The sequence below is a fragment of the Chitinophaga sp. CF118 genome (genome assembly GCF_900112615.1).
In the GTDB taxonomy this organism is placed as follows: Bacteria; Bacteroidota; Bacteroidia; order Chitinophagales; family Chitinophagaceae; genus Chitinophaga.
Window position 1 is genome coordinate 57,672 of the sequence record NZ_FOMK01000015.1, and the last position, 101,537, is coordinate 159,208.

Below are 101,537 nucleotides of genomic sequence, written 5' to 3' on the forward strand. Positions count from 1 at the left end.
TACCAATAATCCTGTTAAAAGCAGGTTCCAGGAACTGGAGTTATTTCATACTTCCTATCTCACTCAGCCAACGTTTAACGAAGGCATCTATTTCGACGGACTAAGCCTGCGGCTGATCTATATACGCTTCTCATCCGAAATAATGAGAGAGCATAATAGTTATCTGTTGGGCGTAGGCACTGGCGATGCAGCAAATCTGTTGCGGGATAAGATCCGTGCCTATCATATGCATATTGGTGATGGCAGTAATTCCGAGAAAGGAGGATATCTTCAGTATTCCTTTCATAATGTATACCTGGAAAGTTTTGTATCATTTGGCATTATAGGATTGCTGGCAGTCTTAATGTTATACGGATATATAGGTTATGCCGGAATAAAGAACAGGATGGCTTTGTTAAGGGACATGTGTATCATTATTTTCCTCAGCTCATTTACAGACGTGATCGTTATTAATGATCAGTGCGATCTTTCATTAATATTAACCGTCTGCTGTCTTTCTATAACACTTATCCAGACAGATAAAAACAAGTATAGTGAACAGCATCTATAAAAATATTATCCGTGTCCTCACATCCGGGGAGAGAAAGCAGGTAAAAGTGTTTATTGTGTTAAACACGTTCATCAGTTTACTGGATATATTTTGCATTATATATTTATTGTTTGTCTTAAAATTTTATACGGAAAGTAATGCCTCTTTTTTGAGTGATAGTCGTTTGTTTGCCGATAAGAATTCTGTAATGCCTGCGATATTGCTCTTACTCATTTTTTCTGTTAAGAATATTATGGGGCATTGGGTATATCAATCCCAGGTGAAATTCATCACACGTATTGCTCAAAGGCTTTCTACAGAAAACCTGACTAACTATCTGAATGGCGATTTCAGAAACTTTGCCAATGAAGATTCTGCTGTGTTTGTCAGCAAGATCATTCATCAGCCCACAGAGTTTGCGCAATATGTTTTGCTCAATTTCCAATTGATCATTACAGAATGTGTGATGGTTAGCTTGTCAGTAATTACTTTACTGGTATATAACGGAAAGTTATTCCTGGTAGCCACTGTTGCCCTGTTACCGCCGATATTCTTATTGGTGTTCCTTACAAAAAGAAGATTAAAGAACATTAAAAAGAATATCAAAACTATTGTAGAACAATCTTTACAATACCTGCGTGAGGCGCTATCGGGATTTGTGGAGAGCAATATCTTTGATAAGAACAGGTTCTTTATAAACCGGCATACGACAGTGCAGGCAGAGCTGGGTAAGAAGATTTCAAGTATGCAGATAACGCAGGATTTACCTGCACGGTTCTTTGAAGTGTTTGCCATACTGGGATTATTTATATTAATTGTTGCGATAAAGTTTTCCGGCACAATGGGCAATGCATATATAGTATTATTAGGCACTTTTATGGCAGCAGCTTATAAAATCATTCCTGGTATCTCAAAGATTATTAACTTAAACAACCAGTTACGGACATATCAGCATACAATCATGGATACGGCCAATACCCCTGAACAATCAGTTCTTACAATAACAGATAAAATAACTTCCATTACAGTTCAAAATGTAAGTTTCTCGTACAATGGAACTAAAATCCTCCATCGTTTAAATACCACCATTCATACAGGTGCATTGTCCGGAATCAGCGGCGATTCAGGAAAAGGGAAAACAACTATGCTTAACCTGATAGCGGGTTTCCTGCAGCCGGAACAAGGAAGCATTTTATTTAATAGTGAGAGCAGGAAATATCTTCCTTTCTGGAGCCAAATCTCTTACGTAAAGCAAGATCCGTTTATTTTACACGCATCCGTTCTGGATAATATTGTTTTGTTCGACGAACAATACGATGCTGATAAATTAAATGAAGTGCTGGAAGTTACCGGACTAAGCTTTCCGGAAGGCATCCGGAAGATGGTAATGGAAGGAGGAAAGAATATAAGTGGCGGTCAGCGTCAGCGTATTGCTTTGGCAAGGGCCTTATATAAAAATGCAACTGTTCTATTGCTGGATGAACCCTTTAGCGAGTTGGACGAAGCTTCTGAAATAGCGATAATGCAATATTTAAGGAAACTGGCAGAATCAGGGAAGATCATTTTACTCATCTCACACAACCCAAAAAGCCTTGATTATTGTCATACTATAATTAACCTCAACGCTCATTGTCGTACTGAAAAAGTTTCATGAACTGTTTTGCGGAATCATTCATATCAAACGGTAGCACTGATGAGTAAACAGTATTATCGTGCCGGAGTAGTTCCAATGCCCTGGTTATCATCTCTTCCTTTGTGGAAACAATATGCCAATGCGGGATTGGTTTGTTCATTGGTTTTGTGAAGCTGATCACATGCGCTCCTGCATACAAAGCCTCAATACATACATTGCCAAAACCTTCATAGTTTGAGGTATGCAAAAACACTTTTGTTCTTTTCATCAGGCGCAGCACTTCTTTCTGAGGTATTGAACCGGTGAGGGTAAGATCATCTTCCAGGTCCAATTTTTCTATTTTCCCATCTATCCTTCCCCGCTCAGACCCATCTCCACATAAAATGGCTTTGATATGCAATTGTTCTTTAATTGCTGCCACCACCTCCACAAAAACATCGTATTGTTTTAGGGGCGACAAACTTCCCGCGCCAAGTATATCGATCGTTCGTTCCTCATGATCTTTATCAAACAGTTGAGTATCTATCGCATCAGGGATCAGATGCGCCGGGAGAATACCATGATTCTTATGAAATTCATTCAGCAGGAAGTCCGACATGGCAACCAGTTCCGACGGTTCCGGGCGGATACGTTTTACAAATTTATTCCAGGGCCTTGCATCTTGTCCGCATATCCAGCAATAATGCTTTAACCGGTATAACTTTGAAAAATAATGCGCTATAAAAGCACATTCTGCACACCAGAAACTAAGCAGCCCGACAATGTGTTTCTTCTTTTTCAGATGGAATAACGTCTTAAAAACCTTCAGCCACAACAGCCAGTTACGCATACCGCCTTTATTCTCTCCAGAGAATGGTATCACCAGGTTCCCATTCCAGGTATAACGATCACGGCTTACAGGAAACTGAAAAGTAAGAATGATAATTTCCAGTTCGGGGAAGTTTCTGTTCAGCGCTCTTATTAAGCTTTGCTTTGCCGGAAGCCATATAGACTCTTCTTCCGACTCGTTTGCCGGAAATGCAGGTGTTAATATGATGAGCGTTTTCCTATTCAATTGAACTGATAAATGCTTTTGTTTTTTGAAAGACTATTTCCGGTGTATATCTTGTAAGGCAATGCACATCGTTGAATTTACAGGTTTCCAGCATACAATTACCACATGGCAGATCGTCCGAGCTGAATACGAGGGCGTTTTTATTTTGCGGTGTTACCCAATCGCTCCTGGTAGAACCGAGTAATACCACTGTCGGTTTATCCGAAACCCAGGACATATGCATTAATCCTGAATCTTCGGACAGCATGAACTGGCATTGCTGAATAATCCTGAAACCTTCGCTGGGTGAAGTATTATCAATCATATAAAGCAGCTTATCTCCCAGTTTTTCTTTGAGGTAGTCTGCCTTTTCTTTGATGAACTTTATACCAAGTGCTATGAATTGTGTATCAGGGAATTCCTGCAACCATAATCTGGCAAAGGCCACATAATTATCCATATCCCAGTTGCGCGTACCGAATGCACCCGCAGGATTAAGGATCACCAATTTACTCTTTCCATCCCAGCCACATTCTTTTAGTAATTTATCTTGTTGGAAAGCAGATGGTTTAAAGCGATAGCCAGCATCAAGGAAATTGTTTCCCAAACCAACAGATTCAATGGTACGCCTGGTACGCTCACCCGCAGCAAGAGCAGAATACCTGTCGAATTCGGTCCACGCTTTGGGCTGTAAGATCTTTCTCACAAATCTGCTGATACGGTTGTTCTGAAGATCAATGATCACATCGTATCTTCTGAAGAATAACCGGGGCAGCAATAAACAGGCAGATACAAATTGCTTTTTAAAGTTTCTTTTCCCACCAATAGAAAATACATGATCGAAGAGTAAGAGGTCTTTGGGAATAGGATCTACTTCTTTCCTTGTCAGGAAGTCCAATTGCGTCCCTTCAGGTAAAGTGTTGCGCAATGCCTGTAAATACGGAAGTGTGATAACCGTATCGCCCATTGCCTGTAAACGAATAGCCAGCACCCTTTGGGGAGCCGTCTTCCTCTCCCATTTTTTAATCGACATCTATTGGTAATTTAATTGCCGGTATATGTCTTCTTATTTCTTTTATTAATGCCGGAACATCCCCGATAACGTATTTCTTCACATTATTTACGTAAATAACGGAATAGTGTGGAATATTACCCAGTTGCGTCAGCATTGAAGCATCGAATAAAACAATCTTACCCTTATGAAGTATTAGCTGGATATCTTCCGGATTAGTTGAAAAGAAACTATCCCTGTTTCCTTTTGCAATAACCAGGTCAGCATAATATCCTTCCTTTATCAATCCCGTTTTCTCTAATTGCCATACATCCGCAGCTCCCTCTGTTACCGCATTTATTAATTCAGTGTCGCTTAGCATTTTTGTTGCCCTTGCCAGTCGCAGGTGCTCCCAGATATTCCAGTTGGCCGAAACAGTCGCGTCTGTACCGAACAGAATTTTTGTGAATGATTTAAGTTTATCAATCCTGGCCGTTGCATTCAACAGGAAGTGGTTTGAATCCGGGCACCAGACTAATGCCTCAAATTTTTCCGCCTGCCGTTCATTCATGGCCACGCCGTGTATAGCAATCAGTTTACGACGAAAAATGTTCCATTTCAGTAGTTCATCGATCTCGTTACAGGACGCAATGTCCGTGCCCTCCCCTGCATGGATCACAAAAGGCTGATTACCTGCAAAAGGTTTATTCAATCTTCGCTTCCAGTGTTTTTCCAATTTCACTGAATGTAAAGAAGTGCATTGGGAAAATATGGTAATTAAATTTTCAGGAGCAGTTAGCTTTTCTCCATGTTGTACAACAGTCGTAACACCGGCAATCAGATTCTTATAAACACCCCATTTTGTACGCAGTTCTTTGGGGATGTTTTGCACCTGTTCGATGATTTCATTATTCTGCTGATGGATATCAGGGCCCCATTCCAGGTAATTCTTATAAATATGGTTGCCCAGCTGTGGAAACAGGTTATAATCCAGATGATCGTGAGAATTTATTAATCCCGGGAAAACGAAGCAATCTTTAAAATAGATATTCCTTTCTATTGGGTTGTTATCATAGGGAGAAAAGATCTCTCCAATTTTATTCTCCCGAATAAAAATATTGCTGTAATCTCCGTTCATCAATTGTAATCCATGTAAAATCATCAGCTTACAATTTCGGTTCAATAATTGTTTTGTTACATGCAGCCGCTTCTGCATAGGGGTTCTTCCTGAATAGAATCCGGAAAAAGGCTTTCTTCCCCGCATCCACCATTAGCCAGTTTCCCGAAGAAAGAAATACCAGGATATTCCCAAACAAAGACCAGATGAAAGAGAGTCTTATTACATTTTGCAATTCCTTTTTTGTGCGGATGAAATAATCAAGCGCCAGTACCCTTCTATAGTATTGCAAAGGCTGTACCAGTCTGTTCACCCGTTCCTGGTGATGATAAACAAAGGCATTGTTCAATATGTGAATGCCCGTTCCGGGGAAACCGATACTAACTCCATAGTTATCGCCAATTCCATATTTATCCAGCGTTTCATCATAAGGAGAATGTTCCAGCCAGTCCTTACGGATAACACTGGCACCCAATCCAAATACGGGCACGGTAAAGTTTTCTCCTGAGAAATCTGTAATCACCGGCCAGCCGGATCTCGCAATGTGATTTCCTTTACGGGCGTAATATCTTTTAATTCTCTTTATGAAAAGGTTCTTTGAAACACAGCGGATTTCGCCCCATATGCTTAAACCGAAAATGTATCTGATTATTAATTGTTTAGAAGAATAAACGGGATAGGTAGCGGTCCATTCGCCGTTTTCCTGTTGTAGAACCAGTCCGGAAATAGCCCCTGCTTCAGGATGTTGCTGAATGTAGGTGTTTATCTTTTGCAGATAATCATACGGCACTTCTATATCATCATCACAAAGAAAGATCCATTCGGATCTTGCAGCTCTTATTCCTATGTTCCGCTGAACGCAGACTGAAGGAATGGATGATAGGTGTTGAATATTTAAACGAGGGTAGTCAATGTTCGTCAAGCGCTCGGTCCCGGCATCTACAATAATTACTTCACTAACAGGATGTGTGGAGTTACTAAGGTTGTTTAATAAAGCAACCAGGTTCTTTTTACGGTTATAGGTAGGTATGACTACGCTTATATTCATCTGGAGTACTGAAAAACTTTAACAACTTTCCTTTCTTCTGTAATTTCCACAAAATGTTTCAGGTATTGATCGATGATTGTTTCGCAGGAGTACTGGTGGATGATCTTCGATTTGTTCTCTGCTATTTTCTTATGCTCTTTTTCCCTGGAAACGGAACTTAATAAGCCCATTACATCTGTTGCATCTGAAAAATAGAATCCGTTCTTTTCCAGCACTGATCTGTTAAAAATATTATCATGCGCACATATCACCGCCTGCGATGCCATAGCTTCCAGCAAAGAAGGGTTGGTCCCTCCTACGCTGTGCCCATGAAAGTACAGGTTAGAATAATAACGCAGGTTATTCAGTTCTTCCAGGTTATAGATACCACCTAAAAACCTGATATGCTCACCCGCAGCATATTTTTCTTTCAGAAACTTCCCGTATTTCGTATCCACATTTCCAATCACAATAAAGGGTTTCGGGATAGGCTGCAACATAGATCCATCCAGAATAGCTTCAATGTTATTTTCTGGTTCCATACGGGCAATCAGCATGTTGTACTGAAATTGCTCAAGCTGATACTTTTTTAATATTGTTTCATCCGGATGTTCAAAAATATCTGCTCCATAAGGAATGTAAATTGCCTCTTTCTGATACTTTTTGCGCAGGTATTCCTGTATGCCCAGGGAATCGGCAATCAGGTGATCGCTGTATCTGATACCCAGCTTTTCGGCATATAGTAAAAAGCGTTGCACATAGCGGGAGTACTTACTGCGTTTCCATTCCAGTCCGTCCATATTGGTGGTGACGGTACTCTTCTGCCGGGGCAATAGCCATCCCCAAACCGTACTACTGGTATAGCCTAGCTGTAAAATGATATCGAAGTTCTGTTTGCGTGCATTTATGATACAGTTCAGATCATAAATGAATTGTCCGGCTGTTCCTATTTTATGTTCAGGATCGTAGCAGTGAATAATGTTCACGCCTTTCCATGTTTTTTCCTGGTAGGGATGGTTGTGCGAGTTATATACCGTAACGTGATGCCCTGATTTCACCAGACCTTCAGAAAGATATTCCGCCAGTTGTTCAAATCCGCCGTAGTGATTTGGAATGCCTCGAGTACCAATAATCGCAATGTTCATTTGCCTTACTTATTGTAACAAATGTAGGAATGTTTTACACTAAATATTTTTAATTATGAGGCAACCATAACGCCTTTTTTAGTTGTTTATAATGAGTTAGCACGGCTTTGTATCACCACATGTTTTCTGTATGATCAGCAAAAGTTTGAGCCAGATTGGCCTTAGAAAAATATTCAGAGAGAAAGATGCTCATTTAGCGCTACCGGAGCAACAGCGCGTATATGAGTTTATGCCATTACAGGATGGGTTTAATCAGTTCGTAAAGCGATCCCTGGACATTGTATTGTCCATTATAGTGATCGTTTGTATATTGAGCTGGCTCACGCCTATTCTCGCATTGCTTATTAAGCTGGATTCCAGAGGTCCTGTTTTCTTTAAACAGTTACGTTCCGGTAAAAACAGTCTGCCATTCGTTTGTTATAAGTTCAGAAGCATGTATGTAAACGACCTGGCAGACATTGCGCAGGCAACGTTAAACGATGCCCGTTTTACCAGGATAGGGCGTTTTCTTCGACGAACAAACCTTGATGAATTACCTCAGTTCTTTAATGTACTGATAAATGATATGTCGGTTGTAGGTCCCAGGCCACACATGCTTGCCCACACAGAAAAGTATAAACAATTGCTGGACAATTACATGGTCCGGCATTTTGTAAAACCCGGTATAACCGGATGGGCACAGGCAAGTGGGTACAGGGGTGAAACGAAGTTGCTTTCTGAAATGGATTTAAGGGTACAGCACGATGTTTATTACCTGGAGAACTGGTCGTTCTTTTTTGATTTAAGAATAATAGTTCTCACTACCTGGTTATTGATCAGGAAAGATGAGAAGGCTTATTAAAACTGGATTTTGTATGGCAGATAATGTGATAACTTGTAGCTTGGTAATTTCTACTTACAACTGGTCTAAAGCACTCGACTTTAGCCTGCAATGTGTGCTTCGTCAGACTGTCATGCCCAACGAAATAGTGATTGCTGATGATGGTTCTACAGAAGAAACAGCAGAACTAATAGAGCGATTTAAAAACATCTCCCCTATTCCAATCATACACATCTGGCAGGAAGATAAAGGATTCCGGAAGTCTAAAATATTAAACAAGGCCATTATGGCCGCCAGTCATAAGTATATTATCCAGATTGACGGGGACATCCTCATAGATCCCAACTTCATAAAAGATCATCTCTGGATAGCGAAAGAGAATTACTATGTTCGGGGCAGCAGGGCATTACTCGATACAACAGTAACGGAATTTTTATTGAAAGATAAAATTGTTCCACCTGTTACCATACTCGCAAAATTATCACGGCATAAGCTCAATGCATTACGTAACTTAACCATAGCCCGGTTTCTATCGGATAAGTATAAGGTAAGGGGCAAGGAAAGATATAATATGAATGGCTGCAACATGGCTTTCTGGAAAGATGATTTCATTGAAATAAATGGTTATAACGAGGCTTTTGTAGGATGGGGATGTGAAGATGTTGAATTTGCAATGAGGCTCAATAAATCAGGTAAAACCAAGCAGTCGTTAAAAATGGCTGGTGTCGCCTTTCATTTATCTCATCCGCTTAACTCCAGGAAAAATTTTAATATTAACAATCTGATCCTTGAACAATCTATCCAGCATAATTACCATAAATGTTTGTATGGTATTTATAAGTTGAATGCCTGACTGGAAATATCCATCGCCCTTAAACTGAATTATATTTTCCTGCCAGCGTTGCCTGTTCGTAGTTTGATCTGATAATACCAGCAATTTTTTCGGGATGATGATTGATGAAAAAATGATCACCTTCCAGGATCTCATAATTGAATGACGAATTGGTAAACCGTTGCCAGTTGGAGATCTGTCCCACTTTTCCTTCTTTATCGCCCATCATAGCGAAGAGTGGCATATTTACAGGAGGTTCCATTGCTGTATTATTCCGTTCGGCCACTTCAAAATCAGCTCTCAATATCGGCTCATAAAACTCCAGTATCTCCTTGTTGCTCAATATCTCTGGCGGGAGCCCTCCCAGTCTGCCCACTTCATTAAAAAACTCGTCGTGTTCCAGCAGATACCTTTTCTTCGGGCTGTATATCCCAGGACCCGCATTACCACTTACCAACAGGCAGGCCGGTGGCGTAGATGCCCTGTCTAACATATTGGCAACCCGCAATGCAAGATAAGCGCCCATACTGTGCCCATATAACACGAACCTGGACGAATTTAACTTAGATATCACCTGGCGATACATATCCTCTGCAGCCTGCTCAAAGTCATTAAGCAGGTTTTCTCTCATCCGTTGGCCTCTGCCCGGAAGTTCAGGTGTAACTACTTCAAAATCCTTTAGAAAGGGTTCCATATGACGGAAAGAATAACAGCTTCCACCGGCAAAATGCAATAAGAATAATTGAGGTTTCTTCATCATCGTAATCTCTGTTTATGGCTATCTTTTTTATTAACGGTTATTTTCCTGGTTAACTTTATTATAGGTCCTGGCATATTTCCCGGATCATTCTTTCCACTTTTCAGTGTACTCCGGGAGGGTATTATTATCCAATTTAAATAAAATATTTTCATTTTCATAAAAAGCATGGATAATTGCTGAGTGATAAAACCCTTATCACAGGCTAAAACCAAAAATCCAGCGTTAACCTCACATTAACTGATGGGATAAACAGATTTTATATCTTTACAGGTATAAAATACGCCTACAACAAACTTATGGTATCCTTTATCATGAAGTTTTTTATTAAATTTTACTACGCCTGTTAAGGAATTTCGATATTTGATTTAAGTACGACTAAGATTAATCAAATAAGGGGGTAGGCTTTTCTTTTAAAAGCTAATAAACAGGACATGAGGGCCAATAATTACAGCTTATACTCAGATGCTCAGCTTGCGGACATGATCAATATGCAGGATATTTCCGCATTTGAGGAAATATATAGACGCTACTGGAGCTTATTGTTTATTCATGCAAATAAAATGCTGGAAGATGAGCTACAAGCAGAAGACGTTGTACAAGAACTCTTCACAAAGCTGCTTGCGCAAATGGGCCAACTGAATTACAAATCTACTATAAGTGCCTTTCTATACAAGAGTACACGAAATATTGTGCTGGATCTGATCAGGCATAGAAAAGTTAAAACAAATTACATTACTTCCATAAAAGAACACTTTAAGCGCGGGGAATGCACTACCGATAATCGGATGCGGGAAAACGAACTTAAGCGCCAGATAGAAAAAGAAATAGGAAGCCTCCCACCAAAAATGAGGATTATTTTTGAAATGAGCCGTAAGACACATTTGACACACAAAGAAATTGCGACAACAGTTAATGTAGCAGAAGGTACAGTAAAAAAACAAATCTATTATGCCATAAAGGTTCTTCGTTCCAAATTAACCTGCATTTTGTGCCTTCAAATCATGTCTACAATTCTTGGGTTCAACAGAATATTTTAGATATATTTTTCGGTTCTGTCTATTTACATATTCATAAATAGTATTAGAGTTAACAAGTACCATTATAGTAAATGTATCATGAATGAGAACAAAATTATAGATCTACTCCATCAGTTTGGAAAAGGGAAGTGCTCGCCAGATGAGAGTGCGTTAATAGAAGACTGGTATATCCATACTTCAGAATTAAAGAAATCCGCTTCGCCCATACTAGAATTAATGGAAAGGGAAAATCGAATCTGGGTCAGAATTGTACCTATACGTCAGCCACATATTTTTTCAGTTTATCAATATTATGTAGCGGCTATCATCTCTATAATTGGTATTATTTACAGTCTTTATGCAGCATCAATTCGTGATAGAAATTCGATAACACAAAATTACATTCCCATAGATATTAAGCCGGATGGAAACAAAGCCGTATTCACTATGGCCAATGGAACTATAATCGATCTGAATGATACCTACAATGGAGCGGCGACCACAGTATCTGGTGTGGTGATATCAAACAATTAATGCCATCACCCAGCACTCTACAATTTCCATCCGTTTTGCTGCTCATAATCGCAAAGTCAACCTCACTCGCGAAGTCTATTCTTAGGTTGCCCAAACTACCATTCCGGTACTACTAAAGGACAAGAACCTAATGTATTAGGCACAAATTTTAACGTCATTAACTATCCCAGCGAAACCATTAAAACAACTACTGTGGAAGACAGTGTAGAACTGTTGCAAACATCATCTCTCCAAAACCAATTACTTAAACCAGATCAATGCTGCCTATCCTGATTTGAAAATTGATTTCAGCAAAGAGATACCCCTCTAGGAGCCATTACATCGAACCGGGTATAAATTTCATCCTGCAGAAAGCAAAATGTTACTTTTCACCTAGTTTCCAGGTGAATCGGGGTAAATGTGCTCCTGATCATGTGATGATATTGGCTTATTATTTGGCACTGAATGAAACAATGTATAGTCTTTGTGGTGCGAAAAGATACATCGGTTCTGAGACAGTGATAATATCGAAACACTGAATAGGCAAACAGACAGAACACTCTTTATCGTTTATAGAAGGAAAATGAAATCAGGTGTATGGATAGCACTTATATCGTAAGCTATGCATAAACAGCATTTTTTATATTGTCATAATGCTACTTCATGAGACGTATAGTAATTGCATTACTATAACTTTAAGCAGAGTATTCTATTTATTTATCATTTAATTGAATACACCTTAGCTAAAACTACAAGAGCAAGCTTTATTGCCCTTCGACCTTTACTGCAGATAATAGAGTATTTTTGGGACGTATAAAGTAAAAATCTGTATTCACAATAATGCCCACCATCTCTTATTTGCTTTTTTTTCTCAAAAAAAAACATTGCTTTTTTTTGGGTAGGACAATCTCTCTTGCCCTCCAACCTATGCCCCTCCAATTTATATGTGTTCCTTCATCCATTCAGGCATTGGTTTGTCCTTTAGATAATAATCCAGAAATGACCAGACTTTAATGTTAAAATCCAATTGATTTTTTTCTCCGGTCACACCATGCCCTTGTCCTTTATACTTTAACCACCAGGCAGTTTTTTGCAAACTTCTCAATACAATAAAAAAAGATTGAGTCTGTTGGACGTTTACACTATGATCCCCATCATTGTGCATGAACAACACAGGTGTATTTAATTGTTTTGCTTGAAGCATTGGCGAATTCCTAATATAAGTATCAAGATCATCGTTTAATGGAGAAGCTGTCATGTAGGCAGAATTCTGTGCAAACCATTGCCTGTTTTCTCCAGATCCCCATAGATCAGTAGCAACATTGATCATATTACTGACTCCTGCTCCAGATATAGCAGCAGCAAATTTGTTACAATGCGTAATGATGAAGTTGGTTTCGAAACCGCCAACACTATGTCCTACCACGGCCATTTTCTTTGTATCTACCCAGGGAAATTGACTAACATAATCTGTAGCACTCACAATGGAACGCAAAGCTGCATCACCTGAATACTTTATTTCGCCACGAATATCTGGCAAGAAAACTAGATAACCATTGCTAACAAGTAAGGGTATATTAAAATCTGCACCGACTAATTCAGGATTGTAATAGGTATTTAACTGGTTACTTTTCGTTTCATAAATATTAAAAATGATAGGGTACTTTTTTTTTGGATCAAAATCCTCAGGCTTATATACTATTCCTTGATAAGTATTGCCTAGACTGTCTTTATAATTGCACAATTCAGCAGTCAGCCAATTATATCCCTTTTGCGGTTGTACGTCTGAAAGTGTTTTAAAAGTTTTTAAGTCCTTACTATAAAAGTAGTTGGGAAATTGATCTGTCTTCTGCCAACGTAATAGGTACCCTTTTTTATTCTTGGCAATCAAAAAATCCACTGAATTGAGCTGCGTATATACAACATCTAAATCACCTGTGTATCGCGAAGCCATAGAAAGCAATTGCAAGCCTTGATTCCCCACAGCATCCAGTTCGTAAAAGCCATAGTCCTTAGTTTGAGTATTGAATGCACTCAGGAGGAGTTTATCGCTACTGATAGTTTCACCCCTCTTTTCATTTGCAGGGAAAAATACCGTCTTAGTCTTCTCTCCTACCCAATTGGTCATATTTTTAACTTGCGAAATTCCTGTAGGGTCCAGCTTCCAAACATCATAGGTAGTGTTTACCAGCAAAGCTTCGTCATTCTTTAACCAGCCAATGATGCCCACCGGATATTCCTCCGGGTTCGGATAATGTAAGCGGTAATACTCTGTGAACTTGGCAGTTACTGCTTCACTAATATTTATTTTGTTTTTTAAAATGCAATCATAAGCGATGTAACTTTGTTTGACCGGATCAAAATAAACCACATATTTACCATTCGGCGACACATTCCAGGTAAGTATAGCCTTACTTCTATTTATTTCCAGCGGAACCAATTTGCCCGTTTTAGTAAAACATAAGTAGTAGGATGCGCGAGAATTCGGATTCCATTCTTCCGTGTTCACACCAAAACTAGATTGGACCAGAAATAAGGTATCTGTGTTAAATTTTAAACTATTTCCTACAATTCTTTGTTTGCCATATATCAATTGCTTTACATTCTTAGCATTAAGACTCACGGTTGATAGATAGTGCCTTTCCTTAATTTCATTCCCCCTGTTCCCATTATAAAAACTTCTTAGGTAGGCATCTTCATAACTCCATATTTCTAAGTTTGGATTCTCCGTTTTGTTTTTTGTTATGTTTTCCTTCAATGAAAAGAAGATACGTTCTCCATCTTTACTAAAGGCCCAATATTCACCCGTCTCAATAGCAAGCCCATTTTCAATACCTGCTGAATTTTGATCAGCTAATACTATAGCAGTATCCAGTCCTTCTTTATAATAATAAATGCTATTGCCCCCATCAATATTAACTATAAATGCCGCCTGCTCTCCTTCGCCATCGAAGATTACATTACTACTACTTGCACCCTCATAGATCAGTTTTTCTTTGCCAGTTGCGGTGTCGATCCATCTGCAAATTACCTTTTTAGGTGTTCCAGTATCCTGCTGTTCTATCAACAATTTATGTCCAGTAGGGCTAAATTTATATTGATTCACTTTGGTCCAGCTATATACCTGATTACCGTTAAAATCAGAGACGTTAAAAGACTCATTGATCCCTTTCCATATTAATTTTTCCTGTTTGCCAATCATTAACAATTCGTAGCTGCCAATCCCTGCTATTTTTTTTTGTGACCGTTTTGGCAAATTGTAAATGAATAACGTATCATTCGGCAGCTTTCCAATTAAATAGCGGCTATTTTTACTAAATTTTGCATCACTTAGATTCAATAAACTCAGTAACTCTTTTCCAGTGGTAGATTTTAATACGAATGTATTTTGCGAAACAGGGTAATTCCGAATCTGATAAAAAGCATATTTGCCATTATTACTCAAATCGCCCGTGGTTACTTCGGGCCAGCTTTTGTAACTATTCAATTGCAGGACTGGCTTTTGCCCGTAGCTGGAGCAGTACATGGACGCGCCTAAAAATAAAAAAAAGGTTCTCTTCATAGTCTTGTCTATAGTAATTAATATTATTAAATTTCCCTGCATCCCACATGCAGTAACCGAATAGACGATTCAGTATGGCCAAAGTGGTAGGTTGTTCCTAACATACTTGGCGCTATTAACTTAACATTAACCATTTCGGATTAATTTGGATCTGATAAGGCTTTGGTTGACAATGACTATAGCAAAAGTTTTGCACTTTTATAATAGCATTTCCAAAACATTTTTGTTTCATGACGTGAACAACTGCAAAGTTCCTCCAAAATATAAGTCGAGAAGAAAGGAGGTATTATCTTATCGATTATCCCAAACATTTGCTTTAATTCATTTAACTGTATAACTTAGACCTGCAATGTCATGGGGATAACCACATATATTACACATAGCGTTCTATGAGGTCGAGGTATAAATTATACAAGGATGCAGAACTAGCAGAGTTAATGATTCAGCATGATACCTATGCCTTTGAAGAACTGTACGACCGGCACTGGGGAGTACTTTACAGCTTTGCCCGTAAGCTACTTAAAGATGATGATGAAGCCAAAGATGTGATTCAAGACATTTTTACCAAGCTTTATGAACGCTTGGGTACATTACAGATTGAAACATCTATTTTTTCCTACCTCTACCAAACTGTACGAAATTCCGTGCTGGATATAGCCAAACATCAAAAAGTAAGGATCGAATTTATTGACACTTTCAAAGATTTTTATACTCGTGGAGAATTCCTTACAGACAACCAAGTCAGGGAAAATGAGCTAGCGAGGTTGATAGAACAAGAAATCGAAAACCTGCCACATAAGATGCGGGCTATATTTGAAATGAGCCGCAAGCAATACCTTACTCATAAGCAAATTGCCCAAGCCAGTGGCGTATCTGAAGGCACTGTAAAAAAGCAACTCCATTACGCCATTAACAAACTCCGGTCAAGGCTGAGCAGCTTATTCTTTCTTCAACTCATGTCGGCCATTCTGTGGATTAACCGAATGTTTTAGAATAATACACCATGCACGCATATGTTAACAGCTCGTTAATGTCTTATTGAAAATATATTAATAGTGTCTACCACTTCGTATTTTCTGAATCGTCTCTCTCATATAGAATCTCAATATACCAGATTATCGAATGAACGAGAATGAAATCATAAATCTGTTAGATCGATACAGAAACGGAGAATATACAGTTGACGAAAAGGCTGCTGTAGAAAGCTGGTTCATCCTATATGCAATGCAAGCTACCTCTGCTGGAGAAATTCCCAATTTTGAAGAAACCAGGAATGAAATCTGGAACAATCTGGCTATAAAACATAAGAAACGCGACCACTTTCCTTTCATCCGCTATGCCGCTGCGGTACTAGTTCTTATTGGCATTACATGGGTATACTTTGCACATGTATATAATGATAAAATTGACATCAAAACAAAAATTTCTTTTGATGTACGTCCTGGTGGAAACAAGGCAACACTCACTCTGGCAAACGGTAAAGTGATCAGTTTAAATGTCAATGGAAAGCTGGCCATGAGACCGGGAACACTAATCGCTAATAACTCCAGCAATGGTGTTGTTATTTTCCAAAATCAAAGCAACAAGCAGGAAAAAGTCAAACTTGATCCGGATGCCGATGGTCTTAACACAATTACGACACCAGTCGGAGGCCAGTATCAACTGATTCTATCCGACCAGACTCGTATTTTTTTAAATGCGGCAAGTAGTATAACATTCCCTTCAAGTTTTGCTGGCAACCAGCGAAAAGTCAGCATCGTTGGTGAAGTTTATTTCGAAGTTGCTAAAAATCCTAAGAAACCTTTTATTGTTAATACCTCAGATCAACAGGTTACCGTATTGGGCACACACTTTAACGTGAGCGCATACCCCAATGAAACGGTGAAAACTACGCTTTCCGAAGGCCACGTACTACTTCTTCAGCCCTCAACTGGCCAAAGCCAGCCATTAAAGACCGATCAACAAGCTGTGCTTTTATCTAAAAACGGCTTTGATGTTAAAACGGTAACCGCTTCCGATGCAATCGCCTGGATACATGGGATGTTCATCTTCCAAAAAACACCGCTCAAAGAGGCTATGAGGCAAATCAGCCGCTGGTATGATGTCCAGGTAGACTATGAAAGCCTGCCAAACACCATGCTGGATGCAAGACTGCCACGCAATCTCAATTTGATTGATGTGCTTGAGGGCATCCAGTTTGCAGGGAAGTTTAAATTTAAACTGATAGCAGGAAGGAGGTTAATACTTATTAAATAAAGGACTATACAACAATCAAAATCAAAATCAAAATGATAAAGAGAACAACCGACCCCGACTGCTATCGGGATCGGTAAAAGTTGTTCCACGTCATTTACCACCGTGAGGTAGTATTTATCAGAAACCAACTAAACAACTAAATTATGAGTTATTCAATTCATACTCGCTATGGTATGAGCTTTATCTTCGGGGAAAGTCAATATTCAAGGGAGCAAATTGTCAAGTGTATCGTAGTTATGAAACTAACTTTACTCCTCATTTTCCTCAGCCTGCAAGTATCTGCTGTAGCCATGACACAGCAAATCTCCCTCAACGTTAAAAATGCGAAACTTATAGATGTATTGCTTACCATTGGTAAGCAAACGGGCTACGGCTTTGTTCTGAATAGCGATGACATGAAAACTGCAAATCCAGTAAACATTAATCTTAAATCAGCCTCTATTGAAACAACTTTACAATCCCTATTCGAAAATCAGCCCTTCAATTACAAGATACAGGGTAAGGTAATTATGGTTCAACACAAAGACTCGGAAAAAAAAACAAAAGATCTGGTAGTCCCAACTCAACAGACGGACCTTAACGGAAGGGTTACTGATATAGATGGTCAGGCACTGATTGGCGCAAGTGTACTCTTGAAAGGCACGCAACAAGGTACTGTGACTGATCAGCAAGGCCGATTCTCTCTTGCCAACGTACCTACTAATGGTACCCTACTCATTAGAATGATCGGGCGTGAGACTAAAGAAGTGAACTATAAAAATAGGGTGGTACCAAACATTATACTCAGAGAGGTAAATGCAAATCTTACAGAGGTACAAATTATCGCTTATGGCGAAGTACAAAAAAAGTTCAGCACTAGCAACATTGGGAGCATTAGCGGTGAAACCATATCAAGACAACCTGTGAGTAACCCCTTACTTGCCCTGCAGGGGCGAATAACCGGATTATTTATTCAACAAAATTCGGGAGTGTCTGGTGCTGCCGTGAGTGTAAATATACAAGGGAGAAACAGCTTGACTAAGGGTAACGTGCCTTTTTATGTAATTGATGGAGTGCCGTATACACCAAATGCAATTGTATCAGATCAGGGATCGGTTATGCCAGGAGTTCTTGGTGATGCCGGTACAAGCAACTTAAACTTTATCAATCCCAATGATATCGAAAGCATCACTGTGTTAAAAGATGCCGATGCCACGGTCATTTATGGTTCACGTGCGGCTAACGGAGCTATTTTGATCACTACCAAAAAAGGCAAATCAGGGCAAACTAAAGTGGATTTAAACCTGCAGACTGGCTGGGGAAAGGTGGCTCGAAGGCCTGAATTGTTGAATACCCAACAATATTTGGAATTGAGACGGGAGGCCAAAAAAAATGGAAATTCTCCAGTCTTTCCATGGGAGTATGATATTAGTGGAGTTTGGGATACCACCCGAAACGTAGACTGGCAAGAGGAATTGATCGGTGGCACGGCTCAGTTTCAGAATTTGCAGGCTTCAATTTCTGGAGGGAATGACCGCACGCAATTTCTTGCAGGTATGGGCTACATTAGAGAAACCCCAGTTTTTGTTGGCGACTTCTCCAATGTAAAATCCAGTGTGCATTTTAATATCAATCATGCTTCGCAGAATCATAAGTTTAAGTTTTTCCTTTCGGGAAGTTATTTACAAGGGGTAAATAAACTCCCTTCAAGTGACCTGACAAACAATGCTACAACTCTCCCTCCCAATGCACCAGCTTTGTATAATGAAGATGGCACATTAAATTGGGCACCTGATCCTGCCGATCCCAACACCTATACATTTGAGAATCCTGCTGCCGCTTTACTTCGAACTTATACTGATAAGAGCCAAAACTTAATTAGCAACTCTCAAATTTCTTATGAATTGGCTCCCGGACTGATTTTGAAATCCAGTTTTGGTTACAATCGTCTTCAATCTGACGAATTGAGTGTTAGTCCTCTAATTTCTGTAATTCCTAGTGATAGACCATACACGAAAAGAACGGCAGGTTATTCAGATAGAAATATTGAATCTTGGATCGTTGAGCCACAATTAACATTTAATAAATCATACACTTTCGGCACATTTGAGGGTTTGCTTGGTGCAACTTTCCAGCAAACATGCAATGATTTATTAGCTCTTCGTGGATTTGATTATAGTAGCGACGCTCTTTTGCCTGATCTTAATGCTGCTGGAACTAAAAATACAATTGGTACTCTCCAATCTACTTATCGATACAGTGCGGTTTTCGGACGTTTAAATTACAGGTACAAGGATCGATATATTATAAATTTCACGACAAGACGTGATGGTAGCAGCCGTTTCGGTTCAGAAAATTTGTTTCATAGTTTTTATTCTGTTGGCGGAGCTTGGCTTTTCTCGGAAGAAGATTTCTTTAGAAACGTAATCCCCTCTTTGAATTATGGAAAGCTGCGTGCGACTTATGGAACTACAGGAAATGACCAAATTGGTGAGTACTCTTTTTACAGCTTGTATGACAACTATAGCGTGGGCATACCCTACCAAGGTACTATCGGCTTAAATCCTCGTGGCTTGTCCAATCCCTACCTGCAATGGGAAGAGACTCGAAAGTTAAACTTGGGCGTCGATTTGGGATTTTTCAACAGCAGGATTTTGATAAACGCCAACTACTTCCGTAACCAGTCATCTAATCAACTACTTGGCCAAAAATTATCTGCGGTCACTGGCTTTAGCGGGATTGCCAGGAATTTCCCTGCTACTGTACAAAATACAGGTTTGGAATTGACGGTTGACTATACACCTGTTAAGACGAGTTATTTTACTTGGCAAGGATCAGCAAACCTTACTCTACCTAAAAATAAGTTGGTCCGCTATGATGGTCTTGACGAAAGCGGCGATAAAGATATATATGTTATTGGGCAGCCCATTACTGTAAGAAAAGCCTACGCATATGCTGGAGTAAATACCGAAACAGGTTTATATCAATTCAAGGATATGAAAGGTGGATTGACATCCAGGCCAAATGATCTAACTGACAAAATAATTTTGATTAATATCGACCCGATATGGTATGGTGGTTTGAGCAATACCTTCAGCTATAAAGGCTTTAATCTGGACATATTCATTCAGTTCGTGAAGCAAACGCTTCCCAGCAATCGGTTCGGGAGTTTTCCCGGTGTTGCTGGTACCAATCAATTTACAAATGTGTTAAATCGTTGGCATAAGCCAGGTGAACAGGCGGAAATTCAAAAAGTAACAACAAATTTTGGAGAAATTTTCGCTCCAACCTTTGCCGCCTTTAATAGTGATGCGAGTTATAGCATAGCCACATATGCACGTTTAAAGAATGTCTCACTTTCTTATACGTTCAATAGCAATCTGACTAGAAAAGCACATATTTCTAATGCGAGGATCTATGTACAGGGACAGAACCTGTTGACCATCACCAAATTTTTAGGCGGAGGTGATCCTGAAACAAGGAATTTGGGCACTTTAGGCCCATTGAGAATTTTCACTTTGGGTACCCAACTTACTTTTTAATAAATGATAAATTAGAACGAAATGAAGACAATATATAAATACACATGTCTGGTCATCATACTCTTATATTGCATGTTGCCATTGCCTGGCTGCAGAAAGTTTATTGAAGTTGATCCTCCGGTAACCAGTGTAAATGAGGGGAATGTCTATGCTGATAATTCTACAGCAGCAGCCGCGCTTACGGGAATCTACTCAAAAATGGCTAACAGTTCATTTTCTCTGGACCTCACTGTATTGCCTGAACTCGCTGCGGATAATCTAGCCCTTTTTAATTTGGATAAGATTAACTATACGGCTTACTATCAAAATATTTTGCAACCAAGTGATCCATCAACTGTACCCAGGCCTTGGCTGTCTATCTATCCTTTTGCCTTTAACGCCAATGCAGCTATTAAAGGATTGACTGAATCTAATATATTAACTAAAGTCGTGAAGCAAAACCTGCTAGGTGAAGCCTACTTCCTGCGGGCTTTCTATTATTTTTACCTTGTGAATCTATACGGTGATGTGCCTTTGGCTTTGTCTACCGATTATACCGTGAATAATAAACTATCGAGAATCCCTACTAGCCAAGTCTATGCACAAATTATTGCAGACGCTAAACAGGCTCAGACATTGTTGAGTGATAATTACCTAAAAAGTGATGCTTTTACGGCTTACGCTACCGGTGAGGAAGAAAGGATAAGACCCAATCGCTCAACAGCTATAGCGCTACTGGCTAGGGTTTATCTCTACCAGAAAGATTGGGCAAATGCAGAGCAAATGGCTACAGAGGTGATTAACAAGGCCACTCTGTATTCAACAACAGCTTTAAACCAGGTATTTCTGAAGAATAGCAAGGAAACTATATGGGCCTTGCAACCTGTCAAAGATAACTTGAATACTGATGAAGGCAATCTATTTACGCTCCGTACAGGTGAGCCCGAAATCAACACCGGGCGTATCATCTATTTGTCAGAAGATTTTATGGACTCGTTTCAGTCTGGTGATCAGCGAAAAAACACTTGGACTGGAGTCCAATCGAGTGGAACTAAACCATACCCATATGCAGCTAAATATAAGGCGATAGAAGGTAGTGATCTTGGGCAGGAATATACGATTGTTTTTCGTCTTGCCGAACAATATCTGATCCGTGCCGAGGCAAAAATAGAACAAAACAGGGTTACTGAAGGAATTGCTGATTTGAATGTATTGCGTGATCGGGCCATAGACAAAAATGCTGATATCGACGAACAGTTAAAGTTGTTGCCTACTACTCTGTCAAAAGCAGAAGCGCTCACATCCTTGTCCTACGAACGACGCTTCGAGTTGTTCTGCGAATGGGGCCATCGCTGGTTTGACTTGAAAAGAACCGGTCAACTAGATGCGGTCATGACTGTAGCTACTACACTTAAAGGCGGTGGGGTTTGGAAACCATATAGAGCATTACTACCGGTGCCTGCTGAAGAAATTAGGCTCAATTCTTCATTGAGCCAAAATGCAGGTTATACCAACTAATATACCATTCTAATTGTTGTCTGTACGCTTGATGTGCAGACAACTTTTTACAAACACATCAAATATGAAAAAGATTGCCATACTGTTCTGCTGCATCATCCCAATATTCGTACATGCTCAGGTAAGTTCAGGTATTAAATTTAGTACTGCAAAGAACTTGCAGGAAGTATTGATGCAAGCCCAAAAAGAAAATAAGCCTATTTTTGTTGACGCTTACGCTACCTGGTGTGGGCCTTGCAAAATGATGGATCGTGATGTATTTAGTAATCAACAGGTGGCAGACTATGTAAATGCAAATTTCATTGCTATAAAAGTACAGATGGATAGTACAAAAAACGACAATGAATACATCAAAGGCTGGTATGCAGATGCTGCCAACTGGAAATTATATGTCACCGCCTTTCCTACCTTTTTATTCTTCACTCCTGAAGGTAAGTATTCAGGTAAAGAAGAGGGGTTTTACAAACAACAGGAATTTGTAGCAGTTCTCAAAAAAAATATTGATCCTCATGGAAGTTATCTAGCCCAGCTCAAATCCTTTAAGGATGGTTCACTTAATAAGACTCAACTTCTCAAGTTGGCTTACTGGGCCAAGGAGAATAAAGATGACAGTTTAGCAATGCAGATTGCGAGGGTCTACAAGAGCAGATATGTTGACAACGCACCTATAGATTCCTTATTGAATCCAAGCGCCGATCGTTTCCACGCAACTTTCATCGACTTGTTCAGTTTTAAGGATAAGATCATCCAATATATTTATGAGCATCAGAAAGTGACAGACTTAAAATTCGGCCGCTGGCCACAGTATTCACGTAACTTAACGGACTACGTTATTGGACGAGATTATATCTATAACAATATTTCTCCCAATAAGAGTTTAGATACGATTAGCCCTGATTGGAAAAAGATTGAAAGAAATATCGCCAAAACATTTGACAAGAAAATAGCAAAGCGGCTAACCTTGAATGCAAAAATTGGATGGCTTTATAAACAAAAGGATTGGGATCAAGCTGTAAAATTAGAGTTTGAAAAGATTGATAGGTACGGCATGGATACTACTGGTTTGGGTAAAGTTAGTGTTAATAACCTGGTTTATGATGTGGTATTTAAATACATAAATAACGCAGCATTACTTAAAAAGGCTGCGACACTTATGAAAACCATCGTGGATCTTGACGGGGAGACTGATCATGCAGGCCTTGATACTTACGCTAGCATCTTATACAAAGCAGGTCAGAAGAAGCAAGCAATTGAAGTGGAGAAAAAGGCTCTGGACTTGGTCGAGAAGCAAAATGATAAAATAAATACAAAATTTTACAGAGAGGTAATTGTCAAAATGCAGAATGATCAGCCAATTTGGAAGTAGCATTGGTAATTCCCGCATTCATTAATTGAATCGGAGGTAACAGAAGAATTTCAGATTGGTTTTATCCTAGCTAACTTAATATTGGTAAGAACGCTTGAAAATCTAATAATGTCGTTTTAAAGATCACAAAGGTGTTGCATTTTGTTGTGCAGAAATTTCAGTCGATTTAAAAGCGATTAATGATATTTTCAAATTCGATCAAGGTTAAACTTTAACAGAAAATATTCGGTTGCGATTACATTGCAAATCAATAAATATGATTGTCAAATCACGCATGTCGATCAAGTACCTAACTTATGAATTGGGGTATTATGATCCGGCACATTTTTTCAAAAAATGGGTATTACTCAGGGGAAATTCAGGAAGCCCTGAAGAATGCAAAATACAAGAGACTGTCTCATTGAGGCAACCTCTTGTATTTTGCATTCTTCAGGGTGGATTTGTCCACATTTGATTTGGATAAAAAGATAGTTCTTCGCTTAATCATAGAAGATTATCCTTGTTATATACTCATGTCAAGAGGTAAAACTTCAGTGGTATTTAAGAGTAACTTCCAGCACCAAGGGACGTTGTTACCATCTGATTAAAATAAACTTATAGCAATTAATTAAAGAAAAACCTTATTCGGTAGATAAACTTGAATGCGGTCATAACAAGGATGTTTATTACTGTCCTGTTGGCAATCGAATGAAAAATATAGGTAGTTATACCTCCACTACAAAAGTTGGTTTTAAACAGGTAAATTCTCTTTATCAGGCTAGAAAATGTAAGAGTTGTCTGCTGAGAAGGGAATGTTATCAGGGTGAAGAAATCATAATAAAAGTCAATCACAATCTTAACCGATTAAAGCCGAAAGCCGATAAACATTTAAAAAGTAAACAGGAATACAGAAACGAAAACAATGCTACTTTGATACGGAACCTATGTTTGCCAATATTAAACACAATCAAAACTTTAAACGATTTATGTTTTTTTAGAGGCCTAGAGAAGGTGAGTATTGAAATGGGATTATTAGCTTTGCACGTAACCTAAGAAAGAAACCAGTCTGAAACGAAGGCTAAATATGCAAAAACCTTTTTTACAGATATCTGATTCCATTCATACATTCATTAGCTCCAAGATAGTTCCATATAAAATAAAAAAGCCGCCCCAATTATTCTTGAGACGGCCTCATTTATTAATCGGTTAATTTCACCGTCAAATTTACACAAGGTTTTAATGGATCAGTTGTAGCACGAGTAGTAAATGATCCAACAGCACCAGCGACTGTTGATGTAATGCCAAAGGATTGTAAAGTACAGATGGTGGCAGCAGGGTCAGTCGTAGTTGTAATAAAAACGTACTTAGTATTATTTGCCTTGAAAGCAAATACTGATCCTACGATAGCGGATGCTGCTACTATACCAAGCATAATTTTTGCTCTTGTCATAAAAAAAAGATTTTATAAATTAACATGAGATTTTCCCTACTCTTGCCTATAACTTCACACTTAGGTGGTAGGGTTTAACCTTGTGCGACGTATCTGATCAGATAACTTTATTCTAATAAGCAGTATATGCTAAATAGAAAATATTTTCATGTAATACATTTCAATTTTTAAAATGGTAACCTAAACTAAGCCACAGATCAATTCAGTTCTTTCAACTTCCTCTCACAAAAGGTAATTTTAATCTGTTTAAATTTCACCTGGTATAGTTCAAGATCAACCGCTTGAACCGACTTATTATATCTTACATTTTATAATAAATGTTCAGGGTTTCGTTCTCCAGCTAATATACCTCTATGATCCTTCGACCTATTGCTCCAGTAATATCACTTATTACACTATGTATTTTAATGTTCATAGTTTCAAAGGATTTTGGCAATCCTAGAATGAATCTATCAGCATCTTAAGCATTTTATCTCAAGGATTTTCTATAACGAACTAATGTCCTGAAAGTTTCCTTTTCATTGCCTTGCAGATAGTAGGATATCAATAATTCACAGCCATGAAGATTTTGAATCCATTGCGCACGATCTGTTCTTACTGCGAGAAGTCTTCCAACTCAATTTATTTTAAGTAACTTATTTAATAAAATATCATCCTATTTGCAAGTTATTATATGCGAAATATTAGGCCACTTATAAGGACGCTTTTCTGAAGGTTTTCAGGTTTCCCCTTTATTTCACGTGAAAACTAATCTATAATCCGTAATATATTTCAGCGGTGTGGGAAATGCTCATAATATTGACCGGACACTTGCCGAAACACTTATTTTGTTTTCATACCCTGGAAAAAGGGCAATAGAAATTGCCCTAGACCATACACTATTTTATGAATAAAGCTAAAATTAAAGTTATCAGCAACTATAGTTTATTATTTAAGTTGGATAGGAATGTATTTAACAACAATAATCGGATGAATGCCTTTAAATTTAGAATTGACCTTTTACTACGAATTCATGGTGGATATTTTTTTTTCAGCGATTACATTTCCCTTTTCAAAGATAAAATATCATTTGTGAATAAAACTTAGGAGATAGAGAATAAAACTTAGGAGATACGGAAAAATAATCAGGAGATAGCGGGTTATCAGGATAATTTTAACACCTCCACTCCTGGGCTTTTTTCGCCTCACAAATTTTATACGGACTGATACGAAACGGGTGAATAGGCCAGCTTTTGTGCATGTCCATAGCTCTGGATAAGTATCCAGGTAAGTAGTAAAACATAATCCCTGTAACGATACAGCAGGGCTAATTCTTTACTTAGCAAGCAGCCTTTCAGTTACAACCTTTACATGGGAGCTGTAAACATAAACAGGGGCTTTTACATCCTGGCAGATTGTTAGAGATCAGATACAGGGCAATCCATTATCAACTGATATTTTATTCTTCTTAATCGTAAATGCACACAGATAAAATTGCCGGCACCAACTTCTACACCGGCTTTAAAGCTTTTCTTTTGAGAACAACCCGAAGCATTTGCTTCTCCGAATGCCGTGAAGCTTATATTAATGGGGCATCCTACTCATACGACAAGATGCCCCATTAATATATTTGCCATTATTGACTTAGATTCTTCTCAAAGGAATATAATTCCCATTAACCCAGAGATACAACTGATATAAAGTCCCATTTATAACAAACGTACAACCAGTTGATCCTGACACACAGGTGAACGAAACTACAGTTGGATAATATACAGTTCCAACTACGTAGTAATATGTATTTGCTCTCGCTTTAAATGCAAACACGCCACCTGCTGCTGCAAAGAACAATATTATTGCTAACATGACTCTTGCTTTTTTCATACAAATTGGTTTTAAGGTTAATTATTAGGTGCCTACTCTATAAAGGTTTTCAGCTACGCCTTGTCATGTTGCAACATGACTATCATTGCATGCAATAAGTATTTATTACAACTATGTTATGCTTTATAGACAAATTTTATCTGGACTATTTCATATCCAAATGTTGAGCTAATCCAAGCGAATAAAGGAGCTTATTGCTACTGCTGAGTTTTTATGGTCGTCTTTGGCGAAGGAGAATTTTGAACTAATTTTTATAAGTAGTAATCAGCGTCCTTTTCTCTAAAATAAATCCGGCAAAACCCATTGCCAAAAAGATTAGATTAAAAATCAGGTGGTTTCTCCAGCTTAATTGCCTGATAATCCCCCCGCATGTACATGGACGGTCTGTTGTCAGAGTCAATACATATCCCACATACAATGTAAACAATGCCATTAAAATTAATGATCCAATAAATCCATATTTACGGGTTCTATCGGGTATTAGTAATACAGCTACGATTAGTTCTGAACCAGGAATTAATATAGAAATTGGATATGCAACGGAACTAAGTAAGGGAGACCTCAAAAGATCATTATAATAAAAATCATATTGATATAGCTTGCTTAAACTTGTATAAACAAACAAAAAGAAGAAAGAGAATGCAATGATTTCAATGACAATTTGCTTCTTCATACATCATCTATTGGGAATAAAATAATATACGATAAGGGCCAAATTCTCTTATTGATATAAAAATACGTATATATACTGCAGCGACATCGACATAGGTAGCTACCTAGGCTTATAATTCTGACTTGATAATCTGATAGAAAACTAAAAATGCCAACAATTTCCCAGGACAGATAAAAGAAAATCAGACATTGAGGCCATATGGTCTTTCTAAGGAGTAGTTATCAGCTATTTCAATGGCGATCCGTAATGGGACGGAAGTAATTTCCAGACCTTCGGTTCCTCTGAGGAGGTCGTGAGAAGGCAGATTGCGTTTTGTCCAAAGCTTACACAAACATATGCAAACGGCCAGTATTTCTGGTTCCACAGCTAGAAATGTGCCTTTGAAATTGCGCCAATGATAGTTGTCTGCTCTAAGAATGGCCAAGTTCTCGGTAGCCCTGCTTAAGAGTATTTTCAGGCTGTTTAAGCCATTGGCATTGTTTGGGGCACCTTCCTGCACCGCTCCTATCGCCGACGTGAAATACCCTAGGGGTATTCCCAGGCGGCCTATGGGATGCTGGCCCCAGCGCTCAGTCATCCTGAATAGTGGACGTGCATCATTGTCTAACAAAATATTACCTAAGAGATCATAGAATAAAGAGTCCGAGAAAGTGGTATTGCCATTTTCTGTCTGCACGTACGTTAGTCTTCCATTATCATTAGCACATATAGCTGCAATCTTCCAGTAGGGATTTTCTGCAAGCTGGTAGAAAAAAGCTGCGGAACGGAATGCGGAAGATGACTCAGGTGGATCAATCACCGATTTAAGAGATGCCGCCAGCATGTAAGAACTGGCAATCCAGGGGATTGTATGGGTATTCTCATTACCCGGGTTCTCTATGGTGGAGGAAAGGTAACCGGCGTAACCTATGTACGCGTCCGCTACGTTGTTTAAATCTTCAGGATTTAGTCCCAGTATTTCAGTATAAATACTCATCAGATCAACTCTTTTATGTTCGTATACGCTAACGGGTCAGCATAGTTTGAATTGATCAGGGTTTTGATAGCAGAAGGACGTTTAAATTGCTTTAGTTCTTTCAGAACAGCAGGCCCGTCATATTTTTCTGCCTTTTCAATCTGTACTGCGGGTATATTGATCTTAGCCACAATCTCTCCCTCGTGGTGGTAGGGAAGATATTTCTGATAAATGTGCAGTTCCCTGACCTCTTCAGAGAATTGGACCAATTCAACTGATTTCTTCTGAATGGTAATCAGATATGCATAAAATATATATCCTTCAGACTTAAAATTGTCCGTGGCGAAGCGAAGTGATGTGATGAATGCCGGGAAGATGATGTTGGTCTTATAAAAATCATCACGTTGCACGGCACCAGCAGTAGTTGAAATGAACGGCGTTACATGTCCGTAAGTTTTGCCCAGAGATGCGTATGGATGGTTCGCCGGCAAAGGCGTATCATAATTATTCAGGTGATGAATCACATTGTTTTCTGTTAACTGGTCCTGGATCTCGTGATTATAAATTTCATGTTTTGCCCTCCACCAGTTGCTTACTATTCCATTTCCTCCTATTATGTATGCTTCTGCATCTTCATCGTTCAGGGCATTGACGCCTTTTAATACTTTTTGAAAATACATTATATAGGTTTATAATGATGATTGAATCAGCGATCTGGTATTATTTATCATATTTATGAGAGAAGTATCGGCATCATACTTATATCTTTCCAGCAGATTAAGCAGATTACCCTTACTGCTGCTGGGAACAAGTTTCTTCGCCGTTAATGTTCCTAACGCCACCAATACCCGGTAACGCACATGGAGGCGTTTAACCTTTTCACCTACTTCAAACAATATAACGAAATCCCGGTTTTCTGGCCGCATCGCGATCATGGTAGCAAATGCTATGATTAATCCTTCATTATTATTCGCACGGATCATATTTGCAACATCCTCTTTCTGAATGTTATTTCTCATAGCAAATTCTGCCATCCTATTTGCTAATTTATCTTTATGATTTACTCGTTCAGCCCAATCGGGATCATTTATAGCCAGGTATTCATCGGCCATTTTTTGCAATCTTAACAATGCCTCCTCCTTCGGTAACCTGGATGTTTCGGGAGTAGCCATTGCGCCTCTTGCAATTTCAGTTTGTTGTTGGTTATCCCCTCCTACCTGTTCATGCTCTGGGAAAACCGTTTGAGAAAGTACACTCTGTTTATTCTCAATATTGGCCAACTGAGCTTTGGCAGAGGCTACACTTTCGTTTACTATTGCCACCTTACCTTCTACGGTTTCTTCAATCACTTTCTTTATTGCTCCCTGATCTGCTTCAGAAAAAGCTTTGGCTAAAAAGAGGCGGGTAATCAAATATCCAAATAGAAACCCTGATACAGAAAAACAAATGATCAAGCCATATGCAAAGGCTAATGCAATGCCCATTTCCTTAACACAAACACCATTAGCTAACAAAGTTGCTACTGCACGTATGTAAGGCGGCAACTTTGATAAATGTACCAGACCAAGACCTACAATAATTTTGGTCAACCAGTCCGATATTTCTGTGAGGTTGGTATTTACCTGCAATTGGTATTCTCCATTGTCTTCTTTATTCTCAACATTGCCTTCTCCTGCTTTAGGTTTATTCGATTGTAATATTTTAGGAATCCCAAAGAGAAATCCGATGGCAGCTCCTGATACACAAGTTCCCAGTATCCAGAGCAATGCTGTGGAAAATGCAGCGGTACTGGTAGTGATGAACAACGAGGCAATAATACCAAGCATTAAAATTACCGAGAAGAAGGATGCTACGCATCGCAGGTAAACGGCAGTTTTTTGTCTGTCCTTATTTGCTTCTCCTACTTTCTGATCAGAAGCTGCTCCCTTTGAGGAAGAAAAGATAGAAAAGAAACTCATAGTATTGTTCGAATAATGATTAGGGATATGACAATAAGTTAAGGTACATAATGTTGGGCTACGGAGAAATACCAACTAGTTTGTATTTATTCTGTTAGAGACAGTTCGTCACTATTCTTGCATTTACAAAAATACCAAGTACTTGGTATTTTCATTAAGTACATAATGATCTAACTTGTAATTATAAAAATATTAGTTAATAATTTCCTCAACTATTCTTCAATGAGTCGCGTTCCCCATACTAGTTGCTATTTTTATTCCATTATTTGCTTTCTAGGAGCCATGTTCCCAAATAAGATTTTATCTCAACAAATAGCAAAGATAAATATTCATTCTGCTGTTACTTCCAAAGAAAATACTCTTCATAGCATTAATAAACATACTATGATAGATTCAGTTAAAAAAATATTGGAAACACTAGAAAAATCAGGCCCCGCTCTTTTTAAAGTAAACTCAGTTCTAAACCTTCAACATAAATTGGACTCTTTAAAAAAAACTATCAATGAAGACACAATACATCTAGGAAAAGATTCAATACAAGAAAATATAATATCTGCTACATGCTCAAAAATAGAGATGATTACTAACCTAGTCCTTGAAAAGGACGGCAACGGAAATTATCAATTCTCGTTAACCGATATAAAAGAAAATCCGATAAAGACCTTTCTTATAAAGCAGTTTAATGAGGAACTTTTTAAAAATAAATTATATAATACTATCCTAAGTATATGTGACTCTCCCGACGAAGAAACAAAAGAAAAAGTAAAAAACATTGTTGAAACTCTGCTAAAACAAGGGCTATACTCACGTTTGTTGGAAGCAAGCCTGGACGTAAGATCTGATGACGCCCTTGCTGGTAAATTGAGAATTTTCAAAACCGTTGAGGTTTCATATTATAAGGATATTGTTGACTCTTCAAATAACTCCGGTGATGGAAAAGGCGGACCTGATAAAAAACTGCACAAAAGGGAATTTATTGACCCTCCTTTCACAGTTTACAATATTCAAATCCAATTTCAGGATGGATTTATAGAGAATATCAAGGTAAAAGGGAAAATGAGAGGTATGGATTCGATGTTGTTATTTGCTAATCCATTTCCCTTCCCATTTTCAAGTAAGACAAATTTTCAAAGTAATAGAAAATTATATGAAGTGACTGTTTTAAGAAATTCTAATTGCATTCTGCATTTAGGAGAATTGTTACAATTTGATTATGAGTTAAGAAATTATACGAGAGATTATTTCCCGGAAAACCAGGTATATAAATCAGAATTGAATGATTCAATCACAACAGTAAGTCTTTATAAAGAGAAAACAACTAAAATCTTGGAATTAAGGATCTTCAGTGATTTAAAGGGAATCGAAACAGACAATCCTAATGGACTTATACAAACCGAATTTTCTAAGTCATTTAATTTCTCCACCAATAGAATTGATTGCGGAAGAAAATTTAATTTCGGGTATTTAAATTATTTCACCCCTGAGTTTGCCATAAATAAAATTGAAGATAATCACAAGCAACTTATATTAGATCATTTTGAAAAGAATCCAGCAAATACAAGTAAGCCGACTAGTTTTGCTTCTACATTGGATATTTACCGACATCAGATTTACAATTTGGGGTTTTCCGTAAACCTAATTTTAGCTGATGCACCTGAGTTAAAATCAACAATTAATTTATGCGCAGGAGTTTATTTTGGAAGATCCGCTATACAAGATACATTAAGAGTAATTGATGCCCCTAGTAATACTTATAAACCTTCCAGTGAGAATAATGTCGTCAATACAGGCGTTAATACAATTCAAATTGTTCCCGAATTAAAATGGCAGATATTTCCAGACGAAAGGTACGGCGTTACTTTAAGCCAAAAATTGAGACATTTCAAGATACTGAGCAATGATTTTCAGCAAGTGAAAAATAAAGAAGAATACATTTCTTTTATACAATCGAATCAACCTGAAAAGGTTTATAATACTTCAAAGATTATCTGGAATTCGGAGATTTGTGCATTTTTCAAGCCTTCGTCTAACAATCAACTATTCATCAGATATAGAATTAACTACGATTTAGGAGATATGAACCACAATTTTAGTCAATTGCAAATTGGGTTAGCTACTTTCTTAACTACAACAAAGAAAACATCAAAAGAAACAGAAAAAAATTGAGCCAATTTACTGATCAAAAATTTCCAAAAGTGCTTGATTAAGAGACGTGGCGGGTAGTGGAAACATAAACGGCAGTCTAATGCGCCACTGCTCGACCCTGCATGTGGGGGAGCGGGGAGGTAACGAACCGCTCTACCCGGAACCAATTGGTGCCGATTATTCGAATGTTATATTAACTTTTTACTTTCTGAACTCGGAATATGAGCACATTCCCCTTTATTAACGGTGTATTAACTTATTTATTAAGTTCATTTCGTATCGTTGTGAAACTTCGGAACTTCATAAAAATATAAAATGGCACACAAAGTTTCTCTTGATTTACCAGGCATAGAGGTTCGCAATACAAATGCATTTTTTGTTATGCAAAAAAATGGAAAGTAAAATTCTTATAAATTTCAAATATTATAAAATGGCAATCCACTCTAACATTCTTGTACATTGGACTTGTAAAGAAGAAAACACAACATCAGAACAGTATGTTACAAGACTAAAAAGCACAATTTTTCAAGGCTTGTATTTAAATAAAGGTAGTGAAAGAATAGTTGGACATAACAATACTGCTATTAAAGCCGATATCTCTAGAGTATGTCTTACGGAAATAAGGCTTACGCAGGTTACAAAACATACAAGTTTATATGGCAAGCTAGGGATTGGTTTTTCTCGGGATTTTGTCATAAGAAATTTTGGCAATCCGGTTTCCTATGTCACCAATAGCAATGCTTATAGCTTGTTAGTTGAACATTTCGATCACTTACATGGCTTTTTGGCAAACCACCACTATGAGGAATATTTGGCTAGGCTTCAGTACATAATGGGGTTTGTGAAAAATATGTCTGATGTCAATGAGAATGATATGAAATATTACGAAGAAATGGAATGGAGGATTGTGCATAATAAATTAATGGAAATAGATGGGAGGATTTTACCTGAAGATCCTGCCAAGTCTATTTATCGATTAGTATATGCCCCTCGCGAAGTTAAATTGATAGTTTTTCCTAATGAGGAAACAAATGCTTTGGCCTTATCAGACCCTGATCTATTGCGATTCTTTAAGGACCATACGCCTATTCTTTTAACCTTGGAAGACTGTAATCAGTTTTAATAATTTGAAACTGAATTACAACAAAAGGAAATCAAAAAGGCATCAAGTAAATATTTGGAGCTTGTCAAATCAACAAGTAAACATATTTTAGTGGATTATGAATGTTCTTCAGTTTGCAAAAACATCTAATATGACGACATTCTGTTTTCAATTCATGACAACAATGGTTCATACAAAAGTTGTGCATTGGTCCATCTTATTTTAGAAGTAAGCAAGAGGAAAACCCTAACTTTCCCTTATGTAAAGTGTAAAGTAAATTATCTACATGAGACATTGGATATTTATTTATGCTTACAAATCAATCAATAAAGAAGCCGGTTTTTTAATAATCCCTTTCTGCGGAGATGCGGAATGTTAATTTCTTTATCGCCAATTCCTGAGTTTGTTTCTATCTTCATCAATCCATGCCTCAATACGCCTTATTTGATCTTCAACACTTCTTATTTTATCATTAAGTTCATCAAGCCACCCTTCAGCTTTCGATTTCCAGTTATCGCTATGCGACTCCCAAATTTTGCTTTGCAAATCATTTTTTTTTCCTTCAAACCTTTCCAAAGCATCTTTAGCATTATTATGCTTTTCTATATTTTTTTCCAAATTGCCTTCAATTTGAGCTTTTATTTGCCTGCCTTTTTCTTGCTTCTCCAGCCAAATTCTTTGTTTTTCTTCGTAAAGTTTAGTCTTTTCTTCTTGGTAATTTTTATGTTGGCCCCAAAAGTTATCATGGTGCTGCCGTACTTCAATCATCCTTTCATGTACATCAGTTTTATGTTCCCCTGTCATTTCGTGCTTAACTGACTTAAAATAGCCCCCAATATTGCCTAATGCTTTTCCTTTTGATTTCATGTCTTCTACAGTCTCTTTAAGCAATCCAAAAGTCATAATATGGCCAACGACAAAATCGCTGATGGCGTGGTAATCGGCATTATCCAACCGACCCATTATCTCATTATAGAAATTTTTAGAACGATTATATGTTTGTTCTTTTCTAACAACGTGAGCATTATTCCTTAAATTGAAGAAATTCGCCCATGCAATATCCCGCTCATTTTTAGATGGGTATCTGACATTTTTAAAAATTTCATTTATTTCTGTGCATAATTCGAATGTGTAGTCCCAATCGTGTTTAGATGTACTGCCAAAAAAAGATTCGGCCTTGCCAATTCTGTTGGACAAATCTCTTATTTTACTATCAAGTTCCTGGTAGCTTACAGTAAAAATATTCAGCATGGGTAAATTGTATTAATAACTGTTATAAGGTACAATAAGTTTACAACTTAAACTGACTTAATAAAAACTAAAAATCGTTTGCTTGCAGGACAAAACCTATTAAAAAAGAGAAGGTATTAATGAAATTAGTTCTAGTAAAAACGACCAGTAAATTTGCTGATCGTTTTTTTATGATTATTTACCTGGAGAAACCCCGAATTTTATTGGAGAATCAGCAATCTGGTATAAGTATTTTACATTATCCCACTCTGCCTGAAAAGTACTGACATCAACATCTTCTTTTATTTCAGCTTCTGTAGGTACTTTACCATTTGAAGAATGCTTTACATAAGCGAATGAAAAATTGTCTGAACTTTTCCATCCTCTTTGAAGCATGATCCGGTGAATTTCTATGCCTAGTTCCAGATCCTGATGGGAACTGTCGTAGATAACTATGGTATTCATATGTTGGTTTTAAGAATCTTCTTTAGGCTCTTTTCCCTGGTTTGCATCCTGAGCAGGACGTGGAGGATTTGTATCAGGTTTTTTAGGAGTATGCTCAAAATTAGGAAGGGACAAACGGTTAGTAACGTCTGCTATTCCTTTTTGTAAGTCATCTTTCTGATCGGACCTTGTGCCGGTAAACTTAGGTTTGTCCTCATTCATCATAGTTTTCTTTTTTAGTTGATTGACAAAATAATATCATAATTAGATTTTAAGTAAATTTTCATTTTATGGTTAGCCTTTGCGATTATTTCGGCGGGCGTTTCTACCAATAAGTCATCAGAAAATGCTAAAATACCAGCGCATATCTGAGACTGATCATACCGGATCTGTTCGATTTCGTCTTCAGTTAGTTTTCCCCTACGGATCTTTCCCCAGGTCCTTTCATATTCTATATTTATCAGATCTAGTTTGTGACATTTTTCGTTCAGTTCCCTTATCATTTTAGAATATGGGAAATAGGGTTTTATGGTAGAGACCACCTGTGAGGCCGCGACAATTCCACCCCATACTAACGGGAATTCATCCCATACTGCCCATGTTCCTATACTGGCGGAAGAGGCTAGCGCAAGAAATATATTGATCTTCCGGTCCCATTTTTGATATTTGGTTACTAAGAAGGCAAGCAAGTAACCTTTGAACCTCATATCACATAGGTCTGCCCAAATACTGTCTGTTGAATTCATTATTGTCGATTTTATTTACCACCTAATATATTGATCGCATATCCGAGTTGCACCTGCAGGAAATTCCCTTGTGCCTGACTAAATTCTGAATTCAATCTCATTCTGGCGAACATCTTTCCATTGTCACTAACATTGAGCGCCATTTGTAATTCTATCACGTTGATAAAGGCCCCATTTTTAACGATGTATTTTTTCTGGTTATCTTTTTCCCAGCCGAGCAACTGAATCCTGTTATTCAAGGGTTTCAGATAAACTAACTTATCTGAAAGTGTCAGGCTGAATCGTTCTTCCGGTAACCAGGAGATGGCCAGAGATGGATAGAACTGAAGGGTGCTTATAGTGTACTCATTAGTGAAACCGGGTTTCACTATCTTGCCGGATTGCATCTCAGTAAGAGAATCTCTGACAGGGGTAATGCCTATTCTACCACCCATATTTACGCAAACGCTGTACTTCAGGTCATGGTTACTGAAAGCAAACAAGTTGAAATCAAGACCGCCGGAAAAGCTTTGGTATTGCAATAGTTTAATAGCAGAAGTATACCTGTTCAGGTCTTTATTCAGTTTAGAGGTGTCGTTTGGTCCAGGTGTTTGACGTATGGAATCCAGATCACTTAAAATTAGGTATTTATTTTGTTGCTCAATTTTGGATAATGTTACGACCGGACTGATATATTGGAAATATCCTATGCTTCTGATAAACCGATATATTAATGGACATTTAACCAGATATTGAACTGTATTAATATTAATTCTTTTACTGGCTTCAGTTTGAATTAAACCATTAGGTTTATCTTCCCTAAGGCCTATGAAATCCGTGTATATATTGGCCTGAAATAATTTGTTTGTTTTTTCTTTTTCCAGTTCCAATGATTTACCTCCTTCCGTTTCAAAGACCATGTCGGCAGGAGAATAATCACGTCTTTGGAGGGCCAGTGTAGGGACATAATCGACCAGATCGGACAGTAAAATTGAATAGCTTGTAGTGTCTTTTTTAGTGACAAAAGGCGGAGAAGTCAGATCATATAGATGTACTTCTTTGAAATCTTTAATATTTTGTCTGGAAGATATACCTATGCTATACAAATTAGTAAATATTCTTTGTACGTTAGTATCATAAGGATCTTGTAAGCAAACCTGTATATTTTCTACATATCCATCTGATATTTCAACCTGCACTTTTTTTACCTGGTAGCTATCTACTGTTTCGCTTGTGTCTTTATGATATATTTTGGTATACATCCTGACTTTTTCTCTGACTGTAAAATCGGCCGCCTTATGTTTGGTGGTTTCGTCTGCATCAGTTGCCCATATATTAGCATACAGCTGATTAGCAATTTGTGATGTGGTTGATGAAGCATCCCCACAGGTAGCCCCCATGACGGCTAATTTATTTTTAATCTTTTGGGTGAAATTATCCGGAGAGAACCGGTTAGCATCAAATTGCTGATCTGTTTGGCCATCTGAACTGATTGTGATAGCAATAGTCCTAGAGGTCCCAATCGTGGCTGTTATGTTAAATTCTTTACCGCAAATCTGATAAGTAGTGAAGTAAGTCTTTTGAGATTTTGCAATACACGAAAGAAAAAGAATAGATAATAGAATACTTATTTTTCTCATTGAGAAGGAAGATTAATGTTGTAGCGAATGTAATGATCCGATTACATGACCTTTTGCCATACGCAATTATCGAAGGCGTCTTTCCGGCATATGTACTTTATACCGTTTACAATTTTTACTTGTCCACAGGTACAAAGCCCATGTGGCTCTTGTTCGAAATTTTGGGATTCAGTTTGTACATCTGTATTAGTAACGGAGATAGATTGCCCTTTCTGAGCAAAGTTTTGGGGCTGATTTGCTGCCATGACAATTAGAATTTAAATCGAAAGGTCATTCATTCCGCAAGTTTTATCAATACCAAGTAGTTTGTATTTTTTGATATTACGATATTTTTTTTGTGTGGATGTTACCTTTTAACTCTTTTCGCAAGTAGGATTTTGCTCGTTTTGGGCAGCATCTTTACAAATGCGTAAAATGAGTACCAAAAATGATGCATCAGGTATTCAAATGCCACACGCTTCTTTATCGGCCATTTACTCCAAAAGGAAATTATACCTTGCTGGAAGTTTTATTTAACCATTTCCATGAAAGCGAAATGTTTTCGATAAGTAGATTAAGACTCAAGTGAACTGTTTTGCCTTTTTAAGATCCATTTTATTTTTCATCCTACATTTGAAATGTTTATGAAGTGAATTTTAGTAAATATCATTGCTAAACATACTACTGATCCACTGAATAATGAACGAGGGCGGAAATTACCTCCCCTATTCTTCCTGTCCACAGAGGCAAACTAGAAATTGCGCTGTTACGCCTTCAATCAGTTGCTTTTGGTATCCCTACGCGAAGTATTCATCAAGATCGATAGTTCGCAAACCTAAGTTTAAGGCAATGGGAGTAAAATGTATAAGCAGCAGTCAAATAAGATCTTTAAATGCCCTTTCTATCGCGGCATGATCAATCACCGACTATTGGTCTTCCATACCACGTTGCATTGTGTTCATAATAGTTTCCGGTGTGGGTAAGGGCGTAAACGTACAAATTTTAATAACAAACTACTGCCATTATCCTTAATAAAAAGTTAACACAAGTAATATAAGTAATGAATTATTTTCGTACCGAACTATTCAAAGAAGATACCTGTGAAGATTATTTGTTGTTACCTATAGCTCTTGATTAAATGTCATTTTAACCCATGACATGCGTATTATCAATTGGGCGATTCCTTAATTAATACCTCATAAATGAAAAAAGTACTGTCGTTAAGCATTCTATTTGTTATCCTTTTTACCGTCTTTTATAGTTGTCGGAAAAGCGATGTTCAGTCAATCCGAAAAGACAAGACTACGCAAAGCGGCCTGTCTGTCGAAGAAGGTAAGGCTTATTTTAACCAACTAGATACCAGCGCCGTTGCCGCCAGGCAGGGAAAGGCCGCTGTGAAAATGTGGCCGCAATGGGCCAATCCTTACTCCAATGCCAATGGTAAGGGACAGCAATACATTGAGGTACCTGTTATCACTGAAAGGAAGAGAACCATACTCTTCCTTGATAAAGAACATCCGGCAGGTGATGAGGATAAGAAAAAGCAAAAGCAGTCCGCTTTTCAGACATTAATTGTCTTCAAGGACAGGAATAGCCAGGTCTACTACAGGATCGTATCTTATGTAGGATCTCCTGCTTATCTGAAACGTCACAGTTATAACATAGGTCATAACCGCATAGGAAATCTGGATAGTGATTTTGATGGCTATTTGAATTATAGTAATCAAAAAGGTGAACACCTTTTCTCTATTAAAGTTGAAAACGGAAGGGCTGTTAAAAGGATCGGTAGTAAAGCTGCTAGTCAGCAAAGAAATACAGTAGCCAGGGCTTCCGGAGGTTATGAAGTTTGTGAGACCTGGTGTAATGAAATCACAGAACAGTTCTGCGGACAAACCACCGTAACTGTCTGTTCTCCCGCTACAGGTCAATGCTGGGAGCAGGAAGGGCCGGAAGAATGCTGGTACGAGACTATCACGGTTGATTGCTACGAGGAGTGCTACTGGGTGGAAGAAGAAGAGCCTAATCCGCCATGTTATGATCAGACAAGCCCTAGTGGTTATTGCGATAATCTACCCGGAGATGGTGGTGGTGAAGGTAATGAAGCGACGTTTGGCGTGGACTGTAGTTCATATTCATTTACACATACCTCCCTGGCTAACTGGCAGGAAGCCGGACTGAATAAGATCAGATTGAAGTGGGTATGGGTTGGCCCCGGCCGTGATCAGAGTTATCCAAGAGAAATGTGGATCGATCACGTCGTGTATGGATTACCGCAACATTATGCGAACGGTCAGGTAATCACACCGGGGCAGGCTGCAAATATTGCTGCTGCCATAACGGACCAAGCGAAGATCCTGACATATCAAAGATTTAGAGAAGAACCTTTTGAGGCTGAAAGCAATGTAATTACTTATTTTAAACAGCAGCTTCAAATCCTGATGGTTACTCAAGGTGGTACTGCTGGTACCACAGGCACTGGCAGCCCAGGTATTGTGTTCAGAAATGAGCAAAGGGCATTTTTCGGTACACGCGATTGCAACTAAGATAGCAGTTATATGTTGTTTCTTATTCTTCACAGAAAGACGTTAAAATTTATCATGTTGGCATTATTATCATTATTCTTGTATAATGGTAGTAATGCCCAACGTTTAAATGTCATAAATATGGAGCTAGAGAATATAATTGATAGCCAGGATAAAATGGTGAATTTCATTTCAACCAATTTTTTTGATCACAACATAAGTAATCAGGAGCTGGCGATAAATAATCACTCAATGTTTTCCTATAAGTTTAATAGAGCGTTGACTTTGCCTTTTATAGATTATACATTATTTGGTCTGAAAATTAACGATCAATTTGCTTATCAGATAAATAATGATAAATTTTGCCTGTATCTTTTGATGGATATAGATAAAGATGCATTGGATATCGTTGTTAACCGGTTAGGACATCCGGCAAATGTTACATCGGAAGACTACGAAACTGGTGATTTTGATTTCTTAGCGTGGCATAAAAAGGGTATCGATCTTACTATAATGAAAGACAGGATGAGTACTATGAGAGAACCGGAGAAACTGAAAATAAATCTGCTTATCACGAATATGGACTACAGAGATCTTATCAGTACTGAAAAGATTTTCTGATAAGTTGAAGTCATTAAAAGAAAGAGGGTGTCTTTAAAATAAAATAGCACTACGGGTTAATTTTGCCAACCTTCGCCGTATCCACTTGCCAGGATTTAGTCAGAGACTCCCGCATTGTATGTGCCAGGTTATAGGTTGCTATTTGTGTAGGGGTAGGATCATCGGTTAGGTTTTCAGCTCTGGCGACAGCCATCATCATTCCTTCAATTTCGCTTTCTTCTATTAAACTAAGTTCTCCCCAATACAATTCAGAAAAGCGTTTTTTGGCTTTTGCGACTTCTTCTTCGGTATGAAGATCTTTAGATGCCAGGATGGAAGCATTATTTAAAGCATCAAGGTATAGTTTTTGGCGTAATTCGAGAAATGGCTTGGCAGCCTCAATTTTCCTGGACTCAGCTTCTTTTTCTTTTGCAATCCTGAAATTCATAACACTGATAACAATCCCAACAACGACACTAATAACGGTGATAAAGCTACCAATGGATTTAATTAGTTCGGGAACGTTCATTTGAGTAAGTTTTAATATGAATAGAATGCTGGCGGGGTAAAATACCAAGCTCTTTAATGGGTGTAAATTAATTTAAATTCTAAACAAAGTGGGAATAATCATACTTAACTATTCCCATTCGGAAAATAACAATTCCCTAAAAACTATCTTACTGACATCCACCAGCGACGTACTACTCCCTGCGTCTTTCCTACTATTCGCGAAAATGAACGCTTTAAAGGTTGTCATAGCATCTGATTGATTCATTTTTTGTCCTATTCTTAACCATGTGTAAAAACTCTGTATCATTCCATCAGTATGACCAGCATATAGAGCATTATTATATTGTCTTAAAAACACCAGTCTTTTTAATATCTGATAAAAAAATCTGAGCTTCTAAAACACTCTCAAAACAATAATCATACAATGAAAAATCCAACTCTGCTTCTTTACTTACCGTCGATACTTTAATTGTTTGATTCGATATTTCCAAAGTCAATTTCCTTTTAATATCCTTCAAGCAATCAATATCAACGAACTGCAAATCGGGCTTAAACTCATCAACAGACAGAATTGATGTGTCAAAATTTTCCTTCAAAAACTGTTTAAAAGCAATTATGTCAATCATGTTTTTTTACCTGAAGAGGATAAACACTGCATATTATAATTTCACCACTTCCTTTTATTGCATTTTCGTTTATCCATTGTGCCATACGGATGGTAATCTATGGAAATAATTCAATCTAAACTTTCAAGATAATCATTAAACTCTTGCCTAAGTTTCTCCGTCATATCTTTATTCTCCTTCCATGCGGTAGAATTAATAATTAAAGCATCTGCTTCTAATATAGAAAGTTTCAATTTCATTATTAAAAGCATAGCAGATTCCATTTGAGTTGCACCCGACTCTTTTAGTGCTACTATAACTGCATCTAAATTTCCTTGATCTTTATTATAAACCGAGTCAAAAACACTTACAAAATCTAAGTACATAAAGCTAATATTTAATGTAAAATAAAGACCAAACTATAAACTCGTATCACTTTTCCTTCCTCCTATACTTAAAAAGAGACACCCTATTATTGTAAATAATGCAGGTGCGCCAAAAAACATATATAGTAGCCACAAGCTATTAGCAAGGATCCCCGATTTTATCACTTTCGTCATTACATTAGTAAATACATATATACCATAAGTAGATAAAAAAGTAAGAATAAAACTGACTATAATCAATCCTAATCTATACTTCTTAACTCTATCTATTTTTCTAGATTTAATATTAACGATCACTACTATTATAGGCAGCCAAAAAATAAGCGGTAAAAAATACATAATTATTATTTTGAAGTTAATGTCACCTCTCCAGGTTTTAAATCTGGAGTCAGCTCAATTTCGCAATTAATCATTGTCAGACCGTTCAGGTTTTAGTGCTGTTTTAAATTCGTAATTCGCCCAGTTGTTGAAGTCCTTTTCTTTACATGCCTCGAAAAAGGCGAGAAAATCGGCTTTGATATCCGGGTTGATCTTCGTATTTGCTATGATTAAGTCCCTGTATTCCTCCGGTGTCTCAAATATGGCCAGCAATTCAGGATGAATCGCGACAATTTCCTTTTCGCGCATATCATATTTAATCGCAAGCTTTAAAAATTCGAATGGATCATGTTCCCTCAAAGCAGCCTTCACGAAAGGAATGACCGGAGGCTCGAATCTGAAATGCTTAATCTCATATCCTGGCTGTCCAGGTGCGGGTTCCGTGTATTCGTCACGAATGCCCCAGAACATCCATGACGCGTCTTTGGTAAGCCCATGTTCAGCTACATGCGCCATGAAATAACGAACCTGGAAATCGACAAGCACTGTGGTCGGAACACTTATTTCTTTTTTATCATGCTTGATGTTGTAAATGATTTCTGCAGGAAACACAAATGGGGTTTCAGCCTCTTCAAACAGACTTTCGACAAAAAGACGGTAAGCGTTTTCATCTTTTTTATAATATCGCTTATCTATAATGTGGTCATAATTCCAAAGTAGATCTATAAGTGCCATATAGTCAAAAGAATGTCGTCCTTTTTCCTTTACGTATCTTGCTCCCAGGTAAAAAAGAGATTTCAGTTTAAGCTCAAAACACGCACGTGTTTTTGCTTTCTCCTGTAATATCCTCATACAAAGTTCGGCAAGTAGTTTATCCTCCTCGCATCTATCCACAAATTGTTTTACACCCGAAAGGCCATGGTGCCATGCTTCTTGAAATAATTTTTCTGATATATCCCGGCCACTTAATCTATAACGGAAGTAACGTTCGAAAAACATCGGATACATGATCGCATTCTTTGCCATCGTTGACCTACTAAATCTAAAAAATAAGTTTCCTAAAAGACCACAGATCAGCGTTATCTCAGCTTCGTCGTAGCTCTTCTCTTCCCGTAGCATCCGCCCAATTAACAATAAGTCGTCTTTTTTAACCCGATAAGTCCTCAGTTTATAATATTCTTCATGAGTTGACCTGGAAGGCGTGACCAGTATGAAATCATCACGTTTCTCAAATAACCTGTCATATATCAATGGGAAACGGAATTTTAGCAGCTCTAACACAAAAAGGCTCTCAAACAATACCTCCTGCCCTAAGAATCGATAAGCAATCTTAAAGTTATTGATGAATTTAATAACGTCCCTCGACTGCCTGAAAATTGTCCTAAAAGCAAAATTGTATTGATTACGAAATCCTGTCTCCCGGATATGACTGCGATAGGCCTCCATATGATTCGCTGTGATAAAGCTCTCGAGCAAACTTTCCAAAACCCGAAGTAAATCTTCACTTTCTCTTTTGGGCAAAGGAATTTCCAACTGAATAATCTTGTCCAGATAACTGCTGCCAACATTGGCATTCATGGATTTAATAGATTCCTGTATATAACTTCTTTCATAAGCAACAAGGTAAAATATATTGGTAAAACTTGCTGTATTGCGGATCAATCGCATCACCTCCATGACCTCTTCCTTGTAAAGCCGGTCCAGATCGTCTATCGTAATAACTATTTTTTTACCAGACTTTTCCAGTAAATGATTAATCCGGTCATAGTCGTCAGTATAACTTCCGTTTTTAAAAAGACTATTCGCAAAACCGATTTGCCGGATAAATTTCTCCGCGGAACTATCTACGCGGCTCAGTTTTCTTGAATAATCTAAGATCATTCCGGAGACCTTAGGATTGAGGGCATATAAACAGCTTGCCAGGAGGTCAAAAAAATCTTTCTGAATGTTAGGTGTTCCATCTACACTCCACGGGTTAAAATCTACGATTTCAGTATTCGTTTTATCAAGATAATTTTTTATCAAATTGATAAAAGAGGTTTTCCCACTGCCATATTCCCCTAAAATCCCAATAGCAAATGATTTGCTATTGTTAGTGATGCTGATTTTTTCTGCTATCTCCCTGGCGACTTCCTTTCTATTAAATGTATCTTGCTCAACAGATTCAATAGCCAAATCTTCAATAAAACCATTACGATTTATTGCAGTATCCTGTATGCTTCTTTTCGTAATAAAGGTCAACATACCGGGTATGATTAACGCTGCTACAACAATGTCCCACTCACGCAGTATTGGAATTAAAAGAATAGGATGGAAGTGCCAAAGCTGCTGATTTAGTTGTAAAACATAAAAAAGGGTAGCAAAAATTGCCAGCTTTCGGAGGAATTTTTTTTCACTAAACAGATATAACCAGGCTGCTGCCAAAACCGAAAGAAGCATTAAAATACTTTCATTAAGCAGAGAATTGGCAAATTCAGAAATTAAAGGTTTTACTAACAGACGGTTCAATAATTGATTGACCGGACTAACGAAGAATATCAGAAAGCCTATACAACATGAAATCCAAAGTATCGATGGAAGGCGCTTTTTAATGTCTGATATGGCGATCATTTAATATGATTTTAAGGTCTGGATACTTGCACTTACAAGATGTTCCATCTTGTAAAAGGGATGGAGAATTGTATTACTCATACTTACCGTACTATTGAATAGAAAGACAGTCCATAATCTTCACAGCCTCTACATATTATTTCCAATTAGGCCCATCATGAATAATTTCCCCTTTCTCATTAAAGAATATAAAGCTTGTTGGACTCCCAATACGATAATTGAAGTTCACTATCACCAGGCAACTTTTATTGACCTCATCCCAAAGCTGAGATCCCCCCTCAGATAAGTCAAAATCTTTATCTGAAGAATAAAATTTAATTATATCAACAGGCTTTTTACTTGCACTAACTGTATCAATATAGGATTTTGCTATTCTTAATATTGTAATACTATCAAGGCATTCACGCGAAAAGTCTTTTATTAATACAGCATGACAGAATGCAGTATCAATGCCAGGTTGTATACCAATATCAGTGTAAAGTGTTTTGATTGACTCAAATTTACAACTAGATCTAGGCTTCGCTCTTGTACAGCTAACTAAAAATATCAATACGAGAAATTTCTCAAAAAGCAAATAATTCATAAATATTATCTATTAACTCGAATATTCCAGATAAATGGTTTATAAGTAACTCCAGCAGGTGAATTTGCATTATGCTGCAGATAATACATAGATGGCAATCCTGGAAGCTTACTAACAGCATCCTGGCGGCCAGCCCCAAAGTGATCCCATACTGTATATTGGACACGGATTTCATTCGCAGATATTTTTCTGATTTGAGCATCTATTTGCTGAGTTCCTCCTAATACAGTATACATAAAGATTCTATCTTTAATATATGGCTTTCCTAAATCTCTCAATACCTGGGTTCCATTGAATTCTTCAAGATTTCTATTTTCCTTCAAATAAGTCAAGACCTTCGTCTCAAATCCTGTAGCTATTTTTACAAAATTTGGATCGATGCCCAACATCGATGCCATCTCTGAATTTGGCTTAAATGACAATCCCGATCCATTCCCAAATGTAAAATGCTGAATAAGCATTCTTCCTTCATTTTGCCTAACGTCTGATTCCATGCTCATGCCCAGTTCAAATGCTGCTGGAAAAGAATTAGAATGATACATCATGCTATTATTTACCGAATTAATTTGTTGATCTGGATAATGCGTTTTAGTTAAATCATCATCTCCGCTATTTGCAAATACGTTACCATTCATATATTTTGTTGATGCACCTTGCTCCCAAAATCCCTTTTTACCCTTCGTCCCGTCATTCCATCTCCAACCAAAATAATCCTCTGTGCCTTTCTTTGCAGCAACAGTATAATCACCTTTTTTCTTTCCAGGGTCAGCTGGCTCAAGCCCATCTAAATCAATAAACCTGATTGGCATATTCCCTGCAAACTGATAAGGCGTTAATTCAGGATAGCTTTTCGTCAATGGATCCACACTCAAAAACTTCCCTATCCTTGGATCATAGATCCTAAATCCATAATCCTGCTGATTCCCCTCTCCTTTCACCTCATTATCGTTCTCCTTTCCATTAAACCCATAACGATACTTATTATTATCTGAGCTAAATGTCCTTCCTGGCATCAATGACCCAAATGGATAATAATCATAAGCGCTTATTACATCTGCATTATAGGATTCAATAATGCCATCCCCATTTTCATCCGCACCATTCTTTTTGTCGCTCACTACCGCCAGAACATTACCCAGGTGATTTGTTAACTCATATCTTTTATTCCCACGTATATAAGAAACGGTATATCCAAAACCCCACGGCGCATACGATATTTCTGAAGGTTTATCCCTGTAAAGATCAATCAGTAATTGTTCAACGTCTTTTCCTTCAGGTACAATCAGGTTGCTTATTTTATCTTCAATTACCCGCTGTTGTACCTGTAATTGCATTACTGCATTTTGCAACTGCCGACTATTCTCCACCAGGGATGCCTGTTTGTACAAGCCGGAATCAGGCTTGCTAAGCCACCTTATGTTTTCCTGTTTACTATCGGCCACCAGTTGCCATTGCATTTCCAGCCAGCCCCTGTAAAGTAAAAATACATCTTCTTTTTGCTTCAGTAATAACGCAAACTTTTGGGGTTTCAATGGTACGCTGTCAATCAGGTGTTCCTGCCGGTTATATACAAATATTTTCTCCGGAACATGCTTACTCAGCATTATTTTGGCAACCGGTGCCAGTGGATCGATATTATAATATACAGTACTATCCGCCTTTATTATCATTTTACCGGCCAGGGCTTTGCGAATGCCGAAGCTATCATTTCCAATTAAATGACTAGGCGATCTACTATCAAACAGGCGTAGCTGTGTACACATCTTTTTCAAAAGACCTTCCATTGCCATCAGCTTTTGTAAGGTACTCTGAGCCGATACCACAGGTGCTGCATTGAATACGACGTGGTTATTATAAGAGGTGTCCTGTAATGCTACTTTTCCTTTTAACCGGTATGTACCTTCCGCACTCTCTACATAGAAAATATTCTCATAGGAAATATTTTTGTACAAAGTGAAAGGGTCCAGACTTTTAAGGACTATCTGGTTGTATTCACTGTTTGTCAATTGTGCCGAATCGAAAGCCTGACCATAGCAAGTAAACCATGTGATCATTTTCCGACTCTCCTCAAGTACGGCCATGTTTACATACTTATCCGTCTCTTTCTGCCGTCCAAAAATACGCAGACCAGGACGCTTTAACGCGACTTGCTTTAACAACGGGTTGACACGGGAATCCTGTAGTACATCCGTTTGGGCTTTACTATTTTGGAAAATAAGGGATAAAAATAGAATAATGAAAAGGGATAACTTCTTCATGGTATAGTGAGAAAAGGATTTGATTTGCTCTGGAATAGCTGATTTTTGCCTCAAATGTAATAAAAAAATATATCAAATTTAATTACCAATAACAATAGTTGTCAATATAAACTTGTGGATGCAGATGCCCCATGAGGTTCTTTAATCACACGAATTTATTTAGGTTTTATAACTTCACCACTCCCCTTTATTGCATTTTCGTTTATCTATTGCGTCCATACGAATTGTTCCGGAATAACTAATTTCCCCCTCAAAGCAAAGCCCAGTCAGTGACTGTTCTTTGCTAAAGACAGGACATATATTTTTACTTTTAAGGATCTGGCAGATGTGAGGTCAGTCCATATGAATGCTATGCCTTTTGAATAATTAAATCCTTAGAACCATCTTCCAGAGAATTATTCTCATCATAATGTAAATGCGCCCCTGCTGGTACAGAATCTTGCGCTAAAGTTAAAAGCTGAGTAGCCAAGGATATCAACCCCGCTTTATTTGCAATCAGTACTATTTCATTTTTATCATCTTTAACTTTTAATTCAAAGTTATTCTCCCATATATATTTTAATACTTCTTGAGAATTGTAAACAGGTATGTCTATTAGCATTTTTAACCTTTCCGGCACTTGTCCTAATTTTATAAAATTTAAAGTACTGTTTAAGGCATACAACATTCGTATTCCTTCACTAAATCTAATATCCTTTTTTTTATGTTATCGGTCAAGTCCTCCCTATTTTTTACTTGAATTTTAGTAAACCCCACTATCTGATTTAACATTCCCCCATAAGACGGATTATCCTTACAAAAATTACAGGAAGATTCCAAAACACTTACCAGTAAATCACCTGGGTAAAAATCGCCCTCTAAAAAGGGGTTTTCTTTCAGCTTATAAATCGCGATTGGCATTAGAATATTTATTCCAATATTCTGTCCTATCATTAACCTTAAATCTTCTACAGTATAATCCTTAAGCTTTTTCTTTCTCAATTTATTAACTGTCTCTACTAAATAACTACTCCCCTCTTTAGGCCCACCTGGAAACAACAACCCTAACTCTTCCAATGTTTTATCTAAATTTTCCATAGTTTACTGTTTAGTTTTCTCATAGGCGCTTATAGCCCTATCAATGGTTGCTTGTATATTATCCTTTTGTTTTTGAAGATTTGAGCGTAGTGTTTGTGCTGCTTCCAGAGCATCACCTTTGACTTCACTTTTGTTAATTGCTGTATTAAGTCTTTTGATTTCATATTCAAGACCATTCAGTGCATCTTTTACTTCTTTTAAATGCTGAAATGGCGTTCCATCATCTTTTAAAACTGGTGTTCCCCGAATATCCTTAATAGCCCCACGAATATCATCAGCAGTAAGATGCTCAGCTAAATTATCCGTTTTTCTTACACTCAATTCCAAAACTTCCCTTCCGACCCCTTTAATACCTCTAAAGACTTTCCCTACGGGTAAAAAATAAATCGCTGCCTCAATAGCAACATCACTCGCCGTAATTTTTTCACCTTTTAAGGCTTTAACTCCAATTGGGCCACCGGGAAACAAATTTGATTCGTACTCAAACATTTTTTTTGAGTACTCAAATCCACCCTTACTTCCCCAAATTGTATTACTATAGTCTTGGCTCATTGAAGAAACAGGTTTAGTGACAATTCTATCCATCGCTGCATTAACTTGCTTAAGTTTTACAGCCTCTATTTCTTCTGTTGCAGGCATTACCAGTACCGCAGTGTTATCTCTCATGTATGCCTTACTCGCCGGAGAATATTCTAATCCATCCTGGTCTACCCCATCAATAGGTCGATTACTCGCAAACTGATAAGGCGTTAATTCAGGATAGCTTTTCGTCAATGGATCCACACTCAAAAACTTCCCTATCCTCGGATCATAGATCCTGAATCCATAATCCTGCTGATTCCCCTCCCCCTTCACCTCATTATCATTCTCCTTTCCATTAAACCCATAACGATACTTATTATTCTCTGAGTTAAATGTCCTTCCTGGCATCAATGACCCAAATGGATAATAATCATAAGCGCTTATTACATCTGCATTATAGGATTCAATAATGCCATCCCCGTTTTCATCCGCACCTTTCTTTTTGTCGCTCACTACCGCCAGAACATTGCCCAGGTGATTTGTTAGCTCATATCTTTTATTCCCACGTATATAAGAAACGGTATATCCAAAGCCCCACGGCGCATAAGATATTTCTGAAGGTTTATCCCTGTAAAGATCAACCAATAATTGTTCAACATCTTTTCCTTCAGGTACAATCAGGCTGCTTATTTTATCTTCAATTACCCGCTGTTGCGCCTGTAATTGCATTACTGCATTTTGCAACTGCAGTCTATTCTCCACCAGGGATGCCCGTTTGTACAAGCCTGAATCAGGCTTGCTAAGCCACCTTATGTTTTCCCGTTTACTATCGGCCACCAGTTGCCATTGCATTTCCAGCCAGCCCCTGTAAAGTAAAAATACGTCTTCTTTTTGCTTCAGTAATAACGCAAACTTTTGGGGCTTCAATGGTACGCTGTCAATCAGGTGTTCCTGCCGGTTATATACAAATATTTTCTCCGGAACATGTTTACTCAACATTATTTTGGCGACTGGCGCCAATGGATCGATATTATAATATACAGTACTATCCGCCTTTATTACCATTTTACCGGCCAGGGCTTTGCGAATACCGAAGCTATCATTCCCAATTAAATGACTGGGCGATCTACTATCAAACAGCCGCAGCTGTGTACACATCTTTTTCAAAAGACCTTCCATTGCCATCAGCTTTTGTAAGGTACTTTGAGCCGAGACCACAGGTGCTGCATTGAATACGACGTGGTTATTATAAGAGGTGTCCTGTAACGCTACTTTTCCTTTTAACCGGTATGTACCTTCGGCACTCTCTACATAGAAAATGTTTTCATAGGAAATATTTTTGTACAAAGTGAAAGGGTCCAGGCTTTTAAGGACTATCTGGTTGTATTCACTGTTTGTTAACTGTGCAGAATCGAAAGCCTGACCATAACAAGTAAACCATGTGATCGTTTTCCGGTTCTCCTCAAGTACGGCCATGTTTACATACTTATCCGTCTCTTTTTGCCGTCCAAAAATACGCAGACCAGGACGTTTTAACGCGACTTGCTTTAACAACGGGTTGACACGGGAATCCTGTAATACATCTACCTGGGCTTTACTATTTTGGAAAATAAGGGATAAAAACAGAATAATGAAAAGGGATAACGTCTTCATGGTATAGTGAGAAATGGGTTTGATTTTCTCTGGAATAATTAATTTGGCCTCAAATGTAATAAAAAGCATATAAAAATTAATTACCAATGTCGCATCATGGGAATATACCTCCTTCCAGACTTTGGAGAGATAAAAGGGCAAAGAAAAAGGGGCCAGATGGGAACATTAATAAGGGGCAAATTTAATTTTCAATAATTTCTGAAAGTTCGGAATAAATAATACATTTGAGGTATAAAACTCTATACCAATGAAAGGCTACCTCATTTCAAACGTTTTTGCTGTTTGTGTAATGTGGCTTACTAAGCTATTTGTGATTGAAGCCAACACCCTTGTTTTCTCTGAATTTGTAACACTGCCAATTCTGATGGGATTAATCTGCGCCTGGTGCTGGCGCTATCAGCATTTTACCACTAAACAATTAATAGGAATGGCGTTTATAAATGCCTTTATTGGCATAGGGCTCAGTGCCATTTTCCTGGGGGAAGGCGTCATTTGCCTGATCATTGTATCGCCGCTTATCGTGGTATTTCTACTAACTGGATTATTCCTGGGCAGAAGTATTTTAAAACGACGTAATGATAAGCTACATGTAAGTGTGTTCCTGTTATTATTGTTTACTTTCTTTGCCGATGTTCGTATGCATCATCATTATGAGAATATGGTGGCCGATACCATGCTTATAAAAGCCCCACCATCTGAAGTCTGGAAATATGTAGTTGCATATAAAAAAATAGAGACGCCCGATAAATTCTGGTTGTTCAGAATAGGCATGCCCAGCCCCGTGCAGTCTACTGCTTCAGGAAATTACGCAGGCGCAGATCGTAAATGTATTTTCAGCAATGGTTATACATTTGATGAGAAGATTACCACCTATGATAAGGATCATAATCTAACTTTCGCTATCACTCAACAGCCGCGTGATCCTGAAATTATGGGGCATATAGATATTCTGCAGGGGCAATTTATCCTGAAAGATAATGGCGACGGCACAACCACGCTCACTGGCAATAGCTGGTACCGGCTGCATGTATTCCCCATTTGGTACTATAATATCTGGGCCGAAAGCATTACCCGCAATGTACATCTGCGGGTAATGGAACACATTAAATCACTAAGCGAACAACATTAATGTTCAGGTTCGTCATCAAATATCTGGGCTTTTTAAAATTCGTACCCGGTTTGCCGTTGTTGTTCGACATCTGGCTGAAGGTCTACATTTTTATCACGCACATGGAATTACTCAACTGGATGGACGAGATCTCCGCTGAAGTGCAGCAATGGCCCGATGTTATTGTCCACACACATAAATATGGCGGCATTCAGTTCGATTTTAAACACAAAGAAATTGGACATTTACATGGTAACGGCTTATTGGACATGCCACTTAACCGCCAACTGAAAGCGACATTAATAGAAGAAGGACATGTGGAAGATCACCATCTTTTAAAAAATACCGGATGGATAAGCTTTTACATTCGCACCGAAAGGGATAAGCATTATGCGTTGCAATTGTTAAGGCTGGCGTATAAATGGCGGGGAGGAACAATACCGGGTTGCTTCTTCGCCGGCATCGCTGATCGAATAAGTTCTGATCACTCCGGAGTCAATAAACCCGATTTCATTGGACCCTTTTCAAATTGGCCCGAATAGTAAAAAACATTGACCTGAATAGAAAATCATACCTTAAGAAGGTGATCTATTTTTGTAGCATAATTTAATGAGATGAAAAACGTAATTACCGGTATCGCAATGATACCACTTTTCTTACTTGTAGCCTGTAATGGAAAGACTGAAAACAATAAGAACAACAATTTAAATCAAATTAAAAATCAAAAAATTATGGCAACAAATCAAGAGCAAAAAGATGCTGTTTTACGCGCAATTAATTTGTACATCGAGGCAGGACGTAAAGGCGACAGCAAAATAGCTGCCCAGGCATTTGCACCTACCGCAACAATGTCGTGGTCTGAAAAAGGAGAATTAAAAAGCGTTCCAATTCAGACACTTTATGATTACATCGACAAAACCGGGCCGGTTGAAGTGAAATATGAACTCACTACTTTGGACGTTTCGGAAGATGCTGCGATCGTTCGCATCGAGTCGCAATTCGGGGCTACAAAATTTGCAGATATGTTCAGCCTGGTAAAAGACGGTGCTGATTGGAAAATTATTAGCAAGGTTTATCACGTAAAGTAAGAGCTTTAGGTTTTAAGCACCCTGCAAAAAAACCGGAAAATAGTTTTCTATACAAACAGCTCATAACAGGAGAAGCTATTTACGAACGTCATTCAACACGTTGGTTTACTGATGAGAAAATTTCTTTGGAAACCGTGAAGGATATTGAAATTTCTAATTTACTTCCCTGAAACTTGTCGGGGCCTGCCCGTGGTATTCCTTGAATATCCTCGAAAAGTGTGAAACGTTTTCAAAGCCGAGAGAATAACAAATATCCGACACACTCATGGGGGTGCTTTCCAGCATCTCCCTGGCTTTTTTCAACCGTTTTTCCCTGATCCATGTAGCAGGAGAAACATTGTAAATCTGTTGGAAATCTCTTTTAAAACTTGATAAACTTCTTCCCGATAAATAGGCCAGTTCTTCAAGGCTCACCGGGGAAGCATAATTTTGCTCTACTACCTGACGTACATCAGTACGAACCGGCTGGTGCAATTGCAGGATTTGATAAAACATATTGCGACTACAGATGGCCACGTCGTATAACATTTCCATCATTTTCAGCCTTAACTGTCCGGGATGAACTTCGGAGTCTTCATAGAAATATGGTTTGAGCGAATAGGCGAAGGCGACCATACATTCGTTCATTGGATATACTGCTGCCTTGATTTCACCTTCGGCTTTTAACTTGGGCATTTCTAATTCCGTTGTTGCAAGAAAGGACTTGATCATGTCATCTTTCAGGGAAAACATCAGGCTGTCATAAATATTGTCGTTGTCCGGATTGCCGGTCTTTTCGTAATGTACTGAAGTTGCTTTTTTCAGCAAGATCATTTCGTTCTTTTGAACCTGGTAAGTCTGCTTACCATAGGTCAACTTATTGGTTCCCTCCAGTACAAATAACAAAAGGTGCTCCTCCAGGTACATTGTACCCTTGGCTTCCATACTGTGGATGCACTGCTCAATGACCGTACATCCATCAAGCTGCAGGCTTGATTGTAGGGCAGGTCCATCGATTAATGAGGTGGGTACTTTTATGATCTTTTTCATCTCAAACATAATATAAACACTTTGCGTTTTGCTCAAGTGTATGTTAACTGTTTTAGTCCCTTGCTCTCCACCATTTGCGGAAAGTTTGTGTTGAATCGGCAAGTTACATTTCACCCTGTGGAGCACGCTCCATACCGGGATGGATTTCATGCAAAGATATAACGAAAAGCAGCCTGAGTGCGTACTATTTAGCTCAAAATATTTTACTATTTATGTCATTTTTTATTTAATCCCTCTTAATGGTAAGAAGCTATAAACTTTTTAACATCCTAAATATGTCTAAATAGTAAAAAACTCTGGACTTAATAGAAAAGTTATATCAGACATACTGAACTAATTTTGTCTTTACAAACAAAGAAGTTTAACAATTAAAAAGTAAATGTTATGTTAGAAAACAAAAATATCAATACTGTTGCGGATTACGATGAAGTATTGGAAGTAGTACAGGGATATGTGGATGGTTTAAGAACAGGTGATGTGGAACAGCTTAAAAAAACATTCTACAAAGATGCCACTATGTACGGACACCTGGGAGATGATTTTTCCGAAGGTAGCATCACCAACCTATACACTTACGTAGAAAAATTTGGTGCAGCTCCGAACATCAAAACACATCTAAGCGTAATGCACAAAACACCAACCACCGCGATAGTTCGTGTGGAAATGGAAAGCGATGCAGCCAATGAAGATTTTACGGACTACCATTCATTGATCAGGATCAATGGTGAGTGGAAGGTAGTTTCAAAATTGTTTCATCTCTATAACAAATAATTAAGTTTCATCCTAAAGTATTGTCCGTGGGGAAAGATTATTTCCTGGCAATACTTTTTTATTACAGAGGTATATTATGTCAATAGAGAAATCCATATTTCCCATTGTCAGCAGCAAAAGAATTACGTTCAGAAATCTGCGAACCGAAACAGTATGAAGAGGCATTTAACAGGTAAATAGTATTTATCGATCTAAACTCAATCTTCGCTGAAGATCCTTCGGTACGGATAGATATGACATGTTTAAGGAGTATTTAATACAGTACAAATAGTTTAAAAAACAAAATATTATGCCTGTTTATTTAACGGCTATCGTAAAAGTGAAACCGGAGTTTCACAATGAGATGAAAGCAATGTTACTGGCTCTTCCGGTACGGTCGGTAAAGGAGGAAGCCTGTATCCGCTATGAAGTGCACCAGAACGTTGATGATGAGGACATGTTTATCTTCCATGAACTTTGGGAAAACATCGAAGGACTGGATAAGCACAATCAACAACCTTATTCACAGGAGTTTTTCGCCTCATTCGAAAAGCTACAGGAAAAACCGACCGTATATATTTCAAAATGAAATTCCTGATTAAAAATAACGTACAATTTGGACAAAATCGCGCACCTGCTGTACGTTTTCGAACAATACGCCCGATGCAAAAATGCATGAGATGCTTATTGTCAATACATTATGCAATTGGCACGTAATTTAGTCGATTGATAGCCTGTATAGTACCAATTTCAAAAATACCATACGCGCATGTTTAAAACTTATTTCAAACTCGCCTACAGGAATATCATCAGGGATAAAGCTTATTCCATTATTAATATATCAGGTTTAGCAATAGGCCTGGCATCGAGTATCCTGATCTTGCTTTGGGTACAAAATGAACTGAGTTATGACAAGTTCCACAAAAATGCTGGCCAGGTATATCGTATCATCGGCGATTTTGGTGAATATAAAGCCGCGGTAAACGCGGAAGCTATGCCCGCCGGGTTAAAAGCAGCAATACCGGTGGTTGAAAATACCGTCAGGTTAAGCATGATCTCCACAGTGCTGTTTGATGCAGGTAACAGGAAATTTGAAGAAAAACGCGTGTTCTATGCCGACCCGAGTTTCATGGATGTATTTTCTTTTCCTCTTGTACAGGGTAATCGTGCTACGGCGTTGAAACAAGAGAATGGCGTTCTAATAACGCAGGAAATGGCTGCAAAATACTTTGGGAACCAAAACCCGATCGGTAAGATCTTACGAAAAGACAATCGTGAATATGTGGTGGTAACAGGCGTTTTGGCCAACGTTCCGGCTAATTCAGACCTGCAGTTTGATTTTATCCTGCCAATGGTTATGTTACTAAAAACGGATAAATATCCAGACAATAATAAATGGGAGGACTTTAATTTTTACACCTATATTCAACTAGCTAAAAGTTTTGACCCTTCTACTGCCAATTTATCCAGGCTGGTAAAGCAAATGACGAATTTATTTCAAAGTCATAGTTCAATGGCGGTTGTATTCCAATTACAGCCTTTAACCAAAATCCATCTGGCACCTGCAAGACTGGGGGATTTTCCTGGCCACGGGAATGCACAATATGTAAACATCTTTTTTATCGTCGCTATTTTGATACTTATAGTAGCTTGTATCAATTTTATGAACCTGGCTACGGCACGCTCGGCCCGGAGGGCGAAAGAAATTGGCTTGCGTAAAGTGGCAGGGGCCATACGCGGACAACTGGTCCTCCAGTTTTTAAGCGAAGCTGTATTTATTTCATTTCTTTCGCTATTTCTTACGCTTGTGGTTGTCTGGTTATTTTTGCCGGCATTTAATGTAATGGCCGATAGAAAATTGGTCATTCCTTTTTCAGATGCCTGGTTTTGGTTAAGCCTCCTGGGTATAGCGCTGTTAGCCGGATTGGTTTCGGGCAGCTACCCGGCCTTATTTCTCTCCGGCTTTAACCCGGCTAAAGTACTCAAAGGAAACGTAAGATCAATGGGCGGCAATTTGCTGTTTCGCAATGCCCTGGTCGTCTTCCAATTCACGACATCTATCATCTTGCTGGTAGGCACAGTGGTTATTTATAACCAGCTTAAATTCGTAAAAGACCGTAACCCCGGCTTTGAAAAGGCCAACCTTTTGTATATGCCCATCAAAGGGGAACTCTGGAATAAGCAGCTGGCCTTAAAAAATGAGTTAAAACAAAATCCGCTTACCAGTGATTTCGCCATTACTTCTGACCTGCCCACCAATCTGCTTTCCGGAAATGGAAGTGCAAACTGGGAAGGGAAAGATCCCAGCTTACAAATGGTTTATCAATTGATGGATGTCAATGAGGATTTTATAGATGTATTTAAGCTGAAGCTTGTAAATGGGAGAAGCTTTTCGGGATCATTTCCGGCAGATTCAAATAATTTCATGGTCAACGAAAAAATGTTGAGCATTATGGGCTTAAATGCAGCCACAGCAGTTGGTAAGGCGTTTGAATTTACCGGTTATAAGGGTACGATCATTGGTGTTGTAAAGGACTTTAATTTTAAACCGGTGCAACAGACTATAGAGCCACTGATTTTGCGCTATAATAAAGACGGCGGTTTTGTGGTGGTGAGAACATTGCCGGGTAAAACTTACGCGACCATACAGGCGCTGTCCAAGATAAGCCAGCAGCTTAACCCCGCCTACCCCTTCAAATTCGATTTCATCGACCAGGATATGGCCAATCTTTATAGAGGAGAACAACAGATGGGTAACATCTTTAACCTTTTTGCTCTTCTGGGTATTTTTATCTCTTGCCTCGGTTTATATGGTTTATCCGCCTTTATGGCCGAACAACGTACCAAAGAAATCGGCGTGCGTAAGGTGTTGGGCGCCTCTGTGTTAAACCTCGTCTATTTATTATCCTCCGGCATCACCAGGTTGATCCTGGTTGCCATAGTTATATCAATACCGCTTTCATATTATGCAGTTAATAGTTGGCTGGCTGGTTTCGCATATCATGTAAATGTTGGTTGGTTAGTATATTTCACGGCATCCCTGGCAGCTTTGGGGATTGCCTGGCTAACTGTTAGTTATGAATCTATAAAAGCAGCAATTGTTAATCCTATAAAGAGTTTAAGAGCAGAGTGATCCTCGTTATTCAAGCCGGCACGATTACCTGGCATATATGACAGCTTGCGGGCCTGGTGGACTGGTAAGCTTTAATTTAATTACTTACTAACAAATAGTGTTATTGGATGTTGCGACTTGGTGCTTACAAACCCATCGAACTAAAAGCCTCCAAATATTTCGACTTGAAGGCTTTACCGGGGGACGAAGTTCGCAGGGTCAAAAATCCAGCATTTTTGTTCCCGTATTTACAGAAATTATGCGGTGATTAGGAATAGAATACGCCGCATAAATGCGGTGAATATGTACATATATATCAGTTGGATAGGTGGCCTTTTTTTACCTGGAATAAAGATAAGCTTGGTCCTATGTTAGGAGAAGTAAGATTTCGTCAGGGAAAAATACTTGGCCAAATGAAGGCGCTTGGATTTAAGCTTCAGGAAGAAACAATGTTACAAACATTAACATTGGATGTGATAAAATCGAGCGAGATCGAAGGGAAATTGTTAAATCCTGAACAGGTGCGCTCATCCATATGATTTCTTTGGAAAACTAAATGTTTCCAAGTGGGCAAAAATGACTAAAACATCTACCGATATAGCATTGAGAGATATTCAGGATCTGGTTAAAAAGAATATTCTTGAACAGGATGGTAGTGGGAAAAACACAAGCTACAGACTTAAGAATATTGAATAGGTAATTAACTCGTTTAAAATTTACATTTAATGGATGTCTGATCTGTTAGCGGTTCGGGCTTTTTCGGTGAGTTTCTTATTTAAGATTGTCAATTGAATTTGTCAAATAGTAACATATTAATTCAGGATTTGTATTATCAGGTTCATTTGAGTTCCTAAACGAAAATTTATCCAACAGTTTTATAGAACTCTGATTATTTCTATGAAGGAACGCTTCAATTTTTTGAACTTTAATTGTATTGAATGCATAGTCAATAACTTTTCCTGCAGCTTCCTTCATTATTCCTTGTCCTTGAAAGTTTGTCAAAAGCTCATACCCGATTTCACACTTGCCATTTTCATCTGAAAAGCCAAAAAGACAAATTGTCCCAACCAATATGTTTTTGTCACCCAAAGTTATTGCCCAATATAGGGAGTCATTTTTATGAATGTTCTCATTAATCTTATTTATAAAATTTCTTGCATCTTCAATAGTATCGCTTAGTTGTCTGTCAAGATATTTATTTATTTCACTGTCAGAACGCAAAGTGAAAATTTCTTGTTCGTCACTAATTACCAGTTGTCTGAGGGTAAGCCTTTCAGTTATCAAAATTGGAAAAGGCGTAAAACTTCTATTTAACATTCTGTTGTATTGGGTTTGTCTGGATTTACAGTCATCATAGCCTGACCGCCAACGCTAGTATTTCCGTATTACACGAAAGTACATCTTATTTGTAAAGTATTAAACTACAAGGATTGCCTATTGCGTTTATTGTGCGCCCATACAATATATTCAGTATTTATTGCCTTCGTTGTTATATGCCGGATCCCCTTCTACTCCACTTAAACTATACCCTTTGAGGTATAATCACAATATTTACAGTCATTTTATACCCTAAAAGGTATAAAATTAAATAATTCCGTATTTTTATACCCTAAAAGGTATAATATGACCCTTTTGTCAAAAACTATTAAGGCTAAGCGAAAAGAGAACGGTTTGACTCAGGAGGATCTTTCTTTGAAGTCAGGCCTGGGATTACGCCTTATCCGGGAAATTGAGCAAGGTAAAACATCCATGCGTATGGACAAAGTAAATCAGTTACTGGCCTTATTTGGAATGGAACTCATACCCGCCCCTAAATCAAAGAATCATGAGTAAAACAGGAAAAGTATATTATGGCAGCGTACTTGCCGGTTTCATTATAGAATCCGATGCAGGTTATAAGTTTGTTTACCATACAGATTACTTAGCTGATGAATCTGCAAAACCCATAAGTCTAACTATGCCATTAAGGAAGGAAGCATTCCATAGTTTCACGTTGTTTGCCTTTTTTGATGGATTAATTCCTGAAGGCTGGCTATTAAATATAGCCAAAGATCACTGGAAAGTTAAAGGTAATGATCGCTTTGAATTGTTATTACTTACCTGCCGGGATGCCATTGGTGCGGTAAGTGTAGTACCTGAAAATGAAACTGAATAATATGCCTAATTGTTTATTCTGCTATAAGGATTCTGGAAATGAGGAATACCATTCCAGGTGTTCAAAACGATTTTTTGATACTGAAATGATGCCTGAGCTGAAGATGGACAGGCAACTATTAAAAGACCTGGCAGAAAAGACGATTAGCCAGCATATAGCAGTAACAGGAGTACAGCCTAAGTTATCTATTACGCTGGAGAAAAATAAGGGTAACGGTAGACTTACAATCGTAGGATTATGGGGAGAATATATATTGAAGCCTCAGCATGAAGAATTTACCGCTATGCCGGAAACAGAAGACCTTACAATGCACCTGGCGGAAATATTTGGCATTGCTGTTTGTAATCATACTCTGCTCAGAGCTACCGACGGAAACCTTGTTTACATTGCCAGGCGTTTTGATAGGATAAATGGAAAAAAGATTCACGTTGAAGACTTCTGTCAACTATCTGAGTTCCCAACAGAGAACAAGTATAAAGGATCTTATGAAAAAGCTGGTAAATTAATTCTAACATATTGTACAAATTCCGGACTGGATGCGTTAAAGTATTTCGAGCTACTACTTTTCTGTTATCTAACTGGAAATAATGATATGCACCTTAAAAATTTCTCCCTGTTGCATCTTGAAAATGGCATTGCATTGAGCCCGGCTTATGATCTGTTGAATGTAAACCTCGTATTTCCAAAAGACCAGGAAGAATTGGCGCTATTGCTTAGCGGGAAAAAGAAGAATATTAAACTAAGAGATTTTGAAGCTCTCGGTATTCTGTTAAATATTCCAGAAAAAGTAAGAGCTAATAGTTACCAGAAATTTAAGTCCTACAATACAGAAGTACATAAGCTGATAAACGCTTCTTTTTTGAACGCTGAAGCAAAAGAAAATTATTGGGAGATATGGAATAAAAAGCAGAAAATATTTCTTAATAAATGAACCTGCGACGGATCAAATAAGATTAAAAAATTTGAAACGTGTCGTGCATGAAAAAACCTCCAAATATTTCGACATGAAGGCTTTAAAGCTTGCGGACTCCGGGGAACGAAGTTCGAAATGGGATCTATTGTACTTGATTTTGAGTATTATTATACATTCACAAATTCCATGTAGTTAGTCCTGTTAATAATACTGGCAATACTGCCCGGATAGGCATCCATAAATGCTTGCGGAATTTTAGCTTTTGCTCTTTCATTCCACTTAAACTCCCATGCGTAAAGCTTTCCACCGGATTCTTCAATCAGGTCAACCTCCTGTTGCTGATGGGTACGCCAGAAATATGTATTCACATAATGGTTCGCGTAGTGGTTAGCTTTCATCCTTTCACTTACCAGGAAGTTTTCCCATAGGGAGCCAATGTCCTGTCGCAATTCAAAGGGTGAAAAATTCTTAATTAGTGCATTTCTGATGCCATTATCATAGAAGTAAATCTTTTTTCCTTTTTTGATTTCATTACGCAGATTGCGACTGAACCCTCCTACCTGGAAGACTACGAAACATTTTTCCAACAGTTCGATGTACCGATCAACTGTTTTGTTGTCCGTGCCAATGGTTTTTCCGATTTCGTTATAGGAAATTTCACTACCTACCTGTAGTGCCAGTGCAACCAGTAATCTTTCAAGTAAAGCAGGCTTGCGTACATCCTGTAATGAAAGTACATCCTTGAAAAGATAGTTATTAGTCAGTTCCAGCAGGTTTGCCTGTGCATCTGCGGGTGAATTTACAATATCAGGGTAAAAGCCGTAGATCATTCGGTGTTCCAATAGCCTGGTTTCCTGTAATATAGAGGCATTTGTTACCATTTCTTTGGTCGAGAAGGGATACAAATGATATTCCCGCTTGCGACCTGTCAAAGGTTCATTGATCTCATTAGCCAGTTCCAATGCAGAAGATCCTGTCGCAATGACCTGTATATTTTTGAAATTATCTACAAGGAGTTTTAAGGTAAGACCGATATTCTTGACCCGTTGGGCTTCGTCTATCAACACCAGTGTATTATCCCCTATCAGTGCTTTCAGAGATGTTGAACTGACACTTGTCAGCATTGGCCGGATATCTGGCTCATCACAGTTTAAGTAAAGTACTTTACCTTCAGCTTGAGCCATGATCGCCTGAAGCAAAGTGGTTTTACCAACCTGCCTTGGTCCTGTTATGATAATAGCCTTTCCTTTGAAGAGATTGCTGATGATCTGGTCGTATATAGCTCTTTTGATCATTTGCACCCTATTTAATGCAAATATAATAACTCTAAACCTAAAATTCACCTTAATTCTAGGTTTACAAACCTAGGATTAAGGTGAATTTTAGGTTTAGAGTTTAATTCTATTGATCTCAAAGTTTAAAATTTTACAACTTAATTATCCGATAAGATCATAAATGGAGTACGAAAATGTCGTTTAAATCATCCAAAAAGCCACCAAATCTTTCGACTTGAAGGCTTAAAGCTTGCGGGCCGTAGGGGACAACTTTCGAACCAATTTGAGTACGATTTGAATAAAATAGTAGCCTGTCAGAACTTTGGATCGAAGGTATTTTGAACTTACAAAGGATTACCAGGGGCCACCTCCAAATAAAAAACTATCGGCTTTAAAAGCGATAATTTAAATTATCGCTTTTAAAGCCGATAGGATCAAAATAGCAAGCAGCATATCGTCATATTTACCGATATTTTGAAATATCGTTAATTTAACCGATATTAGAATCATGACAAGTGTTATTACAGGAGATATTATCAATTCACGGAGAGTAGAGAATCCAGCCATTTGGTTAAATCCCTTAAAAGCCCTTCTGGGAGAGTGGGGTAAATCACCAAAAACGTGGGAGATATACAGAGGGGACAGTTTTCAGGTAGAAATAAGTCAACCCCAATATGCTCTATTGGCAGCAATTCGCATTAAGGCCTGCATAAAGTCTGTCGAAAAATTAGACGTAAGGATGGGAATAGGAATAGGAGAAAAGAATTTTGATACACCAAAAATCACTGAAGCCAATGGGGAAGTATTTATTAATTCGGGAGAAATGTTTGAAGAACTTAAAAAATTAAAGCAGCACCTTGCAATAAGGAGCCCTTGGCCGGAATTGGATACTGAACTAAATTTAATGTTCCGCCTTGCTTCGATAGTGCTGGATAAATGGAGTACCGCTACTGCCCAAATAGTAACAGCGTCAATCATTAACCGTACACTCTCACAAAAAGAATTAGGCGAAAAAATAGAGCGAACACAGTCTACCGTTAGTGAGGCCCAGAAAAGAGCACACTACGATGAAATTATGGACTTGGTAGCATTTTACGAAAAATGTATTACAAAGAAAATCAGCTAATATGATACTGCTACTCCAATTTTTTTTAGCTCATATTCTTGGCGATTTTTTCTTACAGCGCAACAAATGGGTTGCCAGTAAAGAATTACAGAAATGGCGCTCTCCATATTTATATCTGCATGTATTCATACATTTCACATTAATTCTGTTAATTACCTGGAAAGGTAGTTTCTGGAAAGTGGCATTGCTAATTATGTTATCCCATTTGCTTATTGATGGAATAAAATTACAATATCAAAAACCAACTACGCTAAGAGCATGGTTTTTTATAGATCAAATTGCGCATTTAGTCGTTTTGTTTTTCGTATGGTCCCTCTATGAACAAGTGTCATGGAATTATGCTGCCATAGCTACTCCCAGAACGCTTATAATCAGTACCGCCATTTTATTTGTATTGAAACCTGCATCTCTGATTACCAAAATTGCAATCTCCAAATGGACACCAGGTACAAATGCTCGTTCTGGGCCACACGAAATAGTAGTGATTGAATCCTTAAAAGATGCTGGCGAATGGATTGGATTTCTTGAAAGGCTAATGATTCTTATCTTTATCCTGTTAGGAAAATGGGAAGGAGTTGGTTTTTTACTGGCGGCAAAGTCGGTATTCAGATTTGGTGACTTAAAAGAACCTAAAGAAACCAAACTTACTGAATATGTAGTAATTGGTACATTCCTAAGCTTCTTCATTGCTATTCTTACAGGAATTGTTACCAGCCAGCTATTAAGCATGTTTTAAGGTGGAATTATAATATTGCGGCCTGACCCAAAGCTATGTAGAAAAATCATTAGCCATGTTTTTTAATAAATACTAACTCATACGAATGCATCTCTCTTTTTCTGACGTGTTACCAGGTGATTTGAATCTGGACCCAATATTGATTTCCGGATCCGATTCTTTTAGACTGAACCAGGAGGAATATTTGATACTTCGGGAGGAGAACAATGTTACAGTATTTAAAATAAAGTATGAATATCATTGCAGCCCATTTAAACAAGCAAGGGTAATTGGTAATTTTCTTCTAATAGGACATGAAAATCACTTTTACATGTTTGATCTATTGCAAAGAATGAATGTGCTCACGATGGAAATGAAAGGATATTTTGGACATCTTTATGTTGAAAATAATCTTTGCTATGTTACCGATGCCAATGGACTCTATTGCATTGAATCAAAAGGAAAGATTTTATGGGAAAACGGTAATCTGGGGATTGATGGAGTAATCATAAATAGGTTTGATGAAGATAAAATTTATGGTGAAGGAGAATGGAATCCCCCAGGTGGTTGGCACAACTTTACTTTAGAAAAAAAGACAGGCAGGTTGTTACTTACCTCTAAACAAAACGGGAATAATCAAGCATAACCATACTTAACTATTCCATTTTTACCTGCGGGCTGTGAGGGACGAAGTTCGAACCTTTTTGTTGAAAATTTGAGTTATATAATAAACTTTTCAAGAAAGTTATATCGGTAGATCAGGGGTGGCAACCAGACATATTACTTAACCGGTAACCTTTCCCATGTATATTAGTTATACTTATATCAGGATCTTTTTGTAATTTTCCCCTTAGTTTAGATACATACATATCCAAACTCCGCCCTGTGATAACCCCTTCATCCTCCCATCCTTCTTTCAGTAATTTATTCCGATCAATAATAGGAAGTACCCTTGAGGAAGAGTCACCGGCAGATAGCAATAACTCATGCCCTACCTGTCGTAAGAGAATCATTTTCTTTTCTTCATCAAAAAAAGTAGATGTTCTCATATTAATAAAGGCCAAACCTGTCGCAAGGACAACGATGATTCCAATCCGTAAAAACATCCGTGAACGCATGTTTACAAAGATTTTACATTCCTATTTACAATTTTTTACAGTTAGTTTCCGGGTTTCAAAATCAGGTAGACTAGGTTTGTTTTATTAAAGTTATATTAAACATCAAGTTATGATCAGAAAACTATTTACGTCCAGCCTCTACCTTGATAAATGGTTTGTTATTCTCAGGGCGATTACCGGTATTATTATAATGAAATACGGACTGGAAGTTTTTAGCAAGGACCACATGGAGGGGAATACAGCATGGTTAAAAGATATCCACTTTCCTCTTCCCTCGTTCATGGCCTATGTTGGGAAAACAACAGAATTATTGGGGGGAATTTTCTTAATTCTTGGGTTATTTACAAGGGTTGTATCTATTCTGTTGGTTATAAACATGTCAGTCATAACTTTTATAATGGGAAACGCAAAGATTTTAGGGGAAGAGACACTGCCGTTCTTATTGCTATTATTATTTGCGACATTCTTTTTTGCAGGTTCAGGCAAATGGAGTCTTGATTACCTTCTGTTTAAAAAGCAACTGTAAAAGAGAAATGGGAATAATCAAGCATAACCATACTTAATTATTCCATTTTATCTGCGTGCGAAGAGGGACAACTTTTGAACCATTTGTTTATGATTTAGGCAAAGATTGTAATTATAACTAACGCATTTGCCGAAACGACGAGCAAACTATCTTGAGATTTCTCTATGTAATTAGTTGATAATATTGAACAATAATTGCTTGCAAAAATTGTTTTCTTATGGAAGCGTATAATAGCGGAAATATATTGTGTGAAATAGCAATTTGGCATCCTGCTATTGAATACAATTTGAGGAGTGCGTTTTAGGCATAAAAATTAAAAATGTTATTAAAATTAAAATTTATGAGATTTTTTCTTTTGCTAAGTATCATTATACTTTCTTCTTGTGAAAACAAGAAAGAAACAATTGTAAATAGGCAACAAACTATTAAGGAAGAGATGGAAGAGGTAAAAGCATTTTACTATAAAAATTCAGACAGTTTAGAAAGTGTAAAGAAAACTGATACCAATTCCGCAAAGCGCCTGGAAATTGCAGAAGAATTAGTTTCAGCTGATGGAAAAAAAATAGTTACGTTAATTAAGCTTCAAAAGGAATATGACTCTTTGGAAGTAGAATTAAAGAAATACTAAACAAACTACAGCAACATTATTGCATATAATAGAGCGGGACAGGTTGGGCAAATTTTCAACACAATTAATATTAGAGACCGCTTCAAAATTCTACTACAACAACAAGGTTGACGTTGTAAAATTTGAAAAATACTCATTGGACAAGTTGGAGATAGAAATAATGCTGGTAAACTAAAATATATGGAGAAAGAGGGACAACTTTCGACCCTTTTTGTAGGGGATTTGAAAAGAATCTGTCAATTTATTGACCAATTTTGCTTTAATATATCCGAATGGGCTGAAATTACTAGTTGAATCAATGAAATCAGGCTTTCTTTCTTAGTAAGCCGATTATGTAATTAATCACCGTAAATATGCGGTGATTAATTACATAATCTTATCAGTACTGAAAAGATTTTCTGATAAATTGAAGTCATTAAAAGAAAGAGGGTATCTTTAAACAAAGACACCCACTTTCTTTTGTATACAACAATTGAAAATTCTTTTATGTAATTGGCCCTTATAAATTGTTTACATTTTGCAAACTTTAAGTGGTTTCTTTATAACAGCTGCAGTCCAATCCACACAGCAAATTCGAAGATTTTAAAACCTAAATCAATTTCGTTAGCTTTAAATTGTTCTCCATTAAAGTTTGTTATGTTGGTCCCTTCACCTTCAGGTGGGCGATGGTTTACATCAATGGAATGCCGCCAATAATTTGCATGATTTTCCCATTCATCTTGATTTACTAACTCAGGCGACCCAGCCCAAAGGTTCCAGATCAAAATGTTGTTTTCCTGTAGCAGGTTACCAGAACCCAAATTGAAAAGTTCCATGACCTTGCTGTTAAAAGTATCCACATTTGAATCAGAAGTCGAATTTATACTCCCTATTGTTACAGCTAAATTTGCAACAGCCCATGCATATTCATTCCAATGGTTGGCTCGTTCAGGAAAAGGGTAATCAGGGTATTCACCCATCCGTACTTGAATTATGTCATTGGTGTTGTCCCCATTAGATGTACTTATCCTGATCCCTTTAAGTTTGCTAAGGGGTAACTTGTCAGACCATTTGTTGTTCAATTTCAGAAGCTGTTGCCATAGCCAACTATCAACACTGTCCGGACTGAACCAAATTGTAGGTTGGATTTTTATATCTGCTGCAAATAAATCTTCTACAGATGCAAGCTCGTTAATCCAACCTCTGTTTCCAGTAACAGTAACTTCAACGTTCAACGTAGCACCAAGCGTTGGAAAATAAATACCTTGTTGAGGACATATTATGGACCAGACTTTTCCGGTATTATCGTACCCGAGTCTGGATATATCCGGCGCAAACATCTGGTACTTCCTTGTAGTGGGGTCTCCTTTAGTTACCTCCCAGCTAAATTCCGGCCACTTAGCCCTCAACATACGGTTAATGTTTGGAATGTTATCCATATTTCCTTCAAAAGGGAGGGATGAAAGAAGTTCTGACTTTGGATAGGGTTGTTCGGGGAAGGTTGTAGAAAATCCACCAATCCATCCTGCGGGAATAAATGATTGTTCTAGCCTGCGCTGATTTTGTTGCATAGTTTTTGAGATTTAACAGATTATTTTAGGGTGATCAACAAGCTGGCAGTATGAGTTACTGCCAGATCAAAAGCTTATCGCATTTGATATAATTGCAATAATCGTAAAATTTTTCCATATTTTTCACTGTCAAAAAATGGTAAATTATCAATGAATTTAATCTGGAAAACATTAACCTGATGATGCCACTCTTTAAGGGATAAAATAGACAAATCTGTTGTCTCAAAGTTTGACACAACACCTTTACCACACTCCTCATTTCTTAAACAAAGTACAGAAACAGGTCAATACTGCTCTAACATTGCGTAATTGGATAATAGGTTTTTATATTGTTGAATACGAGCAACATGGAGATGATCGGGCAGTATATGGTCAAAAGCTATATAAAGAAATTGCTGAAAATCTTAAAATGGCAGGGGTAACATCTATACGGGAACGGCACCTCTATCTATGTAAAGACTTTTATAAAGCATATTCTCACATTTTGCGGACAGTGTTCGCAAAATCATATTTATCTGATTTACAAGAAATTGAAATCTTGCGAACACTGTCCGCAAATTTATATCCATACTCAGACTCCACTTAAATTAGCCCCTATAAGGTACAGCATTGCTCCTGATCTGGTTTTATCTAAAGGATACTCCAAAGATTATGCAGTATGTATTTCAATTGAATCCTGTTTAACGAACGTTGGCATTAAATACAGCATAAAGACCACTACACACAAGCAAACCATATTAGCAGCAATACCATAAGTGAAAGCTTTATAGTAGTTGAGCCTCGAGTGGTTCATGTTAATAACAGAATAGAATATACCGCCCAATATACTAATCCCAAGAGCTGAAGCTGTTTGCTGAAATGTAGAAAATATTCCGGCAGCAACACCGGCAAACTTAGGAGGAATGGCTCCTAATGCTACTGTAAGTAAAGAAGGAAGTACCAGTCCATTTCCTAAGCCATACATTCCAATTAACAGGATTACATATAAGCCACTTACATGCGGTTTAAAAAAAAGAATTTGCAATATAAAGGATACCATAATAATTGCGACGCCTAGTTGTAATACTCTTTTTCCAAATTTCACAATTAGTTTGGATGCGATCATGGCAGATATCATAAACAAAACAGCGTGTAATACGAAATAAAGGCCGCAGTCTAATGCCGATAACCCAAGCCCGTTTTGTAAATACACAGCACTCATTAACAAAAAGGCCGTATGCATCATAAAATGAAACAAGACAGCGAGTAAACCTATATTAAATGCTCTAATCTTAAAAAGTACAACATCAATCAATGGGATCTTATTAAGCAGCAATTTGTTTTTTTGATCACGGATAAAGAAAATAAATATAATCACAGATAATATTATAAGCCCAAGGCTCCATAGCGGCCAGCCTCTCTCACGTCCTTCTGTTAATGGATAAATCAAACAAATGAGTCCTATAGTTAAGATTGTAGCACCTGTATAATCAAATTCTTTACCTGTTTCTTTATCGGTTTCCTCTAAAAAATTCCATATTGCCCATAAGGCTATTATACCTATAGGCAGGTTGATTAAGAAAATAAGCCGCCAGCCCTCTATTCCAAATTGTGTATCAACAAGATATCCACCTAATATTTGCCCTATAATAGCGGCGATACTTAATGTTACACCATACCATCCTATGGCTTTTGCCCTTTCTTTCTCATTAGTAAACAGTATTTGTATAAAAGCAATTGATTGGGGAACCATAATAGCGGAACTAACTCCCTGAAAGAAACGGGTAATATTAAGCTGCAAAGCTATTTGCGACAGACCACAAAGACAAGAAGTAAGAGTAAAAAAGAACATGCCCAGGAAAAACACCTTCTTCTTGCCCAAATAGTCTCCTGCTCTACCACCGGAAATTAAAAAGGCAGCACTTCCGAGTAAGTATCCGGCAATAACTAATTGAACTTCCCCGTCAGTTGCATGCACACCTTTTTTAATAGCTGGTATGGCCATATTTATAATAAAGATATCCACCACATACAGCATTGGTGCAGTCAACACGATTATCAAAGCAAGCCATTTTGATCTATTCATTTTCTCTTTCATATTATATGGTTATTTTTATATACACAGGTTTCTTTTCATCCATCACTGAATAAATCACTATTGGTTAACCTATGTTTGTTGAATTTGATACTGTTGTTAGTCAGTGTGAAGCGTACAATAGAAAATCAGCAATAAGAATGTGTTGCTCCATATCGCTGATAATGTTTATAACCTGTTTGTTTTTACTATTTGAAGGGGATACGCCGAAAACTGATTTAAAAGAGTCTCCAAGGCCACTTAAGGATTCATAACCTGTATCAAAGGCAACAGCCGTAACCGTTTCACCCTCTTGTATTTTTTTAAAGGCTGCATTAATACGAAACATCCGTTGATAAGCATGAAATGTAATACCATGATTTTTTAAAAACCATCTTCGTATTGTACTTGGTTCAATACCTTTTTTAATTAAGTCCCAGTCCTTAAATTTTAATGATGGGTTTGCATTTAATGCGTTTAAAATCTCTTTAATAAAATCAGGTGTTTCTCCAATTTTTTCCATAGGGTTACAAACTTTACAAGGTCTGTATCCTTTCAATATGGCTTCGCTGGTTGTTTTAAAGAACTCCACATTTTCTGCTTTAGGCTTCCGTGCAGTACAGGTGGGCCTGCAAAATATTCCAGTGGTTTTAACTGCTGTTATGAATGTTCCTTCGAAGCGGATGTCCTTTTCGACAATTGCTTTGTACATCATTTCTTTAGTCAGCATTACTATTTCTTTTTCCCAAAGATAGACCAACCCGTTCCGGCACACAACCGAAAACTTAACAAGTATTTCGCCCCTTTAACCATTAGCGCATGATGAAAAATTGCACCCATCACTTAACCTGGGACTGGTCTACCTTGCCAATGATTCCAATCTTATACAAGAATAGAAAACTAGTAGGAGCAGTTGCTAAGCATTAAGTAATGGTGGTGATATGGTTTGTTGAAGGATTTAATTAACTTTGGAATATCGATGATTAACGACTTCAAATTTATTTGCAGTTAAAAAACAGGTAATCCATTATCTAACACAGTACATTGACAAACCCCCAAAGCCATAAATAAATGACGGAGTTAGAGCAATATGTTCATGCCAATTTCGATGTGATCGGAGAAGATATGTCGAAGATAGCATCTCTTTTTAAACCAGCCGCACTCAGGAAAGGAGACTATTTTTTAAAGAGCGATACCTCTTGTAATAAAGTATGTTTCATTCAGTCTGGCTTTCTGCGAATGTACGCATCGGTGGAGGACAAGGAGGTAACACAATGGGTTGGCTCGAAAGGCTATTTCATTGCAGACATGGCCAGTCTCACTTTCGGGACTCCTTCGCGGTGGAATATCCAGGCATTGACTGACACTGAGCTTCAAACTATTCACAAAGATGATTATAATAGAATTGCCGAAATTGTACCTAAGTGGCCTGAGATAGAAAAACAGTTCATCGTCAAATGTTTTATCATGATGGAAAACCGGATCTTTGCTCACTTATCGATGCCCGCAGAAGAGCGTTATTCCTCTTTTTATAATCAGAATAAAGAATTATTTAGCCAGGTGCCTCTGCAATACATAGCTTCTATGTTGGGGATGACACCGGAAACCTTTAGCCGCATCCGAAAAAAACACAATTCATGGACCTCTTGATCTATGTCAAGAGGATTGTTATTTTATTTATTCATTTTTACTAATAAATGAATAAATAAAAACCAAACTATGTTTATCGGACATTTCGGATTATCTTTTGCAGCTAAAAGGGCGGCTCCAAAGGTTTCATTAGCAACTCTTTTTATAGCTACACAATTTATTGATCTCCTTTGGCCATTTCTACTCGTTTTCCATGTTGAAAAAGTGGCAATCGTACCTGGTTATACAAAAACAAATCCTTTTGACTTTCTTTATTTCCCTTACACACACAGCTTACTCATGGGAGTTGTATGGGGTTTCGTAGTGGGGAGTATTTACTGGCTGTTTAAACGGGACATCCGGGGTACCGTTGTTATTGGTCTTTGCGTTTTAAGTCACTGGTTTCTTGATTTGATCGTACACACGGCGGATTTACCTTTGACCCCTTTTGGAGATTACAAAGTAGGATTCGGGCTGTGGAATCATGTTGCACTCACACTGATTATTGAATTAATAATATTCTTAGCAGGCACATACATTTATGCGACTTTTACCAAAACCAGGAATAAGATCGGAAAATGGATGCTCTGGACGTTAGTTACTTTGCTTGTGTTAGTTCAGGTTGGTAATACCTTTGGCCCGGCTCCTTCTGATTCGGTGATGAAATTGTTTGTTTCCTTTACTACCCTGATGGCAATTATCATTTCTATTGCCTATTGGGTAGATAGAAACCGGGAGCAGGCATAAAAAACGAAGCATTGTAAGTGCATAGCGACTAAATAATACAACTTGTTGGTCCAGCAGAGTTGTATTATTTAGTCGCTATGCTCATTTGTTGCATCATCTCTGTAAATAAAGGCCCCTACCGGCAGCTCTTGGTGACTGCCTGTCCCATATTATCATACTTCATGTTTTCTAATACACTCTTGTAATATTTAGCACTAAAAGTTGCATGGATGGTTTACAACAGCATTGCGAAATAACGCGCCCTGCAAAATGCGTTTAACTTTTATCCTCTTTAGCTACGTTGAACATGATAACTATTCATTTTGGAGATACATTTCTATAATTAGCAGATACATGCGCCCTGTTTATCTATTGGTATCACGCACCGAAAGCCCGGTTAACTAATTTTATGTCCGCAATTACTCAACGAATAACCCAACCCGGAATGTGTAACCCGAAACCCTGTTTTTGATTCCCGGATCCATGAAGACTTTATCTATGTTTAATTTTCCCTAACACATATTGTTAACTTTTAAAAGCCTCATTTTTTTTATGAAAAAGATCTATGGAACCTTTATTGTCTTGTCCTGCTGTATATTCTCATTCAGCGCGCAGGCACAGAAAACCCTTCATGTTTACCTTGGCGCCGGAGGCGACATCTTCGATTATGATATGGAAGTACATGATTTTGTACTGCATGCTACTACCAGTCAAAGTGGTGTTAGCCACGATTACTACTGGCCATATTATGGTGTTGATATCCAGCATACAAATCCTACCGTAGAATTGGGAACTATAGAAGCCGATCAGGTACCTACCAGCATTGCCAATGCATTTATTGTACAGGCAGTACCAGGCGACACCTATATTTCTGTACGCAACAAGAGCTATACGAATACTTATTACGTAAAGCTGGATATACAATACAATTATGACTACCCTGCACCTAGTGCTTATGTAGTTATTCCTCCTGGTGGTATTGGTACTATTCCTATCACTTCCAGTATGAATTACAGGAAGACTTATTACAGTTCCAGTAACCCAATTGGTTATATGGAATTTACCCTCCTTTGGAGTACAAGTCCATGGTAATTTAATATCCTGAAAGGCTGCTCGGGAAAGGCAGCCTTTCTTTCCCTCACTTATTCCTGTACATCATGAATGTTGTAAAGACCATTGCCATGCTGGTGTTTTGCTGTTCCTTCTACCTGGTATCTACCGGACAGGTAGCTACTATATCCGGTGTATTACAGGATAGCACTGGTAGTCAGCAAATGAGAGGCGCCTCTGTAGTGTTGTTAAGAGCTGCCGATTCTGCATTTTTACGTTTTACCCCAGTGCAGTCTGATGCCTCTTTTAAACTGGCCCGTGTACCCTATGGAAATTACCTGTTGCAAATAAGCTTCCTGGGTTTTGAGACCCGTTATCTGCCTATTCATCCGGATCATCCTGAGCTAACCCTGGATACTATTTCCCTGGCTCCCCAGGTATATCGTCTTGGAGATATTGTAGTCAGACAACCTCCTGTAATATTTAGAAATGATACGGTGGAGTTCAATGCTGGCAGCTTTCCTACAAGGGCATACGCAGCATTGGAAGAATTGCTTAAAAAATTGCCAGGTGTACAAGTGAGCCCCGATGGAAACATTAAGGTAAATGGCGTAACAGTAGAACGGTTCCTGGTAGATGGAGTGCCCTTCTTTGGCGGCAATTCGCAGGTAGCTACCAAAAATCTTCCTGCAGAGATTATAGATAAAGTACAGGTATATGATGCCAGCCCTGATCAGAAGGCATTTAATGGGTTTGACAATGGCCCCAAACAAAAAACCGTCAATGTTGTAATAAAAAAGAATAAACGAAAAGGATTTTTTGGCAATATAATGGCGGGTGCTGGTACTTCTTCTACCTACAATGCAGGCCTCAACCTAAACCGCTTTAACGACAATCAACAGCTTTCGATGGTTGCGCAGGCGAATGATATCAATTCCCAGGCGCAGAGTATAATGCCTGCTGGTGGTCCTCCCCAGATCAGCCCCGGTATAAATCATTTAGGCTCTGTTGATTTGAACTACCGGGATAAATGGGGCGCCAAAACCCTCACCTATGGCAATTATTCCTATGCTCGTCAGCGAACCTCCTATGATCAGACCAGCCACACCCAAAATATTTTTCCTGACGACTCCCTGACACTCAACAACCAGGTGAGCAACAATATCAGAACCAGCGAACGGCATCGTTTTAATTTCAGTATTGATACAAGGCCGGATAGTCTCAATACTATCATGATCAAGCCCAATATCAGTTACAGCACCTCTACCGTTACCGATTCCCACCAGTCCTGGCTGACAGGCAAAAATATTACTGACAGCATTTACAGATCAGACAACCACCGGGTGCTTTCCATCACACAACAATCTGCTGGTAGTAACCTGTCTTATATGCATCGTTTCCATAAGCCTTCCAGAACGCTTTCTATCGATGTATCGCTCAATTCAAGTCAAACAAAGAATAATAGCACCAGCAACACGCTCACTACCTTTCTATCCGAAATACCTGCTGAGGTACGCATGGATCAGCGAAATGAAACAAAGGCGACCACTACTACCATCAATCCTGTTGTTTCCTATACTGAGCCTTTAGGTCATAACCAGGCGATGGAGCTCAATTATAAATTCCGATATAACAATAGCGATGTGAACAGCCAGGTGTTCCGCCTGAATGATGATTCACATTTGTATGATCTGCCAGACAGCCTTCAAAGCAATCATTTTAAAAACTTATACCAGACCCACCAGCTTATGCTGAATTATCGTTTAAATAATAACAAGTGGCATGTTGTAGCGGGTATTGGAGTAGAAAGAGACAGGATAAAAGGAAGTAATATTACAAGGGATAGTCTTGTATATGCAAAGTATTACAGTATGACCCCCTCAGTCAATGCTACCTGGAGGCTTTCTGCCATGCAAAGGCTGCAGTTTAGTTATACTGGTATGCCCCTCGCACTCTCTGTAGAACAATTACAACCTGTTCAATTGACTGTAGATTCCCTGTTTATCCAGAAGGGTAATCCGCATCTTGTACAGCCCTATATGCACAATGCCAATCTTACTTATACCTTTACTTTAAGATCAGAGCGGATGCTCTCCATTATAATGAATATGGGCAGTGTAAGGAATGCTATTCAGTATGCGATTTCCCAGTTACCTTCTGGAGCCCAGGTAAGTACGCCAGTCAACCTGAATGGTACATATAATGGCAGTGCCAGCATAAGTTATAGCTTCCCCATGAAGACCATGAAATCTTCCCTTAACCTGTTAACTTCCTTCAACTACCAGCATACACCAGTCTTGCTCAATGATGTGAAAAGTAGTACAAAGTCATCAGGTATAGGTGAAAGTATTTCCTGGCAAGGCCATATTGCTGAACAGTTTGATTATTATATCAGCTCAATGACTAATTTCTTTAAAGTGCATTATGACATGGTAAGCACCAATTACCTCACAGAACAATTAACTGCTAATGCCCGGTATTATTACCATGATTGGATGTTCGATCTTAATCTTTACTATGTATTCAATAATAATCTGGCTCCAGGTTACAAAAGAGGTATCCCACTGATTTCTCCCACTGTCAGCAAACGGGTGTTTAAAAATCATGCCGGAGAGGTAAAGCTGTCTGCTAATGATTTGTTGGAGCAGAATTTGAATGTGTCAAGAATTACCACGGCTAATACTATTAGGGACACAAGGACCAGTGTACGCCAGCGGTATGTAATGGTTAGTTTTACTTATAATTTCAGGAGTTTTAAAGGGAAATAATATCTATGGTATTGGATTGAATATTTTGAATAAAGTAAAATATCCTGAATGCTACTGACAGGTATAATTGTCCTCAATGGGTAGAGGGTGCAAAATGGATAGGAATAACCGAAGAGCAGATCGATGTCATCGAGGCAAAGTATGGTATCCGGTTCATGCCTGAGCATAGGGCTTTCTTACGGATCTTACATACCATTGACAGGAAAGAGGTAAATGAATATGAAGAAGATGGTGAAATCAAAAGTTATAAGTCATCTTTTTTCTATAACTGGTTGGAAGATGAAGAAGAAATCATCTCCAGACTAGACTGGTCTTATCGGACAGTGTTTGCAGATGTTTCACCATCCACAAGTGTATGGCTGAAGTCCTGGGGAAGTAGGCCAGCGTCTGTAGAAGAGAAAGAGCAGATCTTCGCTGACTGGTATGCGAAAGCACCGAAGTTAATACCCCTCAGATCTCATAGATTTTTGGTCAGCCAGGCTGATTTGCCAGACAGACCTGCGCTTTCTGTGTATGGGTCGGATACGATTGTGTACGGGTGGGACCTCCGGTTGTATTTGCTGAATGAAATCGCAGACCATCTGGACCTATACATGCCAGTGTTTGATGTAGAAAATCAATGTTATTATCCTGAGTACACAGATGAATTGAAGGAGATATTCAAACTTGAACAACTGAAGACGCCAAGGTGGCTTCTAACAACCTCTTATCTAAAGTCACAGGTGATAACTGCGATTGCTTGTATTTTGTCTAATTTATATTAATCACATTGTTACGTTATTGAAATAAACTGTAGCCTGGTATGCCTGAGCTGCTAATAGCTCCGGGGAGTCTCTGAGAGTAGAGCATTCAAAAAACATAGGTAAGCCATAGGTTGGTCATCCTTTCAACGCTTAGAACAGCGAACAACGGATGACCAACCTAAGTCTTAGCGATGACCTATTTATAAACTATTGTACCAGACACCCCCCACTTACCTCCTTGTTTCAATAGTTTGTTAGAACAATAAATTCCGTAAATCCGCAACTGCGCAAATAGGGTGCATATGTCATGCATAACTTTGAAAAAATTCCTGTTAGCTGATAAACAGACTAACAGACATTCAATTATAAAACATATCACAATGGCACGTTTAAATAATGGCTTTTTAGGAGGCTTTTCGGGTATAATAGGTAACCTGGAAGGTTATATGCTCAATGGGCAACAGATAATCCGTAGCCGTCGTAGAAAGAGCACAAAACCACCTACAGAAAAGCAGCTGGCATGCAGGCAAAAAATGGCGCTGACACACAAGTTCTTAAGTTCTTTTACAGACTTAGTAAAAGCAGGCTTTACTTATCCTACCAGAGGTAAAAATCTTACTCCATATAATGCAGCAGTATCTTATCAGATGAAGCATGTTTTTAGAGGTGAGTATCCAGATTATACAATAGATTATGCACAGGCAAGGCTAACCGAAGGTCCAATAAACACCGTAGGTATTAAGGCCGCAGTAACGCTACAGGGTAACCAATTAATATTTACCTGGTCACCAGACCAGACTTATGCTCACGGCACAGATCGCGTGATGTTGCTGGCCTATTCACCTGCATTGAATGAAGCAGTGTATAACCGATGGGGCGAAAAAAGGAGTAGAGGCGTTGACATATTGAGACTGTCAGATGAAATCTGGAAAGGAAAAACACTGGAAATTTACCTGTCATTTATTAGCGAAAATGGAATTAAGTGTAGTAACAGCATTTATTTAGGTAGCTTAATTTATAATCAATGAGTACCTCTGTAGGTGATCAATAGAAGTTGTAAACTCCCCTTAATGGGAAATGATACAAGATATTGCAGCTTGCGAGGCAGTGTCTGCTTAGAGAAAATTGTCTTTATAGGAAAACCAAAGTGGCTGCCTCAATTATTTTTGAGACAGCCACTTTCAGCGGGCAAAGAGGGATTATATTCGAACCTTATCATCATAAAGATATTCAATTAGCTATTTTTAGTATGAATAATCTCCCTGGTTAAGCGGATAAAATAAACAATAAGTACTATTCCGATAACACCCTGCATCACGCCCGTTATTTCAAAAAAAGCATCGTCTGGCATTTCATACATTCCAGGGGGGAAAAGCTTGCTCATACCACTTTTTGAAGCACCGCCAAAAAAAAGGATATTTTTGACAATATGGTTGTATATCCCTTCAAATAGTCCGATAAGAATAATTGAAACCAATAAGGTAATTGCCCTGTATATCCAGAACAAATAATTATTAGAGGTATTGACTTTGGGGTTAAGTAATCGATTTATATATAACGTGATGACAATTACCGGGATGCTTAATAACAACACATGCAATCGCCATTGCGTATGATATATTATTGCACCATATACGTGATGCAGTGAGGTTAAGCTCATTATTATAATACTATAAAGGGTTACCTTTGCTCGTTCATGATTTAATATATTCGACATAATTTTATTTTTGTAAAAGCAAAACTAAGCAGTACTAATAACCCAATCAAGAAGTTACCAAACAGTAACTACCAATTTTTTTCAATAGGTATTATGAAAACAAATGAATATGACACTTATAGCTGTCCCGTGGGTAAAACCATCGGGTTAATCAGCGGCAGATGGAAACCCATCATCCTTTATCTTATTCAGCATGATATCAATAGGTTTGGTTTGCTGCAAAAGCGGATGCCAAAGATCAGTAGAAAGGTACTGACTGAGCAGTTAAGAGACTTAGAAAATCAAGGCCTTATTGACCGGGAAGTTAGAGTAAGCAGCTATCCACAGGAAGTTTTCTATTCTTTAACGGAAAAAGGATCTTCTTTACGCATGCTGATCGATCAGATTTTTAATTGGGGTACGGTTAATATATTAGATGAACCTTCGCGTAAAATGGCTGTGGACCTACTTATTGATCACCATTAACTAAGCGGATCCGATGGTCGAAATATCATTTTTTCTGTTCTCTCTTCTTAAACAATTTCATCTACAGCCGACCGGTGTACTGCCAGAAATGAAAGCAAGAATCACTCTGAAACCCGATAAGGTTATCCTAAACATTGCAAAATTACGAAGCTAATAATAGCTGTAGCTGGGTAACGCAATCTTCCTGAAAACGAAAAATGGACAAATCATTACAAGTATGATTTGTCCATTTCTTTAAGTGGTTTCTTTATAACAGCTGCAGTCCAATCCACACAGCAAATTCGAAGATTTTAAAACCTAAATCAATTTCGTTAGCTTTAAATTGTTCTCCATTAAAGTTTGTTATGTTGGTCCCTTCTCCTTCAGGTGGGCGATGGTTTACATTAATGGAATGTCGCCAATAACTTGCATGATTTTCCCATTCATCTTGATCGACCCAGCCCAAAGGTTCCAGATCAAAATGTTGTTTTCCTGTAGCAGGTTACCAGAACTCAAATTGAAAAGTTCCATGACCTTGCTGTTAAAAGTATCCACATTTGAATCAGAAGTCGAATTCATACTCCCTATTGTTACTGCTAAATTTGTAACAGCCCATGCATATTCACCACAAGGGTTGACTCGTTTAGGAAAAGAATATTACTCAGTAAAATAAAGTATTACTTATCAATATATTATATTGTAATCCGGCAGCAATTTCAGTTTTTCTATTTTTCACGTGATTTTTGCCTGAGTATTGTCATTTTTCTACTCATTTCGCGTAAGGTTCCTGAAATTCTAATTATTTAGGGCAATTACATTGACCTGGTAACTTTGTGGCGGCGGACATATAGTTGAAAAAAACTTCCTTATCTCTTATGTTTTTTCAATGTATCTCCTAACACTTTTATGAATATTTATTATTAAATTTATACCAGGCAATAACCCAAAAGCTGGTATATTATAAATTTTCATGGGGCAAACAGACTGGGACATTTAATCAAATGAATTCTCTTATCACTTCATTCTCCGGACAACACAAAAATCCCACCGGAGGGGCCTGATAAGCCAGTAGACTAATTAGATGATATAAGAGTTAACCACAATCATGAAAGGAGCAACTGTCATAGAAACTATTTGCAGTGCATTTTTTCTCTTATTTGTTTATACAAGTATAAGCAAGCTAATTTCTTACGATTATTATTTATATGATCTCAGAAGATCACCTTTACTTGCTTCATACGCAACCGTAATATCGATAACGGTTCCTTGCACTGAAATAATTGTGGCAGCATTACTCATACCTAATAAAACCAGGAAGTACGGATTACTAGGCTCGTTAGTATTAATGCTGGTATTTACTGTTTATGTGGCTTATGTGCTGTTATTTACAACAAAAAGACCATGTACCTGCGGTGGTATTATCAGGCAATTAAGCTGGCCAGATCATCTGATTTTTAACATCAGCTTCTTATTACTGGCAATAACCGGCATCATCTTACAAATCAGGTATAAAAGGACGCTATAAGATTTATTTCACCCTAAATATTTTCTTTATGAAAAAAGCAAAAATATTACTCACCATTATTTTAATTATGGCAGCCACAGGAGCAGCTGTAGCCACAAGAGCCAAATCATTTTTTGGATTCATTGTTAATGCGGGAGTATACCATACAGTACTGATTTCCTTTGATTGTCCCGAAACCGGAAAAGGGTGTATCTATACTTCCTGGGATTATGCCACATTCCAGGTTTATACCTTATCCGGCATAAAGTTAATTCCCCGAAAACCGTAAGTGATAGTTAAGTTTAATTATACCCTTCATTCTGTTTCAGATTGGGATCAATCACAATTTCACTGGCCGGAAGGGGCCAACGCTGCATTTCTTTTTTCCATGATCCCCCTTTTGCATTAGTAACGGTGCGCATTATGCTATCAACAGTTCCGGTGCGCTTCAAATCAAACCAGCGGTGTGCCTGCTCGGTAAATAATTCATTTTGTCTTTCCTTTAGGATTGCGTTCAACAAATCCTCTTGACCAATATCCTGATGAGTATTGGCCAGTAATGGCAGTCCTGCTCTTTTTCTGATCACATCAAGATCCTCGATGGCTTCAGAGAGTTTCCCCAAATGCGCTCTACATTCTGCGCGGATCAAATACTGTTCTGCCAAACGAAATAATACGGAGCATTCAGTCTGCTCTTCACCACTTTTGACTTTATATTTAAACGGATAATAATAATCTTTATACGGAAGCACCGTTTCATCCCTGTAGCGCGCTATCCAATTTGCTTTTCTAAGATCCCCCTCTTCAAATGAATTCATTAGCTGAGGACTGATTGCTGATTTCTCTTCGAGATCAGGGCGGGTATTTAAAATAAATCCTGATCCTTCAGGAGTATTAAAACTCGTCCCATTGGAAGTTGTGGGCATTAATTGCCATATCACCTCCTTACTGTTTTTCAGAAATACCTGATCTGGTTCAACAAGCGCATAGATCCCACTGGCATTGATAAGGGTAGTTGCCAGAGCCTCTGCCTGGGTATAATCACCCCGGTAGAGGTAAACCCGTGCCAGGAGGGCTGCGGCAGTTGCCTTATTTGGCCGTAAACGTTCATTGTTAGGGGAAATACTGTTTTGCCCAACATAGCTGGCATTCAGATTACTTTGGGCCGTTGTCAGGTCTGCTATAATCTGATCGTACACTTTATCAGTTGGCGTACGGGAAAGTACCTGATTCTTTTTATAGTCCGTTGTAAGAGCCAGCGGAACATCTCCGTAAAAATTAACCAGGTAAAAATACCAGTAAGCCCTTATAAAAAGCGCTTCGGCCATCAATTGTTTTCTGACATCCGGATCTAAGGCTGTAGACTGACTACATCCTTCATAAGCAGCATTTGCAATATAGATAATTGTGTACGCCGCATCCCAAAATGAATTGCAATAGTCATTAGTCGCCGGATCTATAGCATTTGTATATACCTGCAACATCTGAGCCTTAGCATAACCGGTTAATTCATCACCTCCTAAACCGGATAAGAAAGCTATCCGGTATGGCGAAGTATTGCCGATCCCCATTTTGGCATAAATGCCTAACAATACCGCTGTGGCGGAATCATTACGTGAGTATACATTATCGGTTACAACCAAATGTTTGGGTGGCCCAACTTCAACAAATTTACTGCAACCTGTTCCCATTATAAAAAATAAGATAATGCTTTTACAGGCAAAATTAGCCCTCATAATACTCGTATTTAATTGATTATAAAACTATTTGGATACCTGCGGTTATAATCCGGGGTGTGGGGAGATTGAGGCCGGATCCATACTGTTGAGATTCGGGATCCATGCCCTCAAATTTAGTAATGGTGAAAAGATTCTCTCCTGTGATATAGATTTTAGCTTCCTGAAATTTATACCAGAACAGCCGCGCCTTTGGAAGCTGATAAGAGATATAAAGGTTCTTCAAACGAATGTATGACGCATCCTGAATTGCACCATTACTCTGATAAAACCTTAGAAATGCCTTGTTCATATCAGCATCGGTAGAGAACTTTTGATAATGGGCCTGGTCGCCTGCTTTTTTCCAACGATCAAAAACCTTTACAAGTTGATTAGATGATTTTGGCGTAAACATTCCAGGCATATTATTACCTATGGAATTAAATCCGGTTTGTTTTACGAATTGCAGAGTGAAATCAAACGTAATCCCTTTGTAGTAAAAAGCATTATTAAGCCCTCCAAAATATGTTTGTCCAATAAATGTTGGAACCAGGCCTTTTTGATCTGGAGTGCCGGTCATTTCCGGATTCTTAAAAGTATACATGCCGTTATCGGGATTCATACTTTTGTAGTCATATAAATACTTTATCGTAAGAGGATAGCCCACTGCATATTTTGTTCCGTAATCGGTTGCCGATATATTAGGGAAAGCCAGCAACTTATTCTTCGGAAAACTAATATTGAATGAACTGGTCCAGATCAATGAGCCATTATTCAGATTGGTTGAATTCAATTCAAACTCAATACCTTTATTTTGGATAACAGCGGGCACGTTCCCGGTTATGGTTGAGAATCCTGTAATGGCAGGTAAAGGATATCCAAGCAACTGATTGCTGGTACGGTTCCGGTAAAAGCCAATTGAAGCAAGTACACGATTCTTTAAGATCCCGAGCTCCAAAGCAATATCACGCTTATTAATCGTTTCCCAACTGTAATAGGTATTTGTTAATTGAGTAGGACTTAAACCCGACGCTCCTAAGTATCCAAAATCGGTGTTATAAGTACTTAAATACTGATAATCCGGAAATTGATCATTACCCGTTTTACCAATGCTTCCGCGTATTTTTCCATAACTAAGAAAAGATAATTTTTCATAAACGATGTTTTCTTTTGAGAACACCCACGCCGCACCAACAGCCCCGAAGTTGCCAAATCGCTTGTTGGGGCCAAACCTGCTGCTCCCATCCCTCCTGCCCGTAAGATTTAATACATACTTTCCCTGATAGTCGTATCCAATCCGTGCAAAAATTGCATTATAACGGTAGTCACTGGCACTAAGAATTGTTGTTGTTTCCTTTGCTATTCCGGATTCCAAAAGTGTATCACTGTAAAATCCCCGGCTTGTATGTAATTCCGCCTTCTGCCGGTTCCCCTGGAAGGTCATACCCAGCAATACATCGATATGATGTATTCCAAATCTCTTACTATAGTTCATTTGCGGTTCAGTGATCAATAATTTGACACCATTGGCCCCGGTTACACGTACTCTTTGCTTAAACGGATTCTCTGAGGAGGGCAACATTGAATTAAACGGAATAGTTGTACGCTCGGTTAACCTGCTGGAATGATATCCTACATTTGCTTTAATCTGCAAGCCAGGTAATAATATATAGGATAGTGAAAGCTCGCCAAGCAGGTTTTCCATCAATGAATTTGATTTTTGTAGTTCTAGCCCAAAAGGATTATCAAATGTATTTTTAGCCCAGTTTAATTGTCCGCCGGCATTTACTTCCGGTGTATTTGGTGCCATCAATATATTCTTTGTAAAATCAGTTAGCGGTAAATGATAGCTATTGTTTATATAATAGATCAAATGATAGCTATTGTTTATATAATAGATCATAAGATCCGATTGAAACCTATTATTTTTATTGTTGTGATGAAGACTCATTTGAATAGCTGCATTCTGATTGTAGAAATCTCCCGGGAAATTGGTTGTTTCATGCCTGTAGCTGCCTGTTAACTTAATTTGTGTATACCTTGGACCTATGGAATAACTCATTTTAGCAGATCTGATTATCGCCGTTTCACCAATCAACATTTTTTGCCAGTTGGTATAAGCGCTGGTATCCCAGGATCCATTGATATCATAATCCTTCTCTCCCGGACTTATACCATCATTTTGAAAAGCCTCTCTTCTCATTTTAAGATAGTCTGATGTATTCATCAACTCTAACTTCCGGGATACTTTTCCCATTCCGTAGGAAACATCAATATCAATTTTCCGTGCTCCCCGTGCCGGCCTTTTAGTGGTGATCAGAATAACACCATTTGCTCCCCTGGAACCATAAATCGCAGTAGCATCTGCATCTTTTAATACTGTAATACTTTCAATATCATTCGGTATTGAACCCGGAAATGGACTAAGGCCGGAAGGTGTAGCATTGTCCGCTTGTGATAATGATGCAGAATGAAGTGGAATACCATCAATAAGATACAATGGTACATTTCCATTTCCGATACTGTTTGTACCACGAATGCTAACATTTACAAGTGCACCCGGCACACCGGATGATTGGGAAACATTTAAACCTGGTATTAACCCTGCTAAAGTTGCCAGCTGGTCGCTAAGGGGATGTTTACTAAAATCATTGATCTTAACGGCATTTACGCTTCCCGTATTTAATCCTTTAGTAGTATTGTAGTTGCCTTTTTTGACTTGCTCTTTTAGCATGGTACAAGTCCTCTTTAAATGACAGCTTATTGGCTTTCCGTTACTGTATCTGACTTTAAGGGTATCGAAACCAATGCAGCTAATGATTAACAAGCCGGCATGTGGAACGCCATAAACATTAAACTCTCCATTGTCGTTGACATAAGAAACCTTATCACTTACGCCAATTACCCTTACAGTAGCCCCAATGACGGGGCTCTCTGTAGAATCCATCACAGTTCCATGCAGGTTAATGGTGTTGATAGTATCTTCTTGCCCGGCAACGATCGGTATTGTTAATACTGCTTTGGGCATAATTTGAATACAGTTATCCTCTAACCTGTACGTCAATGGCTGGTCTATGAAAATTTGACGTAAAGCTTCGTTGACAGGCACATTCTGTAAATTAATCGTAACTGGTTTTGCAGTATGCAGGTATTCTCCTTTAATGAAGAAAGCAAGACCTGTTTGTTTACGGATGCTTTTCATTACTTCGCTCAGGTTTGCGTTGCTCACCGATAAGGAAACTTGTTGCGCATTCGTTTTAGCAGCCACCAATAAGATGATAGATATAAGGCATAACCTTAATTTCATACTAAGGGAATTAATTTGATTATTAATTGTCAACAAATTGGCATAGGTCATTTACATAAATTCAAAAAGTTGAATTATTAAATCCTGAGATTCTGGTTGGTCTTATTGCTTTGTCAGTACAAAATGTTAACTCTTCTCTGGATTATGCTAGTTCCTGTTATCGAATGCTTTTAGTCTCCGCTTTAATCGTGTCCCCTTTCAATACCAGGGTCGTACCGATGTTATCGCTGAGTTGTTTAAGTAATTCAGATAATGGAACGTTTTCCCTGCTACAACCTTCCAATTTTATATCTTTCGGAAGACTGTTATAGTCTACAGCAACATTATAACTTCTGCTGATTTGGCGAAATGCCTCTATAATTGGCGTTTGAGAAAAAACAAAACTGCCATCCTTCCACAGAATAACATCCTCAGCATTTACTTTGCTGATAATGATGCTATCTTGTCCGCTAAGGATAGCTTGTTGGTTTGGATCTAGTATTTTGTCTTTTTGAGGTGACTTTGAGGTAAGAGAAATCTTAACCTTTCCTTCCAGAAGGGTGGTCTTAACCAGCTCACCCGGATAGCAGCTTACATTGAAATGTGTACCTAATACCCTCACGATCTGGCTTGCACAATTAACCTTAAAAGGTCGTGAAATATCTTTAACAATTTCGAAATACCCTTCCCCTTCAAGCTTGACACTTCTCTCCTTCCGGGAGAATTTTGTACTATAAGTAAGGCTGCTGCCGGCATTAAGATATACCGTACTCCCATCTGGCAGGGTGATCTGGTATTTGCCCCCTAAAGGTACTGTCAGTTTGTTCTTTGAATACACCGAATCATCTGATAATGCAGCTAGCGGATAAATCAGCGTTCCTTCCTTCGCTTTAATGACCCCTTCCTGAGTAGCAATTTGAAATTGAGAAGTACTGTCCATGTAAATCTCTCTACCATCAGCTAACTCAAGGATCGCCTTATTTATCACAGGCATTCTTTCAATCCCTAAAGGGAGTGTGCCCTTCTCATGATCGTTAAAATACCACAAACTACCTAGCACCAGAACTAACACTGCAGCTGCCGCGGCAACACGGTAAAGACTTATGACCTTCTTTTTTCGATCAGGATTAATATTATCCCAGATTTCCTTGCAAATGGATTCAACCAGTGCTTCATCTATTTCATGCTCAATTGTCCCGGCCATATGAAAATACCAGCTTTCTATCATGAAAATTTCTTCCTGGGAACACTTGTTTTCGTAGTACTTGTCCAGCAATTTTGAGGCATCCTTTTCTACCATGATGATATTATGTTAGTTATTACTAGTGTTATATTTTATCTTTTCTTTCAAATAGAAACTTTAAAGTTTCATGGATAAATTTTAAAATTATTTTAACCAGTTGCATAAAGTTTTCCTCTTCGATACCAGATGCGAATTTTAATATAAATACGCTGAGCAGAATGAATAGCACTGGCAAGGTTATGACAATGATCATAAACTGGCTCCAATGGATATTACTTGTCGCCAAATTGGTCAACATATATGAAACGCTATAAAAAACACCTACCCCAATGCCGCTTGCGATGAACAATTGCTTCATTTAAACATTTTAAAATTTGACAATAGAATACTGGATGTGGTTCGTTTTCCAGCATTCATTACTTTCTTATCGTTTATACAGGACAATAGAAAACCTTATCCTTTATTTGGAAAGGATAATTGTATACCAATCATAAGAGACAAAAGTCATTCTCTAGCAGAAGATAGCGCTACGCTCTAAATGTTATCATTTCTCATAACAATATTGGTTGGTTTTAAATTGCTGTCTATATATATAACAATTGAAAAAGGGTAAAGGGGTAGATTGGCCTCAATTATATTTTGTGAATTATTTTATTGACTATAAGAAGTAGCAACATGATAAGTAAGTAAAAATGCCTGATTAACCTGGCGCGTAACGTTTTTATGCTATATGATATTTGTCGTTTAACCGTTTCCTCGCTAGTACCGGTAGCTTCAGCAATTTCCTGATGACTTAAATACTCTTTTCTGCTCATTTCAAAAGCCTTCCGCATAGCTCGGGGAAGTCTGGCAATTTCTTTGTCTATCAGCTCCCTGAATTCTTTATACAATAATTGCCCATCAGCCTCATAATTCTTTCCATCCAGGTAATCCTGGAGAGAATCTATATAATTAGCACGGAGTTCATCTCTTTTATCCATGTTCATGATTTTTCTGCGAAGGGTTATATACAGATAACCCCCTACTGAAATTTCCGGGTTAAGATTTCCCATTTTTTCCAATAAGGAAGAGAAGGTATCCTGGACTAAATCCTTAACAAATGCGTTATTGTTAGTCATCTTAATGGCGTGAACTGTGAGAAGGGGTGAGTACTGCTCATAAACAAGAGTGAAAGCAGCGTTATCCCGCTGATTCAATCTTCTCACTATTTCAGAATCGTCAAAAGCATCTTTAGAATTCATCATGGTGGTTTATTGTTGATTATTGTATCCTCACGGGCAAGTATATGTTCACCAGGCAGGTAAACCGGGATTGTTTGGTTTTTATTGGTGATGTTTCGGTGTAATTATAGTTATACTCTACTTTATTTATTTTTGTTATACCATAGGTTAAAAACCACTTCTGTGGGGATTTCCAATGATAATTAATTTGATCAGGAAGATGAGAAAAAGCGTTCCTTCCCGCTTCCGAAGATAATTGGAAACCAGTGTTCAAGAACAGCAATTGTTCCTTGTACATGTTTAAATACAAGATGGAATTTATAATATGTATATAATTCTACAGGGATCATAAGCGCAATTATCTGGAAAATTTTGCTATCCTCATGTTTATAAAATGTTAACACAAAATATTTTTTTTGAAAGAGTTCTTTATGAGGTTTATCAGGATTAATGCCCGCTAGCATGAGTATTAGCATTTCGAACCGGGGAAGTAAATGTCGTTTTCGCCAAGATGGAGCATCTGAAATGAAACTATCGGGCAAAGAAAAAGGGGCAAATCATCACAAGTGTGATTTGCCCCTCATAATTTAAATCTTCTTTCTACGCATGAAAATTATGGCAGATGCAGTTCATCTATCTTTCTAATTGAATGGTACCCTAGTTTACGATAACTTTCAAACTGGGCTTCGTCAAAAAATTGATCGCCGGTTGACTGTTGCGGAAAGTCAGGATTAGCTAAAGCATATTCCCGGATATCCACAGATTCATCTCCTGTTAAGGTAGTTTTGATGTAGATCAAAGTTCCTTTTTTCTGGCTCTCTCCAGGATAAATTATATCGCCTTTAACAATATGTTTTGACTCTTTATCTTTTTTAGCAATTGCAGTAATATCAATATCAATCTCAACACCAAAGTCAATACGGCACCGCCTGATCGCGTTTGCCAGTCCTTCACAAGCGGCGTCCTCGTCCTGTTCACCATCCCCAAGCAGAATATAATGACAACGTCTCCTAACGAGTTCGTATAAGCCCATGTTATCGAAATGCCCACCATCAGAAAGACAGACAAAATTCATATTAATATCAGATTTGCCAATGAGATCCCGTATCAGGTATAATAAACCAAATGTTGGATTCGGATTTCTCCATTTCTTCCGTCTTGGATTACCTATCCACCAACCTAAACGTAAATTAAACAGGGTTAGTAAAAATGCCAGGGGAGCAGAAGAATGATGACCTGAGTTTGGATTGACCGCAGCACCTGATATGGCCATAGCAGTACCGAGGGTTGGTCCGCCGTTTTTATTGGAGAATTCAGCAGTTGGCCTGTATCCATATTCATAGGTATGATCAATATTGTAAGTAGAAGAGCGTGTGGGGCTAAAGTCGTACCCGCAATACAGGGGTGAAAAAATAAAGGATTCAGCCTTCCTGTCTTGCCTGTCCAGGGCCGACACCACGGTAGCGTTCAGGGCTGCGTTGATAAGCGGGAATGGTCCAAAATAACCATTCTCAACGCATATGGATGATAATAAAATATCATCATTGGTATCAAAACCAGTAAAAGCATTGGCTGTCTTTATCCTGTCTGCCCTGCTCCGCGTTGCCCCAAGGAAAGCCCTGATCAATCGGTTCCGGTAAAAATGATGCAACGAAAATTCATTTACACCAATCCGCCAGCTTAACAGAAGAGTGATGCCCGCCAAAACGAGAGTGAGCAATAGGTTGTTGCACCAGTGCCACTTGCCGGAATATATTGGAGTTAATCCATTATCCGGAAATCTGATTTTTTCGTTAATCCAGGAGCCAATTAAAAGCACGCCAATCATAAAAATAAACGGAACGATTTTAATTATCTTAGCTGTAGGGTTCTTCGTTTTCTTCGAAGTCTCCTCCTTTGATTCAAATGCTTTTTTTACTCCCCAGCCAACAACTCCTGACCATCCACCCATGATACCCAGGGTAGTCAGGATATCCATGGTATCAAGCCGTTTAAAGTAGTATTTCCACAGGTCATGCATAATTAAGGATGCGAAACTAACAATTATCCAAAAGAGTATAAAGCGGTGGATATAACCACCCAGTCTGCCCCACCATTCACGCCGGTAGTCAGGAAACAGGTTGCCCATTAGTGCCATTCTAATAATTACTGCTATTGAAAAAATTTCCAGGATAATGGGTACGCCTGTCACCGCAATAATTTTTTCAGGATCTATTATGGTATGAAGATTTACAAAGTCGTAAATAGTGTTGATATTCATCCAGTATATACCTAACAGGAAAGCGAATGCTGCAGATGCTACTATAGATGATAAGATGATAGCAAGAATAGTGGGCTTGCAGGATTTGTGTGTGTTGTTCTCTAAAGTCTTTGTGGCAATCTCACTATCATTTTGCATCGGATCCTGTCTAATGTGGTAGTTTCCCCGTAATGCAAGCCAAAGGAAGGCTGCAAGTGCAGAGATGGCAATAATAAGGAATATCCACATTCCGGTTTTAATATCAGAAGGAGGTCTGCCTGTTGCGACGAAATACATACTAATTAACAACGCACAAAGGCTTCCCCAGAGTACTAATAAGTGCGGAGTAAAAGCAGTTACTTTCGTCATGTATGAAAGGCTAAGTTTTAACCTTTCCCAAATTTGGGGACAGTGAGCATCTGTCGATTCTTTATCAATTTTGCAAAAAGATCGCATGGCTACGGCGATTAGCAGGGAGCCAGGGATTAGCATGACCATAGTGTACAAAAGAATCTGAAGTGGACTTAGTGCAGTCATATGGTCTTTAGAGGCTTTCCATCCTACATAAATATCCGAAATCAAAGAGAGCACAGTTAACAAGCTAAGTAACAAAACAACCTGGTTAATAACAGTGTTTCTAAGCCACGTTATGCCGGTAGTCCAGGCGTCGGTCGACATAATACCAACGTTAGGGGATAAATAATTACTGAACATCCTAAGCCAGCGAATAGGGCGAACTTCGTCCGCCAGTGGATCTCCGGACTTGTCCGGACTTAAACGGTCATTAATTTTACAGAACGACCCTGACCGTTTTATCCATGAAGTCAACCAGGTGCCAATATAACCGCCACCCGATACTGTTGACATATAATCAAATTGATGAAGGACGTTTAAGCTTGCCAGTCGTTGTAAAATCCCCAAATTAAATGTAGCAGACCTAATACCACCGCCAGATAATGCAATACCCATTAGCTTCATATCTCTGGCTTTTATTAAAGGATCAAATACCTCCTCTTTGTGAGCGTAACTCGTCCGTTGTTCCCTGGTATTATCATCCTTCCCTGCAAATGTTATGCTCCATTCTTTTTCCCTGGCCTTCCTCGCCTTTGATATTTCAATCAGTTCATCCCGGAAAAGTGTTTCAAACGGTAAAGGGAAATTTTTCCCTTTAAGTGCACAGAGAAGTTTATAATCGTTAGTCAGATAACGTTTGGCTTGCTCTTCCTTTCCATTCCACCATGTTTTATAAGTATCTCTATCCGCACTACTCAGGATATCCTTATGATCGGGAACACCGGTTGTATGTAACGGGCCCTCGTATAACTGGTAAAGGCGTATATGATAGGTTTTATTATCCTTATCTGCCAGCGCTAAAATTACCTGCAAGGGCATATATCGTAATCTTTCCACCAGTACGATGCGTTCCTCTGGTTGCGTGTACAGAACAGCCCTGATCCGTTCACGCCAGAAAAATGGAGGCCGAAACAGTACCAGGTCGGTATTTTTGTCCTTATACCCCAATAATGAGGTCCATTGCAGGGTTGAATCCCTGGTCCTCACATTGATTGATAACCATTGCAAAAGATGAAGGATTTTGGTAAAGTATCGTTCTGAGAGGTTGTTAAAATCTGCTACTGTAGGGCTATGCCAGATCAAATCCTTTATCCGGTTTCGTTGACTCAGTCTTAGGTCCTCGACAAGAATATCATCAATAGTTAATTCTACCCAATCTTTTTTGTTAACCAGTTTCTGCGACAAATTATTGGCAGGCTTACTTTTAAGGATGTCCTGAAACAGCGTGAGGTAAGATACTGCCTCGGCCGTAAGATCGGTTACAATGTCCATGCTACACAGTTATTAAGTTTGGTTAAAGGTGAAAATAATACGTGATGTCTGACATGCAGATAACATTATTCGAAAATCATCCTGAGGAAAATTCAAGCAGCAAGAGTTATAAAATGACTATTTATTTTAACAATTCAAATTGTGGTTAATTAGGGAAGAACGTTGCTCTATATATTACGGAGAGTCGATCTTTTATGATGTGAAATTCAGTGTCCTGCTGTAATATCCCGGATTATTTTCCAGATGCCCGTGCATATTAATTCACTCAAACAAAGCTGTTTTGAAAGGCAAATTGAGAAATTCTCATGTCAGAAAATATTTTCTATTATGCTAGTCGATGTGGAAATCTCCAACCCATTAGTTACCCATTAAACAAACTACTTAATAGCTTGTTATGATCATTAGTTTAGGGAAATGAGGTTAAGCACAGGTTAAAAGATTAGATCGACATTATTATATTTAAAAGCTAAGCTAAAGAAATGTGATGGGTTATAAAATACCAAGTAGTTGGTATTTTTCTTCTTTACATAAACTTTATCTGCAATTCAAATTGAACTTCCGCAGAAGATCCATTATTTCAGCCTGAAACTGGAGAATCTGAAGATTACATTTTGGATTATCGTCCCTATCATTCGGCGTTACGATACAATTCTCGAACATATGTCTTTTTGATGTTAGAGGATTGGCCAATATAACTTACTCTGCCTTACCCCGTTTCTGGTCAAAGAAATTATCTACTTCACCAATTGCCGTCCTGGTGCATCTCATAATAATATCCTGGAGGTCTGCGCCTGAACTGTGCAGAGGATCAATTGCTTTTACCAATTTTGCCCTCAATGCAAAAAGTTCCGCTCTATTAAATTTACTTGACTCTTTTACTAATTCCAGTTTCATTCGCTGCTCCTGTTGATCTTGTTTGGGGTTAAATATTCCATTCAGTTGACTGCATTGGTCGCAAACGCCGTTTTTATTTACCAGGGCACACCTATTATCAAAAATGCTGGTCATCGTATCCCTCGAAAAGTTCAGGAGATGTTTTACAACGCCTTCCGTCTTCTCCAGGATGAGGCAAATTTCTTTGATTTGAAAATCGTAAATATCTTTTAATATCAACGCTACCTGGTTTTCTATAGGTAAGGTTTTCGAGATGCATTGCGGTGACATACACCTTTGCACCATGTTGGGCGAATGAACGGGCAACTGCGCCTGCAATTTCTCCCGATGCTGCAAATATCACGGCTACTTTGTCTTTTAGATTTTCCATCTTTGTTTGTTTTTATCTATTGACGATTTAGCCATGCAAAACGATCGGAATTTTTCAAAAAAAATAAACATTATTTCATAATTCATTGATTACAAGCTCCTTTCATTGAAAATGTTTTTTGTACTTCCTCATCTAAAACACGACACCCTACAATGCCACAGTTGCCAGAAACTAATTCCTTTCAAGTGAACTATTTAGGGAATGGCATTCTTTTTGTCCGTCAAAGTGCATATCTTGATAGATATAGCGGGTTGAGAGAACTGGGGTTTCCACATTAGTAATTATTTTCAAAATATAGATATGAAAAAAATTGTTCCTCTTCTTACGCTATTAATAAGCATTCATTTCGCCCAGGCTCAGGATTTCAGCGCATATAAAAAAGCATTCTTTATTCGGGGCAAAGACACGTTACGTTACAGAATTTTATATCCTGAAAACTATAGGAAAGAAAAGTCCTATCCGTTGGTAGTTTTCCTGCATTCTGCGGGCCTAAGAGGGAATGACAATGAACATCAACTCGCCGAAACTGGTCGTTTTTTCTTAAATGATCCGGTCCGGAAAAAATTTCCTGCCTTTGTAGTTTTCCCGCAATGCCCTGCGGACAGCATGTGGAACAAAATCCCTCCGGGACCGCCCTACGATACAACAGTAGCATTTAACCATACGATGAACACCCTGGCACTTTCAACACCGGAACGGTTGGTAAAACTTTTAATTGACAGTTTAGCTGAACATAAAATCGCAGACATAAAAAGAATTTACCTGGGCGGCAGTTCGCTTGGTGCCTTTGGCACTTACGATTTGATAATCCATTATCCCGATTATTTTGCGGCCGCTTTCCCTATATGCGGGCAGGCTAATGTAGAGCTATATCCTAAAAGAGCATCCAACGTTCCAGTGTGGATTTTTCACGGTGCAATTGATGACATTATTAACCCTTGGCCCGATAGGAGCCTGATTACAGCGTTACAGCATAGCGGTGCAAAAAATGCGAAATATACAGAATACCCAGGCTTAAAACATAACATCGATACCAATGTATTTGCTGAGCCAGATTTGTTCCCGTGGTTATTTTCATTTAAAAAATAGCGTAAAGTGTTAAATGAAAAAATGTTTACATCCACTAAATAAGCCGACACAAAAATGGGAATAATCAAGCATTATCGCCTAACTATTCCCATTCGGAAAACAAACAATTTCTACACTACCTGAAAAACAATCTTACTAACATCTACCAGCGAGGTACTACCACCAGCGTCTTGTCGACTACTACCCGTACCAATAAATGCTTTAAACGTTGTCATAGCATCTGATTGGTTCATTTTCTGTCCTATTCTTAACCATGTGTAAAAACTCTGTATCATTCCATCAGTATGACCAGCATACAGCGCATGGTTATATACACCAGGACTGCTGATTGACCATCCATCCGGGGTGATATTCCTTAATTTAGCATCATTAAGGAAGGTGGTAGCATTATTAATAATAAAATAGGCTTTCAGGTCGTCAAGTTTCTCTGTTGCTATTTTTTTGGGGTTAATATTAATCACATTCAGCCATGTTTGTTTTAAAGAGGTTAACAAAGAATGGGCAAATAATGCTTTGAGCAAAGTAACCAAAGATTCAAGTTGCGTCTGACTGGGAATATACAGGCAGGTTTTTACTCCTTTCCCATTTAAACTCGGAAGAGTAGGAATTGCAGGTATTTCCAACGGTGTAATACCGTCCTTTACGGTTCCATCCTGTGATAATCCTTCCTGCCCCCACGGATGATTTACAAATTCAATGCCGATGCTTGAGCTATTAATAGGATCGCCGTGATTAGCCAGTTCGCAGACATCCAGGAACTGAATTATTGAACCATCCTTATTAATACAAAAATGAGGCATCGCTTTGAAAGATTTCGTCGGATTAACATCCGGGAATTTGATAACCGAAAACTGTGAAATAGTTTTAAAGTCGCCAAATCCTGCTGTTTCATGAAGGACTATTTTATCCAGAGCTTCCGGCGCCCTATAAGCACCTGCGCAATATCTCGTTATTGAAGTATCAACCAAATCCTGAAAATGCCTGTCAGAAGTTTTTTTATCTTCAGAAAAACTGCCATCCGGTTTTTTATATAATCCAGTCCAGTTAGTCAGGTTGGCAACCACCGGACCTTCTTCACCATTGACAACAAGCGTATTTTCATTCACTGGATTAAAAGCCCTGACCCGTGTTTGATTATCACCGGAACCTATTATAGCACCTCCGGTAGTATTTCCATAAAGGGATTTATCATAAGCATCTTTATAGTAAATGAGTAAAGGTATCTGTACATCTTTTACTGCATCTATGGTTTTCACCACATTCTCAGTTTTGGCTATAAATACAGAGAGCGCTTCGTCATACTTACTGCCTGTAGCGGGATCAATAATGGTAAACATGGTTGTATTGCTGCTGTCATCGCCTTTAATACCTATAAGCAAGCGACCATGCAGCATTTTAGGGTCTGAACTTTCAAGGTCAATCACCCATATTGGTCCATTCTTCTGAAGAATATCATAATAAAAACTAACAGGATATTCAGTATTGGAGGATGCCATTTTCAACCTGGTAGTATTACAAAAAGCACCTAGTTTCTCAATGGTGATACCGGTTTTTATGAAGGGAATATATTCCGGACCAACTGCAGTGATATAATCATTAACTGACTGATTTTGCTTCTTCTTCCAGTTAGCCATCATCGTAGTGACCGTAGCCCAGCAAGCATTAGGGGTTTGTTGTTTTATTGGCACTATTGTTCCAGGTACAGTAAAATCATACTGAGGACCTTTATCGTTTATGGTTTTAAACTCTGCTGTTTTAGAGCCTCCAACCGTAGTTTCTGTTGCCGAAAAATTCCCCTTTCTTGTTTTGGCTAAATCGACCGCCGCACTTATTGGAGACGTTTCCTGTTTTTTACTTTTAGTCTCCTCTCCTTCCGATTTCCCGCCATCAATCTGCTGTTGCAAATGTTGTTTTGTAAGCTTATTGTATTCTTCCTGACTAATCGCTCCGCTGTCCCTGGCTTGTTTTAAAGAATCAGATATTTTATCGGAGTGCTGCGTATTGTGATCCTGCATGGCCAGTTCTTTGGCCATTTCCGCATAGGATTTTGCACTATCCTGGTTTGATAAATATGTTTTTAATGCAGTCTGCTGTGTTGCATCCAAACCAGTTATGTCTTTAAATACGCCGCTCTTTCCAAGTAAATCTGACAAGCCCGCCAGTCCTGCGCCTGGAGTAGGCAGAGCAGGTGCATTCTGAATATTCACCATAGGTGGAGCGAAGTCTTTAAAGGCAGCCTTCCAGTCTGTAATAGTGGGTGTAGGTACTGTTATTGGAGCAAAAGGCGTTGGTTCGTCTGTATTAGGAAACTTATTCCAATCCTGCAGACGGTCGGTTTCAATTTTTTCACAGGCATTGCAATAAGATTGTAGTGTTTCTGCAAACACACCTCTTGAAGGCACACTAATGCGGTAAGGCTCTACCGGTGTAAGTGGTTTGTAATGGTCGAACAGTGTAACTTCTTCCGGGTTGCCGTTAGGTGCTGCTTCCTCAATAAATGAGTTGCTCACCTTATAACCTGCGGCCACAGGGAATACCAGGGAGTTACCCGCAACTGTTATCAACTGATTCTTAACCACAGAGGCCAGGCTTCTTAAATTAGGGAGTTTAGCCCCTGCCCTGTCGTACAGCTCAATTCCAAAGCCATCCAGCAACATATATCTCCTGTCTGGATCCAACCGGTACCAGAGGATTTTATTGTAATATTCAAGATTGCTGTTTAAGTGTTCGATGAGTTTATTGACGAGGAAAATATCTTCTTTTCTTGGGTTCCTTTTTTCTTCGGTATTTTCCGGAATATATAATGTTGTTCCGTCCAGTAGATCGTCGCCGCTGTAACCATAAAACAGCGGTCCGTTGTAATGCGGTGTTGAGTAATATATTTGAATGCTTTGAACATTCAATAAAATATTTAAACTTTTCACGGTTGCATCATTGCTGTCCAGTGTGATATGCTCTTCAAATTCATTGCGTTTTAAACCTGTTTGTCCATCAAAATCTACCTTCATTAATCTTTCGCCACCATTGTATTTAGCCGAAGTTGAAAAATCACCAGTTATACTTTTTCCACCCTTCATTGGTTTAAAATATATAGTTTCTACTATCGCCTTGAATAAGTCCGGAGCAAGCCTGTTATTAAATACATCGTCCCATTCAGAAATCAACTTACCAAAGAAATATCGGTTCAGCATATCAGCTATATTGTCGATATCATTTACGATATTACTTCCCTTATTAAGTATCCTTGCATATGCATTCCACTGCGCTGTATCAATGCGGGTTAGTGTAGTATCAAATAGTTTTGCATCAAATTTCACTATTCGTATGCAGTCTTTCGGAGGTACAGAGGTAAAATTGGGATCTACTTTCACATAGTCATTCATATCCGGACGTGTGAGAGAAGTTTTACCAAATAAGCCATCACCAATATGGCTAAGGAAATCACCAAAATCTGTCTGGGTTGTAATCAGAGGAAATGTTTTGATGCGGTCATATAGTGTTTTGGGTTGTTCAATATTCACTCTGATGTCTATAGAACCTGTAATATTGGTGATCCGCTCATCATCATAGGATCCTGATGGAAAATCAACATAGGCATAGTTGGATTTTATTCTTTCGTTGGCATCGAATGCTTTAAGCAGTGGGTGCTGATAACCACCACCAAAGCCAACCACAGACATATAAGTATTGGAAGGCATTGGCAACAGGCGGGGAGCAATCACATCCCGCCATTTATAAATATTTTCGGGAGAAAAGTTTGTCATCAGGAAAGGTACAAACACACATTCTTCCACACTTGACAGCTCCTGGTAAACTGCAAAATGACGCAATACTTCAAAATATAAAATAGTGAGTGCATGACAATGATTGTGATTTGCTACCACTTCGGTAGTGGCTGAGTATTTTTGATTTTCTTTTACGGTAGTTACAACAGAAGAATTCAATTGCCTGTAGCTTTCGGAATTCTGCATAATGCTTTGCTTCAATTTCTCATCGAAAAACTGCGACACATCTCTTGCACTGTTTTGTGAAGCAGAAGCGTCTGTAGTGGAAGTTCCCCCGGATACGCCTAATGAAGCACCAAAACCACCATAACTAAAACCAAGGCCACCACCGGCGCTTATACCACTTGTAGTGGCGGTGCTTTGCCCCTGCATAGCTTCATTCAGGTTTCCACCCAATTGATCCGTAACAGTTCTGTCGTTTACAATTGCTGCTGCCAGTTTTTCTCTCTGGGTAGATTGTTGCGTTTCAGATCCCAGTAATGAATGAGTAGAATCAAAGACAACTATTTCTTTTTTCTGTCCGGGTGCCAGTGCCAGTGAATATAACAGATCTCCCAGGGAATAACCATCTGCTTTAAACTTCGACTTGTAATGCAGGATGTGGCCAGTAGCAATAGTCACTGCCTGATAAAGTTCTAAATTAATCTTATCACCCGGATCATCCTGCCATTTCACTATATTGTTCAGATCGATAGGTTTTCTCTCGATTTTTCCTGGCCCTGGTGTTAACTGAAAAGCCACGTCGATTGGGCTTTTGGTTGAGGTACCAGCAAGGAATTCATTAACTGATAAGATAGAAGACAAGTTTGTTGTCTTTGTCAAAGTATAGTTTGCAACATCCGGGTCGGAAGTACGGACTACTGCCTGATAATTGTATTCACTTAATGTACGGTTAGGCGTGGAGAGATTGATGCAGCCCCCGCCCAGGTCCTGCGAATATTCGTCAGATTTTATCAGGTCGTCATGATCAGGCAGCCGGGAAGCTTTCTTGGGAGAATGGCAATCGCAATCATCTTCTTTATCAGGAGAGCAATCGGCATTAGTAACCAGCAGGAATAAAAAATCGTCGGAAATGGTTTGATTATTCTCATTATCATTTGACACAGGAACACTAACAGGATCGTCCGGTGCAAGGGAAACAATTGCCTGTGCTTCAGTATAACGTCCAAAAGGATATGGCATAAAGAAGTTTCCCGAATTATCCGTCTTTGCAGAACCTACGATCTGGAATGTTTCCCCACCATCTTTTTTTGCCTTGATGATTACTGAAATGTCTTTAAGAGAACAGTCCTTATTATAAGCGATCACCTGTCCTCTTATTTTTTTATTGCTATCGGGAGGAGCTTTTTTGTCAAGCGGCGTAAGTCTGACAGGCTTCATCAACGGGACTTCTATCTTTAGTTCCTGTAATTCCGGTGCATCAGGCGCAAATTGTTTTGACCATAATATAGAGCCATCAAAACCTTTTACTTTTATGGAAAGAGTCCCCTGTATATTGGTGAGAATTATTTTTCTATCGTCAGTAAAGGAAAAGTTAATACTGTTGTTTTGAAGAGAGTCCCCGGCTTTTTCCATATCTACATGGATGGCCTGGTAAGTGTTCTTTCCATCATTGATTGTATATTCTAATAGAAGGTCGTAATACGACAATTCGTTTTTAGTAATTATTGAATTGTCACTTGTCAGGACGGTAAACTTCCCGGCAGCATCAACTGTTTTTATTTCAGGAATTGAAAGAGGAAAATCAAACAGGTCGGGGAAACTCCTTATTATTATTTCCCATGCTTCAGGGTTATCGCTTTTTAAAATATCTAAAACGGCAATTCTTACTTCATCAGGGATTTTTTTCAGTAAGAAAGGAAACTCAGTATTAAAATCAATTAACTTCAAAATAATCTCCAGTAGGTAAAATTCGTCCTGCGATGGAGAAAATTTGCTCAGTCTCTTCAGCAGGCTGAGATAGGAGTCTTTATTAATTAAGATCAGATGTTCTGTATCAAATTCAAGATTGTTTACCCTATTGAACATAAGGTGTTGGGGTATCAATTTATAAAAATAAATTGCTTCAAATGACTTACTCCCAATTTTATTTACTGCATCAACAGTATATTCAACTTCAATTGTTGTAGAGAAATTATCCAGTTTCTTGCTGTCAACCGAATACAATAAAAACTTCTGGAAGTTTAAATCATCCTTACCAATGATAATATTATCAGGCAGCTTCACCGTATACTCTCTTGAACTTAAATCTTTATCAATAATCGTTGAATCTGTACCTATAATCTTTCTGGTAATGGGCTCATTGCCGGCTGAGTTACTCTCAGCATATTCATACACCGGTATTTTAAAATTTAAACTGATACTTTTTACGGGTGCCTTTTTAAAATCTCCACTATAGATGAAGCTTTTTTGTAGAGTTTGCATTGCTAATTAGTTTATGTTTTACAATTCGTTTGTGTAGTACAGATTCAAATAAAACATTCTATCTTTCCTGGGGTCAATTCCATTTTTCACGGAGATAAAATAGATCGACTAAAAGTAAAGACAGCAGAAAATGCAAACAATACCAGATATATGGGGAATACTTATGGCATCAGGTAAATCAATACCATGAATATGGTATTATTATAATGGACCCCGAAAAAAGGACCGGCAGTTAAGATAAAAAATTTTAATCTTAAATTGCCTACATAATGACAAAAAAGAGCAGACGTAAATTT

General features: G+C 38.3%; 86 protein-coding genes (1 of these 86 only partly in view). 42 read left to right on the top strand and 44 right to left on the bottom strand.

Annotated features, from left to right (window positions below; translation table 11 throughout):
* Positions 1-550, top strand: partial view of an O-antigen ligase family protein gene (locus BM176_RS30970; RefSeq protein ID WP_090108290.1) — the 3' end only. 728 nt of this gene lie to the left of the window's left edge; only the last 550 of its 1,278 coding nucleotides appear in the window; its start codon lies beyond the left edge, outside the window; the stop codon is at positions 548-550.
* Positions 551-698: 148 nt separating this feature from the next.
* Positions 699-2,183: an ATP-binding cassette domain-containing protein gene (locus BM176_RS30975; RefSeq protein ID WP_143097965.1), complete on the top strand. Its 1,485-nt coding sequence runs from the start codon at positions 699-701 to the stop codon at positions 2,181-2,183.
* On the opposite strand, the gene BM176_RS30980 is transcribed toward BM176_RS30975, so the two are convergent.
* From BM176_RS30980 to BM176_RS31000, 5 genes are read right to left on the bottom strand one after another with little or no spacing between them, the layout of a single operon-like run.
* On the bottom strand, positions 2,149-3,216 hold the full coding sequence (locus BM176_RS30980) for a glycosyltransferase (RefSeq protein WP_090108292.1): 1,068 nt from the start codon (positions 3,214-3,216) through the stop codon (positions 2,149-2,151). The two genes, BM176_RS30975 and BM176_RS30980, sit on opposite strands and share 35 nt — an antisense overlap.
* Positions 3,209-4,228 (bottom strand): glycosyltransferase family 9 protein, encoded by a 1,020-nt coding sequence (locus BM176_RS30985; RefSeq protein ID WP_090108293.1) that lies wholly within the window; start codon positions 4,226-4,228, stop codon positions 3,209-3,211. Before BM176_RS30985 ends, BM176_RS30980 begins: the two co-directional genes overlap by 8 nt.
* The gene (locus tag BM176_RS30990; RefSeq protein ID WP_177230608.1) at positions 4,218-5,348 is read right to left on the bottom strand and encodes an amidohydrolase family protein; all 1,131 of its coding nucleotides are present in this window, start codon (positions 5,346-5,348) and stop codon (positions 4,218-4,220) included. Before BM176_RS30990 ends, BM176_RS30985 begins: the two co-directional genes overlap by 11 nt.
* A 4-nt stretch (positions 5,349-5,352) precedes the next feature.
* On the bottom strand, positions 5,353-6,351 hold the full coding sequence (locus BM176_RS30995; RefSeq protein ID WP_090108295.1) for a glycosyltransferase family 2 protein: 999 nt from the start codon (positions 6,349-6,351) through the stop codon (positions 5,353-5,355).
* The gene (locus BM176_RS31000) at positions 6,348-7,475 is read right to left on the bottom strand and encodes a DUF1972 domain-containing protein (protein WP_090108296.1); all 1,128 of its coding nucleotides are present in this window, start codon (positions 7,473-7,475) and stop codon (positions 6,348-6,350) included. The genes BM176_RS30995 and BM176_RS31000 overlap by 4 nt, the downstream gene beginning before the upstream one ends.
* A gap of 130 nt (positions 7,476-7,605) precedes the next feature.
* On the opposite strand from BM176_RS31000, the gene BM176_RS31005 reads away from it, so the two are divergent.
* On the top strand, positions 7,606-8,316 hold the full coding sequence (locus BM176_RS31005) for a sugar transferase (protein ID WP_090108297.1): 711 nt from the start codon (positions 7,606-7,608) through the stop codon (positions 8,314-8,316).
* A 13-nt stretch (positions 8,317-8,329) separates the two neighbouring features.
* Positions 8,330-9,148: a glycosyltransferase family 2 protein gene (locus BM176_RS31010; RefSeq protein WP_177230609.1), complete on the top strand. Its 819-nt coding sequence runs from the start codon at positions 8,330-8,332 to the stop codon at positions 9,146-9,148.
* 19 nt (positions 9,149-9,167) lie between these two features.
* Here the strand turns inward: BM176_RS31010 and BM176_RS31015 are convergent, their stop codons facing one another.
* Positions 9,168-9,887, bottom strand: coding sequence for a thioesterase II family protein (locus BM176_RS31015; RefSeq protein ID WP_090108299.1), 720 nt, complete (start codon positions 9,885-9,887; stop codon positions 9,168-9,170).
* Between the two features lie 431 nt (positions 9,888-10,318).
* Here BM176_RS31015 and BM176_RS31020 point away from each other — a divergent pair, with 431 nt between their 5' ends.
* Together BM176_RS31020 and BM176_RS31025 are read left to right on the top strand one after the other, a co-directional pair.
* On the top strand, positions 10,319-10,924 hold the full coding sequence (locus BM176_RS31020; protein ID WP_090108300.1) for an RNA polymerase sigma factor: 606 nt from the start codon (positions 10,319-10,321) through the stop codon (positions 10,922-10,924).
* A gap of 78 nt (positions 10,925-11,002) precedes the next feature.
* On the top strand, positions 11,003-11,437 hold the full coding sequence (locus tag BM176_RS31025; protein WP_090108301.1) for a hypothetical protein: 435 nt from the start codon (positions 11,003-11,005) through the stop codon (positions 11,435-11,437).
* Between the two features lie 919 nt (positions 11,438-12,356).
* On the opposite strand, the gene BM176_RS31035 is transcribed toward BM176_RS31025, so the two are convergent.
* Positions 12,357-14,978, bottom strand: a complete 2,622-nt coding sequence (locus BM176_RS31035; protein WP_177230610.1) for an alpha/beta hydrolase family protein — start codon at positions 14,976-14,978, stop codon at positions 12,357-12,359.
* 437 nt (positions 14,979-15,415) lie between these two features.
* Here BM176_RS31035 and BM176_RS31040 point away from each other — a divergent pair, with 437 nt between their 5' ends.
* From BM176_RS31040 to BM176_RS33195, 6 genes are all read left to right on the top strand, one after another.
* Positions 15,416-15,970 (top strand): RNA polymerase sigma factor, encoded by a 555-nt coding sequence (locus BM176_RS31040; protein WP_177230611.1) that lies wholly within the window; start codon positions 15,416-15,418, stop codon positions 15,968-15,970.
* Positions 15,971-16,100: 130 nt separating this feature from the next.
* The gene (locus BM176_RS31045; protein ID WP_090108305.1) at positions 16,101-17,234 is read left to right on the top strand and encodes a FecR family protein; all 1,134 of its coding nucleotides are present in this window, start codon (positions 16,101-16,103) and stop codon (positions 17,232-17,234) included.
* A 143-nt stretch (positions 17,235-17,377) separates the two neighbouring features.
* Positions 17,378-20,755: a SusC/RagA family TonB-linked outer membrane protein gene (locus BM176_RS31050; protein WP_090108306.1), complete on the top strand. Its 3,378-nt coding sequence runs from the start codon at positions 17,378-17,380 to the stop codon at positions 20,753-20,755.
* 21 nt (positions 20,756-20,776) lie between these two features.
* Positions 20,777-22,252: a RagB/SusD family nutrient uptake outer membrane protein gene (locus BM176_RS31055; RefSeq protein ID WP_090108307.1), complete on the top strand. Its 1,476-nt coding sequence runs from the start codon at positions 20,777-20,779 to the stop codon at positions 22,250-22,252.
* A 64-nt stretch (positions 22,253-22,316) separates the two neighbouring features.
* Positions 22,317-23,618, top strand: coding sequence for a thioredoxin family protein (locus BM176_RS31060; RefSeq protein WP_177230612.1), 1,302 nt, complete (start codon positions 22,317-22,319; stop codon positions 23,616-23,618).
* Positions 23,619-24,224: 606 nt separating this feature from the next.
* Entirely contained in the window at positions 24,225-24,650 is a 426-nt protein-coding gene (locus BM176_RS33195) for a transposase (RefSeq protein ID WP_369823762.1), read from the top strand.
* A gap of 145 nt (positions 24,651-24,795) precedes the next feature.
* On the opposite strand, the gene BM176_RS31070 is transcribed toward BM176_RS33195, so the two are convergent.
* From BM176_RS31070 to BM176_RS31095, 6 genes are all read right to left on the bottom strand, one after another.
* A complete protein-coding gene (locus BM176_RS31070) occupies positions 24,796-25,047 on the bottom strand; it encodes a hypothetical protein (protein ID WP_090108310.1) in 252 nt (83 codons plus the stop codon).
* Between the two features lie 1,623 nt (positions 25,048-26,670).
* Complete coding sequence (locus tag BM176_RS32310; RefSeq protein ID WP_143097967.1) at positions 26,671-26,910, bottom strand: DUF6520 family protein; 240 nt, start codon at positions 26,908-26,910, stop codon at positions 26,671-26,673.
* A gap of 244 nt (positions 26,911-27,154) precedes the next feature.
* Positions 27,155-27,583 (bottom strand): MauE/DoxX family redox-associated membrane protein, encoded by a 429-nt coding sequence (locus tag BM176_RS31080; RefSeq protein ID WP_177230613.1) that lies wholly within the window; start codon positions 27,581-27,583, stop codon positions 27,155-27,157.
* 181 nt (positions 27,584-27,764) lie between these two features.
* The gene (locus tag BM176_RS31085; RefSeq protein WP_090108312.1) at positions 27,765-28,559 is read right to left on the bottom strand and encodes a hypothetical protein; all 795 of its coding nucleotides are present in this window, start codon (positions 28,557-28,559) and stop codon (positions 27,765-27,767) included.
* A complete protein-coding gene (locus tag BM176_RS31090; RefSeq protein ID WP_090108313.1) occupies positions 28,559-29,218 on the bottom strand; it encodes a hypothetical protein in 660 nt (219 codons plus the stop codon). The genes BM176_RS31085 and BM176_RS31090 overlap by 1 nt, the downstream gene beginning before the upstream one ends.
* 9 nt (positions 29,219-29,227) lie before the next feature.
* Positions 29,228-30,496: a hypothetical protein gene (locus BM176_RS31095; RefSeq protein ID WP_090108314.1), complete on the bottom strand. Its 1,269-nt coding sequence runs from the start codon at positions 30,494-30,496 to the stop codon at positions 29,228-29,230.
* Between the two features lie 222 nt (positions 30,497-30,718).
* On the opposite strand from BM176_RS31095, the gene BM176_RS31100 reads away from it, so the two are divergent.
* Both BM176_RS31100 and BM176_RS31105 read left to right on the top strand, forming a co-directional pair.
* The gene (locus tag BM176_RS31100; RefSeq protein ID WP_143097968.1) at positions 30,719-32,662 is read left to right on the top strand and encodes a hypothetical protein; all 1,944 of its coding nucleotides are present in this window, start codon (positions 30,719-30,721) and stop codon (positions 32,660-32,662) included.
* Between the two features lie 370 nt (positions 32,663-33,032).
* Entirely contained in the window at positions 33,033-33,764 is a 732-nt protein-coding gene (locus BM176_RS31105) for an abortive infection system antitoxin AbiGi family protein (protein WP_177230614.1), read from the top strand.
* Between the two features lie 363 nt (positions 33,765-34,127).
* Here the strand turns inward: BM176_RS31105 and BM176_RS31110 are convergent, their stop codons facing one another.
* From BM176_RS31110 to BM176_RS31130, 5 genes are all read right to left on the bottom strand, one after another.
* A complete protein-coding gene (locus BM176_RS31110) occupies positions 34,128-34,994 on the bottom strand; it encodes a hypothetical protein (protein WP_090108317.1) in 867 nt (288 codons plus the stop codon).
* 174 nt (positions 34,995-35,168) lie between these two features.
* A complete protein-coding gene (locus BM176_RS31115; protein ID WP_090108318.1) occupies positions 35,169-35,438 on the bottom strand; it encodes a hypothetical protein in 270 nt (89 codons plus the stop codon).
* Between the two features lie 9 nt (positions 35,439-35,447).
* Positions 35,448-35,642 (bottom strand): hypothetical protein, encoded by a 195-nt coding sequence (locus BM176_RS31120; RefSeq protein WP_090108319.1) that lies wholly within the window; start codon positions 35,640-35,642, stop codon positions 35,448-35,450.
* Between the two features lie 11 nt (positions 35,643-35,653).
* Positions 35,654-36,163 (bottom strand): hypothetical protein, encoded by a 510-nt coding sequence (locus tag BM176_RS31125; protein ID WP_090108320.1) that lies wholly within the window; start codon positions 36,161-36,163, stop codon positions 35,654-35,656.
* An 11-nt stretch (positions 36,164-36,174) separates the two neighbouring features.
* The gene (locus BM176_RS31130) at positions 36,175-37,782 is read right to left on the bottom strand and encodes a hypothetical protein (protein WP_090108321.1); all 1,608 of its coding nucleotides are present in this window, start codon (positions 37,780-37,782) and stop codon (positions 36,175-36,177) included.
* 1,181 nt (positions 37,783-38,963) lie between these two features.
* Here BM176_RS31130 and BM176_RS31140 point away from each other — a divergent pair.
* Positions 38,964-40,304 (top strand): hypothetical protein, encoded by a 1,341-nt coding sequence (locus BM176_RS31140; RefSeq protein WP_090108323.1) that lies wholly within the window; start codon positions 38,964-38,966, stop codon positions 40,302-40,304.
* 120 nt (positions 40,305-40,424) lie between these two features.
* Positions 40,425-40,904, top strand: a complete 480-nt coding sequence (locus BM176_RS31145; RefSeq protein WP_143097969.1) for a hypothetical protein — start codon at positions 40,425-40,427, stop codon at positions 40,902-40,904.
* Positions 40,905-40,953: 49 nt separating this feature from the next.
* On the opposite strand, the gene BM176_RS31150 is transcribed toward BM176_RS31145, so the two are convergent.
* From BM176_RS31150 to BM176_RS31200, 9 genes are all read right to left on the bottom strand, one after another.
* The gene (locus BM176_RS31150; RefSeq protein WP_090108325.1) at positions 40,954-41,412 is read right to left on the bottom strand and encodes a hypothetical protein; all 459 of its coding nucleotides are present in this window, start codon (positions 41,410-41,412) and stop codon (positions 40,954-40,956) included.
* Positions 41,413-41,731: 319 nt separating this feature from the next.
* Positions 41,732-42,019, bottom strand: coding sequence for a hypothetical protein (locus tag BM176_RS31160; RefSeq protein WP_090108327.1), 288 nt, complete (start codon positions 42,017-42,019; stop codon positions 41,732-41,734).
* A 110-nt stretch (positions 42,020-42,129) separates the two neighbouring features.
* Positions 42,130-42,384 carry a hypothetical protein gene (locus tag BM176_RS31165; RefSeq protein ID WP_090108328.1) on the bottom strand — a complete coding sequence of 85 codons (255 nt, stop codon included), beginning with the start codon at positions 42,382-42,384 and terminating at the stop codon, positions 42,130-42,132.
* Positions 42,385-42,789: 405 nt separating this feature from the next.
* On the bottom strand, positions 42,790-45,312 hold the full coding sequence (locus BM176_RS31175; protein WP_090108330.1) for a KAP family P-loop NTPase fold protein: 2,523 nt from the start codon (positions 45,310-45,312) through the stop codon (positions 42,790-42,792).
* 136 nt (positions 45,313-45,448) lie between these two features.
* Positions 45,449-45,895: a hypothetical protein gene (locus BM176_RS31180; RefSeq protein WP_090108331.1), complete on the bottom strand. Its 447-nt coding sequence runs from the start codon at positions 45,893-45,895 to the stop codon at positions 45,449-45,451.
* 5 nt (positions 45,896-45,900) lie between these two features.
* On the bottom strand, positions 45,901-48,153 hold the full coding sequence (locus tag BM176_RS31185; protein ID WP_090108332.1) for an RHS repeat domain-containing protein: 2,253 nt from the start codon (positions 48,151-48,153) through the stop codon (positions 45,901-45,903).
* Between the two features lie 349 nt (positions 48,154-48,502).
* Entirely contained in the window at positions 48,503-48,820 is a 318-nt protein-coding gene (locus BM176_RS31190; RefSeq protein WP_218162320.1) for an Imm32 family immunity protein, read from the bottom strand.
* Positions 48,805-49,230, bottom strand: coding sequence for a contact-dependent growth inhibition system immunity protein (locus BM176_RS31195; protein ID WP_090108333.1), 426 nt, complete (start codon positions 49,228-49,230; stop codon positions 48,805-48,807). Before BM176_RS31195 ends, BM176_RS31190 begins: the two co-directional genes overlap by 16 nt.
* 3 nt (positions 49,231-49,233) lie before the next feature.
* Positions 49,234-51,405, bottom strand: coding sequence for an RHS repeat-associated core domain-containing protein (locus BM176_RS31200; RefSeq protein WP_177230615.1), 2,172 nt, complete (start codon positions 51,403-51,405; stop codon positions 49,234-49,236).
* A gap of 247 nt (positions 51,406-51,652) precedes the next feature.
* Between BM176_RS31200 and BM176_RS31205 the strand changes: the two genes are divergently transcribed.
* The 3 genes from BM176_RS31205 to BM176_RS31215 all read left to right on the top strand — a co-directional run bounded on the left by BM176_RS31205 (position 51,653) and on the right by BM176_RS31215 (position 53,601).
* Positions 51,653-52,534, top strand: coding sequence for an SRPBCC family protein (locus BM176_RS31205; RefSeq protein WP_090108335.1), 882 nt, complete (start codon positions 51,653-51,655; stop codon positions 52,532-52,534).
* A complete protein-coding gene (locus BM176_RS31210) occupies positions 52,534-53,055 on the top strand; it encodes a luciferase domain-containing protein (protein WP_090108336.1) in 522 nt (173 codons plus the stop codon). The genes BM176_RS31205 and BM176_RS31210 overlap by 1 nt, the downstream gene beginning before the upstream one ends.
* A 72-nt stretch (positions 53,056-53,127) precedes the next feature.
* Positions 53,128-53,601, top strand: coding sequence for a nuclear transport factor 2 family protein (locus tag BM176_RS31215; protein WP_090108337.1), 474 nt, complete (start codon positions 53,128-53,130; stop codon positions 53,599-53,601).
* A 153-nt stretch (positions 53,602-53,754) separates the two neighbouring features.
* On the opposite strand, the gene BM176_RS31220 is transcribed toward BM176_RS31215, so the two are convergent.
* The gene (locus BM176_RS31220; protein WP_177230616.1) at positions 53,755-54,630 is read right to left on the bottom strand and encodes an AraC family transcriptional regulator; all 876 of its coding nucleotides are present in this window, start codon (positions 54,628-54,630) and stop codon (positions 53,755-53,757) included.
* A gap of 384 nt (positions 54,631-55,014) precedes the next feature.
* Between BM176_RS31220 and BM176_RS31225 the strand changes: the two genes are divergently transcribed.
* From BM176_RS31225 to BM176_RS33200, 4 genes are all read left to right on the top strand, one after another.
* The gene (locus BM176_RS31225) at positions 55,015-55,401 is read left to right on the top strand and encodes a nuclear transport factor 2 family protein (protein ID WP_090108339.1); all 387 of its coding nucleotides are present in this window, start codon (positions 55,015-55,017) and stop codon (positions 55,399-55,401) included.
* Positions 55,402-55,690: 289 nt separating this feature from the next.
* Complete coding sequence (locus BM176_RS31230; protein WP_090108340.1) at positions 55,691-55,969, top strand: putative quinol monooxygenase; 279 nt, start codon at positions 55,691-55,693, stop codon at positions 55,967-55,969.
* Between the two features lie 180 nt (positions 55,970-56,149).
* Complete coding sequence (locus tag BM176_RS31235; protein ID WP_090108341.1) at positions 56,150-58,513, top strand: ABC transporter permease; 2,364 nt, start codon at positions 56,150-56,152, stop codon at positions 58,511-58,513.
* A 299-nt stretch (positions 58,514-58,812) separates the two neighbouring features.
* Positions 58,813-59,031 carry a DUF4172 domain-containing protein gene (locus BM176_RS33200; RefSeq protein ID WP_218162321.1) on the top strand — a complete coding sequence of 73 codons (219 nt, stop codon included), beginning with the start codon at positions 58,813-58,815 and terminating at the stop codon, positions 59,029-59,031.
* A 232-nt stretch (positions 59,032-59,263) separates the two neighbouring features.
* Here BM176_RS33200 and BM176_RS31245 read toward each other — a convergent pair whose 3' ends face one another.
* Positions 59,264-59,809 carry a GNAT family N-acetyltransferase gene (locus BM176_RS31245; RefSeq protein WP_090108343.1) on the bottom strand — a complete coding sequence of 182 codons (546 nt, stop codon included), beginning with the start codon at positions 59,807-59,809 and terminating at the stop codon, positions 59,264-59,266.
* Positions 59,810-60,115: 306 nt separating this feature from the next.
* Here BM176_RS31245 and BM176_RS31250 point away from each other — a divergent pair, with 306 nt between their 5' ends.
* Genes BM176_RS31250 through BM176_RS31260 form a run of 3 tightly spaced genes read left to right on the top strand, consistent with a single transcriptional unit; the run spans position 60,116 to position 61,578 of the window.
* Complete coding sequence (locus tag BM176_RS31250) at positions 60,116-60,325, top strand: helix-turn-helix transcriptional regulator (RefSeq protein WP_090108344.1); 210 nt, start codon at positions 60,116-60,118, stop codon at positions 60,323-60,325.
* Positions 60,318-60,647, top strand: coding sequence for a HipA N-terminal domain-containing protein (locus tag BM176_RS31255; RefSeq protein ID WP_090108345.1), 330 nt, complete (start codon positions 60,318-60,320; stop codon positions 60,645-60,647). Before BM176_RS31250 ends, BM176_RS31255 begins: the two co-directional genes overlap by 8 nt.
* Position 60,648: 1 nt before the next feature.
* Positions 60,649-61,578 carry a HipA domain-containing protein gene (locus tag BM176_RS31260; protein WP_090108380.1) on the top strand — a complete coding sequence of 310 codons (930 nt, stop codon included), beginning with the start codon at positions 60,649-60,651 and terminating at the stop codon, positions 61,576-61,578.
* 149 nt (positions 61,579-61,727) lie between these two features.
* On the opposite strand, the gene BM176_RS31265 is transcribed toward BM176_RS31260, so the two are convergent.
* Positions 61,728-62,855 carry an ATP-binding protein gene (locus BM176_RS31265; protein WP_090108346.1) on the bottom strand — a complete coding sequence of 376 codons (1,128 nt, stop codon included), beginning with the start codon at positions 62,853-62,855 and terminating at the stop codon, positions 61,728-61,730.
* Positions 62,856-63,342: 487 nt separating this feature from the next.
* Between BM176_RS31265 and BM176_RS31270 the strand changes: the two genes are divergently transcribed.
* The 3 genes from BM176_RS31270 (at position 63,343) to BM176_RS31280 (ending at position 65,321) form a co-directional block, all read left to right on the top strand.
* Positions 63,343-63,960, top strand: a complete 618-nt coding sequence (locus BM176_RS31270; RefSeq protein WP_090108347.1) for a SatD family protein — start codon at positions 63,343-63,345, stop codon at positions 63,958-63,960.
* Between the two features lies 1 nt (position 63,961).
* On the top strand, positions 63,962-64,696 hold the full coding sequence (locus BM176_RS31275) for a DUF3307 domain-containing protein (protein WP_090108348.1): 735 nt from the start codon (positions 63,962-63,964) through the stop codon (positions 64,694-64,696).
* Positions 64,697-64,781: 85 nt separating this feature from the next.
* On the top strand, positions 64,782-65,321 hold the full coding sequence (locus BM176_RS31280; protein ID WP_090108349.1) for a hypothetical protein: 540 nt from the start codon (positions 64,782-64,784) through the stop codon (positions 65,319-65,321).
* A 112-nt stretch (positions 65,322-65,433) separates the two neighbouring features.
* Here the strand turns inward: BM176_RS31280 and BM176_RS31285 are convergent, their stop codons facing one another.
* Complete coding sequence (locus BM176_RS31285; protein WP_090108350.1) at positions 65,434-65,793, bottom strand: winged helix-turn-helix domain-containing protein; 360 nt, start codon at positions 65,791-65,793, stop codon at positions 65,434-65,436.
* Positions 65,794-65,902: 109 nt separating this feature from the next.
* Here BM176_RS31285 and BM176_RS31290 point away from each other — a divergent pair, with 109 nt between their 5' ends.
* Positions 65,903-66,319, top strand: a complete 417-nt coding sequence (locus tag BM176_RS31290) for a DoxX family protein (protein ID WP_090108351.1) — start codon at positions 65,903-65,905, stop codon at positions 66,317-66,319.
* 340 nt (positions 66,320-66,659) lie between these two features.
* Complete coding sequence (locus BM176_RS31295) at positions 66,660-66,947, top strand: hypothetical protein (protein ID WP_143097970.1); 288 nt, start codon at positions 66,660-66,662, stop codon at positions 66,945-66,947.
* Between the two features lie 539 nt (positions 66,948-67,486).
* Here the strand turns inward: BM176_RS31295 and BM176_RS31300 are convergent.
* Positions 67,487-68,497, bottom strand: a complete 1,011-nt coding sequence (locus tag BM176_RS31300; RefSeq protein ID WP_090108353.1) for a hypothetical protein — start codon at positions 68,495-68,497, stop codon at positions 67,487-67,489.
* A 229-nt stretch (positions 68,498-68,726) separates the two neighbouring features.
* On the opposite strand from BM176_RS31300, the gene BM176_RS33205 reads away from it, so the two are divergent.
* On the top strand, positions 68,727-69,083 hold the full coding sequence (locus tag BM176_RS33205) for a DUF1016 N-terminal domain-containing protein (protein ID WP_090108354.1): 357 nt from the start codon (positions 68,727-68,729) through the stop codon (positions 69,081-69,083).
* 63 nt (positions 69,084-69,146) lie between these two features.
* Here the strand turns inward: BM176_RS33205 and BM176_RS31310 are convergent, their stop codons facing one another.
* Both BM176_RS31310 and BM176_RS31315 read right to left on the bottom strand, forming a co-directional pair.
* On the bottom strand, positions 69,147-70,574 hold the full coding sequence (locus BM176_RS31310) for an MFS transporter (RefSeq protein ID WP_090108355.1): 1,428 nt from the start codon (positions 70,572-70,574) through the stop codon (positions 69,147-69,149).
* 100 nt (positions 70,575-70,674) lie between these two features.
* Positions 70,675-71,280 (bottom strand): bifunctional transcriptional activator/DNA repair enzyme AdaA, encoded by a 606-nt coding sequence (locus BM176_RS31315; protein WP_090108356.1) that lies wholly within the window; start codon positions 71,278-71,280, stop codon positions 70,675-70,677.
* Positions 71,281-71,621: 341 nt separating this feature from the next.
* On the opposite strand from BM176_RS31315, the gene BM176_RS31320 reads away from it, so the two are divergent.
* The 6 genes from BM176_RS31320 (at position 71,622) to BM176_RS31345 (ending at position 78,494) form a co-directional block, all read left to right on the top strand.
* A complete protein-coding gene (locus tag BM176_RS31320) occupies positions 71,622-72,200 on the top strand; it encodes a Crp/Fnr family transcriptional regulator (RefSeq protein ID WP_090108357.1) in 579 nt (192 codons plus the stop codon).
* A gap of 69 nt (positions 72,201-72,269) precedes the next feature.
* The gene (locus BM176_RS31325) at positions 72,270-72,926 is read left to right on the top strand and encodes a metal-dependent hydrolase (RefSeq protein WP_090108358.1); all 657 of its coding nucleotides are present in this window, start codon (positions 72,270-72,272) and stop codon (positions 72,924-72,926) included.
* Between the two features lie 531 nt (positions 72,927-73,457).
* Complete coding sequence (locus BM176_RS31330; RefSeq protein WP_090108359.1) at positions 73,458-73,997, top strand: hypothetical protein; 540 nt, start codon at positions 73,458-73,460, stop codon at positions 73,995-73,997.
* Positions 73,998-74,062: 65 nt separating this feature from the next.
* A complete protein-coding gene (locus BM176_RS31335; protein ID WP_090108360.1) occupies positions 74,063-76,723 on the top strand; it encodes a TonB-dependent receptor in 2,661 nt (886 codons plus the stop codon).
* A gap of 155 nt (positions 76,724-76,878) precedes the next feature.
* Positions 76,879-77,487, top strand: a complete 609-nt coding sequence (locus tag BM176_RS31340) for a hypothetical protein (RefSeq protein WP_090108361.1) — start codon at positions 76,879-76,881, stop codon at positions 77,485-77,487.
* A gap of 359 nt (positions 77,488-77,846) precedes the next feature.
* A complete protein-coding gene (locus BM176_RS31345; protein WP_143097971.1) occupies positions 77,847-78,494 on the top strand; it encodes a DUF6266 family protein in 648 nt (215 codons plus the stop codon).
* A 206-nt stretch (positions 78,495-78,700) separates the two neighbouring features.
* On the opposite strand, the gene BM176_RS31350 is transcribed toward BM176_RS31345, so the two are convergent.
* Positions 78,701-79,183, bottom strand: coding sequence for a hypothetical protein (locus tag BM176_RS31350; protein WP_090108363.1), 483 nt, complete (start codon positions 79,181-79,183; stop codon positions 78,701-78,703).
* 93 nt (positions 79,184-79,276) lie between these two features.
* Here BM176_RS31350 and BM176_RS31355 point away from each other — a divergent pair, with 93 nt between their 5' ends.
* From BM176_RS31355 to BM176_RS31370, 3 genes are all read left to right on the top strand, one after another.
* Positions 79,277-79,648, top strand: coding sequence for a winged helix-turn-helix transcriptional regulator (locus tag BM176_RS31355; protein WP_090108364.1), 372 nt, complete (start codon positions 79,277-79,279; stop codon positions 79,646-79,648).
* Positions 79,649-80,732: 1,084 nt separating this feature from the next.
* Positions 80,733-81,152: a MauE/DoxX family redox-associated membrane protein gene (locus BM176_RS33210; RefSeq protein ID WP_369823761.1), complete on the top strand. Its 420-nt coding sequence runs from the start codon at positions 80,733-80,735 to the stop codon at positions 81,150-81,152.
* A gap of 28 nt (positions 81,153-81,180) precedes the next feature.
* Positions 81,181-81,420, top strand: a complete 240-nt coding sequence (locus BM176_RS31370; protein WP_090108367.1) for a DUF6520 family protein — start codon at positions 81,181-81,183, stop codon at positions 81,418-81,420.
* 13 nt (positions 81,421-81,433) lie between these two features.
* On the opposite strand, the gene BM176_RS31375 is transcribed toward BM176_RS31370, so the two are convergent.
* The 8 genes from BM176_RS31375 to BM176_RS33040 form a co-directional block, all read right to left on the bottom strand.
* Positions 81,434-82,867: a RagB/SusD family nutrient uptake outer membrane protein gene (locus BM176_RS31375; protein ID WP_090108368.1), complete on the bottom strand. Its 1,434-nt coding sequence runs from the start codon at positions 82,865-82,867 to the stop codon at positions 81,434-81,436.
* A gap of 19 nt (positions 82,868-82,886) precedes the next feature.
* A complete protein-coding gene (locus tag BM176_RS31380; protein ID WP_177230618.1) occupies positions 82,887-86,153 on the bottom strand; it encodes a SusC/RagA family TonB-linked outer membrane protein in 3,267 nt (1,088 codons plus the stop codon).
* Between the two features lie 157 nt (positions 86,154-86,310).
* Positions 86,311-87,432, bottom strand: a complete 1,122-nt coding sequence (locus BM176_RS31385; RefSeq protein ID WP_090108370.1) for a FecR family protein — start codon at positions 87,430-87,432, stop codon at positions 86,311-86,313.
* A gap of 28 nt (positions 87,433-87,460) precedes the next feature.
* Complete coding sequence (locus BM176_RS31390) at positions 87,461-87,733, bottom strand: hypothetical protein (RefSeq protein WP_090108371.1); 273 nt, start codon at positions 87,731-87,733, stop codon at positions 87,461-87,463.
* A gap of 274 nt (positions 87,734-88,007) precedes the next feature.
* Positions 88,008-88,619 carry an RNA polymerase sigma factor gene (locus BM176_RS31395; protein WP_090108372.1) on the bottom strand — a complete coding sequence of 204 codons (612 nt, stop codon included), beginning with the start codon at positions 88,617-88,619 and terminating at the stop codon, positions 88,008-88,010.
* A 589-nt stretch (positions 88,620-89,208) separates the two neighbouring features.
* Positions 89,209-92,679 (bottom strand): patatin-like phospholipase family protein, encoded by a 3,471-nt coding sequence (locus BM176_RS31405; protein WP_218162322.1) that lies wholly within the window; start codon positions 92,677-92,679, stop codon positions 89,209-89,211.
* Between the two features lie 696 nt (positions 92,680-93,375).
* Positions 93,376-93,573 (bottom strand): hypothetical protein, encoded by a 198-nt coding sequence (locus tag BM176_RS33035; RefSeq protein WP_255373623.1) that lies wholly within the window; start codon positions 93,571-93,573, stop codon positions 93,376-93,378.
* 97 nt (positions 93,574-93,670) lie between these two features.
* On the bottom strand, positions 93,671-93,943 hold the full coding sequence (locus BM176_RS33040; protein ID WP_255373624.1) for a hypothetical protein: 273 nt from the start codon (positions 93,941-93,943) through the stop codon (positions 93,671-93,673).
* 300 nt (positions 93,944-94,243) lie between these two features.
* Here BM176_RS33040 and BM176_RS31415 point away from each other — a divergent pair, with 300 nt between their 5' ends.
* Complete coding sequence (locus BM176_RS31415; RefSeq protein ID WP_090108374.1) at positions 94,244-95,032, top strand: carboxylesterase family protein; 789 nt, start codon at positions 94,244-94,246, stop codon at positions 95,030-95,032.
* A 110-nt stretch (positions 95,033-95,142) separates the two neighbouring features.
* On the opposite strand, the gene BM176_RS31420 is transcribed toward BM176_RS31415, so the two are convergent.
* Complete coding sequence (locus tag BM176_RS31420) at positions 95,143-101,241, bottom strand: papain-like cysteine protease family protein (protein ID WP_090108375.1); 6,099 nt, start codon at positions 101,239-101,241, stop codon at positions 95,143-95,145.
* Positions 101,242-101,537 lie beyond the last annotated feature (296 nt).

What these genes read in the sequence shown, in the direction of transcription:
- BM176_RS30985 (WP_090108293.1), bottom strand. Translation starts at nt 4,228, where the DNA reads ATGTCGATTAAAAAATGGGAGAGGAAGACGGCTCCCCAAAGGGTGCTG.
- BM176_RS30990 (WP_177230608.1), bottom strand. Translation starts at nt 5,348, where the DNA reads ATGATTTTACATGGATTACAATTGATGAACGGAGATTACAGCAATATT.
- BM176_RS30995 (WP_090108295.1), bottom strand. Translation starts at nt 6,351, where the DNA reads ATGAATATAAGCGTAGTCATACCTACCTATAACCGTAAAAAGAACCTG.
- BM176_RS31000 (WP_090108296.1), bottom strand. Translation starts at nt 7,475, where the DNA reads ATGAACATTGCGATTATTGGTACTCGAGGCATTCCAAATCACTACGGC.
- BM176_RS31005 (WP_090108297.1), top strand. Translation starts at nt 7,606, where the DNA reads ATGATCAGCAAAAGTTTGAGCCAGATTGGCCTTAGAAAAATATTCAGA.
- BM176_RS31010 (WP_177230609.1), top strand. Translation starts at nt 8,330, where the DNA reads ATGGCAGATAATGTGATAACTTGTAGCTTGGTAATTTCTACTTACAAC.
- BM176_RS31015 (WP_090108299.1), bottom strand. Translation starts at nt 9,887, where the DNA reads ATGATGAAGAAACCTCAATTATTCTTATTGCATTTTGCCGGTGGAAGC.
- BM176_RS31020 (WP_090108300.1), top strand. Translation starts at nt 10,319, where the DNA reads ATGAGGGCCAATAATTACAGCTTATACTCAGATGCTCAGCTTGCGGAC.
- BM176_RS31025 (WP_090108301.1), top strand. Translation starts at nt 11,003, where the DNA reads ATGAATGAGAACAAAATTATAGATCTACTCCATCAGTTTGGAAAAGGG.
- BM176_RS31035 (WP_177230610.1), bottom strand. Translation starts at nt 14,978, where the DNA reads ATGAAGAGAACCTTTTTTTTATTTTTAGGCGCGTCCATGTACTGCTCC.
- BM176_RS31040 (WP_177230611.1), top strand. Translation starts at nt 15,416, where the DNA reads ATGATTCAGCATGATACCTATGCCTTTGAAGAACTGTACGACCGGCAC.
- BM176_RS31045 (WP_090108305.1), top strand. Translation starts at nt 16,101, where the DNA reads ATGAACGAGAATGAAATCATAAATCTGTTAGATCGATACAGAAACGGA.
- BM176_RS31050 (WP_090108306.1), top strand. Translation starts at nt 17,378, where the DNA reads ATGAGTTATTCAATTCATACTCGCTATGGTATGAGCTTTATCTTCGGG.
- BM176_RS31055 (WP_090108307.1), top strand. Translation starts at nt 20,777, where the DNA reads ATGAAGACAATATATAAATACACATGTCTGGTCATCATACTCTTATAT.
- BM176_RS31060 (WP_177230612.1), top strand. Translation starts at nt 22,317, where the DNA reads ATGAAAAAGATTGCCATACTGTTCTGCTGCATCATCCCAATATTCGTA.
- BM176_RS31070 (WP_090108310.1), bottom strand. Translation starts at nt 25,047, where the DNA reads ATGACAAGAGCAAAAATTATGCTTGGTATAGTAGCAGCATCCGCTATC.
- BM176_RS32310 (WP_143097967.1), bottom strand. Translation starts at nt 26,910, where the DNA reads ATGAAAAAAGCAAGAGTCATGTTAGCAATAATATTGTTCTTTGCAGCA.
- BM176_RS31080 (WP_177230613.1), bottom strand. Translation starts at nt 27,583, where the DNA reads ATGAAGAAGCAAATTGTCATTGAAATCATTGCATTCTCTTTCTTCTTT.
- BM176_RS31085 (WP_090108312.1), bottom strand. Translation starts at nt 28,559, where the DNA reads ATGAGTATTTATACTGAAATACTGGGACTAAATCCTGAAGATTTAAAC.
- BM176_RS31090 (WP_090108313.1), bottom strand. Translation starts at nt 29,218, where the DNA reads ATGTATTTTCAAAAAGTATTAAAAGGCGTCAATGCCCTGAACGATGAA.
- BM176_RS31095 (WP_090108314.1), bottom strand. Translation starts at nt 30,496, where the DNA reads ATGAGTTTCTTTTCTATCTTTTCTTCCTCAAAGGGAGCAGCTTCTGAT.
- BM176_RS31100 (WP_143097968.1), top strand. Translation starts at nt 30,719, where the DNA reads ATGAGTCGCGTTCCCCATACTAGTTGCTATTTTTATTCCATTATTTGC.
- BM176_RS31105 (WP_177230614.1), top strand. Translation starts at nt 33,033, where the DNA reads ATGGAAAGTAAAATTCTTATAAATTTCAAATATTATAAAATGGCAATC.
- BM176_RS31110 (WP_090108317.1), bottom strand. Translation starts at nt 34,994, where the DNA reads ATGCTGAATATTTTTACTGTAAGCTACCAGGAACTTGATAGTAAAATA.
- BM176_RS31115 (WP_090108318.1), bottom strand. Translation starts at nt 35,438, where the DNA reads ATGAATACCATAGTTATCTACGACAGTTCCCATCAGGATCTGGAACTA.
- BM176_RS31120 (WP_090108319.1), bottom strand. Translation starts at nt 35,642, where the DNA reads ATGATGAATGAGGACAAACCTAAGTTTACCGGCACAAGGTCCGATCAG.
- BM176_RS31125 (WP_090108320.1), bottom strand. Translation starts at nt 36,163, where the DNA reads ATGAATTCAACAGACAGTATTTGGGCAGACCTATGTGATATGAGGTTC.
- BM176_RS31130 (WP_090108321.1), bottom strand. Translation starts at nt 37,782, where the DNA reads ATGAGAAAAATAAGTATTCTATTATCTATTCTTTTTCTTTCGTGTATT.
- BM176_RS31140 (WP_090108323.1), top strand. Translation starts at nt 38,964, where the DNA reads ATGAAAAAAGTACTGTCGTTAAGCATTCTATTTGTTATCCTTTTTACC.
- BM176_RS31145 (WP_143097969.1), top strand. Translation starts at nt 40,425, where the DNA reads ATGGAGCTAGAGAATATAATTGATAGCCAGGATAAAATGGTGAATTTC.
- BM176_RS31150 (WP_090108325.1), bottom strand. Translation starts at nt 41,412, where the DNA reads ATGAACGTTCCCGAACTAATTAAATCCATTGGTAGCTTTATCACCGTT.
- BM176_RS31160 (WP_090108327.1), bottom strand. Translation starts at nt 42,019, where the DNA reads ATGATTGACATAATTGCTTTTAAACAGTTTTTGAAGGAAAATTTTGAC.
- BM176_RS31165 (WP_090108328.1), bottom strand. Translation starts at nt 42,384, where the DNA reads ATGTACTTAGATTTTGTAAGTGTTTTTGACTCGGTTTATAATAAAGAT.
- BM176_RS31175 (WP_090108330.1), bottom strand. Translation starts at nt 45,312, where the DNA reads ATGATCGCCATATCAGACATTAAAAAGCGCCTTCCATCGATACTTTGG.
- BM176_RS31180 (WP_090108331.1), bottom strand. Translation starts at nt 45,895, where the DNA reads ATGAATTATTTGCTTTTTGAGAAATTTCTCGTATTGATATTTTTAGTT.
- BM176_RS31185 (WP_090108332.1), bottom strand. Translation starts at nt 48,153, where the DNA reads ATGAAGAAGTTATCCCTTTTCATTATTCTATTTTTATCCCTTATTTTC.
- BM176_RS31190 (WP_218162320.1), bottom strand. Translation starts at nt 48,820, where the DNA reads ATGTTGTATGCCTTAAACAGTACTTTAAATTTTATAAAATTAGGACAA.
- BM176_RS31195 (WP_090108333.1), bottom strand. Translation starts at nt 49,230, where the DNA reads ATGGAAAATTTAGATAAAACATTGGAAGAGTTAGGGTTGTTGTTTCCA.
- BM176_RS31200 (WP_177230615.1), bottom strand. Translation starts at nt 51,405, where the DNA reads ATGAAGACGTTATCCCTTTTCATTATTCTGTTTTTATCCCTTATTTTC.
- BM176_RS31205 (WP_090108335.1), top strand. Translation starts at nt 51,653, where the DNA reads ATGAAAGGCTACCTCATTTCAAACGTTTTTGCTGTTTGTGTAATGTGG.
- BM176_RS31210 (WP_090108336.1), top strand. Translation starts at nt 52,534, where the DNA reads ATGTTCAGGTTCGTCATCAAATATCTGGGCTTTTTAAAATTCGTACCC.
- BM176_RS31215 (WP_090108337.1), top strand. Translation starts at nt 53,128, where the DNA reads ATGAAAAACGTAATTACCGGTATCGCAATGATACCACTTTTCTTACTT.
- BM176_RS31220 (WP_177230616.1), bottom strand. Translation starts at nt 54,630, where the DNA reads ATGAAAAAGATCATAAAAGTACCCACCTCATTAATCGATGGACCTGCC.
- BM176_RS31225 (WP_090108339.1), top strand. Translation starts at nt 55,015, where the DNA reads ATGTTAGAAAACAAAAATATCAATACTGTTGCGGATTACGATGAAGTA.
- BM176_RS31230 (WP_090108340.1), top strand. Translation starts at nt 55,691, where the DNA reads ATGCCTGTTTATTTAACGGCTATCGTAAAAGTGAAACCGGAGTTTCAC.
- BM176_RS31235 (WP_090108341.1), top strand. Translation starts at nt 56,150, where the DNA reads ATGTTTAAAACTTATTTCAAACTCGCCTACAGGAATATCATCAGGGAT.
- BM176_RS31245 (WP_090108343.1), bottom strand. Translation starts at nt 59,809, where the DNA reads ATGTTAAATAGAAGTTTTACGCCTTTTCCAATTTTGATAACTGAAAGG.
- BM176_RS31250 (WP_090108344.1), top strand. Translation starts at nt 60,116, where the DNA reads ATGACCCTTTTGTCAAAAACTATTAAGGCTAAGCGAAAAGAGAACGGT.
- BM176_RS31255 (WP_090108345.1), top strand. Translation starts at nt 60,318, where the DNA reads ATGAGTAAAACAGGAAAAGTATATTATGGCAGCGTACTTGCCGGTTTC.
- BM176_RS31260 (WP_090108380.1), top strand. Translation starts at nt 60,649, where the DNA reads ATGCCTAATTGTTTATTCTGCTATAAGGATTCTGGAAATGAGGAATAC.
- BM176_RS31265 (WP_090108346.1), bottom strand. Translation starts at nt 62,855, where the DNA reads ATGATCAAAAGAGCTATATACGACCAGATCATCAGCAATCTCTTCAAA.
- BM176_RS31270 (WP_090108347.1), top strand. Translation starts at nt 63,343, where the DNA reads ATGACAAGTGTTATTACAGGAGATATTATCAATTCACGGAGAGTAGAG.
- BM176_RS31275 (WP_090108348.1), top strand. Translation starts at nt 63,962, where the DNA reads ATGATACTGCTACTCCAATTTTTTTTAGCTCATATTCTTGGCGATTTT.
- BM176_RS31280 (WP_090108349.1), top strand. Translation starts at nt 64,782, where the DNA reads ATGCATCTCTCTTTTTCTGACGTGTTACCAGGTGATTTGAATCTGGAC.
- BM176_RS31285 (WP_090108350.1), bottom strand. Translation starts at nt 65,793, where the DNA reads ATGCGTTCACGGATGTTTTTACGGATTGGAATCATCGTTGTCCTTGCG.
- BM176_RS31290 (WP_090108351.1), top strand. Translation starts at nt 65,903, where the DNA reads ATGATCAGAAAACTATTTACGTCCAGCCTCTACCTTGATAAATGGTTT.
- BM176_RS31295 (WP_143097970.1), top strand. Translation starts at nt 66,660, where the DNA reads ATGAGATTTTTTCTTTTGCTAAGTATCATTATACTTTCTTCTTGTGAA.
- BM176_RS31300 (WP_090108353.1), bottom strand. Translation starts at nt 68,497, where the DNA reads ATGCAACAAAATCAGCGCAGGCTAGAACAATCATTTATTCCCGCAGGA.
- BM176_RS31310 (WP_090108355.1), bottom strand. Translation starts at nt 70,574, where the DNA reads ATGAAAGAGAAAATGAATAGATCAAAATGGCTTGCTTTGATAATCGTG.
- BM176_RS31315 (WP_090108356.1), bottom strand. Translation starts at nt 71,280, where the DNA reads ATGCTGACTAAAGAAATGATGTACAAAGCAATTGTCGAAAAGGACATC.
- BM176_RS31320 (WP_090108357.1), top strand. Translation starts at nt 71,622, where the DNA reads ATGACGGAGTTAGAGCAATATGTTCATGCCAATTTCGATGTGATCGGA.
- BM176_RS31325 (WP_090108358.1), top strand. Translation starts at nt 72,270, where the DNA reads ATGTTTATCGGACATTTCGGATTATCTTTTGCAGCTAAAAGGGCGGCT.
- BM176_RS31330 (WP_090108359.1), top strand. Translation starts at nt 73,458, where the DNA reads ATGAAAAAGATCTATGGAACCTTTATTGTCTTGTCCTGCTGTATATTC.
- BM176_RS31335 (WP_090108360.1), top strand. Translation starts at nt 74,063, where the DNA reads ATGAATGTTGTAAAGACCATTGCCATGCTGGTGTTTTGCTGTTCCTTC.
- BM176_RS31340 (WP_090108361.1), top strand. Translation starts at nt 76,879, where the DNA reads ATGCCTGAGCATAGGGCTTTCTTACGGATCTTACATACCATTGACAGG.
- BM176_RS31345 (WP_143097971.1), top strand. Translation starts at nt 77,847, where the DNA reads ATGGCACGTTTAAATAATGGCTTTTTAGGAGGCTTTTCGGGTATAATA.
- BM176_RS31350 (WP_090108363.1), bottom strand. Translation starts at nt 79,183, where the DNA reads ATGTCGAATATATTAAATCATGAACGAGCAAAGGTAACCCTTTATAGT.
- BM176_RS31355 (WP_090108364.1), top strand. Translation starts at nt 79,277, where the DNA reads ATGAAAACAAATGAATATGACACTTATAGCTGTCCCGTGGGTAAAACC.
- BM176_RS33210 (WP_369823761.1), top strand. Translation starts at nt 80,733, where the DNA reads ATGAAAGGAGCAACTGTCATAGAAACTATTTGCAGTGCATTTTTTCTC.
- BM176_RS31370 (WP_090108367.1), top strand. Translation starts at nt 81,181, where the DNA reads ATGAAAAAAGCAAAAATATTACTCACCATTATTTTAATTATGGCAGCC.
- BM176_RS31375 (WP_090108368.1), bottom strand. Translation starts at nt 82,867, where the DNA reads ATGAGGGCTAATTTTGCCTGTAAAAGCATTATCTTATTTTTTATAATG.
- BM176_RS31380 (WP_177230618.1), bottom strand. Translation starts at nt 86,153, where the DNA reads ATGAAATTAAGGTTATGCCTTATATCTATCATCTTATTGGTGGCTGCT.
- BM176_RS31385 (WP_090108370.1), bottom strand. Translation starts at nt 87,432, where the DNA reads ATGGTAGAAAAGGATGCCTCAAAATTGCTGGACAAGTACTACGAAAAC.
- BM176_RS31390 (WP_090108371.1), bottom strand. Translation starts at nt 87,733, where the DNA reads ATGAAGCAATTGTTCATCGCAAGCGGCATTGGGGTAGGTGTTTTTTAT.
- BM176_RS31395 (WP_090108372.1), bottom strand. Translation starts at nt 88,619, where the DNA reads ATGATGAATTCTAAAGATGCTTTTGACGATTCTGAAATAGTGAGAAGA.
- BM176_RS31405 (WP_218162322.1), bottom strand. Translation starts at nt 92,679, where the DNA reads ATGGACATTGTAACCGATCTTACGGCCGAGGCAGTATCTTACCTCACG.
- BM176_RS33035 (WP_255373623.1), bottom strand. Translation starts at nt 93,573, where the DNA reads ATGAAACTGGAATTAGTAAAAGAGTCAAGTAAATTTAATAGAGCGGAA.
- BM176_RS33040 (WP_255373624.1), bottom strand. Translation starts at nt 93,943, where the DNA reads ATGGAAAATCTAAAAGACAAAGTAGCCGTGATATTTGCAGCATCGGGA.
- BM176_RS31415 (WP_090108374.1), top strand. Translation starts at nt 94,244, where the DNA reads ATGAAAAAAATTGTTCCTCTTCTTACGCTATTAATAAGCATTCATTTC.
- BM176_RS31420 (WP_090108375.1), bottom strand. Translation starts at nt 101,241, where the DNA reads ATGCAAACTCTACAAAAAAGCTTCATCTATAGTGGAGATTTTAAAAAG.